Raw genomic sequence first — 113,532 nt, 5'->3', positions numbered from 1 at the left:
ATCTTCATCGAATCGGATGTCAGCATCGGCTCCAGCCACTTCGCGATCGATCGTGGCGAGCCGGTCGAGAACCCGGTCAAGATCGAAAGCCTGATGCAGTTCGCGGCCATCCCCGTCGAAGAGGACGATGACGACATCGTCATCGAGGCCGACGAGGACGAAGAAGAAGAGACCGTCGCAGCGGCGGCGCAGCCGGCAGCAGCCAGTGCCGAGCGCGCCCAGCAGCAGGGCGACGACCAGAACGGCCGCAAGCGCAAGCGCCGCCGGCGTCGTCGCAACCGTGGAGAAAAGGGCGGTGACGCCCAGACCGCCCAGGGCGGCAGCGATGACATGGCGGATGGCGACGAGGACGGCGACGAAGGCGAGGACGACGTTTCCGAAGCCGGCGAAGCATCCGACGCAACGGTTGCCGCCGATTCGGACTCGGAAGAGAACCGCCGCAAGCGCCGCCGCCGCGGCAAGCGCGGTGGTCGTCGCAATCGCAATGGTGAGGACGGACAGGAGCTGAGCGCTTCGGAGGACGGCGAAGCGGCCGACGAAGACGCATCCAGCGAAGACGTCGCGGCAGTGCCGGCAGCAGCCGTAGCGGAAGCCTCTGAAGAGGCCGCCGTCGAGACTGTCCCGGCTCCCGCCGAGGCGGAAGCAGCAGCTGGCGGCAAGCCGGAAGCCAAGCCGCGCCGTTCGCGTCGTGGCAAGGCGGCGACTGCCGCCGATGCACCGGCTGTGGAAGAGGCGGCTGCGGTTGTTCCGGCTCCGGTGGAAACCGTCGTCGAGCAGGTCGAAGCCGCACTCGGCCAGGAGCCACAGGCTCCCGAAGCCGCGCCGGTTGAGGCCACTGCTGCCGAAGAAGCTCCCGTCGCAGAGGCCGAGCAGGCCGATAGCGGCGAAGCAAAGCCGGCACGGGCCAATCGCGCATCGAACATCTCCTCCTCCGTCGAGGCGGTGGTGAAGAGTTCCGATCCCGTGGCAGCGCCCGAGGCCGAAGGCGATACATCGAAGCCGAAGAAAGCCGGCTGGTGGCAGCGCCGCGGCTTCTTCTGAGCCTGACGAGAACCGACGAAACGGCCGCGCAAGACGCGGCCGTTTTTATTTCGGCCCTGCCCTGGACCTCAGAAACTGGATCAACCGCCTGCCGAGACGATTCCGAAAACGTGGCTAGCCTGTTGAAATCAGACTCCATTCCGGCATCGGGTCCTCGGTCCGGCCCGGCGTCATACGCAGTTGTGAACTGGCGGAAACCGCCTGGACATGATTTTGAGGTTTTTTGGAAAGCCCGACTGGCTTACTTTGGGCACAAACCGCAACAATGGTGCGCGGGATTCGTGTGCCGACCAAGAGGATATGGATGACCCGCCTGTTCAAGACGCCCGTTTTCAAGACACTGGCCGCCGGCTCGATGCTGGCGCTGGCACTTTCCGCGACCGCCCCGGCTTTCGCCCTGGACGACCAGCAGAAGAAGGAAATGGGCCAGTTCATCCGCGAATACCTGCTGCAGAACCCGGAAGTGCTGGTCGAGGTCCAGAACGCGCTGGAGGCCAAGCAGCAGACCCAGCGCGTCGAGCAGTCGACCAAGGCGATCGCGGACAACAGGCAGGCGATCTTCTCCTCGCCGACCGACATCACGCTTGGCAATCCGAAGGGGGACGTCACGGTCGTCGAATTCTTCGATTACAATTGCGGCTACTGCAAGCGGGCGCTCTCGGACATGGACGACATCCTTTCCAAGGATAAGAACGTCCGTTTCATCCTCAAGGAATTCCCGATCCTCGGTCCGGACTCGGTCGCCGCCCACCGGGTGGCCAACGCCGTGCGCCTGGTCGCGCCGGAAAAATATGCGGAATTCCATCGCGTACTGCTTAGCGGTAAGCCGCACGCTTCGGAAGCCACCGCCATTGCGGTCGCAAGCGCGCTCGGCGTCAAGGAGGCGGCGATCCGCAAGTCCATGGCCGACCAGCCGAACGACGACCTGGTGCGCGACGCCTACCGGCTCGCCAACGCGATCGGCATCACCGGCACGCCGACCTATGTAGTCGGCGACGAAGCCGTCTTCGGCGCCGTCGGCCTCGAAACCATCGAACAGAAGGTCGCCAACGTGCGTGCCTGCGGCAAGGCGACCTGCTGACAGGGCACCTCCCGAGCGACAGATGTTCCATCGCAGTGGACTCGCGGGCTTTCGGCGCGGCGGGGGCTTTCCCTTGCCGCGTCGGCGGTCTATAGGTGGCCCCTGAATTTCTGCATGGAACAATAGATCAGTGATGAGCAAGACGATCTTCGTCCTCAATGGCCCCAATCTCAATATGCTGGGCAAGCGCGAGCCGGGCATCTACGGTGCGGCCACGCTGAAGGACGTCGAGAAGGACTGTATCGCCGCCGGCAGGGAACTCGGCTTCGATGTCGATTTTCGCCAGAGCAATCATGAAGGCGTGCTGATCGACTGGATGCACGAGGCCAATGAAAAGGCCGTCGGCGTCGCCATCAACGCGGGCGCCTATACCCATACCTCGATCGCATTGCACGACGCCATCAAGGCGATCTCCGTGCCGGTGATCGAGCTTCATATCTCGAATGTCCACGCGCGGGAGGAATTCCGCCATCATTCGATGATCGCACCGGCGGTAAAGGGCGTGATCTGCGGTTTTGGCACCGCGAGCTACATTCTGGCGCTGCACGCCTTGAAATCCATTACCGCCTGACAAGATAAACAGAACAATAGGGTTTGCCATGTCTGACAAGAAGAACGGTATCGACAAGGGACTGATCCGCGACCTCGCGAACATCCTCAACGATACCGACCTCACCGAGATCGAAGTCGAACAGGACGATGTGCGTATTCGTGTATCGCGCGTCGGTACGACTCAATATGTCCAGGCTCCGGTCGCAGCGCCCGCCTATGCTCCGGCTGCAGCTCCCGTAGCCGCAGCAGCGCCCGCAATCCAGGACAACAAGAACGCGGTCACTGCGCCGATGGTCGGCACCATCTACCTCTCCCCGGCCCCGGGTTCGCGCGCCTTCGTCGAAGTCGGCGCCACCGTCAAGGAAGGCCAGACGCTGCTGATCATCGAGGCCATGAAGACAATGAACCAGATCCCGTCGCCGCGCTCCGGCAAGGTCACGGAAATCCTGGTCAACGACTCTCAGCCCGTCGAGTACGGCCAGCCGCTCGTCGTCATCGAGTAGGCGCATCCATGATTTCCAAGATCCTCATAGCCAACCGCGGTGAAATCGCGCTTCGCGTGCTTCGCGCCTGCAAGGAACTCGGCATCGCGACCGTCGCGGTCCATTCCACTGCGGACGCCGACGCCATGCACGTCCGGCTTGCCGACGAAAGCGTCTGCATCGGCCCGCCGCCGTCGCGCGACAGCTATCTGAACATCCACCAGATCGTCGCCGCCTGCGAAATCACCGGCGCCGACGCCGTGCATCCGGGCTACGGCTTCCTGTCGGAAAACGCCAAGTTCGCGGATATCCTCGACGCGCACGGCATCACCTTCATCGGTCCGACCGCCGATCATATCCGCATCATGGGCGACAAGATCACCGCCAAGCAGACCGCGCAGGAACTCGGCATCCCCGTCGTTCCCGGTTCGGATGGCGAAGTGAAGCCCGAGAACGCGATGGAAATCGCCCGCCAGATCGGTTTCCCGGTGCTGATCAAGGCGACGGCCGGCGGCGGCGGACGCGGCATGAAGGTCGCCAAGACCGAAGCCGACCTGGACGAAGCCGTGTCGACTGCCCGTTCCGAAGCGCTCGCCGCTTTCGGCAACGATGCCGTCTACATGGAGAAATATCTCGGGAAACCGCGCCATATCGAAATCCAGGTCGTCGGCGACGGGGAAGGCAATGCCATCCATCTCGGTGAACGCGACTGCTCGCTGCAGCGCCGCCACCAGAAGGTCTGGGAAGAAGCCAATTCCCCTGCCCTCAATGTCGAGCAGCGTATGAAGATCGGCGAAGTCTGCGCCGATGCGATGCGCAAGCTGAAATACCGCGGCGCCGGGACGATCGAGTTCCTCTACGAAAACGGCGAGTTCTATTTCATCGAAATGAACACCCGTCTTCAGGTCGAACACCCGATCACCGAAGCGATCACCGGCATCGACCTCGTGCACGAACAGATTCGCGTCGCCTCCGGCGGCGGCCTGTCCGTGCGTCAGGAAGACATCGTGTTCTCCGGCCATGCCATCGAATGCCGCATCAATGCCGAGGACCCGCGCACTTTCGTGCCGTCGCCTGGCACGATCACGCATTTCCATGCACCGGGCGGCCTCGGCGTGCGCGTCGATTCGGGCGCCTATGCCGGCTATAAGATCCCGCCCTATTACGACAGCCTGATCGGCAAGCTGATCGTGCACGGACGCACCCGCGTCGAATGCATGATGCGTCTGCGGCGCGTGCTGGACGAGTTCGTCGTGGACGGCATCAAGACGACGCTGCCGCTTTTCCAGGATCTGGTCGACAATCCGGATATCGCCAACGGCGATTATGACATACACTGGCTGGAGCAATATCTCGCCGGCGACAAGACGCATTAGGGAGATCGATGGCAGGGCGACGCGGCAGATATTACCCGGCGATAACCCCGGAAATCCTGTTGCGCGCCTATTCCATCGGACTTTTTCCGATGGCCGAATCTGCCGACGACCCGGAAATCTTCTGGGTCGAACCGGAAATGCGCGGCATCCTGCCGCTCGATGCCTTCCATCTCTCCAAAAGCCTGGCCAAGGCGGTTCGCAGGACACCGCTCGACATCCGCTTTGACACGGCTTTCGAACGGGTGATCGCATTCTGCGCCGAGCCGGCCGGCGACCGGCCGAGCACCTGGATCAACTCCACAATCCGCAAACTCTACAACGAATTGCACCGCATGGGCCACGCGCACAGCGTCGAGGCCTTCGAGGGCGATGAACTGGTCGGCGGTCTCTATGGCGTTTCGCTCGGATCGGCCTTCTTCGGCGAGAGCATGTTTTCGAGGCGCACGAACGCCTCCAAGATCTGCCTCGTGCACCTTGTCGAGCGGCTCCGGAAAAACGGCTTTACCCTGCTCGACACACAGTTCACGACCGAACATCTGAAGACATTCGGCGCAATCGACATCCCCAAGGACGACTATCTCAAGCTCTTGAGAACCGCGGTCGATTCACCGCACCTGAAATTCTAAAGGAAAATCAGTTGGTCGCCTTCGGCGGCGGCACGTCGGACTTCTGTTTGCAGCCGGTCAGCCAGACGTCGTAGATCGGATGCTCGACGGCATTGAGGCCGGGGCTGTCGGCGAACATCCAGCCGGTGAATATCCGGCGGATCTTGCGGTCGAGGGTGATCTCGTCGACTTCCACGAAGCCATCGATCTTCTGGGCTTCCGTCTCGTCGCGGGAATAACAGACCTTTGGCGTCACCTGCAGCGCGCCGTACTGAACCGTCTCGTTGACATAGACGTCGAACGTGGTGATGCGGCCGGTGATCTTGTCGATGCCGGCAAAGACCGCGACCGGATTGTTCAACCGCGCCGCAGATACACCATCCGCCGCGAGCACGGATGCCAGCACGGTCAACGCGCCGATCATTTGCTTGCGTGGAAAAACCGTCATCAATCCCATTATGTTTCCCGTCCCGGCGATCCCGTCGGCGTCGAGACCTAGAGTGCGATTGTGGCCAAAACAGGTGTCAGTTGCCGGGCGTCCAGGCGTCGTAGTCGCCGGTGACGCGGGGGCGTTCGCCGGTGGCGGCAAGCGAGCCCTGCGGGCGATAGGCAAGCGGCGTGCCGGTGCCGTTCGGCTTGTGCGCCTTTTCCCATTCGCGGGCCTTGTAATCCTCCTGCGACGGAGCAACGTCGGTGCGATAATGCATCCAGCCATGCCAGCCAGGGCCAATCGCAGAGGCTTCGGCGTAATCCTTGTAGATCACCCAACGCTTCGGCTTGCCCCAGGAAGTCATCGGGCCTTCGTAATAGATATTGCCGAGTTCGTCTTCGCCGACCTTCTTGCCGAAACGCCAGGTGAAGAACCGGGTGCCCATGGTCTGTCCGTTCCACCAGGTGAAGATCTGCAGCAGGAGGTTTTTCATGGATGTTCCGTCGGCTTGGCAAACAGGATGACGATCGAATTGGCTGATCCGCTTATGCCGCCTGACGCCTTCGATGTCCAGTGATTCCAAATGTCGCGCACGGTCATTTGAGCTTCATCTTGAAGCCGAAATGGCTTTTGGCGAAGCCGAGCCGTTCATAGAAGCGATGCGCATCCGCGCGAGCCATGTTGGAGGTGAGTGCGACCTGGCGGCAATCGCGGCGCCTGGCTTCCTCGATCGCGTGTCCGATCATCTGGGCGCCGATGCCCTTGCCGCGCATGTCGCCGCGCGTCTGCACCGCTTCCAGGATCATCGACAGCGATCCCCTTCCCGTCAGCGTGCGGTTGAAGAGGATCTGGAACGTGCCGACCACCTCGCCTTCCAGCTCGGCGACAAAGAGCTGCTCGTTCTGCGAGGCATCGATGATGTTGAAGGCGCGCAGGTAGTCGTCGAAGGCGGCCTCGTCGGTCGTGTCGCCATGGCCTCCGACGTCATCCGCCGCGAACAGGGCGATGAGTTCGGGAAGATCGGCTTGCCGCGCTCTGCGGACGACGATATCGGCCATGCAAAAAGTCCTCTCCGGGTGGGTCAGCGCAACTCCAGCCGCTTCTCCATGATGATCGCCGGCAGGCCGGAATTGGGAGCACCCCACTCTTCCATCCTGTCGACCTCGGAAAACCCGAGCCTCTCGTAAAAGGACATCGCGCGCACGTTCGGCAGCGCCACCTCGACCCGCATGATCTCGGCATCCGGAAAACAGGTTTCGAGCTCGGCGAAGATATCGCGGCCGATGCCCTCGTTCTGGCAGGACGGCTTGACGTAGAGCTGGTGCAGCATCGCCGTCTTCACCATTTTCGGATACATGGCGGCATAACCGATGCCGCCGATATCCTTGCCGTTGTCGGCGACCAGGAATTCGCCGCCGCGCTTCTGGATACGCGCCTTGACGGCGCCCGGAGAATGCCAGCCGTCGACCATTCTCCTGACCTTGTCGGCCCCGTAGAACGGATCGTAGGTATCGTGGAAGGTCGCCGCCAGCAGGGCGCGAATCTGCTCGACGTCAGCTTCTCCGGCGGTGCGGACGAAGTAGACCATCGGGCCTACTCCTCTTCGATCCCGAGCTTCGCCTTGACCAGCGCCTGGACGGCCTGCGGATTGGCCTTGCCGCCGGTCGACTTCATGACCTGGCCGACGAACCAGCCGGCGAGTGTGGGCTTGGCCTTGACCTTGGCCACCTGGTCCGGATTGGCGGCGATGATCTCATCGACAGCGGCCTCGATCGCGCCGGTATCGGTCACCTGCTTCATGCCGCGGCTCTCGACGATTTCGGCCGGGTCGCCGCCCTCGGTGAGCACGATCTCGAACAGGTCCTTGGCGATCTTGCCGGAGATCGTCTCGGCCTTGATGAGGTCGATGATGGCGCCGAGCTGGGCCGGAGAAACCGGAGTCTCTTCAATGTCTTTGCCGGTTCTGTTCAAGGCGCCCAGCAGGTCGTTGATGACCCAGTTGGCGGCAATCTTGCCGTCCCGGCCTTCGGCGACCGCTTCGAAATAATCGGCGATCGCCTTTTCGGATACCAGAACCGAGGCGTCGTAGATCGACAGCCCGAGCTCGCGCACGAGACGAGCCTTCTTGTCGTCCGGCAGTTCCGGCAGGTGACGTTCCAGCTCGGTGATGAAGGCATCGTCGAATTCGAGCGGCAGCAGGTCCGGGTCCGGGAAATAGCGATAGTCGTGCGCGTCTTCCTTGGAGCGCATCGAGCGCGTCTCGCCCTTGTTCGGGTCGAATAGGCGGGTCTCCTGATCGATCGAGCCGCCGTCCTCGAGAATGCCGATCTGGCGGCGCGCTTCGTATTCGATCGCCTGGCCGATGAAGCGGATCGAGTTGACGTTCTTGATCTCGCAGCGGGTGCCGAATTCCGTGCCCGGGCGGCGCACCGAAACGTTGACGTCGGCGCGCATCGAGCCTTCGTCCATGTTGCCGTCGCAGGTGCCGAGGTAGCGCACGATCGAGCGGAGCTTGGTCATGTAGGCCTTGGCTTCGTCGGACGAGCGCATGTCGGGCTTCGAGACGATCTCCATCAGCGCCACGCCGGAGCGGTTCAAGTCCACATAGGACATGGTCGGATGCTGGTCGTGCATCGACTTGCCGGCATCCTGTTCGAGATGCAGTCGCTCGATGCCGATCTCGATATCCTCGAACTGGCCCTGGCGGTCCGGACCGAGCGAGATGACGATCTTGCCTTCGCCGACGATCGGATCCTTGTACTGGGAAATCTGGTAGCCCTGCGGCAGGTCCGGATAGAAATAGTTCTTGCGGTCGAACAATGAACGCTTGTTGATCTGCGCCTTCAGGCCGAGGCCGGTGCGCACCGCCTGCTTGATGCATTCCTCGTTGATGACCGGCAGCATGCCCGGCATGGCCGCATCGACGAGCGAGACGTTCGAATTCGCCGGCTTGCCGAACTCGGTCGAGGCGCCTGAAAACAGCTTGGAATTGGAGAGGACCTGGGCGTGCACCTCCAAACCGATGATGACTTCCCAGTCGCCGGTGGCACCGGGAATGAAGCGTTTCGGATCGGGCGTGCGGACGTCGACAAGGGTCATCTGATGCTCGTGAAATGGTCTCTATTGCGTTTTCTGGAGGTAGAGCAAATGGCGTTGCGGTGCAAGGCTTGCTACGCGCAGGGGTCGCTGTGGAGTGCTGCAGTTCAGCTGATTTTAATTAGGTTCTGGTGAAATTGCGAAATGGAGCTATCAACCCCACTCGCGCTATTTATCCTATATCTACTCCTGAACGTCATCGTATTCTGCGTTTATTGGTGGGACAAGCAGGCGGCGATCGATGGCACATGGCGGATCAGCGAACGTACGCTGCTGGGTATAGCCTTTGTCGGCGGCAGCCTGGGCGCCGTAACCGCGCAGCAGATGCTGCGGCACAAGACACGCAAGGAACCTTTTCGCACGCTGCTGATGATTATAGTCGCCCTTTACACGCTCGGCGCGGCATTATGGCTACTTGCGCCGGAACTAACGTGGGCGGTAATCGCAAGGATCGCTCGGACAATCTAGAAGCTTGGCCCGTAAGTATCCGGCGCTTCCGCGACGAGGCGCTTCGACAGGCCGACCGACTGCACGTCCCGGTCGATCTTCGGCGAATAGATGGTCGAGAGCCAGTTGATGGAATAGCCCAGCTTCTCGAAGAAGCCGACCGCCTCGGCGTTGCGGGCGTGGGTCTCGACGCGGGCGACTTCGAACCCTTGGTGGACGATCTCGGCCTCGACCTCGATGAGAAGCGCCCGGCCGAAGCCGTGGCCCTGGAAGGCCGGATCGATCCAGAAGTCGGAAATCAGTTCGTCGAGCTTTTCGCGCGCCGCCCAGCCGGCAAGATTGCCGGCCTGTTCGACGACGGTGATGGTGAGCCAGGAGGAGCGCGTGAAATTCTGGAAGGCAGTGCGGGCGCTGGAGCGCATATCGGTGATCTCGCCGATCGAAATCATGGCCTTCTCCCAGGAGCGGAAGCCGATTTCCGCCAGGATATCCACCTCGTCCTCACGCGCATTGCGAATATGGGCCATAGCTTCCCCTGCTGCAGCCTTAGTAGACCACTGAGTCCGCGCTTTGACCAGTGCAACATCTAGGGCGTTTCGGTCAGGCGCTTGACGGCTGGGGAAAACGCGCCTAGTGCGGATTTCGTATCGATGGAGTTTTGATGTTCTCTTCCGTAGAGACCTGCTGAGGGGCCGGCCCCGCTCTTAAAGCCGCGCCGGCCCAGACAAAAACGAGAACCCCGACGTCACGCGACGCCGGCAACGTTTTTGTGTGCTCGTTTGCGAGCGCTTCTCCGGACATCAAGACAATGGATATTTCCCGCGCCGAACAGCGCATCCTCCACCTGCTCGCCCAGGGCGGCAGGATCGACATCACCCGCGATCAGAACCGCAAGATCGAAAAACTCCAGCTGGTCACCCGCGAGGGCTGGGTCTTCTCGGGTTTAGACCTCACCACCTTCCGCAAGCTCAAGCAGAAACGAGCGATCAAGTCCCAGGGCGGCAAGCCTTATCGAATTACCGAACGGGGATTGGTGCTGGTGAGGGCCGAGCAGGATAATCGGTAGTGAAAAACGAAGGCCGGTCTTCTGATGAAGATCGGCTTTCCGTCGATGGCAAATGCGATTGGACTTTGGCAACAATCGCGTTATTTTATCGGCATGAGCGATCTAAAGGACAAAATCAGCTTCAAGGAATTGACCGCGTCCCAGGTGGCTGCGGCAGGCGACGAGCACTATGATTCCTGGAAGGACGACAAGATCCGGAATGCGCTCAAGCAGTCGGAAGACCGCTCCAAGATGACCCCGGCGAAGAAGGTCTGGGAGAAGTTCGGCTTTGAACGTTAATTTCACCCCGCAGGCCATCGCGGATCTCGGTGAAATTCACCTCCGTATCTCCCAATTCGATCGCAATGCCGCCGATCGCGTTCTGTCCCGCATCCGGCAAGTCATAGAGATATTCGAGAGTTTTCCGTTGCTTGGACGAGAAGGCGGCGTGGAAGACACGCGCGAGTTCGCTATTTCCGGTCTGCCTTATACGATTGTGTACCGGGATACTATCGCCAAGCGATCTGGATATTTTGACGATCGTCCACCAGCGCAAGCTCTATCCGCCTCAGGAAGACTGAAGGCTGCTCAGGCCTAAGCGGAAAGCTCGGCGCGCATCGCCGCCCATTCGTCGCCGACCGAGCCCGTGCGTCGCTTGCCGGCGCGGCGGTACCAGTAGTCGGCGTTCCAGTCGTCGCCTTCGATGCGGTGACAGAGAGCGTGGCCCCAGTCGAAGGGCTGTTCGCCCTCATGGGCCTGGCAAATCTCGTGCACCGCCTGCCAGTCCGCACCCATGGTGAAACCATCGGCTGCGAGGCGATCGAACGCCTCGATCAATCCTTCCAGATCCGTCTTAGCCATGAGCCATCTCCCCGGCGACCGCCCGATGATCGGCGGCCGTCATATTCCGGATGATCCGTCCGCTTACCACCACTTCGCCGGCGTGAACCGGCCGGCCGCCTGTTCGATGACGTGGGCGGTGCGGAAGAGCGTTTCCTCTTCGAACGGCTTGCCAATCAGCTGCAGGCCGAGCGGCAGGCCCTTAGCGTCGAGGCCGGCGGGAACGGCGATGCCCGGCAGGCCGGCCATGTTGACCGTCACCGTGAAGATGTCGTTGAGGTACATCTTGACCGGATCGGACGCGAGGTCCTCGTCGGCGATGCCGAAGGCCGACGACGGGGTGGCGGGCGTCAGGATCGCATCGACGCCGGCGTCGAAGACGATCTCGAAGTCGCGCTTGATCAGCGTGCGGACTTTTTGCGCCTGCAGGTAATAGGCGTCGTAATAACCGGCCGACAGAACGTAGGTGCCGATCATGATGCGGCGCTTGACCTCGGTGCCGAAACCGGCAGCGCGGGTCTTTTCGTACATGTCGACGATGTCCTTGCCGTCGACGCGCAAGCCGTAACGCACGCCGTCGTAACGGGCGAGGTTCGACGAGGCCTCGGCAGGAGCAACGATGTAATAGGCCGGCAGCGCGTATTTGGTGTGCGGCAGGGTGATGTCGACGATCTCGGCACCGGCATCCTTCAGCCAGGCGATGCCCTGAGCCCAAAGTTTCTCGATCTCTTCCGGCATTCCTTCGACGCGGTATTCCTTCGGAATGCCGATCTTCATGCCCTTGAGCGACTGGCCGAGCGAAGCTTCGTAGTCCGGCACCGGCAGGTCGACAGAGGTGGTGTCCTTGGCATCGACCGACGCCATCGACCGTAGCATGATCGCTGCGTCGCGCACGTCGCGGGCGATCGGGCCGGCCTGGTCGAGCGAGGATGCGAAGGCAACCGTGCCCCAGCGCGAGCAGCGGCCATAGGTCGGCTTGATGCCGACGGTGCCGGTGAAGGCGGCCGGCTGGCGGATCGAGCCGCCGGTATCGGTGGCGGTGGCGCCGGCGCAGAGGAACGCGGAGACGGCAGCGGCAGAACCGCCGGAAGAACCGCCGGGCACCAGCTGCTGGTTGGAGCCGTTGGCCCGCCAGGGATTGACCACCGCACCGTAATGCGAGGTCTCGTTGGAGGAGCCCATCGCGAACTCGTCCATGTTGAGCTTGCCGAGCATGACCGCGCCATCGTCCCAGAGGTTCTGGGTGACGGTCGATTCGTATTTCGGCAGGAAACCATCAAGGATGTGGCTGCAGGCCTGGGTGTGGACGTCGCGGGTGGCGAACAGGTCCTTTATGCCGAGGGGAATGCCTTCCAGCGCGCCGACCTGGCCCGCGGCGCGGCGGGCGTCGGAAGCCTTCGCCATGCCGAGCGCCTTTTCCGGCGTCACCGCCACATAGGCGTTGAACACCGAGTTGGCGGCATCGATCGCGGAAAGATAGGCCTCAGTCAGCTCGACGGAGGTGAATTCCCTGGCTTCGAGCTTTTCGCGGGCTTCGGCAATGGTGAGGCTGGTGAGTTCGGTCATGGGCTCTTCAAACGGTTCGAATACGAGGAGGAGGTTCGGCGGGGCGCTATACAGCGCTCACTCGACGACCTTCGGCACCAGGAAAAAATTATGGTCGGTAGACGGCGCGTTGGCGACGATATCGTCTGCCTTGTCGCCGTCGGTGATGGCGTCTGTGCGCTTGCGCATGTCCATCGGGGTCACCGACGTCATCGGCTCGACGCCCGTGACATCGACTTCGGAAAGCTGCTCAACGAAATTGATGATGCCATTCAGCTCGCCGACCATGCGATTGGCATCTTCCTCGGTGACCGCAATGCGGGCAAGGCGCGCGACGCGCTTGACGGTGGCGAGATCGACGGACATGGCATAACTCCGATGGGAAATTTCCCCTTCGCTATAATGGCCATGCCCGCCCTTCGCAACAGGGAGCGCTCCTCAATTTGCGAAGGCGCGCCGCCTGAAAGGATGCGATTCAGAAGGTCAGGCTGCCGCCCGGCGCCGGCGTCTCGACCCGGGTGCGGGAGCCTTCCATGCCCTTGACGAACTTTTCCGGTGTCTGGTCGACGCCCGGCAGGCCATAGTGGCAGGGCAGCGCATGCTTGAAATCGAAGTAACGCTGGCAGGCGAGCGCCGCCACCGCACCGCCCATGGTGAAGCGGTCGCCGATCGGCACAATGCCGATATCCGGCTGGTGCAGTTCGTTGATCAGGGCCATGTCCGAGAAGATGTCGGTATCGCCCATATGGAGGACGGAGAGCTCGTCGTCGAAATGCAGCATCAGGCCGTTGGCATTGCCGAGGCAATGCGAAACGCCGTCTTCGGTGAGTGAGGCGGACGAATGTAGCGCATTGGTGAAAGTGGCGGTGAACCCTTCGAAGCCGATCGTGCCGCCGGTATTGCCCATTTCGAGCTTCTCGACGCCCTTCTTTGCCAGCCAGACGCCGAGGTCGTAGTTGGCGAGCACGACGGCACCGGTTTCCTTGGCGATCTGGATCGTGTCGCCGACATGGTCGCCATGGCCGTGGGTGAGCAGGATATGGGTCAGGCCTTCGGCAGCAGCCTTGATATCCTGGCCGGCAAAGGCGGGGTTATAGGTCAGGAACGGGTCGACCAGGATCTTGGCCTTGGCGGTCTCGATGCGGAATGCGGAATGGCCGAGCCAGGTGATCTTCATGGAAAACTCTCCTCGAAATGATGTGAGATAATGACGACACATAGCCGATATGAGGCTAAAGGGAAGTGGGACAGAGGGTGGGACAAACCCGCTCTGGACACCCTGATTGTATCCCCGGGATGAAGAACGCATGACAGTGATGACCATCGAGGAACTTGCTGAGGCCCTTAAACCCTCACAGGCGATTGCCGGGCTCGACCTTGGCACCAAGACGATCGGGCTCGCCATGTCGGATCTCGGTCGGCGGTTTGCCTCTCCCCGTCCGGTCATCAAGCGGGTAAAATTCACCAAGGATGCCGAAGTGCTGCTCGCCTTTGCCGAGAAGGAAAAAGTGGCGGGCTTCGTCATCGGCCTGCCCACGAACATGGACGGCTCGGCCGGTCCGCGCGTTCAGGCGACGCGAGCCTTCGTGCGGTCGATGTCGGAAAAGACCGCCCTGCCCTTCGTCTTCTGGGACGAACGGCTGTCGACGGTGGCCGCCGAACGGGCGCTTCTGGAAATGGACGTGTCGCGGGCCAAACGTGCCGAGCGGATCGATTCCGCCGCGGCAAGCTTCATTCTTCAGGGGGCTCTGGACAGGCTCTCGTCGCTCGGCAGGGAGACCGATTTCGCCAGCTGACGCTTGCTCCACCAGGCGGCGATCTCGCGGCGCTTGCGAAAGGCGATAATCGCAAACACGACCAGGCTGTCGAACGCGATGGCGCGCGCCACCAATGGCGGAATGGTTTCCGGCGGAATGCCAAGAACATTGCCGTAGATCTGGAAGACAAGATCATGCGTCTGCCGGGTCAGCATGAAGAAGCCGAAGCTCATGTCGTAATAGGAAAACCCATACCAGCTGGTCAGCAGCAGGACTGGACCGGCCCACAAAATCACGAACCACTTCATGCAGTCCTCCCTCTCGACTCTGCCGGATACGGTTCCAGAGACACAAGCCATCTCGATAGAGCCATAAGGCTCAGGGCCAATGCGGGAATGGCAATGTCCATGGCCAGCGCCGCGAAGACCGTCGTCATGACGATCAGCAATGCTATATTCCGGATTGCAGTTCCCATACGCGGATACTCGGCGAACGTCGTAGTTAACAGTGCGTTAACGCCGAACTTAAGCTCGCAGGGATTTGCCGCAACGGAAACCGGGGGAAATGGTTAATTTCGCAAGGGCGCCTGTGGATAAAGCAGGTCAGGCAACCGGCGATTTCGGCTTCTTCGGAATATAAGGACCGCCGGTCTCGCCCCATCCCCATGTCGGCATCGGGGCATGCTCGTAAACCTTGGCTCCGGGCTGCGAATTGACGACCGCAAGCCGCGTTCCCCACTCGAGATAACCGACCAGCGCGGACGTGAACTCCGGGTCGGCCGGAAGTTCGAGATCCGTATAGGTATCGAGGAGGATGTTGATCCACCGCCGGCGCATCGGCTCGGTCAGGTGCCTTTCAAGATGATGGCGCACCATCGCCGGATGACCGCCACGCTGCTCCGAGTAAAGCTTCGGTCCGCCAATGACCTCGGCGATGAACATGGCTACATGCTGTGGATGTTCCGGGTCCATTCCGGAAAAGACCGGACCGAGCAGGTCGTCCGTCGGAACGCGCCGATAGAACTCCGTCGTGAGACGCAAGAGCGCATCGAAGCCGCCGATCCATTCATAAAGCGTTGGCACTGTCATGGCGTTCCCTCCGTCTCCCTAAGAGATATGAGGCAGACGTCATGGCTTCAAGACTTGGGCGCGGATCAGCCGTAGATCGCGCGGACCAGGCGGCGGAGCGCGTTGCCGACCTTATCCCAATCCTTCTCGGCCTTCAGCGCCATGCCGGCGAACTGGCCGCTGACGGCGGCGGAGATCACCAGGTGCTGGATTGCCGCAAACAGCAGCGCATTGGTGGTCGCGGTATCGACGCCCTTGGGCGGTGTCAGCGAGCCGCGCATCTTTTCGAGCCATTTGCCGAGCGCCTTGGTGCGGGCTTCCGACAACCGGCGGACCTGCGGCGTATCCTGCGAGACCTCCCAGGCGACGATCTTGCAGACCAGCGGGTCGTCCCGCAGCGCTTCCATGAAATAGATGGAGAGTTTCTCCATCAGGTCGCCGTAGGTCAGCAGGAACATCCCGCCGGTATCTTCCGGGATGCGGTCCTTGACCCAGGTGCCGAGATCGGCGCCGATCGCCTCGATCAGCCCGTCGAGACCGCCGTAATATCGATAGATGAGCTGTTTGTCGCAGCCGGCCCGGCGCGCCACTGCGTTGATGCCGAAGCCCTGAAAACCCTGTTCGGCGAGCAGCGCGCGGGCCGCCAGGAAGATCGCCCGCTCGGTGCCGGCGCGGCTGCGCACCTTGGCGACCGAACCTTGTTGCGCTGTGACTTCAGGGATCTGGAGCATTTTCCGCCTGTTTCGGTTTCAAACTTCAACCGCGATAGTCCGAGCCGTCAACCGCCGCAAGCGGTCTCGGTGCCCATGCACAGGATTGCGCGCGCAGCACTTGATTTTGCGGGGCTGCGCATTGCGCTCGCGGCGTGGGAGGACTAACGACATTCTATCCTCCCACCGACGTGCCCTCCTCCATGCTCATCGTCTTCCAAAGCGTTCTGCCGATCTTCCTTCTCGTCCTCCTCGGCGTGGGATTGAAACGTGCGCCGATCATCAACGCCGATTTCTGGGACGGGCTCGAACAGTGCAGCTACTGGGTGATGTTTCCGGCCCTGTTGTTTTCGACGATGGCCAAGGCCGACTTTTCGAATACCGAGACCCTGACGGTCAGTTTCGCGGCGATCGTTTCGGTTTTCGTGATGTCGGGCGGATTGCTGCTGGCATGGCCTCTGCTGCGGAACCTGCGCGTCGGCGGGCCGGCCTATACCTCGCTGTTCCAGACGGCGACGCGCTGGAACGCCTTCATGGCGCTGGCGATCGCCGCAAAGACCTACGGCCAGCAGGGCCTGACCATGGTCGGCCTGGTGATGGCGGCGATCATCATTCCGCTCAATTTCATCAATGTGACCGTGCTGTTGTGGTTCTCCGGCCACGACCGGAACTACAAGGCCATCTTCTATAGAGTTTGCACCAATCCGCTGATCGTCTCGACGGCGCTGGGCATCGTCGTCAACGTTGCCGGCATTCCGATCTACGAACCGGTGATGGTGGCGGTGGACCTGTTGTCGCAGGCTTCGCTCAGCCTCGGCCTGATCACGGTCGGCGCCGGCCTGCGGGTCATGGACGCGCTCAAGCCGAGGCCGATCACTCTCCTCGCCGTCTTTTTGAAGCTGATCGCTTTCCCGATCGTCGCCGTGGGCGTCGGCGTGTTGTGCGGCATCCAGGGCAGCGCCCTCGTGCTTCTGGCACTGAGTGCCGCGGTTCCGACCGCGATGAACGGCTATCTGCTGGCGAAACAGTTGAACGGCGATGCGGACATGTACGCTGCGGCGGCGACCCTGCAGGTCGTCGCCTCGTTCCTCACCATTCCGGTGGTGATGACAGCTGTCGCCTACGTGGCTGCGGGATAAAGCAGGTCGACGATGTAGCGCGCGTCGAACCGGGCATCGAGCATGCCATAGGTCGAGCGCCAGCCGCCGGCGAGCCGCGTTTCCAGGAAAGCATCGGCGATCTTGCCGGCGCCGAGCCGCACCAGTTCGGACGCAGCCGCAGCAAGTGCAAGCTGCTCCACCAGAAGCCGGGCGGCACCTTCGTCGGTCTCGCAGAGCGCCATGGCCGCACGCAGAACCTCGACCGTCTTGCGGCCCGCAGGACCGAGATCCCGTTCGAAACCGGCGAGCACCGTGTTGAACAGGTCCCGCCCGCGCGACAGGACCCGGAGCACGTCGAGCGCCATCACATTGCCTGAGCCTTCCCAGATCGCATTGACCGGGGCCTCGCGGTAATGCCGGGCGATCGGCCGTTCCTCGATATAGCCGTTGCCGCCGATGCACTCCATCGCCTCGTAGATCAGCGACGGCGCGATCTTGCAGTTCCAGTATTTGATGACCGGCGTCATGACGCGGGCGAAAGCCGCGTCGGCCGGGTTGCTGGCCGCCCGATCGAAGGAATCGGCGAGCCGGAAGCTAAGCGCCGTCGCCGCGGCAACATCGAGCGCCATGTCGGCAAGCACGCGCGTCATCAGCGGCTGATCGACGAGCTTCTTGCCGAAGACGCTGCGGCCGCGGGTGTGGTGGACCGCTTCGGCGAGCGAGGCGCGCATGATGCCGGCAGATGCCAGCGCGCAATCGAGCCGCGTCAGGGTCACCATGTCAAGAATGGTGCGGATGCCGCCGCCCGGTTCGCCAAGCAGATAACCGAAGGCATCGGTGAATTCGACTTCGGAGGATGCGTTCGAGCGGTTGCCGACCTTGTCCTTCAGGCGCTGGAACTGCAGGCCGTTCGCCGACCCGTCCTCGAGCAACCGCGGCACCAGGAAGCAGCCGATGCCGTCGCCGGTCTTGGCCAGCATCACGAAACCGTCGCTCATTGGCGCCGACATGAACCACTTGTGGCCGGAGAGCCGGTAGATGCCCTCGCCGACCCGCTCGGCGGTCGAGCGGTTGGCGCGCACGTCCGTGCCGCCCTGCTTTTCGGTCATGCCCATGCCGAGGGTGACCGCGCTCTTCTGCAGAGCCGGGCGATTCGTCGAATCGTATTTGCGCGACAGGATCTTTGGCGCCCATTCCTTCTGGACGCGGGGCGAGGCCATCAGTGCGGCAATCGAGGCGCTGGTCATGGTCAACGGGCAGAGATGGCCGCACTCGAGCTGCGCCGACAGATAGAATCGCGTCGCCCGCGCCTTGTGCTCGTGGCCCTTGGCTTCGGGGATGTTTTCCCAGACCGAGGAATGCAGGCCGGTCTGCATCGAACGGCGCATCAGCGCGTGCCAGGCCGGATGAAACTCGACGACGTCAAGCCGCTCGCCGCGCGGACCGTGGGTCTTCAGCTTCGGCGGGTTCTCGTTCGCCATGCGCGCCAGTTCCTGCGCCTCCGGCGAGGTCACGTAACGGCCGAGCTGGTCGTATTCCTCGCGGATGGTGCGGTTCAGCGTGCTCGTCAGGTCGACGACCAGCGGATCGGATCGGTAAGCATTGATGCCGGACCAGGGTTTTGGCTGGTTCAGTTCGGCAAATTTTTCTTCGGCGCGCGACATCTGGTTCATGAAACGGGTTCTAGCGGAAGTTACCGAGCCTGGGAACGGCGCCCGCTCAGGATTTCTGGCGTTCTCAACAAAAGGCCGCACCTGCATCGGGAAGCCGCTGCGAGCGACAATGGGCAAACAAGCAGTGAGATAAACCCCGCGCCCGCTTGCGGCTCCTGCCGTCAGACCTTATAGACCGCCGAACGCAAGCGGAGACGTGTCCATGGTCTTCTTCCCTCACCGCCATCTGATTGGCATCAAGGGCCTTACCGAACAGGATATCACCTTTCTTCTCGACAAGGCCGACGAGGCCGTGAAGATTTCGAGGCAGCGGGAGAAAAAGACCTCCACGCTGCGTGGTCTCACCCAAATCAACCTGTTCTTCGAAGCCTCCACCCGTACACAATCGTCCTTCGAACTCGCCGGCAAACGCCTCGGCGCCGATGTGATGAACATGTCGGTAGGCAATTCCTCGGTGAAAAAAGGCGAAACGCTGATCGACACGGCGATGACGCTGAACGCCATGCGCCCGGACGTGCTGGTGCTGCGTCATTCCTCGGCCGGTGCCGCCGCGCTTCTGGCGCAAAAGGTCGCCTGCTCGGTGATCAATGCCGGCGACGGCCAGCACGAACATCCGACCCAGGCGCTACTCGACGCGCTCACCATCCGCCGCGCCAGGGGCAAGCTGTCGCGCATCATCGTCGCCATCTGCGGCGATGTGCTGCATTCGCGCGTCGCTCGCTCCAATATTCTCCTGCTCAACGCCATGGGCGCGCGGGTTCGCGTGGTGGCGCCGTCGACGCTGCTGCCCTCCGGCATCAGGGACATGGGCGTCGAGGTCTTTCACTCCATGGAAGAAGGCCTCAAGGATGCCGACGTGGTGATGATGCTGCGCCTGCAACGCGAGCGGATGGCCGGCGCCTTCGTGCCGTCGGTGCGCGAATATTTCCGCTTCTACGGGCTCGATGCCGAAAAGCTGAAGGCTGCCAAGCCGGATGCGCTGGTCATGCATCCCGGCCCGATGAACCGCGGCGTCGAGATCGCCTCCGAAGTGGCCGATGGCCCGCAGAGCGTCATCGAGGAACAGGTGGAAATGGGGGTCGCGGTCCGCATGGCCGTGATGGAGGCCCTGCTCGTCTCCCAGAACCAGGGAGAACGCGCATGACCCCTACCGTGCTGAAGAACCTCCGCATCATCGACCCGTCGCGCAATCTCGACGAGACCGGCACGATTATCATCGGCGCCGACGGCCGCATCCTCGCATCGGGCAAGGATGCCCAGAACCAGGGCGCACCGGAAGGCGCGGCGGTTCGGGACTGCCAGGGCCTCGTCGCGACGCCGGGCCTCGTCGATGCCCGCGTCTATGTCGGCGAACCCGGTGCCGAACACACCGAAACGATCGAATCGGCAAGCCGGGCGGCGGCAGCCGGCGGCGTCACCTCCTTCATCATGATGCCCGACACCGATCCGGTGATCGACGATATCGCGCTGGTCGAATTCGTGCAGAAGACGGCGCGCGACAAGGCGGTCGTCAACGTCCATCCGGCCGCCGCCCTCACCAAGGGGCTGGCCGGCAAGGAAATGACCGAGATCGGCCTGCTGCAGCAGTCGGGCGCCGTCGCCTTCACCAACGGCCGGCACGGGCTTTCCGACACGCTGCTCCTGCGCCGGGTGATGACCTATGCGCGCGAGTTCGATGCGGTCGTCTCGCTCGAACTGCGTGAAAAATATCTCGGCAACGGCGTCATGAACGAAGGGCTGTTCGCGAGCTGGCTCGGCCTCTCCGGCGTGCCGAAAGAAGCGGAGATCATCCCGCTCGAACGGGACTTGAGGATCGCCGGCCTGACGCGGGCGAAATACCATGCGGCCAAGATCTCCGTGGCGGAGTCGGCCGAAGCCATGCGCGTCGCCCGCGCCCGCGGCGCCAACGCCACCTGCGGCGTGTCGATCAACCATCTGGCGCTCAACGAGAACGACATCGGCGAATACCGGACCTTCTTCAAGCTCTCGCCGCCGCTGCGTTCCGAAGACGATCGCGTGGCGATGGCCGATGCGCTCGCGGACGGCACGATCGACATCATCGTCTCCTCACACGATCCGCAGGACGTCGATACCAAGCGCCTGCCGTTTGCCGATGCCGAGGACGGGGCGATCGGCCTCGAGACGCTGCTCGCGGCCGCACTCCGCCTGCACCATGACGGTCGCGTGCCGCTGATGCGGCTGATCGATGCGATGTCGACCCGGCCGGCGCAGATTTTTGGGCTCGATGCCGGCACGCTGAAGCCCGGCGCCAAGGCGGATATCACGCTGATCGATCTCGACGAGCCTTGGATCGTTTCGAAGGATATGATCTTGTCGCGGTCGAAGAACACGCCGTTCGAAGACGCGCGTTTCTCGGGCCGCGCCGTCGCCACCTATGTGGCCGGCAAGTGCGTCTACACGCTTTAAGGGGAGCACGGGCGTGAGTGAACTCTTCAACTGGCAGATCACCCTGCCGATCGCACTGACCGCGCTGGTGTTCGGCTATCTGCTCGGTTCCATTCCCTTCGGCCTGATCCTCACCCGTGCGGCGGGCCTCGGCGATATCCGGTCGATCGGATCGGGCAATATCGGCGCCACCAACGTGCTGCGCACCGGCAACAAGAAGCTTGCCGCGGCCACCCTGCTGCTCGACGCGCTGAAGGCGACCGTCGCTGCGCTGATCGCCTGGTATCTGTTCGGGAAAGAAGCCGGCCTGCTTGCCGGCTTTGCGGCCTTCATGGGTCATCTCTTCCCGGTCTGGCTCGGTTTCAAGGGCGGCAAGGGCGTCGCCACCTATATCGGCACGCTGCTCGGCGTCGCTCCCTGGATGGTGCTGGTGTTTGCGGCGATCTGGCTCGGCGTCGCCAAGATCAGCAAATATTCGTCGCTCTCCGCTCTGGTTGCAACTCTTGTCATTCCGGTTGTGCTGTGGTTCTTAAACGAGCCGAAGATCGCGCTCGTCTTGGCCGTCATGACCGCGATTTCCTGGTGGAAGCACGAAGAAAATATCAAGCGGCTGATTGCCGGCACCGAAAGCAGGATCGGCCAAAAGGGATAGACCGGGGGAAACAATGCCGGACGGCAGCGCGAAACGAACAGGAATTGCGCTGACGGAGAGGCAAAGGATCGCCTGGCTGAGGCTGATCCGTTCGGACAATGTCGGCCCCGCCACGTTTCGAGATCTCATCAACCACTGCGGCTCGGCGGAAAACGCTCTTGCCATGCTACCCGAACTCTCCGCCCGCGGCGGAGCGACCAGAGCGATCAGGATTGCCGGGGTGGAGGAGGCTGAACGCGAACTCGAAGCCGCCCATCGCTTTGGCGCTCGCTTCGTCGGCATCGGCGAACCGGACTATCCGCCGGCGCTGCGCCAGATCGAAGGCGCGCCACCGCTTCTTGCCATGAAAGGTGACCTTTCCGCCGCGACCCGTCCATCGGTCGGCGTCGTTGGGTCGCGCAACGCCTCGATATCGGGCGCCAAGTTCGCGGCGATGATCGCAAGGGATTGCGGCCGGGCCGGTTATACGGTGACGTCAGGCCTTGCCCGCGGCGTCGATACCGCCGCCCATCGGGCCAGCCTGGAAACCGGAACGATCGCGGTGCTGGCCGGTGGGCTCGACCAGCCCTATCCTCCGGAGAACGTGCCTCTGCTCGACGAGATCACCGAGGGTGCAGGCCTTGCCGTCAGCGAAATGCCCTTCGGCTGGGAGCCCCGCGCACGGGATTTCCCCCGCCGCAACCGGCTGATATCCGGCATTTCGCTCGGCGTCGTCGTGGTCGAGGCAGCGGAGCGTTCCGGCTCGCTGATCACCGCCAGGATGGCGACCGATTTCGGACGGCTTGTCTTCGCCGTTCCCGGCTCGCCGCTCGATCCGCGCTGCCACGGCACCAACGGGCTCCTGAAACAGGGCGCCATCGTCACAACCGAGTCTGCCGACGTCATCGAAGCCCTGGCGCCGCTCTCGCAACTCGATCTGTTCAGCGGCTCTGTGGTGGAAGAGCCCAAGAAGTTCAGCGACATACTGCCGCCCAATGACGACGATCGGGCGATCATCGTTTCGGCGCTGGGGCCGACGCCGGTCGAAGTGGACGACATCATCCGCCACACGGAACTGCCCGCCTCTTCCGTCTATCTCATCCTGCTGGAACTTGATCTCGCCGGTCGGCTGCATCGGCATGTCGGCGGTCTGGTTTCAATCGCGATGGAAGACTGAGCGGGGACGGCGGCCGGCCTGTACATCCCCCGCCTCCACATAGGCCATCTCGATGAGATAACAGAGCATATCGGCTCCCTCTCCCAAGGCGACCTGCCGGAGCTCTCCGAGCATCTGCCTTATATAGGCTATATTCTCCCTGGTATCGTCCTCGCGCCGGCCGTTTGTCTCACTTCGGGAAATCATTTTCTATCCTGTCAAAAAAGTCGGCCACCGGTCCAAATAAATTCACCTCAAGGTATGCGAGGGACCATATCGCATTTATTTAAGATTGCAACCAATTGTAAATCTTCCTGGGGTTGCATCTCGTTGTACCCTATAATTTGGCACACGCCCCTTGACCGCGAGGCAAACGCCCTCCATGTCGGGAGGTCAGATTTCCGCCTGGACTGCAAAGGTTCCGGGCCAAGCCTCTATTGCAGAGAAGCAAAATGAATGTTGTCGTCGTAGAATCTCCCGCCAAGGCCAAGACAATCAACAAGTATCTCGGCCCCGGCTACAAGGTTCTCGCCTCGTTCGGCCATGTGCGCGATCTCCCGGCCAAGGACGGTTCCGTACTTCCCGACCAGGACTTCGAAATGCTGTGGGAAGTCGATAGCGCCTCCCAGAAGCGCATGAAGGATATCGCCGACGCCCTGAAAGGCTCGGACGGCCTGTTCCTCGCGACCGACCCGGATCGCGAAGGCGAAGCCATTTCCTGGCACGTGCTCGACCTTTTGAAGAAGAAGAAGCTGATCGGCGACAAGCCGGTCAAGCGCGTCGTCTTCAACGCCATCACCAAGAAGGCCGTGCTCGATGCGATGGCCAATCCGCGCGATATCGACGTGCCGCTGGTGGACGCCTATCTCGCCCGCCGCGCGCTCGACTATCTGGTCGGCTTCAATCTGTCGCCGGTGCTGTGGCGCAAGCTGCCGGGCGCGCGCTCGGCCGGTCGCGTGCAGTCGGTTGCGCTGCGGCTCGTCTGCGACCGCGAGTCGGAGATCGAACGTTTCGTCTCGGAAGAATACTGGAACCTGTCGGCGCTGTTGCGCACCCCGCGCGGCGACGAGTTCGAGGCGCGCCTCGTCTCGGCCGACGGCAAGCGGCTGCAGGCCCGCTCGATCAAGAACGGCGAGGACGCCAACCGCCTGAAGGCGCTGCTCGACGGCGCGACCTATCTGGTCGATACGGTCGAGGCGAAGCCCGTCAAGCGCAACCCCGGCCCGCCCTTCACCACCTCGACGCTGCAGCAGGCTGCCTCCTCGAATATCGGCTTCAACGCTTCGCGCACCATGCAGGTGGCGCAGAAGCTTTATGAAGGCGTCGATATCGGCGGCGAGACGGTCGGTCTCATTACTTATATGCGTACCGACGGCGTGCAGATGGCGCCGGAGGCAGTCGATGCTGCCCGCAGCGCCATCGTCGACCAGTTCGGACAGCGTTACCTGCCGGAAAAGCCGCGCTTCTATTCCACCAAGGCGAAGAATGCCCAGGAAGCCCACGAAGCGATCCGTCCGACCGAATTCACCCGCACCCCGGACCAGGTGCGCCGTTATCTCGACGCCGACCAGGCCCGCCTCTACGAGCTGATCTGGAAGCGCGGCATCGCCAGCCAGATGGCGTCCGCCGAGATCGAGCGCACCACGGTCGAGATCCTCGCCGACAACAAGGGCGAGAAGGCTGGCCTTCGCGCCGTCGGCTCGGTGATCCGTTTCGACGGCTTCCTCGGCGCCTACGTGGACAACCGCGAGGATGCCGAAAAGAGCGAGGATGACGATGAAGATGGTCGCCTGCCCGAGATCAACGCCCGCGAAAAGCTCGACAAGAACAAGGTGAATGCCAGCCAGCACTTCACCGAGCCGCCGCCGCGGTATTCGGAAGCCTCGCTGATCAAGAAGATGGAAGAGCTCGGCATCGGCCGGCCGTCCACCTATGCCGCGACGCTGAAGACGCTGAGCGACCGCGAATACGTGACGATGGACAAGCGCAAGCTGATCCCGCATTCGAAGGGCCGGCTGGTGACGGCCTTCCTCGAAAGCTTCTTCACGAAATACGTGGAATACGACTTCACCGCCGATCTGGAAGAAAAGCTCGACAAGATTTCTGCCGGCGAGCTCGACTGGAAGCAGGTTCTGCGCGAATTCTGGCAGGATTTCTTCGCCCAGATCGAGGACACCAAGGAACTGCGCGTCACCAACGTGCTCGATGCGCTCAACGAGACGCTAGCGCCGCTGGTCTTCCCTAAGCGGGAGGACGGCAGCGATCCGCGCATCTGCCAGGTCTGCGGCACGGGCAACCTGTCGCTGAAGCTCGGCAAATACGGCGCCTTCGTCGGCTGCTCGAACTATCCGGACTGTAACTACACCCGCCAGCTTTCCTCGGAAGGCGGCGCGGATGCGGAAGCGAACGCTCTCAACGAACCGAAGGCACTCGGTGCCGATCCGCACACGGGCGAGGAACTGACGCTGCGTTCCGGCCGGTTCGGCCCCTATATCCAGCGCGGCGAAGGCAAGGAAGCCAAGCGTTCGTCGCTGCCCAAAGGCTGGAAGCCCGAGGACATTGACCACGAAAAGGCGCTGGCATTGATCAACCTGCCGCGCGACGTCGGCAAACATCCGGAATCAGCCAAGATGATTTCGGCAGGGCTTGGCCGCTACGGGCCGTTCCTGCTCCATGACGGCAGCTATGCCAACCTGGAGAGCATCGAGGACGTGTTCTCGATCGGCCTCAACCGCGCTGTGACCGTGCTTGCCGAAAAGCAGAGCAAGGTGGCGGCTGGCGGTGGCCGCGGCCGTGGCACGCCTGCGGCACTGAAGGAACTCGGCGACCATCCGGACGGCGGCACGATCACCGTGCGTGACGGCAAATACGGCCCCTACGTCAATTGGGGCAAGGTCAACGCCACGCTGCCGAAGGGGCTTGACCCGCAATCGGTGACGATGGAACAGGCGATGGCCTTCATCATCGAAAAGGGCGGCAAGGCGCCGTCGTCCAAGGCAAAGCCGAAGAAAGCCGCCGCCAAGACGACCACCGACACCAAGAAGGCAGCACCGAAAGCCAAGACGGCCGCCAAGGCGAAAGCTCCGGTGAAAAAGGCCGCACCCAAGGCGAAGAAGACAGGCACGTGAGAGAACCACGCGATAGATCGAGACATCCGGGAAAACGCCCCGAAAAGGTTGCCCGCGGTCACGCCGCTTCTGCAACGGAGAAGCCGGTGATCATCCACGGTGCCGTGCCGCCGCGTGATGTCCTGCTCGAATTCATCGCCGAAAACCCAGACAAGGGGTCGAAGCGGGAGATCGCCAAGGCCTTCGGGCTGAAGGGCGACACCCGCGTCGAACTGAAGGATCTCCTGCGGACGCTGGAGGAGGAAGGCCTTCTCAAGAAGAGCCGCAAGTCGCTGACCCGTCCCGATGCGCTGCCGCCGGTCACCGTTCTCGACATCACCACCCGCGACAAGGATGGCGAACTGATCGCCCGCCCGGCCGAATGGCCGGAGGAGCTGGGTGCGGCGCCGGCCGTGCTGATCCGGCAATCGTCGGACAGCCGCGGCAAAGGCAGGGTGACTGCCGCAGGTCTCAACGATCGGGTTCTGGCAAAGATCTTCCCCAACAAGGACCGCAGCGGCCCTGCCTATACCGCCCGCGTCATCAAGATCATCGACAAGCGTCGCGGCGCCTCGCTCGGCATCGTCCATCAGCTCGCCGATGGCGAGCTGCGTCTGCTGCCGATCGACCGGCGCGGCGAGGAAATGGTGATCGAGCCCGTCGATATCGGCGAGGCCAAGGACGGCGACCTGGTCGAGACGGAAGTGGTCCGTTCGGGCCGCTTCGGCCTCCCCCGCGCCCGGGTTCTGTCGATCGTCGGCACGATCGGCTCGGAAAAGGCGATCTCGATGATCGCCGTTTATTCGCACGGCATTCCGCATATCTTCCCGAAGGCGGTGCTCGACGAGGCGGAAGCGGCAAGACCGGCTTCCTTGTCGCAACGCGAGGACTGGCGTTCGCTGCCGCTGATCACCATCGACCCGGCCGACGCCAAGGACCACGACGACGCGGTCTATGCGGAGCTCGACCCCTCGCCCGACAATCCGGACGGCGTGATCGTCACCGTCGCGATCGCCGACGTCTCCTGGTATATCCGTGCCGGCTCGGCGCTCGACCGCGAGGCGTTGAAGCGCGGCAATTCGGTCTATTTCCCCGACCGCGTCGTGCCGATGCTGCCCGAGCGTATCTCCAACGATCTCTGCTCGCTGCGCGAAGGCGAAGATAGACCGGCGCTTGCGGTACGCATGGTCTTCTCCAGGGAAGGCCGCAAGGCGGGCCACACGTTCCATCGCATCATGATGAAGAGTGCCGCCAAGCTCTCCTACCAACAGGCGCAGGCGGCGATCGACGGCAAGCCGGACGACAAGACCGGGCCGTTGCTCGATCCGATCCTGAAGCCGCTCTGGCATGCCTATGGGGTGATGAAGCGCGGCCGCGACCGCCGCCAGCCGCTTGAACTCGACATGCCGGAGCGCAAGATCCTGCTGAAGCCCGACGGCACGGTCGACCGGGTCTTCGTGCCGGACCGGCTCGATGCGCATAAGCTCATCGAGGAAATGATGATCCAGGCGAACGTCGCCGCTGCCGAGACGCTGGAAAAGAGGCGGCAGGCGCTGATCTATCGCATCCACGACACGCCCTCGCTCGCCAAGCAGGAGACGCTGCGCGAGTTTCTCGCGACGCTCGGCATTCCGATGGCCAAGGGCGGCCAGATGCGCGCCAACTCGTTCAACGGCATTCTCGCCAAGGCCGAGGGCACGGCCCACCAGGTAATGGTCAACGAGATGGTGCTGCGCTCCCAGAGCCAGGCGATCTACAGCCCCGAGAATATCGGCCATTTCGGCCTCAACCTGATGAAATACGCGCATTTCACCTCGCCGATCCGCCGTTATGCGGACCTCATCGTGCACCGCGCACTGGTCGGGTCGCTGGGCTTGGGCGAAGGCGGCATCAAGCCGGAGGAAGAGGCACAACTCGACGATATCGCCGCCGAGATCTCGACCTTCGAGCGCCGTGCGATGGCCGCCGAGCGCGATACGATCAACCGGCTGATCGCCCATCACCTCTCCGAGCGCATCGGCGAGGAATTCGTCGGCCGGATCTCCGGCGTCACCAAGGCGGGACTATTTGTCTCGCTTCCGACCTATGGTGCGGACGGATTCATACCTATATCCACGCTCGGCAACGACTACTTCATCTACGACGAGGCGCATCAGGCGCTGTCCGGAGAGAAGACCGGTCTGGGCTACCAGATCGGCGATACGGTCGATGTGCGGCTGAAACAGGCCATCCCGCTTGCCGGCGCGCTGCAGTTCGAGATGCTGAGCGAGGGCAAGAAATTGCCGACCGCGATCCGCTCCTTCCACAAATCGGGGCGGCGTGGCCGGACCCAACCCGGCACGCGGCCTCCGCGGAGCGGCCGAAGGAGATAGGATGCAGAAGCAGGACGAACAGACGGTCCGATACGGTGGCGCACAGGAGGCCGAAAGGCCACTCGGCCGCTCCATCAGGCGGGGCTTGCTCTGCACCTGTCCTGCCTGCGGCACCGGCCGCCTGTTCCGGGCGTTCCTCAAACCGGTCGATACCTGCGCCGTCTGCGGCGAGGAAATCTATCATCACCGCGCCGACGACCTGCCGGCCTATCTGGTGATCGTCGTCGTCGGCCACGTGCTGATGACCGGCTACATGCTGACCGACATGACGCTTCGGGTCTCGCCTTGGGTGCACCTCGCCATCTGGGTGCCGCTGGCGATCCTTGCGGCGCTTCTGACCATCCAGCCGATCAAGGGCGGCGTCATCGGCTTTCAATGGGCGCTGAAGATGCACGGCTTCAATGGCACGGACGACGAAGCCGTCGATCCGGGCCGGGGCGGACCGATCGCATGACATCGTCGGCCGAGGAACAGGCTCCGTTCGCAATGGACGCGCCGAAGCATGCGCGCGTGGCCGGCGTGACGCCCAAGGACGCAGCATCCCTGATCCTGATCGATCGCTCGGACGTGGCTCCCCGGGTCCTCATGGGCCGGCGCGGCAGCGGCCATGTCTTCATGCCTGATGTCTACGTGTTCCCGGGCGGCAAGCGCGATCCTCGCGACCATGCCCTCCCCTTCGGCGCCGATCTCGACCCGCTCGTCTTCGAAAAGCTGGCGGCAGGCACCACCGCCCGCATGACCTCGGCCCGCGCCCGGGCACTGGCGCTCGCGGCCCTCAGGGAACTCCAGGAGGAGACCGGGCTTGCCGGCGGCGGCGCTGCCGACCTCTCCCGCCTGCGCTACGTCGCCCGCGCCATCACGCCGCCAGGCAATGTCCGGCGCTACGATACGCGCTTCTTTCTCACCTTTGCCGACGAAACCCGCTTCGACATGACGCGCCTGGGCGACTCAAGCGAACTTCAGGACGTGCGCTGGCTTGACATTGCCGAGCTTTCGGGTCTGAAACTCCCGCGCATCACACAGGCGGTTCTGGAGGACGTGAAAAACCTGATGGTCTCCGATCCATCTTTACCGTTTGGAAGCCCGGTGTCCTTCTACTTCATGCGTCATGGACGATTCGTCCGCAGCCGACTGTAAGGAATATTGAATGGCTCAGCCGACGACAGACGCCAACGGCCATGTCGACAAGATTCACTGGCCATCGCTGATCGCCGCCATATCCGCCATCAGTGCAGTGGGCATCGCCATCGGCCTCGGCCTGCCGCTCCTCAGCATCATTCTTGAAAAGCGCGGAATTTCCTCCACCCTGATCGGCCTCAACGCCGCCATGGCCGGCGTCGCCTCCATGGCGGCCGCGCCGATCACCACCAAGATCGCTCACGACTACGGCGTCGCGCGGACGATGATGTTCGCGGTGCTCGTCGCCGCAGTCAGCGCCATCGGCTTCTTTTACGCGGATGCCTTCTGGATGTGGTTCCCGCTGCGCTTCACCTTCCACGGCGCGACGACGACGCTTTTCATCCTGTCGGAATTCTGGATCAACGAGGCGGCCCCTCCCCGGCGCCGTGGGCTCGTTCTCGGCATCTATGCCACGGTGCTGGCCATCGGCTTCGCGATCGGGCCCCTGCTCTTCTCTGCGCTCGGCAGCGACGGCGTCCTGCCCTTCCTGGTCGGCGCGGCGATCATCATGCTGGCGATCATCCCGATCTTCATCGCCCGCAATGAAAGCCCCGTGCTGGATACCAAGCCGGACCGGCACTTCTTCCACTACATCTTCCTTGTGCCGACAGCGACGGCGGCGGTATTCGCCTTCGGCGCGGTTTCGGCGGGCGGGCTGTCGCTGTTCCCGATCTATGCGATTCGGTCTGCGCTGACCGAGCAGCAGGCCGCCCTGCTGCTGACGGTGATGGGCATCGGCAATATGGCCTTCCAAATCCCGCTAGGCCTCTATTCCGACAAGCTGAGGGATCGGCGGCCACTCTTGACCGCCATGGCGGTGCTCGGCGTCGCGGGATCGCTTGCCTTGCCCTTCCTGATCCAGAACTGGATCATGATGGCCGTGGTCCTGTTCTTCTGGGGCGGTTGCGTCTCCGGCCTCTATACCGTTGGCCTGGCACATCTCGGATCGCGGCTCAGCGGAGCCGACCTTGCCGCCGCCAACGCAGCCTTCATCTTCTGTTATGCGGTCGGCACTGTTGCCGGCCCACAGGGCATCGGCGCGGCCATCGATATCGCCGGCAATGACGGTTTTGCCTGGGCATTGGCGGGATTCTTTGGCTTCTATGTGCTGGTTTCCATCTGCCGGATGCTTTTCCGGTCAAAACGGAGTTGACTTTTCGGGCGCGATTTGTAATTTCGCGCCAGATTTCGCCGTGGACCCAACCCGCGTCCGCGGCTTCATTTTTTCTTAGAGGCAGAACACCATGGCGAAAGCTACGACCATCAAGATCAAGCTGCTGTCGACGGCTGACACCGGTTTCTTCTACGTCACCACGAAGAACAGCCGCACGATGACCGACAAGATGACCAAGACCAAGTACGACCCGGTCGCCAAGAAGCACGTCGAGTTCAAGGAAACCAAGATCAAGTAAGGCCTTGATCCGAGGGTTGTCGAAGGGCGCCGGCCGATAGGGTCAGGCGCCTTTTCTTTTGAGCTTCACCCTGATTCTCCCATTGCCGCAGGCTTTCCAGAATTCGGAACCGATTTTCGGGCCGTTGCGGTAGCCGAGTGATCCAGAGCGGGACGGGTTGCGTAGAAATGGAAAAGCGCCGCTCCAGAAACTGGAAGCGGCGCTTTCAAATGGGGGTCGACCAGCCTGCAATCACGGCACGAGGAACCGCTTTGGTATGCCTGCCGGTCGACCGACCCCACGACCCAGGAGATGCGGCGGACCTGAGCATCATGGGGTATCTATGTACCATTTCGGGTACACTGTCTGGTCGGGGCCAAAATTGCGCAAAACGAAAAGAAAATCAACACAATCTTAATCTCCAACCGGATCCTTCACTGTTGTTGGTTAAAATCCGCGGCCGCTACTGATATTTTTTCGATTTTCCTGGCATAAATCCAAAGTTGTTCCCGGCGCTTTATATGCTTACTTTGATCTAGCTCTCAGAAATGCCTTCCAACTTTCAAGCACATCCTTGGCGAGCACTGTCTATCTTCTCAGCCATGCAAAAAATTCAAAGCCAATACAAACAGCTATTCTCTGCCGGCAAATCTGAGAGTGCGCGGATACATTCGAAATTTCTTGAATGCGCTGCAGCAGTCCCGTTAACTGACAGCTGTTCATGAAATTCTTCCATTAATTAGCACCTACAAAAAGTTGGGTTCCGCTCAAAAATAACTGGGGACCGGGCGCTTTTTTCTCGGTGTTTTCGCCATTCGGCGAAGGCGGGGCAGGAATTTCAGTATCTGCTGATTCTCTACGCGGCTGCGGCAACCACCCGGTTGCGCCCACCGTTTTTCGCTTCATACAACGCGCGATCGGCCTGCTTCAGGAGCTGTTCCGGCGTTTCGGCGCCCTGCGTGCTGCAGGCGAGGCCGAGCGAGGCGGTGATGTTGAGCATGATACCCGCTGTCTTCAAATGGAACGGCTGGCTCTCGATGATGCTGCGCAGCCGTTCGGCAATCGCTCCGGCCGACGTAGCGTCGGTATCGGGCATGACCACCACGAATTCCTCACCCCCGTAACGGCAGGCAAGATCGGCTCCCCTAACGGTCGAGCGGACGCGGGCTGCAAATTCCTTCAGCACCTCGTCGCCGGCATCGTGACCGTAGGCGTCGTTGACCGACTTGAAGCGGTCGATATCGGTGATGCAGACGGACAGCGGCTTGGAGCGTGCGGCAGCCCGGTTGAACAGAACCTTGAGGTGATTGTCGAGATAACGCCGGTTGCTGAGTCCGGTGAGCCCGTCGGTGACGGCAAGCTCAATCGTCTGGCGCACGCTCATGCGCAGGCGATCGTTGTAGCGCTTGCGCTTGATCTGGGTGAGCACGCGGGCCACGAGTTCGTTCGGATCGATCGGCCGGACGATATAGTCGTTGACGCCGAGGTCGAGCGCTCGCACGATCAAATCGTCGGCGCCCATCTCGGTCACCAGCAGCAGCGGCAGGAAGCGGGTGCGCTCCAACGAGCGCAGCTGCGAGCAGAGCCTCAGCGGATCGTATTCGTCGAAATTGGCGTTGACGATCACCATATCGACCGGGCTCTCCGCCGCCTCGAAAAGCGCTGCCTGCGGATCGGACATGGCAATGACGCCGGCGACCGGCTTCAGCGCCTTGATGATGCGCTCCTGCGAGCTCGCGCGGCCATCGACGAGCAGGACTTGGGCCGTCTCTTCGCGGCCGTCGGCACCCTTGAGCATGTCTTCCAGCCCGATATTGCTGGCAGTGTCGGCGCGGATACGCAGTTCGTCGCTGAGCGTCTTCAGCCGCACCAGGCTTTTCACGCGCGAAACGAGCTGCAGGTCATTGACCGGTTTGGTCAGGAAGTCGTCGGCGCCGGCCTTCAGGCCGCGCACGCGGTCGGAGGGCTGGTCGAGCGCGGTGACCATGACGACCGGAATATGGGCGGTGCGCGGATTGCCCTTCAGCCGCTCGCAGACTTCGAAACCGTCGATGCCGGGCATCATGATGTCGAGCAGGATCAGGTCCACATGCGTGCTGTCGCAGATTGCCAGCGCCTTGTAGCCGTCGTCGGCGGTCAGGACGTCGAAATATTCAGCCAGAAGCCTGGCTTCGAGCAGCTTCACATTCGCTGGAATATCGTCGACTACCAGTATCCGCGCCGTCATGAGGTCCGTCCCGTTTTCACGCGTCGCCGAGATATGTTTTAATCGTCTCGATAAACTTCGGCACCGAGATGGGTTTCGAGACGTAGGCCTCGCAACCGCCCTGGCGAATGCGTTCCTCGTCGCCCTTCATCGCAAAGGCGGTCACCGCGATCACCGGAATGACGTGCAATTCATCGTCTTCCTTCAGCCATTTGGTGACTTCCAGACCCGAAACCTCGGGCAGCTGGATGTCCATCAAAATCAGATCGGGGCGATGTTTGCGTGCAAGATCAAGCGCTTCCATACCGTTGCGGGTCTGGATGGTATCGTATCCCGATGCTTCGATCAGGTCGCGGAAGAGCTTCATGTTCAGCTCGTTGTCCTCGACGATCATGACCCGTTTGGGCATAGCGATCCGTTCCTTAAATCCCGGCTTGCATGAGTGCCTTCAGTATATAAGCTCCCGGAACGGCCGATTCCACAGAGCGCCTATCAGGCACGGTAAAGCCATTTAGTTGAAAAAGAGGTAACTCGGCGGACAATGCGGCGCGAACCCGGTAATGCTCGAAGCAACGAAGCCAAGGCGGAAGAGACGGCGGGCGCCATTCTCGGATGGCTCGCCAACGAACCCGACATGCTGGGCCGATTCCTCGCCCTCTCCGGCGTCCAGCCCAACCAGCTGCGCAATGCGGTAAACGATCCGGGCTTTCTCGCCGGCATGATCGATTTCCTGATGGCTCATGAGCCGACCCTGCTTGCCTTCTGCGAGGCGACGGGTACAAAGCCAGAGACCGTGGCAGCAGCCTGGCAGCATTATTCCGGTCCCGGGCTCGGCTCCGGCGACTATTGAGATGAGCGAGATCCTCGACCTTTCCCATGTGCGCCTCGGCGACCGGCCGCTCGTCGTTTGCGATATCGACGATGTGGTGCTGCACTTCGTGGCCCCCTTTCAGGATTTTCTGCGCGGCGAAGGTCATGAACTGCTGCCGCGCTCCTTCCGCCTTACCGGCAATATCGTCTCCGCCGAGACCCAGACGGCGCTCGAGCCTGTGCAGGTGCGGCGGCTGATCGAAGCCTTTTTCGAGGCGCAGGAAAACTGGCAGATCCCGACCGAACTTGTCGTCCAGACACTGCAGACGCTGTCGGACGATGCGGACGTGGTGTTTCTCACCGCCATGCCGCCGCGCTATCGCGACCACCGCCGCCGGCTTCTCGACCAGATCGGCCTCACCTTCCCACTGATCGCCAGCGAGGAGCCCAAGGGACCGATCATGCAGCGCCTGCATGCCGGACGTCCCCTGCCCTGCGTCTTCATCGACGATATGGCGCACAATCTCCACTCGGTGCGGGATCACGTCGCCGAATGCCTTGTCCTCCACATGATGCCGGACTCGCCCCTGCATCTGCTTGCGCCGAAACCGGACGAAGGTATCGTCCGGGCGATGGACTGGACCCATGCCGCCGGACTGATCCGTCACCATATCCAGTCCAAAGCCGCCTGACATCTAAAGCTCCAGCCGCATCAGCGGTCGTCCGTCCTTGCGGCGCTCCACCACATCGAAACCTGCAGCGTCGAAGATCGCCGTCGAGCCGATGCACAGCGTCACCGATTTCGACTGCTTTACATGATCGATCGGGCAGGCATCGACGAACCGCGCTCCCATCTGGCGCGCATGGTCGATGGCACCCGACAGCAGACGGTGGCTCAGCCCTTTGCCCCTGAGCTTCGGCGTCAGGAAAAAGCAGCTGACCGCCCAGACAGAGGGATCGGTTGCATCCCCCTCCTCCAGCGGGCGCGAGACGGTGCGCGGCGAATTGAACTGCGGCACATCATGGCGCGGTCCGACTTGCACCCAGGCGACCGGCCCACCATCCGCGTAGGCCAGGATGCCGGGCGGCGGACCGGCATTTATACGATCGTGGATATGATCCTTCCGCTCCTGCGGCTGCATCCTGGTGCGCACCGCATGCGGCAGGCGCAGAGCGACACACCAACAGTCACAGAAGGCTCCATGTGGGCCGAAGAGCATTTCGAAATCCTCCCAGCGCTCCGCCGTCACAGGCTCGAAACGAAGATCGATATCCACGCCAAACCTCCACACCGTACCTTGTGACTCACGAACTTAGGCTTTAACGTCGCGGTGTTCAACCTTTGTTCTCTGCCATGACGCCCACGCCTGACAAGACACCCGGCTTCTGTCGCGACTGCCTTGCTGAGCAGAAGGCGGAAGTGCGCCGTTGCCGCGCCTGCGGCAGCCCGCGTCTCGTCTATCACAAGGAACTCTACGCGCTGACGCTGGCGCATATCGATTGCGACGCCTTTTACGCGACGATCGAGAAACGCGACAATCCGGAGCTGGCCGACAAGCCGGTGATCATCGGCGGCGGCAAACGCGGTGTCGTCTCGACGGCCTGCTATATCGCCCGCATCAACGGCGTGCGCTCGGCGATGCCGATGTTCAAGGCGCTGGAGCTCTGCCCCGACGCTGTCGTGATCCCGCCGAACATGGAAAAATATGTGACAGTGGGGCGGCAGGTGCGCGCCATGATGCACGATCTGACGCCGCTCGTTCAGCCGCTGTCGATCGACGAGGCCTTCCTCGAACTCGCCGGCACCGAACGGCTACACCACGCCCCGCCGGCGCGAATTCTCGCCAAGTTCGCCAAGCGGGTGCAGGACGAGATCGGCATCAGCGTTTCGGTCGGCCTCTCCTATTGCAAGTTTCTCGCCAAGGTCGCCTCGGATCTCCAGAAGCCGCGCGGTTTTTCGGTGATCGGCCAGGAGGAGGCGCTGGAATTCCTGGCGGCGCGGCCGGTCACCACGATCTGGGGCGTCGGCAAGGCGTTCAACGCGACGCTGGAGGCGGACGGGATCCGCACCATCGGCCAGCTTCAGACCATGCAGGAGGCCGACCTGATGCGCCGCTACGGCTCGATGGGCCAGCGGCTCTATCGCCTTTCGCGCGGTATCGACGATCGCGAAGTGCATGTAAACGACGCGGCCAAGAGCGTTTCGGCCGAGACCACCTTCTTCGACGACATCTCCAGCTATGAAGACCTCGTGCCGATCCTGCGGCGGCTTTCCGAAAAGGTCTCGGCGCGGCTGAAGAAACACGGCATTGCCGGGCAGACCGTCGTTCTCAAGCTGAAGACCTCCGACTTCAAGAGCCGCACCCGCAACAAGCGGCTGGAGGACCCGACACAGCTCGCCGACCGCATTTTTCGCACCGGGCTGTCGCTGATGGAGCGCGAGACCGACGGCACCAAATTCCGCCTGCTGGGCATCGGCGTCACCGATCTCGGCGATCCCACACTTGCCGATCCGCCCGACCTCGTCGACCGCCAGGCCGGCCGGCGGGCGGCTGCGGAAGCGGCGATGGACAAGCTGCGCGACAAATTCGGCAAGGCCGCCGTCGAGACCGGATATACTTTCGGGAACCGCCGACGGGATCAATGAAATGTGATCCGTTATTAACCATAACGTTAAAACTACTCGCGGCGCGGATAACCTTCCTTAAACCTCGTGCGCTAATATGCGGGTCTTGTATTGCGTATGGGGTCGGTCATGTTGCGTCGCCTGGTGTTCGGGTTAGGTCTTTTGTCTGCGACCATGCTGTCGCATGCGGCTTTTGCGGAAGGTGCCCGCACGCTGCAGATCATCGTTTCCAAGGACAAGCAGTCGCTTGTCGTCTATGACGGCGAAACGGTCCTCACCACCTCCAAGGTGTCGACCGGCAAGCAAGGCCACACGACGCCGAGCGGGATCTTCTCGATCCTCGAAAAACAGAAATATCACGAATCCAACCTCTATTCGAACGCGCCCATGCCGTGGATGCAGCGCCTGACCTGGTCCGGCATCGCGCTTCACGAGTCGAACAGCGTGCCGAGCTATCCGGCCTCGCATGGCTGCGTGCGCATGCCGGGCGCATTTGCCAAGTCGCTCTTCCAGATGACCGAGCGCGGCGCGCATGTGATCATCACCGATGCGCCGGTCGTGCCGCAATTGATCGAGAACGCCAACCTGTTCCTGCCGCGCAAGCCGCTGCCGACAGGACCGCTGCTTTCCGATGTCCAACTGCGAACCTCGTCGATCGGCAGCAGCTCGAAACCGGTCGAAGTGGCGATGAACGTCGTTCCGAACAATCCCTCGATCGTCCATCCGACGACCGACGCGCGGCCGGCTCCGACCCAACCGGTCGCGGCCGCGAAAGAGGATGATGTCGCACCGCTGCGCATCCTCATCACCCGCCGCGGCGAGCGCGAGACATTGATGGATGCCCAGATCCTGTTGCAGCAGCTCGGGTTCGACACCGGTGGCGGCGACGGGTTCGCCGGTCCGATGACCCGCAGCGCGATTGCCGGGTTCAAGCGCTGGAAGAACCTGTCGCCCAAGGGCGCGCTGGTGACGCCGGAATTCCTGGCTTCGCTTTACGAAACCGCGGGCAAGCCGCGCCCGCCGATGGGCCAGATCATGGTGCGCCAGAATTTCCAGCCGCTGTTCGAGGCTCCGGTCGGCATCAAGGATCCCGAAATCGCGCTCGGCACGCATTTCTTCAGCGTCGACAAGGTCGAGCGCAAGGAAGAGACGGCCGAATGGCACAGCGTCACGGTTCCCAACGGCCTTACCCCTGCAATGAAGCAGCGGCTCGGGATCACCGTCGCCGACGATCCTTACGCGCCGGGCGCCGCCGCGCAGGCTCTCAACCGCATCGAAATCCCGGCCGACATTCGCGACCGGATCGAAACGCTGATCAGCGACGGCTCGTCTCTGACGATCAACGACCAGGGCATCGGCCAGGATACCGGCGACGGCACCGATTTTATCACCGTCACCCAGCCGGTGCAGCGGGTGGCCGAAGCGCAGGCCTCCATCACCAGGCCGCAGCCGGTCAGCCAGCGACGGACGGCGGTCAAGCCCCGCGCCTACGGCCTCTATTAAAGTCTTCTAGACCAGCTCGACGTCGAGAACGCCCGGCGCTGTCCTCAGCGCCGCGGCGATTTCGGGCGAGATGCGGTATTTTTCCGTCAGCTCCACCTCGATTTCCCGCTTGCCGTCATCCTTGATGATCACGAAGGACACCAGCCCGTCGCCCCGGGCGTTGAGGTGTCGCGCGACGGCGCGCATCGGGCCTGAATCGCGCACGAAGACGCGCAGCGCCTTCTGCATCTGCACCGACTTTTCCTCGAGCGACTGCGCCGTCTGGATGCGCAGGCCGATGCCTTCCGGCCGCTCTTCCGCCTGCACGGTGATGACCAGCGACTTGCCGGGTTCGAGCAGGTCTCGATATTGCGCCAGCCCCTCCGAGAACAGCACCGCCTCGAACTGGCCGGTCGCATCCGAGAAGGTGACGATGCCCATCTTGTTGCCGGTGCGGGTCTTGCGCTCCTGCTTGCTGGTTACCGTTCCGGCCAACCGGCCGGCAGTAGCGCCCTGTTTCACGGCGGCGGAAAAGTCCGCAAAGTTCTGGACGCGCATCTTGGCAAGCACGTTGGCATAGGCATCCAGCGGGTGGGCCGAGAGATAGAAGCCGAGCACCTGATATTCGCGCATCAGCTTTTCGGACGGCATCCAGGGCGTAAACGACGGGAAGATCAACGTTTCCGGCCCGGAGGCGGAGGACGAGCCGAACATGTCGTGCTGGCCGCTGACCTTCTCCCCTTGCGCACGCTGCGCATAACCGATGATGCGGTCGAGACCGCCGCTCAGTTCGGCGCGATCGCGGCCAAAGCAATCGAAGGCACCCGCCGAGATCAGGCTTTCCATGACGCGACGGTTGACCTGTTTCGGATCGATCCGCAGGCAGAAGTCCTCGATGCTGGCAAACGGTACATCGCCGCGCACTTCGGTGATGTGGTCGACCGCCGACTCACCGACGCCCTTGATGGCCGCCAGCGCGTAATAGATCCGGTTGTCGCCGGTCTCGAAATGCCGGAACGAGGTCTGCACCGACGGCGGAATGACCGCGATTCCGAGGCGGCCGGCATCCTGGCGGAAGTCGTTCAGCTTCTCGCTGTTCGACATATCGTAGGTCATCGACGCGGCGAGGAACTCGACCGGATAATGCGCCTTCATGAAGGCGGTCTGGTAGGAAACGATCGCGTAGGCCGCGGCATGGCTTTTGTTGAAGCCGTAGTTGGCGAATTTTGCCAGCAGTTCGAAGATGTTGTTGGCCTGCGGCTTGGAGACGCCGTTCTTGATTGCGCCATCGACAAAGCGTTCGCTCTGCTGGTCCATCTCGGCCTTGATCTTCTTGCCCATGGCGCGGCGCAGCAGGTCGGCCTCGCCGAGCGAATAGCCCGACAGCACCTGAGCGATCTGCATGACCTGCTCCTGGTAGACGATGACCCCTTGGGTCTCCTTCAGGAGGTGGTCGATCGTCGGATGGATCGATTCGATCTCCTCCTCGCCGTGCTTGCGGGCATTGTAGGTCGGAATGTTTTCCATCGGGCCCGGACGATAAAGCGCCACGAGCGCGATAATGTCCTCGATACAGTCCGGCCGCATGCCGATCAGCGCCTTGCGCATGCCGGCACTTTCCACCTGGAACACGCCGACCGTCTCGCCGCGCGACAGCATCTCGTAGGTCTTGGTGTCGTCGAGCGGAATCTTGGCGAGATCGATCTCGATGCCGCGCTTGCGGCAGAAATCGACGGCGGTCTTCAGAACCGTCAGCGTCTTCAGGCCGAGGAAGTCGAACTTCACCAGACCCGCCTGCTCCACCCATTTCATGTTGAACTGGGTGACCGGCATGTCCGAGCGCGGGTCGCGATACATCGGCACAAGCTTCGACAGCGGACGGTCGCCGATGACGATACCAGCGGCGTGGGTCGAGGCGTGGCGGTAGAGGCCTTCGATCTTCTGGGCAATATCGAGGAGGCGGGCGACGACCGGCTCCTTGTCGGCCTCCTCCTGGAATTTCGGATCCTCCTCGATCGCCTTCGACAGGGGCGTCGGGTTGGCCGGGTTGTTCGGCACCAGCTTGCAGATCTTGTCGACCTGGCCATAGGGCATTTCGAGCACGCGGCCGACGTCGCGAAGCGCGGCACGCGCCTGCAGCGAACCGAAGGTGATGATCTGCGCCACCTGCTCGCGGCCGTATTTCTGCTGCACGTAGCGGATCACCTCTTCGCGGCGATCCTGGCAGAAGTCGATGTCGAAGTCCGGCATCGAGACGCGGTCCGGATTGAGGAAGCGCTCGAACAGCAGCGAGAAGCGCAGCGGATCGACGTCGGTAATGGTGAGCGCATAAGCGACCAGCGAGCCCGCACCCGAACCACGGCCGGGACCGACCGGGATGCCCTGCTGCTTCGCCCATTTGATGAAGTCGGCAACGATCAGGAAGTAGCCCGGAAACTTCATCTTCTCGATGACGCTGAGCTCGAAATCCAGCCGGTCGCGATAATCCTGTTCTGTATAACCGCGCGTCATGCCGAGCGTCGCGATGCGCTCTTCGAGCCCTTCCACGGACTGACGGCGCAGCTCCTCCGCCTCGGCGCGTTCGGCTTCCGCCGGATCGTCGGTGGCGCCGGTGAAGCGCGGCAGGATCGGATTGCGGGTTTTCAGGACGAAAGAACAGCGCCGGGCGATCTCGACGGTATTTTCGAGCGCCTCCGGCAGGTCGGCGAACAGCTTTGCCATCTCGGCGCGGCTCTTCAGATAATGGTCCGGCGTCAGGCGGAACCGAGTGTCGTCCGAGACGATCGCATTATGTGCCACCGCCATCAGCGCGTCATGGGCATCAAACTCGGACTTGGTGGGAAAGAAGGCCTCGTTGGTCGCCACCAGCGGCAGGTCGTGGTCGTAGGCGAGCATGACGATCTTGTGCTCGTGGCGCCGATCGTAGGCGCCGTGGCGCTGCAGTTCGACGTAAAGCCGATCGCCGAATATCTCCTTGAGTTTCAGCAACCTTGCTTCGGCAAGCGTAGCATTGCCTTCCTTCAGAGCCATGTCGACCGGCCCGCTTCCGGCCCCGGTCAGCGCGATCAGCCCCTCGGTGCCGCCGTCCTCCAGCCAGGAGCGGCTGATATGGATGGACTGATGCCCCTCGTCGCCGAGATAGGCGCGGCTGATCAGGTCGACGAGCCGTTCGTAACCGACGGCATTGGCCGCCAGCACGACGATCGCCGGCAGCTTGGCGAGCTGCTGGTGGCTGTTGCGCCGCTCGTCCGACTGGTCTTCCATATCGATCGACAGCTGGCAGCCGATGATCGGCTGCAGGCCGTCGCCGATCGCCTTCTGGGCGAATTCCAGCGCGACGAACAGATTGTTGGTGTCGGTTATCGCGATCGCAGGCTGATTGTCCGCGATCGCCTTCGAGAGGATCTTCTTGAGCGGCAAGGCGCCTTCGAGAAGCGAGTAGGCGGAATGGACGCGCAGGTGAACGAATTGAGGGCTGGTTCCCAGCTCTTCCGATCCCGATTTTATGTCCATTTTGTCTGCCATGTCTGCGCCTTGCCCGTTTGATGAAGCGGGAACCATCTCATGAATCAGGCTATTGTCCGGCGCAGGGCTTTGAGAGTCCAGTTCGGAATTCCCTCCTCAACGCCTTTCGGCCGAGGGACCGGCTGGATGCCCGATCACATGGCCATCATGATCATGGAGAGGCTGGCCACGAAGGTGGCGATGGAAGCGAATGCGGCAATGTCACGAAGCAGGTCAGTCATCGTCGTCTCCCGTGTTCTCTTATGTTTTTAATTTGTTCTCATTTTGTTTGAGAGTCAACAAAAGAACAGACCGGAAACAAACATATCGCGATATCCTCCCTCACCTGGTAAACGAGGCGTTAACGGTGGGATTTTTGGCCGGATCGGCGCATGCGGATACATCCGGACTGGATGACCATCCGTGGAGGTTTTGAATATGCCCGATAGGGCGGCGCCTAGAGGATGGATCCTCGGGTCAAGCCCGAGCAACTGTGTTGTTGGTGTCAAGCTTGGAAGGGTTTTCGGTCCCTCATTGCGGCGTTAAGTGCGACGAGCAACCGTCTTGCTATGGCGATCAGGACAAGCTTTGGAGGTTTGCCGGCATTGCGCATGGCTTGGAATATGCGCTTGAAGGGACCTGACCGACAGGCCGCAAGTGCGGCCATATAGAGCGCGTCGCGGACGCGTTTGCGCCCGCCCCATATGCAGCGTTTGCCGCGCATGGCACCTGAATCGCATGCGATCGGTGCGAGGCCGGCAAGAGCTGCGACGGAACGGCGGTCACGACGACCCAGTTCCGGCATATAGGCTAGAAGCACGCTTGCCGTCTGCAGACCGACGCCCGGCGCCGAACGCAGGATCGCCTGATCTTCAGCCAGAGCCTCGACCTGGGTCACCAGGATGTCGATCCGGACATTGATGGCGGCGATCTGCCGGTCGAGCACTTCCATCATCTGTCGCAGGCTCTCGTCGATGTCCCGGCAATGGGGCTGGGCGAGACGGATGCGCTCGCTCTTGCGCATTGCCACAAGTTGGTCGCGCCGCTCGACAAGGGTTCGAAGAACCTGACGGGCTGCGTCAGGCTTGGCCTCGGGAGCCAGAGACATGGTCGCTCCATAAAGGGCAAGCATGCGTGCGTCGACCCGGTCGGTCTTGGCAAGAAAGCCTGCCGCTCTCGCAAACTGGCGTGCCTTGCGGGGATTGGCGCGATGGAAGGCCAATCCCGCCTGATGCAGCTGTCGGCAAAGTGCCCGGTCATAAGGCCCGGTCGCCTCCAGGACGCCGAAGGCCTGATACTCGGCGACAAAGCCGATGAGTGCCTGATGGCCTTGGCTGTCATTGTCAAACCGACGGACCATACCGGCGGGGTGAAGAAAACAATCCAGAAACGACTTGGAAATGTCGATCCCGACGACGCAAGATGGTAAGCTCATGAGACCCATCCTTATCCTGCGGGATCGCCGCGCCAACGGCCTCCCGGTCAACTGTTCGGGTGGAAGCATGTCTAAAGGCGGCGTACCGCGCTCGGGCACGGTCTCTCAGACCAAGGATGACGAAGGTACGCCGCCGGCCTGCTCAGATTCAACTCAAAGCAAAACCAACGCAACAGATAAGGATGACGGAGGAAGGGGCGGAGCACACCACCCAGAGGCGTCATCCTCGGGCTCGACCCGAGAATCCATCCGCACAGATGTCCGCCTTCTTCACATCTCGACGACCTTGCCGCCCTCGATCGTCACGCGGCGGTCCATGCGGCTGGCGAGGTCGTGGTTGTGGGTGGCGATCAGGGCCGCGAGGCCCGACTGGCGCACCAGGGCTTCCAGCGCATCGAAGACATAGAATGCGGTCTTCGGGTCGAGATTGCCGGTCGGTTCGTCGGCAAGAAGCACGCGCGGGGCGTTGGCGACCGCACGGGCGATCGCCACGCGCTGCTGCTCGCCGCCGGACAGTTCGGAGGGGCGGTGCTCGGCGCGGTGGCCGATGCGCATATAGTCCAAAAGCTGGCTTGCCCGCTCCTTCGCCTCGGCCTTGGAGAGGCCGGCGATCAGCTGCGGCATCATGATGTTCTCGACCGCGGAAAACTCCGGCAGAAGATGGTGGAACTGGTAGACGAAACCGATCTGGTTGCGGCGCATCGCAGTGCGCTCCGCATCGGGAAGTCCGTTGCAGGCACGCCCGGCGAGAAAGACCTCGCCGGCATCGGGATGTTCGAGCAATCCGGCGAGATGCAGAAGCGTCGACTTGCCGGTGCCCGACGGGGCGACTAGCGCGACGATCTCGCCGGTCTTCAGGTCGAAATCAGCCCCCTTCAGGATCGAAAGCGTGGTCTCGCCCTGGCCATAGTGACGTTCGACGCCCGAGAGCTGCAAGACGGTTTTGGGTGCCATGAAGGATGTGGGTCCTATTCGTATCGAAGGGCCTGGACAGGATCGAGCCGGGAGGCCCGCCATGCCGGAAGGATGGTGGCGATGAAGGAGAGGACGAGCGCCATCATGACCACCGAGAAGGTTTCGCCAAAGCTCATCTCCGCCGGCAGCTGGCTGAGGAAATAGAGTTGCGGATCGAAGAGGATGGTGCCCGAGATCCAGGAGAAGAACTGGCGGATCGATTCGACGTTGAGACAGACAACCACGCCGAGCAGCACGCCTGCGAACGTTCCGACGAGGCCGATCGCCGCCCCGGTCATGAAGAAGATGCGCATGATGGCGCCGGCGCCCGCACCCATGGTGCGCAGGATGGCGATATCGCTGCCCTTGTCCTTCACCAGCATGATCAGGCCGGAGATGATATTGAGCGCCGCCACCAGCACGATCAGGGTCAGAATCATGAACATGACGTTGCGCTCCACCTGAAGCGCGGAGAAGAAGGTCTGGTTGCGCTGCCGCCAGTCGGTGATGAAGATCTGGCGGCCGGCCGCGGCCTCGATCTTCGGGCGCAGTTCGTCGACATTGTCGGGATTGTCGATGAACAGCTCGATCGACTGAACGATGCCGTCGGCATTGAAATAGAGCTGCGATTCCTCGAGCGGCATATAGATGATCGTCGCGTCGTATTCCGACATGCCGATTTCGAAAATGCCGGAGACCGGATAGGATTTGACGCGCGGATTGACGCCCATCGGCGTCACGTCGCCTTCCGGCGAGATCAGCGTGATCTGGTCGCCGGCGGAGAGGCCGAGCTGGGCTGCGAGCCTGGAGCCGACCAGAACCCCCTGCCCCGAGGCAAAACCGACCATATCGCCCGACTTGACGTTGCCGGCGACTTCCGACAGCTTTTCGAGATCTTCCGGGCGGACACCGCGCACCAGCGCGCCGGAACCTGCACCGCCGCGGCCCGATGCCAGTGTCTGGCCCTCGACCAGCGGCAGCGCCATCCTGACCCCCGGGACGGCCGCAAATTTCTGGGTGAGCTCAGCGTAGTCGGTGAGCGGCCCGTCGATCGGCTGGACGATCATGTGGCCGTTGATGCCGAGAATGCGCGAGATCAGCTCGGTGCGGAAACCGTTCATGACGGCCATGACAATGATCAGCGTCGCGACGCCGAGCATGATGCCGATAAAGGAAAAACCGGCGATGACCGAGATGAAGGCCTCGCGGCGGCGCGAGCGCAGGTAACGCCAGGCGACCATCCGCTCGAAAGCCGAGAAAGGACCGGCCGCAGGCGAACCACCCGCCTTTACCGCTTCACCATTCGCCGCGACACTCGCCATGCCATTTCCTCAACCTGCCGAAGGCGGGAAATCCGCCGTGATACGCCTGCCGGCTTTATCGGCCGGCGAGCCTGTTCATGGCCGCTTCGACGGTCAGCGTTTCGCGCTCGCCGGTCTTGCGGTCCTTGACCTCCACTTCGCCTGACGCGGCGGAGCGGGGCCCGACAATCACCTGGACCGGCACGCCGATTAGGTCGGCGGTCGCGAACTTGGTGCCGGCGCGCTCGTCCGTATCGTCGTAGAGCACGTCCTTGCCGACCGTCGCGAGGCCGCCGTAAAGCGTTTCGCAGATTCGGTCGCAGGCTTCGTCGCCGGGCTTCATGTTGATGACCACGACGTCGAACGGCGCGACCGATGCCGGCCAGATGATTCCGTTGTCGTCATGCGATGCTTCGATGATGGCGGGAACAAGGCGTGTCGGGCCGATGCCGTAGGAACCCATGTGGACAGGGTGTTCCTTGCCGTCCGGGCCCTGCACCCTGGCGCCCATCGGGTCGGAATATTTGGTGCCGAAATAGAAGATATGGCCGACCTCGATGCCGCGGGCGGACAGCCGGTCGGTCTCAGGGATGGCGTTGAAGGCCTCCTCGTCGTGCATTTCCGAGGTCGCGGCATAGACGGACGTCCACTTGTCGAAGACCGCCTGCATGGCCTCGACGTCATCGAAATTGGTGTCCGTGCTGGGGATGTCGAAGTTGACGAAATCCTTGTGGGAGAACACTTCCGACTCGCCCGTCTCGGCCAGGATGATGAATTCGTGGGACAGGTTGCCGCCGATCGGGCCGGTGTCGGCGCGCATCGGGATCGCCCTGAGGCCGAGCCTAGAGAAGGTGCGCAGATAGGCGGTGAACATCTTGCGATAGGAATGCTCGGCGGCTTCCTTGGTCAGATCGAAGGAATAGGCGTCCTTCATCAGGAACTCGCGCGAGCGCATGGTGCCGAAGCGCGGACGGATCTCGTCACGGAACTTCAGCTGGATGTGATAGAGGTTGAGCGGCAGGTTCTTGTAGGATTTGACGTAGGACCGGAAGATGTCCGTGATCATTTCCTCATTGGTGGGGCCGTAGAGCATCGGCCGCTCCTGGCGGTCCTTGATGCGCAGCATTTCCTTGCCATAGGCGTCGTAACGGCCGCTTTCCTGCCAGAGTTCGGCGGACTGCAGCGTCGGCATCAGCACCTCGATGGCGCCGGCACGGTTCTGCTCCTCGCGGATGATGGCGTTGACCTTGTCGAGCACCCGCTTGCCGAGCGGCAGCCAGGAATAGATGCCCTGGCTCTGCTGGCGGATCATGCCGGCACGCAGCATCAGCCGATGGGACGCGATTTCCGCTTCCTTGGGGTTTTCCTTCAGGATGGGCATAAAATAGCGGGACAGGCGCATCGCGATTTCCGAGGTTGTCAGGCCTATCCCCAGCAGGCGAGGAATCGGCCATTTTCTTCAACAATATTGGGAGGGTACATAGCCGTTCCTCAGGCCCAAGGGAACCCGCCCCAGCATGAATCGCATGTTGTTCACGAATCTGCGCCGGCACTTCCAGACCTGCCAAAAGCGGAGATTTCGTGGCAAGTGTGCGACATTTTTGTCAACCGAAAAATTTTATCGAAGTGTAGCAAAAATACAAAAAAAGCGGATGACAAAGCACATCCTTTGGGCTAGGTTCAGCTCACAAAAGAGGCAAGGAGTTCAAATTCTTGCCATTTCGCGGTCAAGTCTTGGGAGGATCAGATCTTAGGCGCGCTTGTCGCAGCCCCGGTAACGGTTAAGGATCACGCGACACTAGAAACAAGGCTTAACCGCCTTGTTTTTTTTTGCTTTTTCGCCAGTCTGGACGGCCACGCGGGTGCCTTCGCCGCCGCTCCTATGCCTGCAAATCATGACAAGGAAATGACAGGCTCCCGATGATCCTGCCTTATTCGTGCGCTTCAGTCGAAGGTCGGCACGATGACGGGAATATCGGCAATGCCGACGCCGAAATAGGCGGATGCAACATAGTATCCCAAATAGAGCAGCGTCGAGATCACGGTCGTCAAGAGGATGACGCGGCCGCCGCGAAACCGGGCCGGGGCGCTTTCCACAGTACCGTTGGTCACATCGCCGTCTTCCTGCTGGCTGCGATAGCCGAGTGGAAGGACGATGAAGAGCACGGTCCACCAGATGATGAAGTAGATGGCGGCGACCGTCAAAAGCGGCATGGTCTCAACTCGATTCCGGTTCGAAGAATTGGCGCCTTATAGGCCTAAAGGCCCACAAGCTCAAATCTGCATCGCCTGACGTGATGTCACAGTTGCGGGACTCAGACCTGTTCGAGCTCGACCAGGGTGCCGTTGAAGTCCTTCGGATGCAGGAAAAGCACAGGTTTTCCATGGGCTCCGGTCTTTGGATTGCCGTCTCCGAGGACCCGCGCACCGGACGCCTTCAGCTTGTCGCGGACGGCGATGATATCGTCCACCTCGTAGCAGATATGGTGCATGCCGCCGGACGGGTTCTTCTCGATGAAGGCCGCAATCGGCGAATCGGGCCCGAGCGGCTCGAGCAGTTCCACCTTGGTGTTGGGGAGCTCGACGAAGACCACGGTGACGCCATGCTCGGGCAAGGCCTGGGCCTGGGAGACGCGGGCGCCGAGCGTATCGCGATAGGTCGTGGTCGCGACGCCAAGGTCCGGCACGGCGATGGCGATGTGATTGACGCGTCCGAGCATGTCTGTCCTCCTTCGGGAACTGCATCCATTCCCGTCCCCTCACCTGAAAAATCTAGCACTTAGCCTTCCGGCTAAGATGCTGATTTTTCTTCCTCCCCCGCCATGGGGGAGGTAGGACTGCGGCGCCGCGGCACTCTTATCTCTCCCCTTGTGGGAGAGATAGCGATTTCAACATCTTAGCCAAAGGCTAAGTGTTAGAAATCGCAAATGAGGGGCAAACAACCCGTCCCCTCAGAGACGAGTAACGAACACCGTCACGATCGGCTTCTTGCCCCAGGCCTCGTTGGCGGTCGAGCGGACGGCGCGGCGGATGGCCTCGCGGACCATGTCGAGATCCTTGCGACGGGCGCGCGGAATGCTTTCGACGGCGCCGAGCACGGCGTCGTAGAGCGTATCCTCCATGTCCTCGCCCTCGTCGTCGAATTCCGGCAGGCCGAAGGCGATGAGATCGGGATCGGTCACGAAGTCATAGCGGGCGTCGAGCAGGACGTTGACGGAGACATGGCCGACGAAGGAGAGCTTGCGGCGGTCGCCGATGCCCATTTCCTCGAAGTCGCCGATCAGCTTGCCGTCCTTGAAGATACGCCCATGCGGCGCATCGCCGATCACCTCGGCTGGGCCGGGCGCCAGACGCAGGATATCGCCGTTCCTGACGCGCGGAATGCTGCTGATGCCGACGGATGCGCCGAGTTCGGCCTGGGCCGTCAGATGCGCGGCCTCGCCGTGGACGGGCACGAGGATCTGCGGGCGGGTCCACTCATACATCTGCACCAGTTCGCTGCGGCGCGGGTGGCCGGAGACGTGGACGAGCGCATCGCTGTCGGTGACGATCTTGATCCCCTGCTCGATCAGGCCGTTCTTGATCTCGATGATCGCCTTCTCGTTGCCGGGAATTGTGCGGGAGGAAAACACCACCGTGTCGCCTGAGGTCAGCGCCACGTGGCGCATCTCGTCGCGGGCGATCTTGGCGAGTGCCGCGCGCGGTTCGCCCTGGCTGCCGGTCAGGATCACCACGATCTTGTCGCGCGGGATATAGCCGTATTCGTCCTCGGCAATGAAAGGCTTCAGGCCCTCCATGATGCCGATATCGCGGGCGACGCCGACGACGCGTTTCAGCGAAGAGCCGAGCAGCAGGACCTCGCGGCCGGCAGCGTCCGCTGCCTGGGCGATCGAGCGGATGCGGCCGACATTCGAGGAGAAGGTGGTGATCGCCACCCTACCCTCGGCGGCCTCGATGATCTTGCGCAGGCCTTCGGAGACTTCCTCCTCGGAGGGCGAAACGCCCTCGCGCATGGAGTTGGTACTGTCGCACATCAGCGCCAGCACGCCTTCGTCGCCAATCTTGCGGAAGCGAGCCTCGTCGGTAAACGGCCCGAGCGACGGCGCGTGGTCGATCTTCCAGTCGCCCGTATGGACAACGTTGCCGAGCGGGGTGCGGATGACCAGCGACATCGGCTCGGGGATCGAATGGTTGACGCCGACCGCCTCGACCTCGAACGGGCCGATATTGATGCGGTCGCCTGCCTTGAAGATCGTCACCGGGATTTCGGCGCGCGAACCTTCGTAATTGCGCTTGGCCTCCAGCATACCGGCGGTGAACGGCGACGCGTAGACGGGCACATTGAGACCCGGCCAGAGGTCGTTCATGGCGCCGTAATGGTCCTCATGCGCGTGGGTGATGATCATCGCCTTGAGATGGCTGCGCTGGCTGGCGAGGAAGCGGATATCCGGCAGCACGAGATCGACGCCCGGCAGGTCCGGCCCCGGGAAGGTCACGCCGCAATCGACCATGATCCACTGGCGCTTCTCCGGCGTTCCATAGCCGTAGAGGGCGAGGTTCATGCCGATCTCGCCGACGCCGCCAAGCGGCAGAAACACCAGTTCTTCTTGGTTTGCCATTTTGTTTGTCTATTCCATTCCTTGAAAAAATACATCACCGGCGGCGATCGACGTTAGCGCGCCCAGTCCGGTGTCGAGCAGCAAAAATCCTTTGTCATCGATACCTGCGAATGTACCAACAAGCGAGCGGTCCGGCAGGTTCACGGTGATTTTTTCGCCGATGCCGCAGGCGACCTCGCGCCAGCGCCGGCTGATTTCCGGCGTGCCCCGGCCCTCATCCCAGGTTTCCAGAACCTGCGCCATCTCCCTGAAAAGATGCGCGAAAAGCTCCTCCGGCGAGACGTTTGCGCCGTGGTCGGCAAGCCGCGTGACCGCGTAGGCTGCACTATCGGGCATGTGGCGGATATTGATGCCGATACCGATGACGAGCGCGCGGCGGCCATCCGACAGCCCCTCGCCCTCCAGAAGGATGCCACAGGTCTTCTTGCGGCCGATCAGGATATCGTTCGGCCATTTGACGTCGAGCGGCTCGCCGCCCGGCGGCAGAACCGACCTGACTGCGGCATGGACCGCGACCGCGACCGCGAGCGGCAGCGAGCCGATCCTCTCCGGTGGCGCAGGATCGATCAGCAGCAGCGAAGCATAGAGATTGCCCGGTTCCGATGTCCAGGCCCGGCCACGGCGGCCGCGGCCGGCGAGCTGCCGCGTTGCGGTCAGCCACAACAAACCGGAATCGCCCGCGCGAGCGCGGGCGAGACATTCGCTATTGGTGGATCCGACCTCGTCGAGCGCCTCGTGACGGAACGCATCGAGCGAGAAACGGCCCCTTGCTCCCGGCATTCTCAGAAGAAGGACTTCGCGGCAGCACTTGCCGCCGTGCCGATCGGCCCGCCGATCAGCACATAGGCCACGACGAAGAGGCCGGAGAGACCGAAGACCAGGCGCAATTCGCCGGAGATGCGGGCGAATTCGCCCTTGGCTTCATCGAACCACATCAGCTTGACGATGCGCAGGTAATAATAGGCGCCGACGACCGAGGAGAGCACGCCGATGACGGCCAGCGCATAGAGCTTGGCTTCGATTGCCGCGACGAACACGAAGTATTTTGCGAAGAAGCCTGCGAGCGGCGGAATGCCGGCCATCGAGAACATCAGCGCGGTCAGCACCACCGCCATGAACGGCTTGGTGGACGAGAGGCCGGCGAGATCGTCGACATTCTCGACATTGCCGCCTTCCTTGCGGCGCATCGCCATGATGCAGGCGAAGGTGCCCAGCGTCATGACCATATAAATGGTCATGTAGAGGACGACGCCCGAGACGCCCGTCTCGGAGCCGGCGGCAAGGCCGACCAGCGCGTAGCCCATGTGGCCGATCGAGGAATAGGCCATCAGTCGCTTGATGTTGCGCTGGCCGATCGCGGCAAACGAGCCGAGCAGCATGGAGGCGATCGACACGAAGACGATGATCTGGCGCCAATCGGCAACGAGCGGCAGGAAGGCGTCGGACACGATGCGAACCAGGATCGCCATGGCGGCGACCTTCGGGCCGGCCGCGAAAAAGGCGGTGACCGGGGTCGGCGCGCCTTCATAGACGTCCGGCGTCCACATGTGGAACGGCACGGCGGAAATCTTGAAGCAGGCGCCGGCGAGCACGAAGACCATGCCGAAGATGAGGCCCAGGCCGCGGGTTTCGGCGGAAAGAACCTTGGCGATGCCTTCAAAGCCGGTATTGCCGGTGAAGCCGTAGACCAGCGACATACCGTAAAGCATCATGCCGGAGGAGAGCGCACCGAGGACGAAATATTTGAGGCCGGCTTCGGTCGAGCGAAGGCTGTCCCGGTTGAAGGCGGCGATGACGTAGAGCGCCAGCGACATCAGTTCGAGGGCGAGATAGAACGCGATCAGGTCGTTCGCCGAGATCAGCAGCAGCATGCCGAGCGTCGAGAGTACCAGAAGCACCGGGAACTCGAAACGGTTGAGCTGATCCGACTTCGCATGGCCGACGGACATGACCATGGCGGTGATCGAACCGATGAGCGCCAGGACCTTCATGAAGCGGCTGAAGGCATCCAGCTTGAAGGCGCCGCCATAGGCAACGCCCTCGCCTGGCATGAAGATCAGCCAGAGGCCGGCGACCGCCAGCAGCGCTACCGCAAGCCCCGTCACCGTCGGCGCGGACTTGTCGCCGGAGAAGACGCCGATCATCAGAAGAGCGAGCGCGCCCACGGCCAGGATGATCTCCGGCATCGAGAGCTGCAGGCTTAGGGAGAGAATTTCAGCGGTCATGTCCAGTCGTGTCCCGTCTCAGTGCACGTTGAGTGCAAGGTCTTTCGCTGCTGCCAGGGCTGCGGAATAATTGTTCACCAGCAGATCTACCGATGCTGCCGTCGCATCGAAGATCGGCGCCGGATAGAAGCCGTAGAAGATGGTGATCGCGATCAGCGGATAGAGAATGAGCTTTTCGCGACCGGAAAGGTCGAGCAGGCCTTTGAGGCTTTCCTTCTCGAGTGCCCCGAAGATCACCCGGCGATAGAGCCAGAGCGCGTAGGAGGCCGAGAGGATGACGCCGGTGGCCGCAAACAGAGCCACCCAGGTGTTGACCCGGAAGACGCCGATGATCGTCAGGAATTCGCCGACGAAGCCGGACGTGCCCGGCAGGCCGACATTGGCCATGGTGAAGATCATGAAGGCGACGGCGTATTTCGGCATGTTGTTGACGAGACCACCATAAGCCGAGATCTCACGGGTGTGGAGACGGTCGTAGACAACTCCGACGCAGAGGAAGAGTGCGCCCGAGACGATGCCGTGCGACAGCATCTGGAAGATCGCGCCCTGCACGCCCTGCACGTTCGCGGCAAAGATGCCCATGGTCACGTAGCCCATGTGGGCGACCGACGAATAGGCGATCAGCTTCTTGATGTCGTCCTGCATCATCGCCACCAATGAGGTGTAGATGATGGCGATGACCGACAGCGAGAAGACCAGCGGCGCGAAATGTTCCGACGCGATCGGGAACATGGCGAGCGAGAAACGGATCATCCCGTAACCGCCGAGCTTCAGCATGACGCCGGCCAGGATCACCGAGCCAGCGGTTGGAGCCTGGACGTGCGCGTCCGGAAGCCAGGTGTGGACCGGCCACATCGGCATCTTCACCGAGAAGGCCGCAAAGCAGGCGAGCCAGAGCCAGGTCTGCATGCCGGCCGGGAAGCCGTATTTCAGGAGCGCGGTAATGTCTGTGGTGCCGGCCTGCCAGTACATGGCCATGATGGCGAGCATCATCAGCACCGAGCCGAGCAGCGTATAGAGGAAGAACTTGTAGGAGGCGTAGACGCGATCCTTGCCGCCCCACACGCCGATGATGACGAACATCGGGATGAGGGTTGCTTCGAAGAAGACGTAGAAGAGGACGACGTCGAGCGAAACGAAGACGCCGGTCATGACCACTTCCAGAAGCAGGAAGGCGATCATGTACTCCTTGAGGCGCTTCTCGATCGTATTCCAGCTGGCGAGCACGCAGAAGGGCATCAGGACGGTCGTCAGGATGACGAACAGCATGGAAATGCCGTCGACGCCGAGATGATAGGAAATGCCGCTGCCGAGCCAGTCATGCTTCTCGATCATCTGGAAGCCGGCATTCGAATTGTCGAAGCCGATCCAGATGAACAACGAGACGATGAAGGTGAAAACCGTCGTGAACAGCGAGACGTTGAGGATGTTGCGGCGCCCGAAGGGGCCGTCTTCCCGTGTCAGAAGCAGCAACAGTACGCCGACCAGCGGCAGAAAGGTGACCGTCGAGAGAATTGGCCAGTCGGTCATTAGATCGAGCTCCCGAGCATCATCCAGGTGACGAGGGCGGCGATGCCGATCAGCATCGCGAACGCATAGTGATAGAGGTAACCGGACTGCAGCTTGACCACCCGGTTGGTGACGTCGACCACGCGGGCGGCAACGCCGTTCGGGCCGTAGGTATCGATGACGCCGATGTCACCCTTCTTCCACAGGAACCGGCCGAGCGCCTTGGCGGAGCGGACGAAGAGGAAGTCGTAGAGTTCGTCGAAATACCACTTGTTGAGCAGGAACTCGTAGAGGACCTTCTGCGAAGCGGCGAGACGACGGGGCGTCGACGGCGACTTGATGTAGAAATACCAGGCCGTGACAAAACCGACCGCCATGGCGATGAAGGGGCTCCAGGCGACCAGCAGCGGCACGTGATGGAACTCTTCGAGTATCTTGTTTTCCGGAAGCGTGAACAGTGCGCCCTTCCAGAACTCGGCATATTCGTGGCCGAAGAAATAACCTTCGAACAGAACGCCGGCGAGAACCGCACCAGCGGCGAGGATATAGAGCGGCGCCAGCATCACCATCGGCGATTCGTGCACATGGTGCATGACGTCGGCGGAGGCGCGCGGCTTGCCGAAGAAGGTCATGAAAGCGAGACGCCAGGAATAGAAGCTGGTGAACAGCGCGGCGATGACCAGAAGCGTGAAGGCGAAGCCCGCCGCCGCCGAATGGGACGAGTAGGCGCTTTCGATGATCACGTCCTTGGAGAAGAAGCCGGCGAAACCGAACATGGTTCCCGGAATGCCGACGCCGGTCAGCGCCAGCGTGCCGATCGTCATCATCCAGAAGGTGACCGGAATGTGCTTCCTGAGGCCGCCCATGTAGCGCATGTCCTGCTCGCCATCGACGGCATGGATGACCGAGCCGGCGCCAAGGAACAGCAGCGCCTTGAAGAAGGCGTGGGTGAAGAGGTGGAAGATCGCTGCGCCATAAGCGCCGAGGCCGAGCGCCACGAACATGTAGCCGAGTTGCGAGCAGGTCGAATAGGCGATGACACGCTTGATGTCGTTCTGGACGAGGCCGACGGTCGCCGCGAAGAAGGCGGTGATCGCGCCGATGATCGTGACGACCAGCAGAGCGCTGGGCGACAGTTCGAAGATCGGCGACATGCGGGCGACGAGGAAGACGCCGGCGGTGACCATGGTCGCGGCATGAATGAGCGCAGACACCGGGGTCGGGCCTTCCATGGCGTCCGGAAGCCAGGTGTGCAACAGGAACTGCGCCGACTTGCCCATCGCGCCCATGAACAGCAGCAGGCAGACGATGGTGATCGCACCGCTCTTGGTCAGTTCCATGCCGAAGATGTTGGCGATGACCTGCGACGCCTCCGGAGCGCCCGCAGCCGGCAGGTAAGTGGCGGCTGCGGCAAAGATCGTCTCGAAGCTGATCGAGCCGAACAGGACGAAGACGCCGGCAATGCCGAGAACGAACCCGAAGTCGCCGACGCGGTTGACGATGAAGGCCTTCATCGCGGCAGCCGAGGCCGACGGCTTCTTGTACCAGAAGCCGATGAGCAGGTAGGAGGCCAGACCGACGCCTTCCCAGCCGAAGAACATCTGGGCGAGGTTGTCGGCCGTAACCAGCATCAGCATCGCGAAGGTGAACAGCGACAGATAGGCGAAGAAGCGCGGCCGATGCGGGTCGTGGTGCATGTAGCCGATCGAATAGACGTGCACGAGCGTCGAGACGGTGTTGACGACGACGAACATGACCGCCGTCAGCGTGTCGACGCGGAAAGCCCATTCGACGTCGATGCCGCCGGACTGGATCCAGCGCATGACCGGAACCTTGATCACCTCGCCTGCTTCGCCATGGGCGAGCGCGACGTTGAAGAAGACGATCCAGGAGAGCACGGCCGCTATGATCATCAGGCCGCTGGTGACGTATTCGGACGCCTTTGCGCCGATCGAACGGCCGAACAGGCCGGCGATCAGGAAGCCGATCAGGGGAAGAAAGACGATTGCCTTGTAGATCATGACCCGATCAGCCCTTCATCATATTGACGTCTTCGACGGCGATCGAACCGCGGTTGCGGTAGAAGACGACGAGAATTGCAAGACCGATGGCCGCTTCGGCGGCCGCCACGGTCAGAATGAACAATGCGAAGACCTGGCCGACGATGTCGTTCAGGAAGGAGGAGAAGGCCACCATGTTGAGGTTGACCGAGAGCAGGATGAGTTCCACCGACATCAGGATGATGATGACGTTCTTGCGGTTCAGGAAGATGCCGAAAACGCCGAGCGTGAAGAGGATGGCGCTGACCGTGAGGTAATGGGAAAGTCCGATTTCCATGTCTTTATTCCTTTTTCCCGCCTCAGACGCCCTGGCCCGGCTTGACCTTGACCACTTCGACGGCTGTCGCCGGCGTGCGGGCCACCTGCTTGGAAACATCCTGTCGCTTGATATTGGTGCGGTGACGCAGGGTCAGCACGATCGCGCCGATCATCGCCACCAGAAGCACCAGACCGGCGATCTGGAAGAAGTAGACGTAGTTCGTATAAAGCACGTCGCCTAACGCCGCCGTGTTAGTGCGGCTGGCCGGGTTCGGGATCGGCATGGTGATCGCCTTGGCCGCTTCCGGCGTGAGCACGCTGCCGCCGATGACGACCACCAGTTCGGCCGCGACGATGAGGCCGACCAGCATGCCGATCGGCGCATATTGCAGCACGCCCGAGCGCAGTTCCGCAAAGTCGATATCGAGCATCATGACGACGAAAAGGAAGAGAACCGCAACCGCGCCTATATAGACGACCAGCAGGATCATCGCCAGGAATTCGGCGCCCGTCAGCAGGAAGAGACCGGCAGCGTTGAAGAAGACCAGGATGAGAAACAGCACCGAGTGCACCGGGTTCTTGGCCGAAATGACCATGAACGCCGACGCCACCGCGATGAACGCGAAGAGATAGAAGAATATTGCCTGCAGACCCATCGTGGTGCCTTTTCGTCCCTCACCGGGATCGGGGCGAATGCCCCCTACCCGTCGAAACCCGGCCTTGTGATAGGCGCCGGGTATTTCATCCAGATGTCACCGGTGCATTGCCCGCTGATGGGCGGCACCGGACAAATCACCCCGCCTTAGCGGTAGGGCGCATCGATTGCCATGTTGCGAGCGATTTCGCGCTCCCAGCGGTCGCCGTTTTCCAGGAGACGCGCCTTGTCGAAATAGAGTTCTTCGCGCGTCTCGGTCGAGAATTCGAAATTCGGGCCCTCGACGATCGCATCCACCGGGCAGGCTTCCTGGCAGAAGCCGCAATAGATGCACTTCACCATGTCGATATCGTAACGCACCGTGCGGCGGGTGCCGTCGTTGCGGCGGGGACCTGCCTCGATGGTGATCGCCTGGGCAGGACAGATCGCCTCGCAGAGCTTACAGGCGATGCAGCGTTCCTCGCCGTTCGGATAACGGCGCAACGCGTGTTCGCCACGGAAACGCGGCGAGACCGGGCCCTTTTCGAACGGGTAGTTGATCGTCGCCTTCTGCTTGAAGAAGTAGCGCATCGACAGGAAGAACGCGCCGACGAACTCCTTCAGGAACAGCGAATTCACGGCTTGGCCGAGACTTGCCATATTATTCTCCAATGATGCCGGAAGCCTGGACGGTCATGGTCACGCCCACCCAGCCAGCTTCAGCACGAATGCGGTAATGACGACCATGGCAAGCGATAGCGGCAGGAAGATCTTCCAGCCAAGACGCATGAGCTGGTCGTAGCGGTAACGCGGTACGAAGGCCTTGACCATGGCGAACATGAAGAAGACGAGCATCGACTTCAGCATGAACCAGACGATGCCCGGTACCCAGTTGAGGAGCCAGATATCGACCGGCGGCAGCCAGCCCCCAAGGAACAGGATAGTCGTCAACGCGCACATCAGGCATACGGCTGCGTATTCGCCGAGCATGAACATCATGTATGGTGAGGAGCCGTACTCGACCATGAAGCCGGCGACCAGTTCCGATTCCGCTTCGGGAAGATCGAAGGGCGGGCGGTTCGTTTCGGCGAGCGCCGAGATGAAAAACACCACGAACATCGGGAACAACGCCAGCCAGTGCCAATCGAGGAACGAGGCAGGCAGGCCCATCCTCGTGCCGAGACCGTCATGCTGGGCATTGACGATATCGGTCAGGTTCAGCGAGCCGACGCAGAGGAGCACGGTGACGATGACGAAACCGATCGAGACTTCGTAGGAGACCATCTGCGCCGCCGAACGGAGCGCGCCGAGGAACGGATATTTCGAGTTCGAAGCCCAGCCACCCATGATGATGCCGTAGACTTCGAGCGAGGAGATCGCAAAGATGTAGAGGATGCCGACATTGATGTTGGCAATGACCCATCCGTCCGCGAGCGGGACCACAGCCCAGGTCGACAGGGCCAGGAGCACGGCAACCAGCGGTGCGAGCAGGAAGACGGCCTTGTTGGCGCCAGCCGGAATGACCGGCTCCTTGAAGACGAACTTCAAAAGGTCGGCGAAGGACTGGAACAGGCCGAAGGGGCCGACGACGTTCGGGCCGCGGCGCAGCTGCACGGCCGCCCAGATCTTGCGGTCGGCAAGCAGAACATAGGCAATGAAGACGAGCAGGCAGACCAGCAGCAGAAGCGACTGCGCGACCATGACGATGCCCGGCCAGACGTAGATGGAAAAGAACGAGTCCATGTTCAAAATTACTCCGCCGCAGCCTGGAAATTGTTGCGGGCCAATGCCGAGCATTCAGCCATGACGGCAGACGCGCGAGCGATCGGGTTCGTCAAATAGAAGTCTTTGATCGGCGACGCAAACCCGGACTTCGTCATACCACCGGCTTTTTGGCCAAGTGCGGCAATTTCGTTCACCGAGCCCGCTGCAATCTCGTCGATAGCCGCGAAATGCGGGTAATCCGCATAGAGTTTCGCACGCAGGGCACTCAGCGAATCAAACGGCAGCTTGTTTCCGAGCACGTCGGAGAGCGCGCGGATAATCGCCCAGTCTTCGCGAGCCTCGCCGGGCGCGAAGCCGGCGCGGTTGCCCATCTGGACGCGGCCTTCGGTATTGACCCAGGTTCCCGACTTTTCGGTATAGGCCGCACCCGGCAGGATGACGTCGGCATTGTGCGCGCCGGCATCGCCATGGCTGCCGATATAGACGGTGAACTTGGCGCCCTTCTTCGAGAAGTCGAGCTCGTCTGCGCCGAGCAGGAAGAGGACGTCCATGCCGGCCAGCTGGGCGCTGGCATTGGCGCCCTTCGCACCCGGCACGAAGCCGAGGTCGAGGCCACCGACGCGGGCAGCGGCGGTATGCAGGACGGCAAAGCCGTTCCACTCGTCGGTCAGCGCGCCGACCGAGCCGGCAAGCTGGGCGGCCGAGCTAAGGATCGCCGCGCCGTCGGCACGGGAAAGAGCCCCCTGCCCTACGATGATCATCGGGTTCTTTGCAGCCCGCAGGTTGTCGGCGAAGCTGTTTGCGCCGGACGCGAGGTCGGTGAGCGTCTCGGCGCCTGCACCGAGATAATCGTAGACGTAACGCAGTTCGCTGACTTCGCCGATCACGCCGATCGGAAAGTTGCCGCGGCGGAAGCGCTTGCGGATGCGGGCGTTGAGGACTGCAGCCTCGAGGCGCGGATTGGCGCCGACCAGGAGCAGAGCGCCGGCCTGTTCGATGCCTTCGATGGTCGGGTTGAAGATGTAGCTTGCGCGGCCGAGCGACGGATCAAGCGCCGTCCCGTCCTGGCGACAGTCGAGGTTTTCCGATCCGAGCGACCGGATCAGTTCCTTCAGGGCGTACATTTCTTCCACCGACGCCAGATCGCCGGCGATCGCGCCGATCTTTGCAGCCGACGTTGCGGAAACGGCGGCCTTGATGGCGCCGAAGGCTTCGCCCCAGGAAGCGGCCTGAAGGCGGCCGTCCTTGCGGACATAAGGCCGGTCGAGGCGCTGGGTCTTCAGTCCGTCCCAGATGAAGCGGGTCTTGTCCGAGATCCACTCCTCGTTCACCTGCTCGTTAACGCGCGGCATGATGCGCATCACTTCGCGGCCGCGGGTGTCGACGCGGATCGCCGAGCCGACGGCGTCCATGACGTCGATCGATTCGGTCTTGCCGAGTTCCCACGGACGGGCGGTGAAGGCGAAGGGACGCGAGGTCAGCGCACCGACCGGGCAAAGGTCGATGACATTGCCCTGCAGTTCCGACGTCATGGCACTTTCGAGATAGGTGGTGATCTCGGCATCCTCGCCGCGGCCAATCAGGCCGAGTTCGGAAATGCCGCCGACTTCGGTGGTGAAGCGGACGCAGCGCGTGCAGTGAATGCAGCGGTTCATCACGGTCTTGACCAGCGGGCCGATATACTTGTCTTCGACGGCGCGCTTGTTTTCCGTGTAGCGGGAACTGTCGATGCCGAAGGCCATCGCCTGGTCCTGCAGGTCACATTCACCGCCCTGGTCGCAGATCGGGCAATCCAGCGGATGGTTGATCAGCAGGAATTCCATCACGCCTTCGCGGGCCTTCTTGACCATCGGCGTATTGGTGAAGATTTCCGGCAGCTCGCCGTTCGGGCCGCCGCGGACATCGCGCACGCCCATGGCGCAGGAGGCTGCCGGCTTCGGCGGCCCGCCCTTCACTTCGATCAAGCACATGCGGCAATTGCCGGCGACCGAAAGACGTTCGTGGAAACAAAAGCGCGGGACCTCGGCGCCGGCTTCCTCGCATGCCTGAAGCAGCGTGAAATGATCCGGAACTTCGACCTCTTTGCCGTCAACCTTCAGCTTAACCATCGTCTCACTTACGTCCTTAGTTCCATCCTTTGGGTCTCCTGGGGGTCAGGCGACTCGGGGACATATTCTTTTATTTCAACAGAGCTTTCGCCTGGCCGACCCAGTCGTCGCGGCTGATGCGTCCCTCGAAACCCAATTCCTTGTCGAAACGGGCGATATCGGCCTCGTTCCAGGCCGCGACCTGCGCAAGGCTCGTCACGCCCAGGCCGTTCAGCACTTCCGCCAGCTTCGGGCCGATGCCCGAAATCTGCTTGAGATCTCCGCCGCCGGCAGATGCCTTGGCCGTCTTCGCCTTCTCGGGTTTTACCGGGGCCGGCTGCCTGGCCGAAACCTTAGGAGCGGCCTTGGGCGCAGCCTTTGCCGGCGCAGCCTTGGCGGCCGGCTTCGTGACCGGTTCGGCAACGGGTGCCGCCTTGAGAACCGGAGCAGCTGCCTTGCGGGGCGCCTTCGGCTTGACGGCGACCGGCTTCGCCGTCGCTGCTGCGACGACCGGTTCTGCAACCGCCGGCGTTTCCGCAGGCGCTGGCGTTTCCGCAATCGGAGAGGCCTCAGCCGGATTTGGATCGGCGGCCTTCTGGCGGCTGCCCGCTTCCATCGCGCCCTGCAGCGCGCCGAAGAAGACGCCAGCCATCTGGGTGGCAATGCCGAAACCGATCGCGGTTGCGGCAGCCATGTTCGCCATCAGCGGGTTGAGCTTCATCGCCTCGGAAAAATCGGGCATGCGTGCTGGATCGAGCGCCGGACGATCCGCCGCCTCCCGTTCATGCTCTTTGCCCGACTTCGTCACGTGGCTACTCCGCAGCTTCCAGGACGGCGCCATGCGCCGTCGCGTTTCGGGTATACTGGTCGATACGTGCTTCGATTTCCGGACGGAAATGTCGGATCAGGCCCTGGACGGGCCAGGCCGCCGCGTCGCCGAGCGCGCAGATGGTGTGGCCTTCGATCTGTTTGGTCACCTGGAACAGCATGTCGATTTCGCGCTTCTGGGCATTGCCCTTGACCATGCGCTCCAGCACCCGCCACATCCAGCCGGTGCCTTCGCGGCACGGCGTGCACTGGCCGCAGCTCTCGTGCTTGAAGAAGGCAGAGATACGGGCGATCGCCTTGATGACGTCGGTGGACTTGTCCATGACGATGGCGCCGGCGGTGCCGAAGGAGGAGCCGACGGCGCGCAGGCCGTCGAAATCCATCTGGCAGTCCATGATGTCCTTGGCCGGCACGATCGGGCAGGATGCGCCGCCGGGGATGACCGCAAGCAGATTGTCCCAGCCGCCGCGGATGCCGCCGGCATGCTTGTCGACCAGCTCGCGGAAGGTGATGCCCATCACTTCTTCGACGGTGCACGGCTTGTTGACGTGGCCGGAGAGCATGAACAGCTTGGTGCCGACATTGTTCGGACGGCCCATGGACGAGAACCAGCCGGCGCCGCGGCGCAGGATGGTCGGAGCAACCGCGATCGATTCGACGTTGTTGACCGTAGTCGGGCAGCCGTAGAGGCCCATATTTGCCGGGAACGGGGGTTTAAGGCGCGGCTGGCCCTTCTTGCCTTCGAGGCTTTCGAGCAGCGCGGTCTCTTCGCCGCAGATATAGGCGCCGGCGCCGTGGTGGACGTAGATGTCGAAATCCCAGCCAAGCTTGTTGTTGCCACCGAGCAGGCCGAAATCATAGCACTCGTCGATCGCCGCCTGCAGCGCTTCGCGCTCGCGCATGTATTCGCCGCGTACATAGATATAGGCCGTGTTGGCGCCCATGGCGAAACCGGCGATGACGCAGCCTTCGATCAGCGTATGCGGATCGTGGCGCATGATTTCGCGGTCCTTGCAGGTGCCGGGCTCGGATTCGTCGGCATTGACCACGAGGTAATGCGGACGGCCATCCGATTCCTTCGGCATGAAGGACCATTTGAGACCGGTCGGGAAGCCTGCGCCGCCGCGGCCGCGAAGGCCGGAAGCCTTCATCTCGTTGATGATCCAGTCCCGGCCCTTCTCGATGATCTCCTTGGTGCCATCCCAATGGCCGCGGCTCATCGCGCCTTTCAGGGACTTGTCCTTGAGGCCGTAGATATTGGTAAAGATGCGATCCTGATCTTTCAACATGATCTATTCCACAAGTCCGTCGCGATTAAGCCGGTTGCCGGTCGATATATTGCAGCCTTTTTCAAAGGCCGCACACAAATTCTCAAATGTCACGACTCACCTTCAGTCGTGGTCTTGCGCCGCGTACGCTTCGGCTTCAAGTCCCCGGAGACCGCGCCCGGTTCCGGCGGCGCGCCTTCCGCTGCACTACCGGGCGTCTTCGGAGCCGGTTTGCTCTTCGCAGTCGCCGAGAGCGGCTGCTTCTCCGCGGCCTTGGCATTCGCGGCCGCCGCCGCCGGGGCGGTGGCAGGGGTCTTCAGTTTCGGGTCCGTCTCCGGCGCGGTGTCCTTCGGACGCCCGGCATCGGCTGGAGGAATGCTTGCAGCTGCCGCAGCCTCTTCGGCGCTCGGATGTGGGTCGAGATTGGTGCGGACCGGCTTGATCTCGTCGTTCAACGTCTGCGGGCCGCCTTCGGGCGCCGAGAAGATGCGGTCGATCTGCGGGCCGGGCTTGATCTCATCGCCCTTGCCGGATTCGAAAGCATCGATGATCTCCTCGAGACGCTGCGGCGTCAGGTCCTCATAGGCATCCTTGAAGATGATGACCATCGGTGCGTTGACGCAGGCGCCCTGACATTCGACCTCTTCCCACGACAGCGTGCCGTCGGCGTTCAGCGCGAACGGATCGTGGTGGATCTTGTGCTGACAGACCTTCATCAGGTCCTCGGCGCCGCGCAGCATGCAGGGCGTGGTGCCGCAGACCTGGATATGGGCGCGGGTACCGACCGGCTTCAGCTGGAACTGGGTGTAGAAGGTCGCGACTTCGAGGACGCGGATATAGGGCATGTCGAGCTTGTTGGCGACGAACTCGATCGCCGCACGGGTTACCCAGCCATCCTGTTCCTGGGCACGCATCAGGAGCGGGATGACAGCCGATTGCTGCCGGCCTGCCGGATATTTCCTGATCGTTGCCTCGGCCCAGACGGAATTCTCGTCATTGAAGGCGAAAATTGCCGGCTGCACCTGGTCTTCGGCTAATCGACGAACGGACATTCTTTTCCACGCCTTATCAGTTTATGGATCCACACCGCGATCTCGTGAGCGTCACGAATTCGCAGGCATAGGCAGACTTGTCTTTCTGCATGAACACTATGAACTTTGTTCCACTGGGAACGGAGGACTTGATCTCATATCCTTCGGACAGGAGATCCTTCATCGACCTCGATCCGCCGCCTTGCGTCGAGATCGCGCCATCCGTCTGAGCCTGTTGCGCGAACGCAACCGGGGCAGCAGAGACGAGGGCAGCGAAAACGACGGCGCGGAGCATCAGCGGTCCACCTCGCCGAAGACGATGTCGATCGAGCCGAGCACCGCCGAGACGTCGGCCAGCTGGTGACCCCGACAGATGAAATCCATCGCCTGGAGGTGGGCGTAACCCGGCGCGCGAATCTTGCAGCGGTACGGCTTGTTGGTGCCGTCGGCGACCAGGAAGACTCCGAACTCGCCCTTCGGGGCCTCGACCGCCGCATAAACCTCGCCGGCCGGCACGTGGTAACCTTCGGTATAGAGCTTGAAGTGATGGATCAGCGCTTCCATCGACCGCTTCATCTCGCCGCGCTTCGGCGGCACGACCTTGCCGTCCGTAGACGAGAACGGGCCGGTCCTGGCATCGCCGAGCAGACGGTTGACGCACTGCTTCATGATCTTCACCGACTCGCGCATCTCGATCATGCGGATCAGGTAACGGTCGTAGCAGTCGCCGTTCTTGCCGATCGGAATGTCGAACTCAAGGTCGGAATAGCACTCATAAGGCTGCGAGCGGCGCAGGTCCCAGGCTGCGCCCGAACCGCGGACCATGACGCCGGAAAAGCCCCAGGCCCAGGCGTCTTCGAGCTTGACGACGCCGATATCGACGTTGCGCTGCTTGAAGATACGGTTGCCGGTGAGCAGGTCGTCGATGTCGTCGAGCTTTGCCGGGAATTCATCGCACCAGATGCCGATATCCTCGACCAGTTCCGGCGGCAGGTCCTGATGGACGCCGCCCGGACGGAAATAGGCCGCATGCATGCGCGAGCCCGAGGCGCGCTCGTAGAACACCATCAGCTTTTCGCGCTCTTCGAAACCCCAGAGCGGCGGCGTCAGCGCGCCGACGTCCATCGCCTGCGTCGTGACGTTGAGGAGATGCGAAAGGATGCGGCCGATTTCCGAATAGAGCACGCGGATCAGCTGGCCGCGGATCGGGATCTGGATATCCAGGAGCTTTTCGACGGCGAGCGCGAAAGCATGTTCCTGGTTCATCGGCGCGACGTAGTCGAGGCGGTCGAAATAAGGGATCGCCTGCAGATAGGTCTTGGTCTCGATCAGCTTTTCGGTGCCGCGGTGCAAAAGACCGATGTGCGGATCGACGCGCTCGACGATTTCGCCATCAAGCTCCAGCACAAGGCGCAACACGCCATGCGCCGCCGGATGCTGCGGTCCGAAATTGATGTTGAAGTTGCGGACGTTGTGTTCGGTCATACTGCTTGCTCCATGCCGGGCGGCGGATCGCACCGGGCGGGAAAGACGTGTATTCGGCTGGCGCGGATGCGCCGGTCTTAGGCTTTGGCCTTTTCATCCCCGGGGAGCACGTAGTCCGTGCCTTCCCAAGGAGAGAGGAAGTCGAAACTGCGGAATTCCTGGCGCAGCTCGACGGGCTCATAGACGACGCGCTTGGCGTTGTCGTCGTAACGAACCTCGACGAAACCGGTGGTCGGGAAGTCCTTGCGCAGCGGATGGCCTTCGAAACCGTAGTCCGTCAGGATACGGCGCAGGTCCGGATGGCCGGTGAACAGGATGCCGTACATGTCCCAGGCTTCGCGCTCGAACCAGTCGGCGCCCGGGTAGACCGGGCAGGCAGACGGAACCGGCTCGTCCTCGGCGGTCGCGACCTTGATGCGGATACGCTGGTTCTGGCGGGGCGACAGAAGGTGATAGACCACGTCGAAACGCTTTTCACGCGCCGGATAATCCACACCGCAGATGTCGATAAAGCTGATGAACCCGCACTGCACGTCGTCACGCAGGAAGGTCAGCAGCGGCAGCAGGTTTTCCGCCGTCGCGGTCAGCGTCAGCTCGCCATAGGCGATTTCCGCATCCGCCACGAGGGACGGGCGCGCTTCGCGGATGTAGGTCGAAAGCTCGTTCAGGGCTTCACTCATGATCTTGTCCAATTACCCTTAGCCTCTGGCCTCAGCGCTCGATCGTGCCGGTCCGTCGGATCTTCTTCTGCAGCAGAAGCACGCCGTAGAGCAGTGCCTCCGCCGTGGGGGGACAGCCCGGAACATAGATGTCGATCGGCACGATGCGGTCGCAGCCGCGCACCACCGAGTAGGAATAGTGGTAATAACCGCCACCATTGGCGCAGGAGCCCATGGAGATGACGTAACGCGGCTCCGGCATCTGGTCGTAGACCTTGCGGAGCGCGGGCGCCATCTTGTTGGTCAGCGTGCCGGCGACGATCATCACGTCCGACTGGCGCGGCGAGGCGCGCGGCGCAAACCCGAAGCGCTCGACGTCATAACGCGGCATCGAAAGCTGCATCATCTCGACCGCGCAGCAGGCGAGGCCGAAGGTCATCCACATCAGCGAGCCCGTGCGGGCCCAGGTGATCAGCTCGTCCGTGGAGGTGACGAGAAAACCCTTGTCGGCGAGCTCATTGTTGATCTCGCCGAAGAACGCGTCGTCGCTGCCGATGGGCTTGCCCGTATTCGGATCGATAATGCCCTTGGGCTGTGGCGCGACGAGAGTGCTGCCGTTGTCGACTACTCCCATTCCAGCGCTCCTTTCTTCCATTCATATATAAAGCCGATCGTCAGAACGGCGAGGAATACCATCATCGACCAGAATCCGAACCAGCCAATCGCACCGAACGATACCGCCCACGGGAAAAGGAAGGCCACTTCGAGGTCGAAGATGATGAAGAGGATCGAGACCAGGTAGAAGCGAATATCGAACTTCATGCGCGCATCGTCGAAGGCGTTGAAGCCGCATTCGTAGGCCGACAGCTTTTCCGAATCGGGCGCCTTGTAGGCGACGGCGAACGGCGCAACCAGAAGCGCGATGCCGATCACCAGGGAAATGCCGATGAAAATCGCGATCGGGATATAGGAAGTGAGGAGTTCACTCATTGTATTCGATCCCAGCTTGCCTGAAGCGTCGGGAGACGACGCCTGAATATCAATGCACAGGCAAAGCGAACGTGCATTGCAACAAGCCGTGGTTAGCGCAGCCGAAGCCCCGGCGCAAGCTTTTTGAATGTCGCATCCTGCGCCAAAATGGAGCAGTTCAAACGATTATCAGCGGCCGCATCGTGGCGACAGCCTCCGGCCGTGATCGTCAGGGACCGGCAACGGCCAAATCATATTGGGAAGGGCGTTCTCTCGGATGGTAAATGGCGCGAGTGACGGGGCTCGAACCCGCGACCTCCGGCGTGACAGGCCGGCACTCTAACCGACTGAGCTACACCCGCGCATAATGCCGACTGGCGGCTCGCCCCCTACGCCCAAGAAGCGTAAAAAGCGGGTTGTTCGAAGAAGAGAATGGCGCGAGTGACGGGGCTCGAACCCGCGACCTCCGGCGTGACAGGCCGGCACTCTAACCAACTGAGCTACACCCGCGCATTTCTCTTGAGGTCGAAACCTCTTGGCCGGGCGACCTCAATCGCTCGGTTGAGCGGCTAACTAAGAGGTTCGTGATCGGGTGTCAAGCGCGTTTCAAGACAAAAGGATGACGTCTCGTCGCTTTGCCCTCTCCTGCCCCATATACGCCCCTGTCCAGTCGGCTCTTCCCCAAAATTTTCAAAAAAACATCATGAAAGCCCTTGCGGTTTTTCCGCGATCCGCATAGATCACGGCCACCGACGCGGCGGGCCCTAAGGCTCCGCAATCGCGAACGGGCGATTAGCTCAGTTGGTAGAGCGCCTCGTTTACACCGAGGATGTCGGGAGTTCGAGTCTCTCATCGCCCACCATTCCCACCCTGTTTCCTGCCTCTACTTCGAGTTTTCCCTCTTCCGGGAGATCGTGTCGCTGCGTCTAGCGCCTCGGTTTCGGTCGAGCGCTCGCAATCCCACTCGATTCTATTGGCTATCGCGGGGAAGAAAATCCGCCGTGAGCGCGACAGCTCGCTCCGTTCCGGCCGCCCCATAGCCTCCTATCCGCGAGACATATCAGGCGTTTCGCCGCCGAACGCTTCCGCGTGCCATCAATCATTCAGCGAATCTTTTCCGCCACTTCGTCCCCGCTCCTCAACCCGTTCCTAAAATCGGTTCCGAACTGCCCGTCTGCGGATAGACGCTCGGGCGCAGCCTGGAGCACGAGGAGACGGAAATGGGAAAACATCATTTCAGACACGGCGTCAACATGGGAGGCGCCGGCGGATGCGCCCGGTGCCGGACGGCGAACGTTCGCGGCGGGAGGGGATGATGCTGGATCTCGGACTTTCCCTGACCGGTCCCGGCGCTTTTTCCATCGGCGGCGGTGAGCCGCCCGAAGACGACGGGTTCACCCTGATGGATGCCGAAGGCAACACGCTTGCCGACGCAGAAAACAATCAGCTCACCATCAGCCAACTCACGATCAGCCGATTCATCGGCCTGGAGGACTGACACGATGCCATCGCGCCAAATTCCGAAACTCTACATTCCCTCAGATGCCACCGAAGCGGCAATCCGGGCCGTACATGCGGCAGCGGTCGCGGCGGCCGGCGGCGGCACCATCCTGCTGCCGGATGCGGTGATCACGCTCACGGAACCGCTCCCGGTCGCCTCCGGCATCGGTTACCAGGGCGTGCAGCCGGTGCTGAACTATCTCAACGACACCCTTCCGGACAGCGGATGGGATTTCATCGGCGGCACCGTGCTTGCCGGCGACGGCTCGTTTCCGGCTTTTGCCGCCAATGACGCAGACCTTGGCTCGCCGTCCGCGACGATCACCGCCGACTGCATTACCGGCTGGCGGTGCGAGCATATCGGCTTTACCGGCTTCACACGCGCCGTCAGCATCGGCGCCGTGAACAATATCGGCCTGCAGTTTTCCACCATCCACGACCTCTTCATCCGCGACTGCAGCGACTGGGGCATGTTCCTTGCCAATTTCATGCACACGCATGTTTCCCGGGTCTGGACGCATCTTTGCGAAAACGGCCAGTATTATGCATCGTTGCTGCCGGGCTCGACCCTGATGCCCGGAAACAGCCGCTTCGATTCGCTCTTCAACATCATCCCCGCCGATGGGCGAGACAATCGGCTCTGCCGCGGTATCGTATTCGAAGCCGGCGGAGACGGCGCCCGTCTGAACGAGATGTATGCCGACCGCATCCAGAACAACGCCTTCAACCGGACCGAGCTTGTGGTGAGCGCGACTTTCTCCGACGGTTCGGCGAATATCACCGTTGCCGACGGCAGCAAATTCCGGGCGCGCATGCCGGTCGCGTTCACGAGCAGCGACTACGGGATCACGGCCGGGCGGGTCCATGTCGTCAAGTCGGTTAGCGGCAACACGATCCAGATCGGCAAGGCCTTCACCTCCCCGCCCATGATCGCGTCCGGCAACGGTTCGCTGATGCTTTCGTCCTGGGGCATGCCCTGTTTCGAGTTGAGTTCCCGCCACGAAGGCGCGTTCGTCTCCAATTCGCGCTTCCTCGGCGTGGATGTGGAGGGCGGCTCCGGCGCCGGGATCTACGTGGAGAACGCACAGGGCTGCGATCTCAACGTCTCAGAAGTCTCCGGTGATAGGAATGCCGATATTGTCGGGCGCCGCGTGGGTTTCAGCCGCTTCTACAGCAGCAACACAGCGGTGACGGATTTCGACGCGGTCTCGGCCACCAGCCAATTTCACGGCGCGCGTGGAGTTAGCCGTCAAGCAATGTTGTCGGGTCTATGGACAGACCAGACCCGCGGCGGATTGGCCGCGTTCAACATTCGTGGCGATGCTTGGGAAAACCAAGGCGATCTGGAAGTCAGGGGCGGCAACAGTTTCATCTATCCCCGCTTCGGGATGGGAATGAAGTCGACGCTCAAGACCGCGAACACCGTGCTCCACCCGCTGGATGCCGGCCTCGTCACCTTCGACGCCGCGTCGGCGCTCGTCTGCACGCTGCCCGCGATCACGAATTCGTCGGATGCGTCCTCGCTGGTGGGATTGCCGTTTCATATCGTCAACGCCGGATCGGCGGATCTGGCGGTCAATACCAACGGCACGCAGCTCTTCAACAAGATCGCGGGCAAGACCGGCCATACGTTGAATGCCGGCGAAAGCCTGTTGGTGGTCGCCGCCGAAGGGGCGGGCTCGACGCTCTTCTGGGCCGCCTTCCCGAGTGTGGGCGTTGCCTGAACCGCTGTGCTTCGCGGGCTGTCGCTTCAGAACGGCAGTCCGGTCAATCGCGCCAGCGCCGCGCGCTTTTCCTCAAGCGTTTTAAGCGACCGGAGCGATCGGTCGAATTCCATGACCTTCGCGCCGACGAGGAAACGGTACCAGTAACCTTGCAGGACATGGTAGATCAGCCCTTCGCGGCCATCGAGAAAGCCAAGTTGGCCGACATAGCGGAACAGGAAATAGCCGAGCGCAGCGACAGGGAACGGGAGCCGGTTATAGATCTGCTCTTTGATGCGCCGCTTGAGGGAGGCCTGACGCGACGAGGCGGCTTGCGAAAGGGCAGGTTGTTCGACAAACAGGCCATGGCGGCGGCCGAGCACGTCAGCCGCTTCAAGGGTCGCGTACCCGTTGTGCTTGCCCGTGAAGAAGCTGAGATCGTTGAGATTGTGATCCGAGAACGGCGCGTCGAAAAGGACTATGCGGCCGCCCTTCACGACGATGTGCTCGTCCATCCAGCGGTCCTCGACATGTCCCTGTCCCCGCCGCCAGATGCGGGTGAGGATGAGCGGATACCGTCCACCATGGCGGATCCAGCGTCCGAGGAAGATGTGCTTTCTCTTGAGGTTCACGCCTGCGACATCGGCAGCGAGAGTGGGAAGCTTGTCGGCGATCTCCACCGCCAGCTCGGGTTCGATCACCTCATCCGCATCGAGCCGCATGATCCAGTCGGCTGAGATCGGCGCATTGTCGAGCCCCCACTGGAACTGCCTGGAATAATTGATCCAGGGGTTGCTGAGGACGGTTGCGCCAAGTGAGCGGGCAATCTCGACCGTGCCGTCGGTCGAGAAACAATCGATGACGAAGACCTCGGACGCGAAAGGCGCGACACTTTTCAGCGCCCGGGCGATGTGGCGCTCTTCGTTATAGGTGAGGATGAGGACGGCGAGGCTGGCCATTCGACGACGTGTCCCGATCAGGAGTTCAACCGCACCGGAAAGATGCCGGGCTTGTCCCGCTCGAAGCGCCGCCGCAATTTCCGGGCCGGATTGCCGGCATAGATCGTCCACGGATCGAGGTTGCGGAAGGTGACGGCGCGGGCGCCGAGCACCGCGCCCTCCCCGACAGTGACACCCGGCCCGACAAACGCTTCCGCCGCGATCCAGGCATTCGCACCGACGACGATGGGTCTCGCAACCAGCTGGAAATCGGCATCGTCGACATCATGCGTGCCGGTGCACAGATGGGCGCCCTGGGAGACGATTGCGTGGGCGCCGAGTTCGATGCGATCCATGCAGTAGCAATTCACATCCCTTCCGAGACAGGAATACGCGGCCATGGCGAGGTTCGGCGGATACCAGATCTCGACGCCTGGATAGATCCGCGCCGTCCGGTCAATCCGGGCTCCGAAGCACCGCAGCAGGAACCGGCGCCATGCAAACAGCGGCACCGGCGTCCAGCGGCCGAAAAGGCTCCAGACGAGGTTCCATGCAAGCCGGAACAACCGGTGCCCCAGCGGGAAACTCGGAGCTCCCAGCCGCGGATTGGAGGTCTTCGCGTCAAGCGGCTTCATGAAGGCCTCGTGGGGAGATGGAGTGCAGAATGGCGATGAGGTCGCGGGCTGCCACCTCGATGTGGAAATGCCGTTCGAAGCCCGCGCGGGCATGGGCGCGCATGGCGCTTTTGCTGTCGTCGGAGAGCGAGAGCCATGACCGGAGCAGGCTTTCGATGCCCTCCGACGTGTCGCGCCCGACGAGGCCGCCGCCGCTCATTTGCACTTCACGCCAGATATTGACCTTGTCGGTCAGCAGGACCGGCGTTGCGCAGGCCATGGCTTCCGCGACGACGATGCCGAAATTCTCCTGGTGCGACGGCAGGACAAAGGCTTCGGCAGCCCGGAAGGCGCCCCATTTGGCGTCGCCGGCCAGCATGCCCGGCCAATAGATACGATCGGCGATGCCGGCCTTGGCGGCTTGGACAATCAGTTTCGATTTCAGCCCGGACTCATCCGGCCCCGCCATCACCAGGTCGAGATCAGGATCGGACGCGGCGATCTTCGCGAAGGCTTCGACGAGGAGGTCGCAGCCCTTCTTTGCGTGGAAACGGCTGAGGAACAGCAGGAACCGCTTGTCCTTCAATTCCGGCAGAAGCCGGTGGAATGCGGCAAGCTGGTTCTCTACCCCCGCCGGCGGATCAGCCGTGCCGAAGGCGACGATACGCTCCGGGTAACTGTACCCCCGGAAGACGCCGCGCGCCCGGCGGCGCTCTTCTTCGCAGGTAAACAGGACCGCCGCTGCATCCCGGAGAACCCTGCCCTGCCAGGCGAACCAGAACGCCTGTTTGGCGACGTGCCTGAGCGGATGGGTTTTACGGAACCATGGGTCCATCATGCCATGGGTGAAGACGATATAAGGCAGGCCTGCCCGCCTCAGGGCCGACCAGCCGCCGACAGAGGCATGGTTCCAGAGGCCATGGATGATCACCGCATCAAAACGATCCGCGTTCGCGGCGATCCAGCGTGGCAATTCCGGCGTATATCCGTATCTCCGGGTCCATCGCCCGCAGGCATGAACGGGGAAGGGAAACTCTCCCACATAGGGCGCCGAGGGTTTGTCCAGCGTGACGACTTCCACCGCATGGCCCAGACGCGCCATTTGCAGTCCAGTCAGCCGCAGCGCCTCGATCGGGCCTCCGGTTTCGGGATCGGCGCTGGCGATGATGTTGAGGATTCTCATGGCAGCTCCGCGATGATTTTTTCGAGATTTCCCTTGAAGTGCACCATGAGATAGCGAGAGCGGATCTTTTCGGCCCCCGCCTCTCCCATCGCCGCTGCCGTGTCCGGATGGGCGAGAAGCATCGCGATTTTCTCGGCGAGCGCGTCGATATCCCATGGGTTCACGGCAAACGCGTCGATCCCGTCGGTAATGATCTCCGCCGCTGCATCCTGTGTGCCGCAGATCACCGGCAGGCCGTGCAGCCAGGCTTCCAGAAAAACGATGCCGAACCCCTCCTTGGACGAGGGCATCGCGAACAGGCAGGCCTGGGCATAGGCCTCGGCCCGTCTCGCATCGGATACGCGGCCCAGAAATTCGACCCTCTCTTCGACCGCGAGCTCGCGTGCCAACGACGCCAGTTCCGATCTGAGCGGCCCCTCGCCGACGATCCGGAGGATGCATTCCACGTTACGGCGCTTGAGAAGAGCCACCGCCTTGATCAGGGCGTCGATATTCTTGCCGCGGTCATGCCGATCCAGCCGGGCGACCGTCAGGATGTTGCAGCGATTCGTTTCCTGAACGGGCTTCCGGTCGATGCCATCGACGGCGTTCGGAAATAGCCTGAACGTCTCGGCGGGAAGGTTGAACGCCTTCTGCATCCGGCTTGCGGTGAAGGCGCTGACGGAGGCGATCCGGCTGAGGGCTCTTGCCATGAGCGGTTCATAGAATCGCATGCGGCGATGGGCCGGATCGTTCCAGACCTCGTCGCCGTGGACGAAGAGCACGAGCTTGATTCTTGGAGACAGCAGCTTGCACAACAGTCCCACCGGCAGAAGGTTGATATGCCCGAGGAACAGGATTTTGCAGTTGAGGGCAGCGACAGCCGAGTGGACGATGAAGCCCAGGCGCCAACTGCCAAAGGCGCGGATTGCGGCCGCCGTGGTCTCGGGAATGTCAGCCTTGCCATCGCGCATGATGTGGATGGCCGGCCGCTTCCAGCCGTTGTCGCCGGAGATTTCCGCCAGGGCAGCGATAACCCGTTGGTTGAAGCGCTGGACACCGCCTATCCGGCCATAGGTGTCCAGGGCCAGGAACAGAATGCCGAGATTGGACGCCTCCGTCTTCCTCATCGGGAGCCACCATGTTTTATCTCGGTGACTTGATCGATGATCCGCCGGGCCAGGACCTCGTTATAGGTCCCGTTCGCAAACGTGCGCCGGTGCCCGGCGTCGGCGATCGCTTGGCGCCGGCCGTCATCCGCCAGCAGGCGTTTGCAGGCCTCCGCGCAGTCATCCGCTCCATCGAAAAAGATGGCTTCCTCACCCTCCTTGTAGAGCTGTTGATGATGCGGAGTGCGGGGAGCGCACATGGCGGTGCCGATGGCGGGAATTTCGGCAGATCGCGTCGTATGCAGATCGGCATTTTGGCCGTTCAGCAGAACCAGAGCGATTTTCGCGCCGGCAATTGCGCGCGTGTAGTCAAAACCTTCAAGGTGATCGGAACGGATAAAGGGCTGCAGCAGCCGGTATTCCGGCGCTCTTTTCCATCGGGACCCGTGGATGGCGAGCGGCACGCCCCTTTCGATCAGCCGCGCCATGAAGGCGCCGCGGCCGGGCATCCATGTGCCGACGAAAACGACGTCGGACGACCATCGGCTTTTCTCCTCCAGCGTCGGCGACAGAAGGCGATGCACGACCTCGTCCGCGGACTGCCAGATCGTGTCGATCCGCCTTGCGCCTCTCCCCGCCATCATCTCCTCGATGCCGTCACGGCGCACGGCGACGACCAGATCGTAGTGCGGGAGGGCCCGGTGAAGGATGCTCCAGCGGAGGCGTTCCGGAGCCGGGTTCAGATAGGGGTTGTCGGCGTTGTAGTTGACGATGATCGGCGCCGCCTTGCGGATGACGTTCAGGGCGGCTGTTCCGACCACGTCACCGCAATCCACGAGGGCAAAATCGAAGCGCTGCCCGCCGATCCACCGGCCGAGCCCGTTTGCCACGACGCGATCGATGCCCGGGCCACCTGCCCTGTTCAACCACGGCGCCCAATGAGGCGGCAAGAGGGCGTAGGGAGACAGGTGCAGAACCGCGAAGCCGATGCGCCGGAATGCCGCCGCCCGCTGCAGGCTGGTCCCCGATTCCGCGCCGATATAGAGGAGCCTCATCTCAGCTTCACGCCCCTCGTCAGCCAGAACATCAGCGCATAGAGCAGCACCGTCTGCGGCAGTGCCCGGACAAGGTTGCCGGCCTGGACCGCGACCGATTCGTCCATGAGGCCGTTCATGAAGAAGCGGACGACACAGATGCAGGCGAGAGCCGAAAGCAGCACATGTCCGTCCCGCATCCGGATCGTGAGCGCATCGCCGACAATGAAAGTCGCGAAGGTGAAGATGGCGAACACAACCACGTAAAACGCGCCGAGAACGACGAAACCATCGGCGATCGACGAGCCGGTGCGGTAACTTCCCAGCTCATCGCCGGTGACGAGAAAGTTGTAATAGTCGCCGGACGAAAAGGCGTTGTCGGATTTATCGAGTCCGGGCGCGAAAAAATTCAGAACCGGCGTCGGAAGCAGCAATAGCAGCTGATTGAGGGCATTTTCACGCGCCAGCTCCTCACCGGCCTGCGACAGCGAAAGCCCGAGAGCGACGTTGTGGTCGATGTATTTGGTGGCGACGAAGCGCGCCAGCAGCGGATTGTCGATGTAAATTTCGTTATAGCTGCCCTCGGCCAGGATCCGGTCCGTCTCCCGCCGGGACTGCAGCGCATCTCCATCGAAATACGTGCCGATGGTCGAGAGGACGAGATCCTGCGACGAGATGTCCGAGCGGTCGTCACGGGCAATGACCATGGCGGTCGCCAGATCGGAGAGGATGCCGGTCGGAACGGGGCTGAGCAGGACGGCGACCGCGAGCCAGATCACGCGCCGCCTCGTCAGGATGAAGCGTCCGATCACCACTGCGACGGCGAGGCAGATCAGCACGGTCAGGAGGTTGACCGCGAATACGCCGCGGCTGTTGCGTGCCAGCGCGATATAGAGCGTCAGGGCGCAGTAGGCGGTCAGCGCGAACCAGTTGACCGTGCGCTTGCCGTTCGGCGGATCGATGAGGTAGGCGGCAACCGGGATCAGGAAAGGCGCGACGGAAAATTGCGACATTCCGGCAAGCAGTTTGAAGGCGATATCGCCGAAATTGTCCTCGCCCCAGCGGTCGGCATGCGCGTACCAGGACCCGAACGACCCGAGCAGCCCCATCCACCACAATTGCCGGTTTGTCGGCGAACGATAGAGGCCGAGCGGCGCAAGGATCCTTTGGCGGATCGCCATCGTCGCGGCCTGCATTACCCGCGACTGCGCATAGAACCAGTGCAGCGCCACCGCCCATAGCTGCAGCAGTGCAAGAACAGAAAATGTGGATACCGGCGTCTCAAGGTTGAAGGTGATCGGCTTCCAGGCGAATGTCTGGACGATCAGGGCAGCTAGGCTCGAATGGACCTGAAAACCGAGCACCACCAGCGTCGAGATCGTAAATCGTTCTATCCGCCTCGGCTTGGTGCAGTAGGAAAATACCAGGATTCCGATCAGTCCGGCTGAAACGGCACAGAACATATTGGCCAACTCGGGCGATATGGCCAGCTGGATTGCCGTGCAGAACAGGATCACAATCACCACGCCCCAGCGGACCTGGGCGACGTAACGGGAATTGCGGCGGCGTTGCCCTTGTACCGAACGACGGCCGAATACCATGTCGCCGCTCGCCAGACCTCCACTCCCCATCATAGCCGATCCCCCGTGAGAACCACCCGCTTGCGGGAGAGGGTTGGAAGGCGCCTTTGAAGAATCACCCGCATATTGGCCGGCAGGGACCGATAGGCCATCCATGCCGCCAGCAGCGAACCGAGCATCGCCGGGAGGGATGACCAGCCGGCCGATTGAGGCCAGACTGCCATGGCGAACAGCCCGGCGATAACCGAGAGGCCACCGCCAACGGATGCGGTGAAGGCATGGATTGGTGGGCGCGACCGCAGCTTTCGGAGCGCGGCGCAGGCGGCTCCGGCGTAGATCAGGAAACTGGCGATCTCGGCCGCCAGAAGCGAGAAGCCGGCGCCCGGCAACCCCCATGAGGTCAACGTCAGATAACAACCGATCGCCGTGATCAGCAGAGACACGCCGTTCGCGACGATCTGCGGCAGCAGGATGTTGTTTCCTCGGACGATCGAAGCGAGCGGCTGGGCGAAACCGTAGACGATGATGCAGGTGCAGAGCGAACCGAACAGCAGCGGGTCGAGGTGGAAATTGCCGCGGGTCCACCATAGGAAAAGGCCGGGCGCAGCCCATTGAAGCAGAAGGCAGGCGGGACCGATGACGCCCAGCACGAAAATCCAGCTTAGAGTGACCGCGGCTTCCGCCGGCTCGCTCTTCCCTTCCCTCAGATAGCGCAAGAGCTCGGGCTCGACCGGGCCTGCCAGCGCATTGATGCCCTGCATCGCTATATTCGACAGCGTCCGGGTCGCGGTGAACGCACCGAGAAGGCTGACGCCGGCGAGCGGGGCGATCAGTAGTCGGATGCCCTGCTGGTTTCCGATAGCGAGCAGCTCGCGGAGCGATACGAACAGGCTCCTCGTGAGGTTGGACCAGCCTCTGCGCAGATCGGGGACGGCGAAGCCGATTTCTTCACACCGCCAGAGACGAAAGCAGTCGAGATGAATGGCGATGTTGACCACCACGTTGGCGACCGACGAGGCGATGACGGCGTCGAGGACGTCACCGCCGGAAACGACTGCCGCGAGGGCCGCGAGGTTGACGCACACCAGCAGCGCAAACCGCCACCACGCCATTCTCGCGTAATAGCCGAAAGGGATGAGCGCCCGCCCGAGGATGCCGCCGACGGAGCTGGTGACGAGCCAGGCGAGCGCATAGGCGATCATCGAGCCCGATAGGTCGTCCATCAGCTCCGCAGGAACGAAATCTCCGAACAACGCGTCGGCCCATCTGAAGGCAGGGACAGCTATCCAGAAGCACAGAAGTATCGTTCCCAGCAGAATGGCGGCCGGGATGGACGAGGCGAAGTCCCGCCTTACGGCATCCCTGGTGCCGAGGCGCTGGAACTCGTAACCGAGATAGTTCTGATGGCCGAGGTCGAACACGACGGAGAGGGAATAGAGCGTCTGCAGCAGGACCCAGAGCCCGAATTGCTGCGCCGACCACCAGCCGAGCATGATCGGCACGCTGATCGTCTGGATCAGGATATTGGCGGCAAGCAACGCCCCATTGGCGATCGAACCCGAGATTAGCCGTACTGACACACTCATCGAAAACGCGACCTACGGCTACACGGTTGACCTTCTCAATAATTTTCGCGCGACGATGCGGACGTCCGTCGCACGGTCGGCAAGCATGTTTTCCAAAAAATCGGCAAACCCGAGCGGTGCGGTTTCCTGGGCCAGGTTCATGAACGGAGAGGCGAAGGCGGGCTGCCTGCCAGGAAAACGGACCGCCTTTGGCCAGAATAGCGGCGTGACCGGATGGAGGTAGGAATGGGCGGGCGTCCATCCCAGCCATTTCAGCCGGAACCATTTTTGCGCGTTCACCTGATGCGCATGTCCCCAGCTGGTGATCTTTTCCCACATCTCGGCGTCGCTCATGACGTAGCCGTAGTGGTAGCAGGGCGCATCGACGAGGATGGTCGCAGCAGGGGTGGTCTTCCGGGCAGTATCGAAGCGAACGCCGCTTTTGCAGCGGATCGCGAACCCCGCGTTGACATCCCTGATCGAGCCATCGCCGCTGGTCAGCACCAGCTCGGGCGTTTTCCAGAAATTGTGCCATGGGGTCAGGATGCGGTCATGCCTGCCGTCCGCCGCCATGAATTCGAGCAGCGTTTCCCAACCGCTGTCCGGATAGAACTCGTCGGCGTCCTGGATGACCAGCCAGTCGTAACCTTCGACAATCGCCCGATCGAGGCAGTCGTTGCGGGTGTCCTCCTCGGTCTCGAAGTCGGTACAGATCACCTCGATCTCGCAACTCACGCCTTTTGAGCGGGCGAAGGCGATCGCTTCATCCACCTTGTCCCTGGTCGTCGGATTTGTCCTCGTGGCGCGAGAACCGGGGGCATAGGCCCAGGGACGCTCCGGCCGGACGATGAAGATCTTGTCGACGAAACGGCCACAGTTCTCGACGACGTGCGGCAGAAACCGATCGACGTTGTAGGCGAGGATGTGACCGGCGACTCTCATGGCTCACCGCTGTCGATGAGCTGCCTTATGGCGATGATGGCCGGCCGTTTCGACAGGCTCTGCACGAGAGCATCCTGGGAATGCGGCTGCCATGCGTCCCGCTCGGACATCGCACGGAGAATACAGGCCGCCAGGTTTTCCGGATCGTTCGGCGGCGTCAGATAAACCGCGTCCTCGACGAACTGCGCCAGTTCCGTGCCCGCGTCGGCCGTGACAAGAACAGGCTTTCCCGAGGCAAGCATGCCGCCGAGTTTCGACGGCAGTGTCAGGTCGGCGGCGCTCCTGTCCTGCGGCAGCACGTGCAGATCCGGCATGTTGAGGAACGCGTTCAGCTTGGAATAGGGCTGAAAGGCCAGGAAACGGAGATTCTCGATATGGCCGTAACGGGCTTCGAGTTCCGGCTTCTGCGGCCCCTCGCCGGAGATCACGAAATGAATGCGCCGCTCGCCCTTGAGACGCTCGGCCGCATCGAGCAGCACGTTCAGGCCCTGCTTGGCGCCGATACTGCCCGAATAGAGGACGACGAAATCGTCGCGGCCGAAACCAAGCTCCGCGCGGTAGGGGCTGACGTCTTCCATGGGGTGGATATGCGCGAGATCCACCCAGTTGCGGACGACGGATAGTTTTGCGTTCGGGACGCCTTTCCCGGCCAGGCCTTCAGCCATACGGTTGGAAATGGTGACCAGCCGATCGAACCTGGCAAGCACGCCGCGCTCGAAAACGTGGCCGACCGTCTTCAGCCAGGCCTTGGAGCTCAGATGCCCGACGGCGAACGCCGCGTCCACCTCGAGGTCGTGAACATGTAGCACGGTCCGAGCGCCGACAAATCTGGCCGCAAGCTGCGCGACGGGCGCGGCAAACAGCGTCGGTTCGACGCAGAAGACGGTGACCGGGCGATGCCGCAGGATCTGCCAGAAGACCAAGGGCGCCGAGGTGAGCGCAAAGGAGAGCGGCGCCAGGAGCCGCCAGATGCCGCCCATCTTCCGCCGCAGCATCAACGGCGCTCGCAACACCGAGATACGCCCCTCGATCTTCGAGGAATAGCGGTTCCGATATCCGGCCTGGACCGCCCAGTCGGGGTAATGCGGCGGGGTGGTCACCACCGTGACGTCCATGCCCTCGGCGGCGAGATATTCGGCGATTTCGCCGGTATATTTGCCGACGCCCGCGGTCTCGGGCGCGTAGTTCATCGCATAGACGACCACGCTTTTGCGTGGCGATGTGGCAGCTGCCGTGGCCAGCCCCGGTGCAGCGTCGAACGTTTGTTCGCATTCGTCGCTGAGGGGCTGGGCGGCGGCTGTCATCAGGCAGCATCTCCGCGTTTGCGCTCAAGATATTCGCCCTTGAGGAAGGCCTGGTAGGCATCGGTTATGCCTTGCTCCAGCCCGATCCTCGGCGACCAGCCGAGCGCCCGCAGCTTGGCCGCGCTCATCAACTTGCGCGGCGTGCCATCGGGTTTGGTGAGATCATGAGAGATATCCCCCTGGAAACCGACGACCTTGGACACCAGTTTGGCGAGTTCCAGGATGGTCACGTCCTCGCCGGAACCGACATTGACATGGGTTTCCGCCGAATAGGTCTTCATCAGATGGACGCAGGCGTCGGCGCAATCGTCGACGTGCAGGAATTCGCGGCGCGGCGTGCCGGTGCCCCATACGGTGATGTCCGGAAGGTGGCCGGTCTTCGCCTCATGCGCCTTGCGGATCAATGCCGGCATGACGTGGCTGGATTTCAGGTCGAAATTGTCGCCGGGGCCGTAAAGGTTGGTGGGCATGGCCGAGATGAAGTCGCTGCCATGCTGCTTGCGATAGGCCTGGCAGAGCTTGATGCCGGCGATCTTGGCGATCGCATACCATTCGTTGGTCGGCTCCAGCGAGCCGGTCAAAAGCGACTCCTCGACGATCGGCTGATCGGCGAATTTCGGGTAGATGCAGGACGAGCCGAGGAACATCAGCTTTTCGACGCCGACCTTGTGGGCGGCCTCAATGATATTCGCCTCGAGGATGAGGTTGTCGTAGAGGAAATCGGCCGGATAGGTGTCGTTGGCGAGGATGCCGCCCACCTTGGCGGCCGCCAGGAACACTGCGTCCGGGCGGTTCTTCTCCATCCAGGCCTCAACTTCCGCCTGGCGCGTCAGATCGGCATCACCGCGCGACGCCGTCAGTATCTCGCAGCCTTCCGAGGCCAGACGGCGGACGATCGCCGAGCCGACCATGCCGCGATGTCCCGCGACATAGACCTTCTTCCCCGCAAGGCTGTAGATCGTCTCAGGCATGGGAGAGACCCTTGTTGCCACCCGCGGTCGGCACGTTGCGCGCCATCACCTTCAGGTCTTCCCGGACCATTTCGGCGATCAACTGGTCGAGATTGGTCTCGTGCTTCCAGCCGAGCTTCCGGTGCGCCTTGGTGGGATCGCCGATCAGAAGGTCGACTTCCGTCGGGCGGAAATAGCGCGGATCGATAGCCACGACGCATTCGCCGGATGTCGTATCATAGCCCTTCTCCTCGACGCCCTCGCCGCGCCACTCGATCGGCATGCCGACCTTGGCGAAGGATTTTTCGACGAAGGACCGGACCGTATGGGTCTCGCCGGTTGCCAGGACGTAGTCGTCCGGCTCGTCCTGCTGCGTCATCAGCCACATGCCGCGCACGTATTCACGCGCATGGCCCCAGTCGCGCTTGGCGTCGAGATTGCCGAGAAAGAGGCGTTCCTGAAGGCCCAGATGGATGGCGGCGGCCGCGCGAGTGATCTTGCGGGTGACGAAGGTCTCGCCGCGGATCGGGCTCTCGTGGTTGAACAGAATGCCGTTGGAGGCATGCAGGCCGTAGGCCTCGCGATAGTTGACGACGATCCAGTAGGCGTAGAGCTTGGCAACCGCATAAGGCGAGCGCGGGTAGAAAGGCGTCGTCTCGCTCTGCGGCACTTCCTGCACCTTGCCGTACAGTTCCGAGGTCGAGGCCTGGTAGAAGCGGGTCTTCTTGGAAAGGCCGAGGAGCCTGATCGCCTCGAGCAGGCGCAGAGTGCCGGTGCCGTCGGCATTGGCGGTATATTCCGGCGTCTCGAAGGAGACCTGCACGTGGCTCTGGGCGGCGAGATTGTAGATTTCGTCCGGCTGGGCTTCCTGCACGACGCGGATGAGGTTGGTCGAATCCGTCATGTCGCCGAAATGCAGGATGAACCGCGGGTCTGCCACATGCGGATCTTCGTAGAGATGCTCGATGCGGTTGGTGTTGAACGAGGAAGAGCGCCGCTTGATGCCGTGGACGGTATAGCCCTTGGACAGCAAGAGTTCCGCAAGGTAAGCGCCGTCCTGGCCCGTTACCCCGGTGATCAATGCTACCTTGCCGTTGCTCTTCACATTTCCAGTCATCATATCCCCCTAACGGAACCCGTCAGTCTTTAAGTGAAACGTGCACGTCTATCCGCGCAATGTGCCAGTCGCAAGCACTGAGAACACTATTGTGATGTCCCCCGGAATGCGGCGAATCCGAGACATACAGTGATTCGTAGCATCTCGGGCTTATGCCAAACATTGCAGTGAAACGCTTCAGAAAAGATCATCGGCTGTTGTCAGGCTTCTCCCTTGTCGTTTTGATCCTGGTTGCGGTGCCGACGGAAGCCGGCGTCGGATCAGGATGCGTTTCATGGTAGTACTGCGTGTAACGCGATGCATAATAGTCCGGCGAACCGTACCCCTCATAGAGCTTCATTCTGGCGGCATCGACCTTGTTGAGGATGACGCCGAGGCAACGGCCGGCGATCTGCGGTTCCGCATTTAGGGTATCCTTCACGGCCTTTCGGGATGTCTCGCCCCACTCGACGACCATGATGAAGCCATCGACACGCGGGGCGATGGCCCTCGCATCGACGACAGGGCCGAGCGGCGGCAGGTCGAGGACGATATAATCGAAGTCGCCGGCCATCTGCGCCAGCAGCCTGGCCATGGCGGCCGATGCCAGCAGTTCCGATGAATGAGGTGTCCGCCGCTTTACGACCGCAGGCAGGAACCTCAAGCCGGTCTCCGGATCGATCAACATCGCCGAGGCCGGCGTCTGGCCTTCCAGCAGCACTTCGAGCAGCCCCTCTTCGGCATGCTGGCCCAGCGCCCTCGTGGCACCCGGATTGCGAAGATCCGCATCGATCAGCAACGTCCTTGCACTCCCCGCCAGCGCCTGGGCGAAATTCATGGCGATCGCCGATTTACCCTCGCCCGGCAGCATCGAAACGATGCCGATGATCTTATGCGGCCTGTCGATATGGACGTCCGCCGCGATCCGGGCGCTGCGCAACGTTTCGGCAAAGGCGGAAGACGGATGCTCCAGCGCAAAGGCCGATAGGCCGTTCTTCCTCCAGACCTCCCCCTTCACGGGCTCCGTCGGGGGGCTTCCGCCCGGCTGCGGTTCCACCAGCGGTACCGAGCCCAGATATTCCAGGCCCAGAACATCCCTCACCTGTTCGCCGGTACGGAAGAACCGGTCCCGGAATTCGCGGAATGCCCCGACCGCTCCGCCGACGCCGCAGCCAAGCGCGAGGCAAAGCGCAAGCACCAGCGACAGCCGCGGCTCGCTGGCGCCCGTCGGCGGCACCGCACGGGAAATGATCCGCGCCTCCGTGACGGGAAAGGACTGCTGCTGCACGGCCTCCTGATATCGCTGCAGGAACGTCTGATAGAGGTTCCGGTAGGTTTCGGCCGCCCGTTCCAGTTCCCGCAACTGTACCTGCGTTTCGCTCGCGGTGACGCTGATGTCGGTGGCGTTGCGTACCCCTTGGGTGATCTGGCGTTCGCGCGACCGGGCGACCTCCAGCTCGCTTTGGTAGCTCCTGGCGATCCGCCTGATCTCGTCGAACATCAGCCGGTCGTATTCCGCCATATCCTGGCGAAGGCGGGCTGCCTGGACATGGTCCGGCCCCAGCCGCCTCGATATCTCGGCCTCCCGCTTCGACGATTCCAGGTATTTTTCGCGCAGCGAACTGATGACCGAACTGTCCAGCGCGTCGGTGACGATCGCGTCCCTCTCGCCACTCGCGATGATCGCTTCGATCCGCTCGGAACGCGCCCGGGCTCTGGCCGTATCGGCACGCGCTACGATCAGCTCGCTGTTCATTTCGGTAAGCTGCTGGTCGGAAACGAGTTTGTCATTGGCAACAACAAGCCCGTTTGCGGCGCGAAATCTCTGGACCGCCAGATCCGATTCCAGCGAGCGCTGTCGCAGTTCCTCGATGCGCTCCTGCAGCCAATTGCCGGCCCGCCTTGTGGCATCGTATTTGGCGTCCAGCTTGTCGGTCAGATAGGCATCCGCGATCGCGCCGGCGACGGCTGCGGCAAGCCGCGGCGATGTGGCCGTGAACGCGATTTCCAGGACATAAGAACGCCCGACGCGCGAAACCTTCATATTGCCGAGAAGCATGGCGAGTGCCTGGCGCCGTTGCGCCTCGATCTGATCGGGACCGGACTGGCTGTCTCCTCGCAGCCATTGCCCGACATGAAGCATCGACCGCAAGTCCGAAGCCACGGCCAATATCAGGTTTCGGCGGCCGGCCATGAATTCCGGATCGTCCTGCAATTTCAATCTGTCGACCGCCGACAGGCCGATCGTCTCGGAGCGCAGCAGTTCGACCTGGCTGAGGACGGACGCCTCGTCGTCCAGGACCCCGCCGATCGTTGACAATTGCTCGACGACCTGCCGGTTGCCGCGGTCGATCAGCACGCTGGTCCTGGCGGTATATCGAGGCACGGCGGTGAGGAGGTACCCGATGCCGAGCGCCAGGAACACCGCGACGCAAAGGCCGACCACCCGCCACTGCCGCCGAACGATGGCGATCAGGCCGTCCATGTCCAGTTCCGGAGCTTCCTCGTTGCGGGGCTCCTGCTGTTGGCGAGTGAGAAAAACCGGCCGCTGGTTCATCGCACCACCCGACCGATGCGCGTAGCGGCCCAAGCCGACCCGGAGCGGCCGCATGCGGCCTGAATGTCAGTCGCGCCAGGCATCATGACTACTCGCGATATCCCGGGTGGAGGCGGTGACCGAATTGAGGATGGTAAGGAACTTTACAAGCTCGACCGCATCGGCCGTCGATACATAGATCACGTCCTTGTCCTGCATGGGAAACTGCTGGACGGCGAAGAACGCCGCCGGATCGCGCAGATTGGAGCGGAAGATCACCGGCACGTCCCGCGCTCTGAACCGGCCGACGTCGAGGCCGATATTGCGCAGAAGATCACGCTCCACGAGGCGGTAGAGCAGGACCGATTGCGGCTCGGCCTTGTCGTCGAGCAACCCGCCGGCTTTCGCCAAAGCCTCCCCGAGCGACAGATTGGAATCGTCGAAATCGAAGCGTCCGCTTTCGCCGGTCAGCCCGAAGGCCAAGAAGGTCCGGCGATTGCGATCGACGAAGATCGTATCGCCCGGCTGCACATAGATATTCTCCCGCGGATGCTCGCTCAGCGTCCGATAGGCGACGGTGACGCTGCGGCCGCGGCGCTGGAGCGTGACGGTCGCCTCCTCCTTGGGGATGCTCAAACCGCCTGCCTCGGAAATCACGTCGATGATGCGTTCGCCGGCGGGGCTGAGTTCGATCTTCTTCGCCTGCTTGACGTCGCCAAGGACCGACGCCCCCATCGAACGGCTCGTCACCGTCGAGATGACCACCTGAGGCTCGATGGCGCGATTGGCCAGACGCTCTGCAACATCGATTTGCACTGCATCGACCGGGCGACCGGCGGCCTTCACCTTGTTCGCGTAAGGGACGCTCAATGTGCCGTCACGACCAATCGTCTGGTTCGGCAGGGTGATGTAATTGCCCGGACGGGCGCCGGCATCGGCGGGAATGAACAGGCCGCCGCTCTGCGCCTCGAACACGGAGACCTGAACGACATCGCCAACACCGAGAGTGAGCGGCGGCGGACCGCTGCTGCCAGAGCCGAAACCGGCGCTCAGGCTAGACCTGACCGATTTCGGCAGATGGGCGAGGACGGACTGATTGATGTCGACGAGCGCATAGTCGATGCCGACCCTGTTGCCGGCGGCGGAAAATGCCTTCACGGTTGCATTGGCTTCAACGGCGTGCGGATCCGGACCGGACCTCGGAAGTCCCGTGCAGCCGGACAGAAACGCAATAGTAGCAAGCGTTAAAACAGCACCCAAGGAACTAAACATACGCCCCGCCATACAACCCAAAGTATGGTATCGGTTTAGCCGACGGTGGGACCCGGTGATTCTAAGGGGTAAACCGGGGGCGAATCGAAAATCCGCATGCTGTGGCAAATCAACAACATGGTTGGTTAATCATTTACTATCCACAGAATACAGGTCCTCCGCTGCCAACGCTGTCGAACGGCCTTGTCCGCCTGCGGAATTGTCCCACAGATGGCGGCGGCTATTCCCGATACCCGTATGGAAAGCCCAGCACTTTGGACGTTGTTAACACTCCTTGGGGCATCCACTTCTCATTGGCGGCGGGATCGTACATATCAGGCGGATGGCGGTAAGCATGCGAAAGTTGACGGACTGGTTTTGGGGACGGCGGCCGGCCGGACCGATCCGGCCTCGCCGCCGCCGGATCGATCTCGGTCAGAACCCGCCCTCCTATCCGATCTATGCGATCGGCGATGTGCACGGCTGCCTCGACCTGCTTCGGGATGCCGAGGCGCGCATCGCTCACGACATCGAAGAGAACCGACGTCCCGGCATGGTCATCCTGCTCGGCGACTATGTCGATCGGGGGCCGGCTTCGAGCCACGTCCTCGAACACCTGATCAGGCCCAGCGAGCACGGCTTGAGGCGGATAGCGCTCTGCGGCAATCATGATGATATTTTCATGAGGTTCGTGGACGATCCGGAACGTTATTCCGACTGGTTGGGAATGGGCGGCGAACAGACGCTGCTATCCTACGGCTTGGACCCATACCAGTTCGGCGCGCGCGGCAGGAAGCGCGGCGCCAGGTTCGGCGACCTGCTGATGGAAGCCGTGCCGGTGCCGCACAGGAAATTCCTCGCCAGTCTCCCGGCCAGCCTGACGATCGGCAAGCTCGTCTTTGTCCATGCGGGCCTGAGGCCCGGCATACCGCTCAAACAGCAGACCGATGAAGACATGCTCTGGATCCGGGACGCCTTTCTTGCGACCGGACCGCAGCTGCCGCTTCTCGTCATCCACGGACATACGCCGCAGCCGGAACCGGATTTCGGACCCGGCCGGATCGGCATCGATACGGGCGCCTATTATTCCGGCAGGCTCACGATCCTCAAGATCGACGGCGGCCGCTTCTCGTTCCTTTGAAAGACCGGGGTATCGGGCGAGCCGACGCCGATACCACCGGAACAGCAGAGGCTTGATCATCGAGCCGAAGAGGCGTGTTATGTTGTCGGCGGGGGCCCAACGCCGGGCCATCCTCGATCGGAAGCGGAGCCATGCCGGAGGAGGGTAAGGCAGACACACAGACACCAGCCGACCGCCGCCGCAGGCAGCGTTCGGCGGTTTTGGTTTTCGGCTTTTTCCTTGCGGTCGTGCTGGCCGCCCTCGCGGCGACGGTGCTCACGGTCGACAATGGCCGGAACTATAAACGGCTGGTCCGTCAATTCGCACTGGAGCAATACCTTTTCCCCGCGCCACCGGCACCGCCCCTGCGGGTCGGCAGGCATAGATCGCTGCCACCGGAGAAACACTACCCGCCCTGGCTTCTCAAGGCGGGCCTTGAGCGGATGGCGGTGTTCGAGAAGACCGAGGCGCTTTCGGCCGAGGAGCGCTGCGACCTGCTGCGGGACGATAGAGGCACGGCACCAACCTTCAGCCGTTCGGGTGACGATTGGGAATGCCTGTTCTTCGAGGAATTCGGGAATGCGCCTGAACCGGCTGCGCTGTTCATCCAGGCCCGCGGCACGGAGCCCGGCACCGTCAGCAGCTTTCGCATCAAGGTCAGCCTGACGGATCTGACCACGGAGCTTGCGGTGCTCAGCGAAGCAATCGGAGCCACCGAGCGTTTCGGCCTGCCGATGACGCCGGAGACGCGAACCTATCTGATCGAGAAACTGGCGGGACGCACCGAGTTCAGCTCGATCGTCGAAAACTACCGGATGACGTTCAGCCGGGAGATTACCGACGCTCGGCGCTACAATCTGCTGATCCTGCCGCGCCGGCAGACGGCCGGCTGCGGCGAACGCCCGTCGGCCCCGCCGGACAGGTGGGCTACGCCGACCTATCGCATGCCGGTCGGCTGCCTGGCGCTGCGCAGCCTGCCTCAGCCGCAATCCGCCTCCTAGAGCCTTTAAGGGTTAAATTGAAGCGTTCTGCCGGAGCAGGTTTTCGTCAGGGCAGAGGCGATTGGCGAAGGGCATGCCCCGATGTACGTCCGAGCCGATCGCCTCTGATCCTGGCGGAAAGATGCCCGGCCCATCGGGTTGGCTGAAACGGGCCGCCTGATCGACCGGCCGGCTTGGCCGTAGAGCATGGCTACGACGCGCGCCGGCCGGTCGATCATCCGACTCCGTTTGAGCCAACAGAACGATTCAATTTAACCCTGAAAGGCTCTAGGCTCGCTCCAGCTGGACGAGGTCCAGCCCGTCCCCCAGCTCGCGGCGCGCGGCCTCGACTAGGCTCATCTGGTGGGTAAAGAGCACGGTCTGGAATTTTTCGCCCGCCGCCGCAAGCGTCCGGATGCCCGCTGCGGTCCGCTCGTCGTCGAAGGTCTGAAAAATGTCGTCGAGGATCAGCGGCGCCGGCTCGTTGCGGCTGCAATAATCCTCCAGGAAGGCGAGCCGCAGCGCCAGATAGAGCTGATCGCCGGTGCCCTCGCTCAGGCCGTCAAGCCTCACCTGCTCGCCGGTCTGCCGTTCGACCGCGAGCTGCAGCTCGTCGCGCTCGTCATAAACCTGGACGAGGCGCGAGAAACGGCCACCGGTGAGATCGGCGAAGACCTGCCCTGCCCGCCGCATGACCGGATCCGCCTGACGTTCACGATAGGCGTCCATCGAGCTCGCCAGAAGGCCGGCGGCGAGCTTCAGCACCACCCAGCGCCGCGCCAACTCCTTGGCTTCCGTCTCCGCCGCGAGCTTCTGGAAGACTGCGCGTTCGGCACCGATGCCGGTTTCCAGCTCCCGGCGGCGGCGCTCGCTATCGGCCTGGGCAATGCCGAGCGTCTTCATCCGCTCGACCTGCCGGGCATCTTCGGCGTCCAGCCGCTCGATTTCCAGGCCGGCGGCGATCCTGTCGAAGCCGACAAGCGCGGCGCGTGCCTCGTCCTCGGTCGCACCGTCCGCCTGTTCGGCAAATCGGCTGCGGCATTGCGCGAGGCTCGCTTCCAGCCGGTTGCGTTCGCGAAGATCGCGGAGAAGGCCGTCAGCCTCCTCGATATGCTTGGATGCGGCGGTGGCAAGCCCGCGCAGGTCCGCCATAAGTCTTTCCGCGTCGGCGGCGTGCCGGGCCACCGCGAGCTCAGCGCGCTCGAGCGCTGTGGTGAGAGTGGCCCGCTGGTTTGCGGCGGTCTTTGCATCCGTTGCGCGGTCGTTCAGCATGCCTGCCGCGACATCGGCAGGCAGCGAGACCAGATCCGGCGCCACCGCAGTGGCGAGCGCCCTCACCTCCGCTTCGAAATCCTCCATGTCCCGCGCCATGCCCTTGACGCGGCGGTCCCGGTTTTCCCGTTCGGAGAGAAGATCGGGAACGGTGCGCCAGACATCCAGCGCCGCGAGAGCCATATCGACCGTCGCGTCCTCCGAAAGGCCCGCCAGAACTGCGGCATTGGAGAACGTCGAGCGCCAGCGTTCGATATCCCGGCGCAGACCGGTCTCGCGTTCCTCCAGCTTTTCCAGCGTCTCCTCGGCGGAATGGCGCTTGCCTTCCAGCGAACGGCTTTCGGTCCAACGCTCGGTCAGTTCCCCGATCCGGCGTTCCAGCCCGCGGGCAAGTGCCAGCGGCGGCAGCGCCGATGCGGCAAGACCGATGGCATCGGCCAGCGCCAGCAAGGCCGGCTTGAGTTTTTCCTCCCTGTGGCGAAGCGTCTCCAGCTCGTCGCGCGCCTCGTCCAATGCACCCGCAAGCAGGGAAAGTCCGTCGACGGCACGGCGCCATTCGATCATCCGCTCCGGCGTCGACGGCGCGACAGGTGCTGCATGGAAAAGGTCTTCGAATTCGGTGACCGCGTCGGCGGCAGCAATGTCGCTTTCCCTGGCGGCGGTCTCGGCAGCGCCGACCGCCTGAAGCAGTTCCCGCTGCCGTAGCGTGAGGTGGGCATGACGAGAGACACGTTCGGCGTCAGCGAGCGCTGCATCGGCGAGCCGGTCTGCATCCTCCACGGCGATCTTCAGTTCGCTGAGTTTTTCGGCAGAAGGTTTTGCCCCGAACGTATCGATCTTTTCGTCGCGGCCGGCTCTTGCCGCTGCGATATCCCCGCGGGAGACGATCCGCCCCTGCCCTTCCAGCGCCGCAAGCTGCCCGGCGATTGCCTTGGCTTCGTCGCGGATGCCGGCGAGCTTCTGGGTCGCCTGGGCGCTCTCCGCTTTGGCCGCGTCGATCAGCCGGCGGTGATGGGTGAGCGTCGCGATATCCGGCAGCGGCACCGAGAGAAGACGGCCGATATCCCTGACCGGCGGGTCGAGGCGCGCGGCGGCGGCGGCAAGATCGCTTTCGGCACGGGCGACGCGCACCTGCAGGGCCTCGATGCCGGAGAGCTCGCTGACGTCGGGACGCAGCACGGCGAGCTGTTCCGCCCACGGTTTCGGATCGATCAACCGGCCATCCGGCCCTTGGTCTCCGAGCCGCCGCAGAACATCCTGGGCGTCCTCAATCTGCTGGCGAAGCTGCTTCAGGCTGCGGTCGAGCTCGCTGCCCTCCTCGACAAGCTTGCGGAGACGCACGAGATCGGCATCGGCCGGCTGGGCGCGCTGAAGCTCGTCGAATTTGCCGAAGCCGAGCCGGCGGGCCGCCTGCGCGATACGTTGATCGAAATCGTCCACCTCGCCGCGCACCCGGGCGATATCTTCCCGAGCCTTCAGATAGGCGCCCTTGTCCGCATAGGCGGCAAGGATCCTGGGCGCCGCTGCGATCAGTGCCTCATCGACATGCACGGCGCTGATTTCATCGTGCAGGCGCGATACCTCGGCCTCCGCCGCCTTGAGCGCTTCGGCGTTCTTGTGTTCCGCCTCCAGAGCCCCGGCCAGTCGCTCCTCGAAGCCGGCAGGCAACGCAGCAAGTGCTCCGTATTGCGTGAGCAATTGCCGCTCGCGGTCGATCTCCCGCAGCACCGGTTCCAGCCGCAGCAGTTTGCGCAGCCGATCGAGGGCGCGCTTGGTTTCCTGCCGTTCGGCCTGCACGGCGGCAAGATCGGCCTCGATCTCGGCCTGTTCGGCGAGCAGCTTTTTCCAGTCGCCGGATTTCAGCTCGTTGTCGCGTTCGGCCTTGCGCGCCTCGTCATGACTGTCGAGGACCTGATAGAACGAGCGGTCCTTGGAGCGGCGCGGCGCATAGATGCCGTCGGCTTCCGTATCGAGCGACTTGCGCAGGTCCGAAAGCCCGGTCAGGCCGGAGGCTGCGGAAAACAGCAGGCTGCCGATCTCTCCGCCGCTTTTCAACATCGTCTCGCCACCGGCCCTGAGCGACGCGGAATCGAGGCCGAAGGCGCGTTCGAACACGTCGCGGGACAGGGTGCCGAGGAATGGCGCCAGGGCATCCTCGGCCAAGGCTTCCTCCGCCTCATTGGCGGCGAGCAGCGTATTCTTGCGGCCACGGCGGCGTCGGAATTCGAGCCCCTGCCCATCGCGCGCGGTGATCGCGGCCCCGACGCGAAGCGCGGTCGCGTCATGCAGGAAGCTGTATTCGGCGGCAGTCGGAAAACCGAACAGCAGGTCGGAGATCGCCGACAGGGCCGAGGATTTTCCGGCCTCGTTGGGTCCGTAGATCACGTGCAGTCTGGCATCCGGGCGGAAGGTCAGCATCCGGTCCGTCAGTGCGCCGTAGCGCAGAATGTCGAGGCGGTTGAAACGCATGGATCAGCCGGCCCTCGCCGCACGCGAGAGCAGGAGATCGCGGGCCTCGGCCAGTAGCGCTTCGGCGTCATCGCCGAGCGCCAGGTCGCCGGCGCCGATGCCGCCCGGCAGGCGGGCGGTGATCTCGGCGATCTTGGCGTTGGCGTCGGCGAGCAGTTCCGGCGGGAAGCCGTCCATGGGGATGAGGCCTTCGAGGCCGAGCATGTCGGTCGCGACGCGCGTCCCGTTCATTTCCGGTTCCAGCCGCACTTCCAGCTTTTCGAGCCAGATATCCTGATGGGAGCGATGGCAGGCGGCTTGGACCTCGTCGCGAAAATCCTCGGCGCGGGCCATGACCTCGTTGCGGAAGCGGCTTTTGCCCGTGAGACGGATGCGCAGCGCCAGCGGCCGGCCTTCCATCCGTTCGACGACATCTTCCAGCGCGCTCTCGATACGGCGCAGGATCGCCGGGATGTTGTCGTCCGGTTCGACCACGACCACGAGTTCGGCAAAGCGGGCGCTGTCGGTGATGATCCGCTCATGGGTGATGCGACTGTCCTCGACGGTCACGAGGACCGCGCCCTTCGCCCCCTGCTCGCGGATCGAGCGGCCCTGGAGATTGCCGGGGAAGACCACCAGCGGATCTTCGGCGACAATCTCGAAATCATGAACATGGCCGAGCGCCCAGTAGTCGTAGCCGCGCGAGCGCAGGTCCTCGACCGAGCACGGCGCATAGGGCGCGTGCGGCTCGCGGCCGGTGAGCGAGGTGTGCAGCACGCCGATATTAAACCAGCCCTGTTCCGGCCTCGGATAGGCGAGCGACAGGTTTTCGACGGCCGAACGTTCGGCAAAGCCCTGGCCGTGCAACGCCACCTTCAAATGGTCCAGCCTGAAGCTGCCCGGCTTGTTGACCGGGAACTCGCTGACATTCTTCGGCAGGGTGATCGTCTTGGTGATGACGCTTTCGGCGTCGTGATTGCCCTTCAGCAGGAAGACGGGGATACCGGCGCGTTCCAGCCGCGCCACTTCGCGGTTGAAGAACAGGCCGATCTTGTTGTCCTTCCAGTCACCGTCATAGACGTCGCCGGCAACGATGAAGAAGTCCACCTTGCGTTCGACCGCCTGATCGACCAGTCCTGAAAATGCCCTGCGGCTCGCCTCGATGAACAGTTCGGCGATCGCGGCATCCTTCAGCGCCAGCCCCTGGAAGGGACTGCCGAGATGCAGGTCGGCGGCGTGAATGAATCGGAAGGAGGTCATCGAATCGCTTGTTTCGGTTGCCGGAGCAGATCAGGTGTTTTAGGCAAATGCCGGGCACGAAGAAAGCTCGGGGTTCCGCAGCCTGTGGATAGCCCAATCTTATTCGGAGGACATCATGAGAAACCACGCGTTCGGACGCACATCCTTCACCGTCAGCGAGATCGGTTTCGGCGCCTGGCAGATCGGCGGCTCCTGGGGCGATGTCGCCGAAACGGACGGGGCCAAGGCGCTGGAAGCGGCGCTCGATGCGGGCGTCACCTTCATCGACACCGCCGACGTTTATGGCGACGGCCGCTCGGAAAAGATCATTGCCGGCGTCCTGAAATCGCGCGGCGGCGATCGCCCGATGGTCGCGACCAAGGTCGGCCGGCGCCTGAGCCCGCATGTCGCTGACGGCTATACCAGGGCCAATCTCGAAGGCTTCATCGACCGCAGCCTCAAGAACCTCGAAATCGACAGCCTCGACCTCGTGCAGCTCCACTGCCCGCCGACCGAAGTCCTTTACCGCCCGGAAATCTTTGGCGCGCTCGACGATCTGCGCCGTGCCGGCAAGATCAAGAATTACGGCGTCAGCGTCGAGAAGGTCGAGGAAGCGCTGAAGGCGATCGAATATCCCGACGTCACCAGCATCCAGATCATCTACAACATCTTTCGCCAGCGCCCGGCCGACCTGTTCTTCAATGAGGCCAGGCGGAAGAACGTCGCGGTCATCGTCCGCGTACCGCTCGCCAGCGGGCTGCTGTCCGGCAAGATCACCCGCGATACGGCGTTTGCCAAGGACGACCATCGCAGCTTCAACCGGCATGGCGATGCCTTCGATGTCGGCGAGACTTTTGCCGGCGTGCCGTTCGAAGTCGGCCTCCAGGCGGTCGAGGAAGTCCGCAAGCTGGTGCCGCAGGGGGCGTCGATGGCGGCTTTCGCGCTGAAATGGATCCTGATGAACGAGGCCGTTACCGTCGTCATTCCCGGCGCCCGCAACGAGGCGCAGGCCAGGAGCAATGCGGCGGCGGCAGAGCTTGCCGCACTTTCGGCCGACGTGATGACGGCGACCAAGGAAATCTACGCGCGGCTGGTTGCCCCGCATGTGCATCAGCGCTGGTAGGAACGCCGAGCCTGCCCCTCAAAAAATGGCAGATCAAACACTGAGACCTACCGACCACGATCCCCAGAAACACAAAAAGGCCGGGCAAAACCCGGCCTTTTCCGTTTCAGCCTTGAAGGCTCAGTGAGTGCCCTTGAGGTCGACCGGGAAGAACAGCGTCTCGCCGGAGCTGTCGTCGACGCCGTCGTTGTCGGTGACGGCGAAGGCCTTGCCGGACTTGTCGAAGGTGAAGCCTTCCAGCTTGTCGACCACGTAGCCGTTCGAAGCCTTCAGATCCGGGATGAAATCGTGGGCTTCTTCCTTTTTCACCGCCGGCAGTTCGGCGCCGATCTTGGCCGGTTTCAGGTCAGCGATCGCCACCCGGTAGAGTTTCTTCAGCTTGGCGGCATCGCCGATCTGGTTGTCGCGCTCGATGATGTAGACATAGTCGCCATGGGCGGTGATTTCCGAAAGGCCGACCCAGCCTGCCCCGGCCTTGTCGAGCGGGTAGCGCACGGCGCCCCATTCCTTGGACTTCGGCTTGTAGGAGACGAGCTTGACGGTGCCCTTCGGGTCATCCTTCCACTCGCGCTGCATCGCCATCCACAGGACCATATCGTCGCCTGACCCGACCGTCGTCACGCCTTCGAAACCGAAGCGGGTCTCGCCAGCGAGCAGGTCTGCGGGAAGGCCGATCTCGGCCTTGATCTCGCCCTTGGCGTCGACGTTGTAGAGGCCATGGCCGGTCAGCTTGGCGGAGTCGCCTTCCGACGCCAGCCAGAAACCGCCCTTGCCGTCGAGCGCAATGCCCTCGATGTCGAGTTTCTGGGCCGGCTGGCCGCCGCGGGTGATGCGCAGGACGCCGGTGATTTCGGCGGGCTTCCTGGTGGTGTCGATGGTGAAGATCGACGGCTGCATGGTGTAGACCGAGTCGCTGACGGCATAGAGGATGCCGTCCTTCTGGGCGTCGCCGACCAGGCCCGAGAGCGCGCCCCAGCCGAGCACGTTGCCGTCGACGTCCTTGGAGACGAGCTTCGGATAGCTGGCCACGCCTTCTTCCAGGGCGTAGATCATCACATGCGAACGGGCGCCGCCGTCCTTGCCGAGATCGACTTCATTGGCGGTCGCAAACAGGTTGCGGCCCGGAATGGCGACGGCGCCTTCCGGCGAGACGCCCGAGGGCAGGATCTGCATGAGCTGCGGCTCGGCGCCGGTGTCCTTGTAGACGGCGACGACAGAGGCGCGTTCGGCGAGCAGGAAGAGATACTTCTGGCCGTTGAAGGTCGCGGCTTCCATGCCTTCGACCTCGATGCCCTTCGAGCGCGCGCGCTTTTCCGGGAAATGGCCGAGACGGGCGACGGCGCGCTCCAGCGAGGCGCCTGATTCGTAGAGAACCTTGCCGGTGCGGTCGAAGATGGTGAAGCCGCGCGAGCCGCCCTTCCAGTCACCTTCGTTGGCGACCACGAGGCGGTTGTTGTCGAGCCACTTGACGGCGTCGGGCTCGCGCAGCGCTGAAGCCTTGCCGGTGAAGGACAGCTGGCCGTCGGTCTTGTTGTCGATGCCTTCGAGATCGGCCTTGCCGGCGGAGAAGTGGCCGGTGACCTGGCCGGTCTTGCCGTCGATGATGACGATCTCGTTGTTTTCCTGCATTGTCAGGGCAATTTCGCCATTGTCGTTGATGGCGACGAATTCCGGCTCCGGGTCTTCCGGCGCGACACCGGCAAGGCCGGTCAGCGTCACGTGTTTGATTGAAGCGCAGTCGGCGGTGCCGTCCTTCAGGGAGACGATCACCAGGTCGCCGGCCGGCATCTGCGGGAGGGCGCCATCGTTGACGTCCTCGTCGCGCTCGTTCTCGATGGCGATCGCGGCAAAGGTCTTGTCCTTGGAGACAGTGATCGAGTCCGGCTGGCCGCCGAGATCGCAGGTCAGGTCGACCTTCTTCGTCGCAATGTCGACGACGGCGAGGATGCCGGTCGGCTTCTGCTTGCTTTCGCCGGTGTTGACGGCGGCGAGAACCTTCTTGCCGACCGAGGCAACCGAGGTCGGCTCGCCCTTGAAGGTGAGCGCGCCGAGCGCCTTCGGGGCCTTCGGATCGGTGATGTCGACGAAGCCGATCGCGCCGAGCGGGCTATCGGTATAGATGAGCGTCATGCCGTCTTCGCTGGCGGTGACGATTTCGGCCGAGCTGACGCTCAGCTTGTCCTTGTCGGCGGGAAGATTGGCGGCGACCGGGAAAGATGCGATGCGGTTGAAAACCTGCTCGGCGCTCGCCGGCACGGCGACCGAAGCAAGAAGTGCTGCAGTCAACGCGGCACGAAGTGAAAACGTCATGGGAAGCCCTCCTGTCCATGAAACACAGGTGGCTTGTGAGCCACGGTCGTGACAGGCAGATGACAGTTTTCGCATCCGGCGTCCTGGCCGGTGGAGATTAGCAATTCGTAAAAAAGGCCCGGGAAAACCCGGGCCTTTTCAAATGCGAGACTGTAACAGGATGCCTTAAAGGCAGCGCGTTAGCTGTTGACTGCGTCCTTCAGGCCCTTGCCGGCCGAGAACTTCGGCACGTTACGTGCCGGGATGTCGACTTCGGCGCCGGTCGAAGGATTACGACCCTTGGACGCTTCGCGACGGGAAACGGAGAAGCTGCCGAAACCGGCAAGACGGATATCGCCGCCCTTCTTCAGTTCAGCCTGTACGGTCTCAAAAACGGCGTCTACAGCGGATGCGGCATCAGCCTTAGAGAGGCCGGCCTTCTCGGCCACTGCGGATACCAACTCATTCTTATTCATGTTTCCACCCCTTTCAAACGGTTTTGGAACGACTCATGTAATCGGGGCAGACAATAGTCAGGCGCCCGCCCGTGGCAACCCAAAAGCTCCGCAATCGCCTGAAAAACAAGGGGTCCGCGTTATTTTTCACAAAAAAAGCCGGCGTTTTGCCGGCTTTTTTCATTGCTGGTGCCAATTTGGCATAACCAAAAGGCTATCGATCAGTGTGCGACGGCAACGCCTGCGTCGTCCACGCCTTCGACCGTGGTGATCAGCGGCGTTTCCACCGTACCATCCCATTCGATCGCTTCCGGCTGACGGACGAGCGCGTGACGGATCACCTCACCCATGCGGGAAACCGGAATGATCTCCATGTTGTTCTTCACGTTGTCCGGAATCTCGGCCAGATCCTTGGCATTTTCTTCCGGGATCAGAACGGTCTTGATGTTGCCGCGAAGGGCGGCAAGCAGCTTTTCCTTGAGGCCGCCGATCGGCAGCACGCGGCCGCGAAGGGTGATCTCGCCGGTCATCGCGACGTCCTTGCGAACGGGAATGCCGGTCATGATCGAGACGATCGCGGTTGCCATGCCGACACCGGCGGACGGGCCGTCCTTCGGAGTGGCACCTTCCGGTACGTGGACGTGGATGTCCGACTTGTCGAAACGCGGCGGTTCGATGCCGAAATCCACGGCCCTGCTGCGGACATAGGATGCCGCCGCCGAGATGGATTCCTTCATGACTTCCTTGAGGTTGCCGGTGACCGTCATGCGGCCCTTGCCCGGCATCATCACGCCTTCGATCGTCAGCAGCTCGCCGCCGACTTCCGTCCATGCGAGACCCGTGACCACGCCGACCTGATCCTCGCCCTCGGCTTCGCCATGGCGGAAGCGCGGAACGCCGAGGTAGTCGGAAATGTTGGCCGCGGTGATCGCAACCGACTTGGTCTTGCCCTTGATGATCTCGGTGACCGCCTTGCGGGCGAGCTTCATCAGCTCGCGCTCGTAGCTACGAACGCCGGCTTCCCGCGTGTACTGCTGGCTGATCGCCATCAGGGCATCGTCGGTGACCGAGAATTCGTTCGGCTGCAGGGCATGTTCCTTGATCGCCTTCGGCAGAAGGTGACGCTTGGCGATTTCGCGCTTCTCATCCTCGGTGTAACCGGCGATGCGGATGATTTCCATTCGGTCCATCAGCGGAGCCGGGATGTTCAGCGTGTTCGCCGTGGTGATGAACATCACGTCGGACAGGTCGTATTCGACTTCCAGGTAATGGTCCATGAAGGTCGAGTTCTGCGCCGGATCCAGCACTTCGAGCAGGGCCGAAGACGGGTCGCCGCGGAAATCCATGCCCATCTTGTCAATCTCGTCGAGCAGGAAGAGCGGGTTGGACTTCTTGGCCTTCTTCATCGACTGGATGACCTTGCCGGGCATCGAGCCGATATAGGTGCGGCGGTGGCCGCGGATTTCAGCTTCGTCACGGACGCCGCCGAGAGCCATGCGCACGTATTCGCGGCCGGTCGCCTTGGCGATCGACTGGGCGAGCGAGGTCTTGCCGACGCCCGGAGGGCCGACGAGGCACAGGATCGGACCCTTGAGCTTGGTCGCACGGGCCTGCACGGCGAGATATTCGACGATGCGCTCCTTGACCTTGTCGAGGCCGAAGTGATCCGCTTCGAGGATCTTCTCGGCATTGTTGAGGTCGGCCTTGACCTTCGACTTCTTGGCCCACGGAATACCGAGCAGCCAGTCGAGATAGTTGCGCACGACGGTGGCTTCCGCCGACATCGGACTCATCTGCTTGAGCTTCTTCAGCTCGGCATCGGCCTTTTCCTTGGCTTCCTTGGATAGCTTGGTCTTGGCGATGCGCTCTTCCAGTTCGGCCATCTCGTCGCGGCCTTCCTCGCCGTCGCCGAGCTCCTTCTGGATCGCCTTCATCTGTTCGTTGAGGTAGTACTCGCGCTGGGTCTTCTCCATCTGGCGTTTTACACGCGAGCGGATACGCTTTTCCACCTGAAGGACTGAGATCTCGCCTTCCATGAAGCCGAGCGCCTTTTCGAGGCGCAGCTTGACGGAAACCGTTTCCAGCATTTCCTGCTTTTCGGTGATCTTGATCGACAGATGCGAAGCGACCGTATCGGCCAGCTTCGAATAGTCCTCGATCTGGCTTGCGGCGCCCACCACTTCCGGCGAGATCTTCTTGTTGAGCTTCACGTAGTTTTCGAACTCGGAAACCACGGAGCGCGACAGGGCTTCGACCTCGACCGCATCCTCGTCGGGTTCGGCAAGAACGCTCGCCGTCGCCTCGTAGAATTCTTCACGGTCGGTATAGCCGTCGATCTTGGCGCGCGAGCGGCCTTCGACCAGAACCTTGACGGTGCCGTCGGGCAGCTTCAGGAGCTGCAGCACGTTGGCGACGGTGCCGACCTTGTAGATTGCCGAGGGTTCGGGATCGTCGTCGCCGGCGTTGATCTGGGTGACCAGCATGATCTGCTTGTCGGAACCCATCACCTCTTCGAGCGCGCGAATAGACTTCTCCCGTCCGACGAACAAAGGCACGATCATATGCGGAAAGACCACAATGTCGCGCAGCGGCAGCACCGGATAGGTTTCGCTACCAGTCGCAGACGTTGAATTCGTCATTTCATTTCCTTTCCATCGTCCCGTTTCCGGGATACGTCCCGGGCAAATCACCCGGGCACTTCACTCTCGCCCAAAGTGGAGTTTTCGAAATTTGATTTCAAGCCTTGCAAGGCCGCCGCCGCTGGGATTGTGACAGGGGTATTACAAAGCGTGCGCACATTACGCCACGCGGAACGCCTAAGGACACGGGACGCGACTCACCGGAACTGCCAACCTGCGATCACATGCAGGCGAAGCAGCCCGAACATCGATGATCTTCCCGCACCGTCTCTAATGCAAGACGAATATGGTGCAATTCTTCGCGAGGCAAAAATGGTGGAAAAATCAAAATAAGCAAGGCTATCCACCAACATAAAAAAGAGGCCCCGACAGGGCCTCTTGCATTGTGCGGTTCGGAACGGGCGGATCAGGCCGAAACGTTCGCCTTTTCATCCTGCCGGTCGGCATAGATGTAGAGCGGCCGGGCGTTTCCACGCACGACGTCGTCGGAGATGACCACTTCGCGCACGCCTTCGAGCGTCGGCAGCTCGAACATGGTGTCGAGAAGGATCTTCTCCATGATCGAGCGCAGGCCGCGGGCGCCGGTCTTGCGGGTGATCGCCCGCTTGGCGATCTCGCGCAGCGCATCCTCGTGGAAGGTCAGATCGACGTCTTCCATCTCGAACAGGCGCTGGTACTGCTTGATCAGCGCATTCTTCGGCTCGGACAGGATCTGGATCAGCGCGTCCTCGTCGAGGTCTTCGAGGGTCGCCAGAACCGGCAGACGGCCGATGAATTCCGGGATGAGGCCGAACTTCACCAGATCTTCCGGCTCCAGTTCGCGCAGCACTTCGCCGACGCGACGGTCTTCCGCAGACTTCACGGAGGCGCCGAAGCCGATCGAGGTCTTTTCGCCGCGGGCCGAGATGATCTTGTCGAGGCCTGCAAAGGCGCCGCCGCAGATGAACAGGATGTTCGTCGTGTCGACCTGCAGGAATTCCTGCTGCGGATGCTTGCGGCCGCCCTGCGGCGGGACCGAGGCAACCGTGCCTTCCATGATCTTCAGAAGTGCCTGCTGCACGCCCTCGCCCGACACGTCGCGGGTGATGGACGGGTTGTCGGACTTGCGGGAGATCTTGTCGACTTCGTCAATATAGACGATGCCGCGCTGGGCGCGTTCGACATTGTAATCCGCAGACTGCAGAAGCTTCAGGATGATGTTTTCAACGTCCTCGCCGACATAGCCGGCTTCGGTCAGCGTCGTGGCATCGGCCATCGTGAAGGGAACGTCGATGATGCGGGCGAGCGTCTGGGCAAGATAGGTCTTGCCGCAGCCGGTCGGGCCGACCAGCATGATGTTCGACTTCGCAAGCTCGACGTCGCCGCCCTTGGAGGCGTGCGCCAGGCGCTTGTAATGGTTATGCACCGCCACCGACAGGATGCGCTTGGCCTGCTTCTGGCCGATGACGTATTCGTCGAGGACCTTGATGATGTCCTGAGGCGTGGGCACGCCGTCGCGGGACTTGACCATCGAGGTCTTGTTCTCTTCGCGGATGATGTCCATGCACAGCTCGACGCATTCATCGCAGATGAATACGGTCGGTCCGGCGATCAGCTTCCGGACTTCGTGCTGGCTCTTTCCGCAGAAAGAGCAATATAGGGTATTCTTGGAGTCGCCGCCGTTGCTGCCGCTGACTTTGCTCATATCACTTTCCTTCCAGCACTCCGCACTCACGTCAAAACGGGCGCGGTCCACTCTACCGCTTGCCGGCGCGCGCCCGACGGGCCTTGCGCGCCTGCCTTGCCTTAAGGGTACTCTACCGATCCTGCGCACATCATGCGGGATCAGCGGCAACGAAACCCCTAAGAAACGAATGCTATGTCATAAAAGTTCAACACAGCATTAATAAGTACTAATAGCGCTTTCCGTGCGACTTGAAACCCCTTTTTGCTCACTTCGGGGTGAGGTGCACGGGTCGCGCCATCAGACTCAGTCTCCGGAGCCACCTTCCATTTCCTGACGCGATGTCAGGATCTTGTCGATGACGCCCCAATCCTGGGCTTCGTCGGCCGTCATGAAATGGTCGCGGTCGAGGGTCTTTTCGACTTCCTCCAACGTGCGGCCCGTATGCTTCACGTAGACCTCGTTAAGACGTCTTTTCATCTTCAATATGTCACGGGCATGGCGCTCGATATCGGACGCCTGGCCCTGGAAGCCGCCGGAGGGCTGGTGCACCATGATGCGCGAGTTCGGGGTTGCGAAGCGCATGCCCTTCTCGCCGGCGCACAGGAGCAGCGAGCCCATGGAGGCGGCCTGGCCGATGCAGAGCGTCGAAACCGCCGGTTTGATGAACTGCATCGTGTCGTAGATCGCCATGCCGGCGGTGACGACGCCGCCGGGCGAATTGATGTAGAGGGCGATTTCCTTCTTCGGGTTTTCCGCCTCGAGGAAGAGAAGCTGGGCGCAGATCAGCGACGCCATATAGTCTTCGACGGGGCCCGTCAGGAAGATGATGCGCTCTTTGAGAAGACGCGAATAGATGTCGTATGAGCGCTCACCGCGATTGGTCTGCTCGACGACCATTGGCACCAAGGCCATTGCGGTATCAACTGGATTTCTCATGTCCGTCCTTTGTCAAGCTTCTCTTGATCCCTGGCCGAAGGCAGAAAGGCGCTCCGGAATCAAATGGAATGGGTCATCCCTACATAGAGTGTCAACGCCCGGTACTTCAAGACGGAGCATCCGATATCCTTAACTGCCCGGGGATGCGCGAGGCTGACCGCTATTACGATTCGTGCCCGGCCACAGCCGACAGATGTGTGGTTTCGCTGACAAGCACAGGTTTTTGCCCAATCAGGGTAAAGCAGGCGTGAACATTGTCTCGAAAATCCCTCCACCGCCGGTCCGAGCCCCGGATTTTCCGTGATCCGTGCAACGTCGTCTTAAAGACTGCATGGCATTCTGGCCGCGCTCGACATCGAGTATGGGAGTTTCGGGTGGATATTTTAACGGGCCTGATGATCTGGGCGGCGGAGGCGCTGACGCTTGCCGTCCTCCTGTGCTCACGCTGGTATTACGAGCGGGACCGCTTCTACCTGAGCTGGGGCGGCGGGTTTGCGCTGCACGGGATCGGCGTCATCCTGGTCGCGTTGCGCGGCGACATTCCCGATTTCGTCTCCATCCAGATCGCCAACACGCTGGTGCTCGCCGGTGTCGGCCTGTGGATCGCTGGCCTCCTGCAGTTCGACCGAAAGCCCGTGGAAGCCTACGTCGCCATCCCGGCACTTCTCTGGGTGGCGGGCATGTTCCTCTATCCGGTGCGCGAGAACTTCGCCAACCGGGTGGCTCTCCATAACGTCGCGACCATGGTTGGCCATGCGATCATGATCGCCATCCTCCTCAGGAACCAGGGCGCGTCGAAGATAACGCGACGGGTGCTTGCGGCCTTCATCGCCGTACAACTCTGCGCAAACGGCGTCGTCGCAGTTCTGGTGGTCGTCGGCGAGGCGAAAACCATCGGCGCGTCGCCGCACTCCGCCTGGTTGCTCTTCCCGGCGGCAGTCTGCCTCATCGCCATCGTCATGACCGGCGCCAAACTGCTGACTGAGCGCTCCGAGGAGAAACTCAAGACGCTTGCCGTCACCGACCCTTTGACCGGGGTTCTCAACCGACGCGGCCTGATCGACCAGTTCCATGCCCTGAGAAAAATCGAGAACGATGAAAAGCTGCTGATCGCTTTCCTGCATTTCGACCTCGACAACTTCAAGCAGATCAACGACCGCTGCGGCCACCAGGCGGGCGATTCGGTGCTGGTCGCCTTTTCGCAGGTCGGCCAGACCTCGATGCGCGGCCGCGGCTTCTTCGGCCGCATGGGCGGCGAGGAATTCGCCTCCATCCTGCGCGTCGGCGACATGATCGAGGCCGCGAGCATCGCCGAGGCGATCCGCCTGACGCTCAAGCGCCAGACCATCGTCACTGGCGAGCACAACATCACGGTCACCGTCAGCGCCGGCATCGCGATCGCGGCAGCCGAAAGCGCTGACCTCGATCTTTTGCTCAGCGCCGCGGACCGGGCGCTCTATACCGCAAAGGACAGCGGCCGCGATCGTACCGCGATCGATACCGGCACCGACGCCTCGGTCGTCCCGGCCGTCGACCGGCAGGGTGAGGACGAGGCGCCAACCGACGTACGCGCCAGCCACCAGGTCGCAGCTCTCAAACGCATGGCGTCGCTTGGCAAGCGCTGACATCCCCTTGTCCTCTTCATCCTGAAACCCACATTCGTCCGCAGGGATAAAACGCGGAGAGTGGGTCATGCGGGCAGGATTTTCGGGGATCAGACTTTTCGCTGGCATTTTTCTTTCATCAGTGCTTTCCGTTTCGGTGTTTTCGGCCGGTACGGCGTTGGCCCAGCAGGCATCCGATACCGTTGCGCCGGAGCGGGCAACGGGGTTCACGTCCGCCAAGCGCGTCGAGACGAAAAACTTCATGGTCGCCGCCGCCAATCCGCTGGCGGCCGAAGCCGGGCGCGACGTTATCGCCAGGGGCGGCAATGCGATCGACGCCCTGATTGCGGTCCAGACCGTGCTCGGCCTCGTCGAGCCGCAGAGCTCCGGCCTCGGCGGCGGCTCGTTCCTCGTCTATTACGATGCGGCCACCAGCAAGCTCGTCACGTTCGATGGCCGCGAGACTGCGCCGATGGAGGCAACGCCAAAACTTTTCCTCGATGCTCAGGGCCAGCCGCTGAAATTCATGGACGCGGTTATCGGCGGCCGATCGGTCGGCACGCCAGGCACCGTGCGCCTCCTCTCCGAAGTCCACAAGCGCTACGGCAAGGCCGACTGGGCGAGCCTGTTCGAACGGGCTGAGAAGCTTGCCGCCGACGGTTTCCAGGTCTCGCCCCGCCTGGCTTCGCTGATCGCCGCCGACGGTGACCGGCTGAAGAAACACGATGGTCCGAGGGGGTACTTCTACGACGCGTCTGGCGCGCCGCTGACGGCCGGCACGGTGCTCAAGAACCCAGCCTATGCCGAGACGCTGAAAGCGATTGCGACCGGCGGCGCGGATGCCTTCTACAAAGGGCCGATCGCCGAGGCGATCGTCAAGACGGTGCGCGAAGCGCCAGGCAATCCCGGCGTCCTGTCGCTCGCCGATCTCGCCAATTACCGAGTCAAGGAACGCGAGCCGGTCTGCGCCGCCTATCGCGCGCTCGACATCTGCGGCATGGGACCGCCCTCCTCCGGCGCCGTCGCGGTCGGCCAGATGCTCGGGGTGATCGAGAATTTCGACGTCAAGGCCCTCGGCCCCCGGAACGCCGAGAGCTGGCGGATCATCGGCGACGCGCAGCGCCTCGCCTTTGCCGACCGCGAACGCTACCTCGCCGACCCGGATTTCCAGCCCTTGCCGGTCAAGGGCCTGTTGAAGAAGGACTATCTCGGCAAACGCGCCGGCCTGCTCGACGGCACCAAAGCGCTTGGCGCCGATCAGGTGAAGGCCGGCGAGCCGGAATGGGACCATGCACTGCTGTTTGGCCGCGACGCGGCGATCGAGATGCCCTCCACCAGCCATTTCGTCATCGTCGACAGAGAGGGCAACGTCGTCTCGATGACCACGACGATCGAAAGCGGTTTCGGCTCAAGGCTGATGACAAACGGCTTCCTGCTCAACAACGAGCTCACCGACTTCTCCTTCAAGACCCATGACGGCAGCCTGCCCGTCGCCAACCGCGTCGAGCCGGGCAAGCGGCCGCGTTCCTCGATGGCGCCGACGATCGTGATGAAGGACGGCAAGCCGCTGCTCGCGATTGGCTCACCTGGCGGCAGCCAGATCATCGGCTATGTGGCGCAGGCCTTGATCGCCTATATCGACTGGGGCATGCCGGTGGAGCAGATCGTCGCCCAACCGCATTTCATCAATCGGTTCGGGACTTACGAGATCGAGGCCGGCACCGAGGCGGAAAAGCTTGCCGAACCATTGAAGGCGCTGGGTTACGAGGTGAAGCCGGGCGAGATGAATTCCGGACTGCATGCGATCGAGATCACCGCCAGCGGTCTCGTGGGCAGCGCGGACCCACGCCGCGAGGGCGTGGCTGTTGGAGAATGATCAGACTTCGGCGTCGCCATAGGCCAGGGCCGTCTTGGTCGGCCCTTTCGGATCGACCAGCGGTGACTTGAGAAGCGTCTTCATCACCGTCCAGGCCTTGCGCACCACCTTGATATCCGCTCCGCCTTTTTCGAGAGGAAAGCGGATGCTGAATTCGGCGGCGATCGGCGTACGAAGCTTTTCCTCCCTCCACCAGAGGATCATGGCGCATTCCGCCTCGATCTCATTCGAAAGCCTGATCCACCCTTCCTCGTAGACATGTTCGACGACACGCAGGCCGGCGACGGTCTGCACCGGGGTCTCGGGGTCTGGCAGCGAAGCCTTGCGAACATCCGTGTAAGGCGCAAGGCACTCGCCGACGGTTAGGGGCATGTGCTTCGGATTGAATTCCGCTTCCACTGAACGGCTGAACAGCGCCCAGAAACGGGGGGTGTCGGCAGGCGGCATCGCCTTCACCTCCTCTTCGAACTTGGGCTCTTCGTCGCCCTTCTTCCGCAGTTCGAAATCCTGCGCTTCGGCAAGCAGGCGGTCGCCATGCCGGAACTTCAGCGTCGCCTTCCAGTCCTTGCTGGAACCCAGTTTGCGGCGCATGCGGAAAACCATGTCGGAACGGAGGTAGAGATCTCGTTTCTCGGTATCCAGAAAGAAGAGGTCACGCTGCTTGCTGTCCTTTAGCACATCAAGCCTGCCGTGCGTATCGATGTCGACGCCCTGCAGTTCCGCACGCAGACGCTCCCAGAAGCGCGCCACCGCCCTACCGCGGGCAGTCTCGTCACCGGCGAACTCCTTCGCATGCAGCATGACCTTGTATTCGCGCGATAACAGGCACACAGGCTTCCCTCCCCGCTCGACAGCGGCCCTTGCATCCAAACATGATCGCAATCCTGAATTGCGTCAATCACTCAATCTTTTCCGCGCTTGCGAAATCCGCTAGGTCTTCAGACATGACCATTCTGCCCGATTTTCTCCGCATCGATCCCGACACCCGCCGCGTCTCGCTCGACGGCCGCAACCCGGCTTTCTATAGCGACCCGAACCGCGTCTACGCCCTGCTCCACGAACATTGTCCAACCTTCTATTGGGAAGAGCAGCGGCAATGGTTCTTCACCGGCTACGACCATGTGAACGGGCTGTTGCGTGACCGGCGGTTCGGCCGGCAGATCCTGCATATCGCCAGCCGTGAGGAGCTTGGCCTGCCCGAGCCGTTGGCTCATCTCGAAAATTTCGATCTCGCCGAGCGGTATTCGCTGCTGGAACTCGAGCCGCCTGACCACACGCGGCTTCGCACGCTCGTCAACCGCGCCTTCGTGTCGCGGCATATCGAGAGGCTCCGGCCGGAGATCGCAGAACTTGCCGAAAGACTGATCGACGGATTCGAAGGCCAAGGTGAGACGGAGCTGCTTTCCGCCTTCGCCGACATCATTCCGGTAACGATGATCGCCCGGATGATCGGCATTCCGGACGAGATGGGGCCGAAGCTTCTCAAATGGTCACATGCCTATGTCGGCATGTACATGTTCAAGCGGACCGAGGAGGACGAACATGCCGCCGACCGGGCAGCAAGAGAATTTTCCGACTATGTCAAAGGCCTGATCGCCGAGCGCCGCCGGGAGCCGCGCGAAGACCTTCTCACCCACATGATCCACACGGAGCACAAGGGCCAGTATCTCACCGACGACGAACTGGTCTCGACCACCATCGTGCTGCTCAACGCCGGCCACGAGGCGACCGTGCATCAGATCGGCAATTCGGTGCGGGTGATCCTGGAGAGCGGCCTGTCCCCGGCAGACCTTTTCCGCGACGAGGCGGCGACCGAGCGAACGGTCGAGGAAACGCTGCGCATCTGCGCGCCCGTGCACATCTTCCAGCGCTGGGCGCTCGAGGACGTCGAGATCGACGGGCTCGAATTCAAACGCGGCGACAAGGTGAGCCTCATCCTCGCCGCCGCCAATCTCGACCCCAAGAAATTCTCCAATCCGCTGGCCTTCAGGCCCGACCGGCAGGAAGCCGCCAACCTCTCCTTCGGCGCCGGCATCCATTTCTGCATCGGCGCACCGCTTGCAAGGCTGGAACTCAACACCGTGCTGCCGATCCTCTTCCGGCGGCTGCCCGGCATGCGGATCGCCACGCCGCCGGTGGTGAAGGACGTCTACCATTTCCATGGATTGGAGCGACTGGACCTGGCTTGGGAACAGGCAAGCCAGGCTCTCTGAATAGTTCCCGAAATCGGTGTGCAACTGCGGACTATGCCGCAGCTGCACGTCGCAATCAGGCGCCGGCGGCAACGCCGTAACGGGTTGCCGGCTTGTTGAGCGACAGATAGGGACGCAGCCCGCCGCGGGCGGTCGTGTAGGCCTCATAAAGCTGCGTATCGGCAAGCGACGGCATGGTGACCAGTTCGCCGCGGTCGAGACCCACAAGCGCCGCATCGACAAGGTCGCCGACTTCCATGACCGAGTTCTGGTCCAGATTGTCCATCGAGCCGCCGACACGATCGAAGATTTCGGTGCGGGTATAACCGGGCAGGACCGCCTGGATCTTCACGCCGGTGTCCTTCAGCTCTGCAGCGAGGGCTTCCGTCAGGGCCAGAACGAAGGCCTTGCTGGCGGCATAGGTGCCGCTGAAGAATTCCGCGGCGAGCGCCACGGCGGAGGCGATGTTGACGATGGCGCCCTGACCCCGGGCAACGAAAGCCTGCGCGGCTGCGATTGCGAGACGGTTGGCGGCGGTGACGTTGAGATCGACCATCTGGTCGAGGTAATCCGGATCGGCTTTCAGCAGTGGACCCTTCGGGCCGATGCCGGCATTGTTGACGAAGAGCGTGATCGAGCCGTCCTCGCGCAGGCGCTTGTCGACGGCGAGCACATCGGCACGCTGGCTGAGGTCGGCGCGCAGCACGTCGGCCCTGATTCCATGTTCGCTCGTCAACCGGCCGGCAAGCGCCCTCAGCCGATCCGCGTCGCGGGCGACGAGGACGAGATCATAGCCGCGCTTGGCGAGCTTTTCCGCATAAGTCGCTCCGATGCCCGACGATGCGCCGGTCACGAGTGCGGTTCCGAGTTTTGAATTGTTGGTCATGGTCCATCTCCTTTGGTTTTGGCTGGAATTCTGGCCGGCGTTTCCGGTACCTGGAATTTGCTGGCATATGCCACTATATATGAAAAGCACGATTTGAAGCTGCAAGGGGCGGCCGCAAATTTTTCATCGGAGTGGAAGGGCCAGCCAAAAGCGGGCATTGTCCCGCGACAAGATCGGAACGAGACATGACGGACAAAGACAAACAGGACAAGCAAAGGCAGAACGAAGACGGCGTCTGGCTTCATTGCAGCAATACCGCAGTGCGCCGCGCCTCGCGGCATCTCGGCCAGCTCTATGAGGATGCGATGGGCGATACAGGCCTCAGGGGAACGCAGTTCTCCCTGATGTCCCAGATCGCCGGATCCAACCAGCCGACGTTGAAAAACCTCGCGGAGGCGATGGTCATGGACCTCTCGGCGCTCGGCCATACGCTGAAGCCGCTGATCCGCGACGGGCTGGTGGAACTGGTGCCCGATGCCCAAGACCGCCGCGCCAAGCGCGTCCGCCTGACGGAGACGGGCGCAGCCACACAGCGCGACCTCACCGCCCGCTGGCAGATCGCTCAGGACCGTTTCGACAAGGCATTCGGCAAGGAAAAATCAGAGGAATTGCGGCGGGTGCTGGCGTTCATCTCGTCGGGCGAATTTGCCAAGGCCTTCAAGCGGGGTGAAGAAGCCTGATCCTCAAACCCTGATCACGTAATCCTTGCGAGTCGTTTCAACCACTTCCCAGGTTCCCTTGAACCCGGGTCTGAGGATCATGCTGTCGCCCGGCTTCAACCGGACCGCCTCGCCGCCCTCCTCTGTGACGATCGAGTGGCCAGAGAGGATGTGGAAATATTCCCACTCGTCATAAACAATCCGCCACTTGCCGGGCGTCGCTTCCCATATGCCGGCATAAAGCCCGCCCTCCGCTTCCTCGAAATTCCAGGTGCGGAAAGTCGGGGTGCCGGAGACCAGCCGGTCCGGTGCCGGCGCGCCCTCTTCGGGTTCGATGGACGAGAGGTCATATTTTATCCAGGCGCTCACTATTTGGTCCTCTCGGGTGCATGTTTTCGAGCTGTTTGACGCGATCGCGACGATCGCCCGCAGACGTCCGATCGGGGCCGTTGCGGGCGCCGGTCATCAGATCTTCGACAAAGCCTGGTCGAGGTCGGCGATGATGTCGGCGGCATCCTCGATGCCGATCGACAGGCGCACCACGTCCGGCCCGGCGCCGGCGGCGATCTGCTGTTCTTCGCTCAGCTGCCGGTGCGTCGTCGAGGCCGGATGGATGACCAGCGAACGGGTGTCGCCGATATTGGCTAGGTGGGAGAACAGCTGCAGGCCTTCCACCAGCGTCTTGCCCGCCTCGTAGCCGCCGGTAACGCCGAAGGTAAAGACCGAGCCGGCGCCCTTCGGCGAATACCGCCTCTGCAGGGCATGGTTGGGGTCGTCCTCCAGGCCGGAATAGCTGACCCAGGCGACCTTCGGATGCGCCTTCAGCCATTTGGCGACGGCAGCGGCGTTGTCGCAGTGTTTCTGCATCCTGAGCGGAAGCGTCTCGATGCCGGTCAGGATCATGAACGCGTTGAAGGGCGAGATCGCCGGTCCCATATCGCGCAGGCCCAGCACGCGGCAGGCGATGGCAAAGCCGATATTGCCGAAAGCCTGGTACAGGACGATGCCGCCATATTCGCTGCGCGGTTCCGAGAGCATCGGATAATTGCCCGATTTCGACCAGTTGAAGGTGCCTCCGTCAACGATCACGCCGCCCATGGAATTGCCGTGGCCACCCATGAACTTGGTCAGCGAGTGGATGACGATATCGGCGCCGTGCTCGAGCGGCCGGACAAGGTAGGGGGTCGCCATGGTGTTGTCGACGATCAGCGGAATGCCCCGCCGATGCGCCACCTCGGCGATCGCCGCGATATCCACGAACGTGCCGGCGGGATTGGCAAGGCTCTCGATGAAGATCGCGCGAGTGCGCTCGTCGATGCCGGCCTCGAAGCTTGCCGGATCGTCGGTATCGGCCCAGCGCACCTGCCAGTCGAAACTCTTGAACGCATTGCCGAACTGATTGATGGAGCCGCCGTAGAGTTTTCGCGCCGCGATGAAATTGTCGCCGGGCTGCATGATCGTATGGAAAGTCAGCATCTGCGCCGCATGGCCGGAGGCGACCGCAAGCGCCGCGGTGCCGCCCTCAAGTGCCGCCACCCGTTCCTCCAGCACCGCCTGGGTCGGGTTCATGATGCGGGTGTAGATATTGCCGAACTGCTGCAGGCCGAACAGGGCGGCGGCGTGATCCGCATCGTTGAAGACGAAAGACGTGGTCTGGTAGATCGGCGTCGCCCGCGCACCGGTCGTCGGATCGGGCTGGGCGCCCGCATGCACGGCCAGCGTCGAAAACCCCGGATTGAGTGTCGGCATGTTAGTCCCTCCCCTTGAATTGGCGCCTGGTTGTTAGCGCTCCAACAGGCCCCGGCGGTTGATCACGATCAAGGTATATCGTTCTCCGGAACCTATCCTCCGGGGAAATAGAGAGGAGTTTGCAATGGACAACACAATTCCCACCCCTGACCCCACCCGGGAAAATCTCACCGGCAGGCTGAAGCGCTGGTGTTCCGTCACGTGGGCGGCGATCAACGAAGCCAAGCTTCTCGCCAGCCTGGACGACGAAACCGTGAAGCTGCTGGCGCAGGACAACGCCTTGTCGGAGCAGGAACTGCGTGAACTGATCGCCAAAGGCCCGCATGCGGCCGACGAAATGTTGGCGCTGATGAAGCTGCTCAACATCGATCCGGAAGAAGCCAGGCTGGAGGAGCCGGCCGAATTCCGCGACATGCACATCACCTGCGTCCACTGCGGCGAGAAGACCCGCTGTCGGCGCGAACTCACCGACGGCAGCGCCGCCGCCGACTTCGCAAGCTATTGCGGCAATGCCGAGCTGCTCGACGACATGCGCAACCGGCCGGAACTGCTCGCCAAGTAGCTCGCTTAGACGGTCGTCTCAGGCAACGAGGCGGGGATATTCGATCGCCGGGCAGCGATCCATGACGATCTTGATGCCGGCCGCTTCCGCCTTTTCGGCGGCCTTGTCGTCGCGCACGCTCAGCTGGCCCCAGATCACCTTCGGCCTGGTTTCGAGTCCGATCGCCTCGTCGACCACGCCGTCCAGATATTCGGCGGCACGGAAAACGTCGACCATATCGACCGGCTGCGGCACGTCCGAAAGCGTCCTGTAGACCGTCTGGCCGAGGATCTGCTTGCCGGCCTGGCCGGGATTGACGGGAAACACCGTATAGCCCTTGGAAAGCAGAAACCCCATGACCCGGTTGCTCGGCCTGTCGGGATTAGGGGATGCGCCGAGAAGCGCAATCGTCCTTGTGCTCTTCAGGATATCGGCGATATAGGCATTGTCGTAATGGTCATGGTTCATGACGGCGGCTCCTGCAATAGTGCGCCTCTGGCGGCGCAGTGCTTCTGCGCTATGTAAGTCCGCGTCTCGTCAAAAGGGATGAGGATCATGAAAAAATTTCTCGGCTGCCTTGCGATCATTGCCAGCGGCACCCTCCTCTCGGCTGAGCCGGCCGCCGCGATATCGCGTTACAATTCAACCGGCATGTCCTGCGCTGCCGTACAGCGGGCGATCGGCCGGGAGGGCGCGGTGATCCTGCGTTACCCGTCCCGCAACAAGGCGCGGATGACGCTCTACGACCGCTATGTCATCGACAGCGGCTACTGCGACGGCCATGAGTTCGCCGACCGGGCGACGGTGCCGACGGCCGACACGCCGAGCTGTCCCGTTCGTGCCTGTAAAAGAAGACCCGATCCAGAAGATTGTTTTCCTCTCCAGGCCGGCTGCCTGAGATTCTAGGCAGCTTCTTGAGTGAAAAAATCGAGAATGCCCGAACGCCGAGGTTCCCTGAACGTTCGGACTACATTCCTCCTTTGTACTCGCACATATTAGCACCATCTTATGGTTGAATTAGAAATTGCTACTAGATTTTGCCGGGGCAAACTTGGTTCTCTGAACATTTGTCAGGTTTTCTTTTCCGTCGTGCATCCCATTGAAATGTGAGCAGGTGACAGCTATCGCCGCGCTAGAATCCACCTGAAAGCTTCAAAAAAGTATGGATTTCGCCAATTGGAGCACCACCCTCCGTCCCTCCATCTTCACAACTCTGGATTTAGCTCGAACGAGCAACAAGCGCGATGGGCGGCGCAACTCACCCTGCCATCCCAACAGGTTTTTCACGCTTCCGACAGCCGTTCCCAAGCCCGGTTTGCCGCGCGGCGGAATTCCGGCTCACGCATATAAGATGGGTTTTCTTTCCCATCATGAGAGCCAAGCGGATAGCGGCCGAACGGCTGGTTTGGCAGCCACAGCGGGGCCGAGCCAACGATTTGGCGCTGATGGCTTCGTATTTTGCTCGGAAAATTGTGGTATCATGGAACCACATAGATAACCCTTTGATTTTGCTGTATCTATTTTTCGATCCGCGAAAACCGTCACCTTGACGCTTTTGGCCTCCCTGGGTATAAGCCGCCCCAGAACGCGGACCGTCTCGGCCCGCTTTCTTTTTGCCGGCCTCGGCCATGGCAATCCAAGCAACAAGAAACGCCCTGCATTCGAAGGTTTCGGATGTCACGGGTCCTAGAAGAAAGAGTTAAAAACATGTCAACCTTCGTTCAGAAGCCTGCAGAGGTGGTGAAGAAGTGGGTGATCATCGATGCCGAAGGCCTCGTTGTCGGTCGCCTCGCCACCATCGTCGCCAACC

106 protein-coding genes and 3 tRNA genes (2 of these 109 running past the window's edge) are annotated in these 113,532 nt (G+C 62.2%); 39 read left to right on the top strand and 70 right to left on the bottom strand.

Annotation, left to right across the window (positions count from 1 at the left end):
- The 6 genes from ACSQ3G_RS05735 to aat form a co-directional block, all read left to right on the top strand.
- Positions 1-1,041, top strand: partial view of an Rne/Rng family ribonuclease gene (locus ACSQ3G_RS05735; protein WP_436109360.1) — the 3' portion only. 1,935 nt of this gene lie to the left of the window's left edge; 1,041 of the gene's 2,976 nt are visible here — the last part of the coding sequence; its start codon lies beyond the left edge, outside the window; the stop codon is at positions 1,039-1,041.
- 304 nt (positions 1,042-1,345) lie between these two features.
- A complete protein-coding gene (locus ACSQ3G_RS05730; protein WP_436109359.1) occupies positions 1,346-2,122 on the top strand; it encodes a DsbA family protein in 777 nt (258 codons plus the stop codon).
- Positions 2,123-2,255: 133 nt separating this feature from the next.
- Positions 2,256-2,693 carry a type II 3-dehydroquinate dehydratase gene (aroQ, locus tag ACSQ3G_RS05725; RefSeq protein ID WP_046605457.1) on the top strand — a complete coding sequence of 146 codons (438 nt, stop codon included), beginning with the start codon at positions 2,256-2,258 and terminating at the stop codon, positions 2,691-2,693.
- A gap of 28 nt (positions 2,694-2,721) precedes the next feature.
- Complete coding sequence (gene accB / locus ACSQ3G_RS05720) at positions 2,722-3,177, top strand: acetyl-CoA carboxylase biotin carboxyl carrier protein (RefSeq protein WP_046667723.1); 456 nt, start codon at positions 2,722-2,724, stop codon at positions 3,175-3,177.
- A gap of 8 nt (positions 3,178-3,185) precedes the next feature.
- On the top strand, positions 3,186-4,532 hold the full coding sequence (gene accC, locus ACSQ3G_RS05715) for an acetyl-CoA carboxylase biotin carboxylase subunit (protein ID WP_046636624.1): 1,347 nt from the start codon (positions 3,186-3,188) through the stop codon (positions 4,530-4,532).
- A gap of 8 nt (positions 4,533-4,540) precedes the next feature.
- The gene (gene aat / locus ACSQ3G_RS05710) at positions 4,541-5,158 is read left to right on the top strand and encodes a leucyl/phenylalanyl-tRNA--protein transferase (protein ID WP_436109358.1); all 618 of its coding nucleotides are present in this window, start codon (positions 4,541-4,543) and stop codon (positions 5,156-5,158) included.
- A 7-nt stretch (positions 5,159-5,165) separates the two neighbouring features.
- Here aat and ACSQ3G_RS05705 read toward each other — a convergent pair whose 3' ends face one another.
- The 5 genes from ACSQ3G_RS05705 to gatB form a co-directional block, all read right to left on the bottom strand.
- On the bottom strand, positions 5,166-5,585 hold the full coding sequence (locus ACSQ3G_RS05705) for a DUF2155 domain-containing protein (protein WP_436109357.1): 420 nt from the start codon (positions 5,583-5,585) through the stop codon (positions 5,166-5,168).
- Positions 5,586-5,661: 76 nt separating this feature from the next.
- A complete protein-coding gene (locus tag ACSQ3G_RS05700; RefSeq protein ID WP_046636622.1) occupies positions 5,662-6,060 on the bottom strand; it encodes an NADH:ubiquinone oxidoreductase subunit NDUFA12 in 399 nt (132 codons plus the stop codon).
- A gap of 103 nt (positions 6,061-6,163) precedes the next feature.
- Positions 6,164-6,625, bottom strand: a complete 462-nt coding sequence (locus ACSQ3G_RS05695) for a GNAT family N-acetyltransferase (protein WP_436109356.1) — start codon at positions 6,623-6,625, stop codon at positions 6,164-6,166.
- Positions 6,626-6,648: 23 nt separating this feature from the next.
- Complete coding sequence (locus ACSQ3G_RS05690; protein WP_038542070.1) at positions 6,649-7,155, bottom strand: GNAT family N-acetyltransferase; 507 nt, start codon at positions 7,153-7,155, stop codon at positions 6,649-6,651.
- Positions 7,156-7,160: 5 nt separating this feature from the next.
- On the bottom strand, positions 7,161-8,666 hold the full coding sequence (gene gatB, locus ACSQ3G_RS05685) for an Asp-tRNA(Asn)/Glu-tRNA(Gln) amidotransferase subunit GatB (RefSeq protein ID WP_436109355.1): 1,506 nt from the start codon (positions 8,664-8,666) through the stop codon (positions 7,161-7,163).
- Between the two features lie 141 nt (positions 8,667-8,807).
- Between gatB and ACSQ3G_RS05680 the strand changes: the two genes are divergently transcribed.
- Positions 8,808-9,131, top strand: a complete 324-nt coding sequence (locus ACSQ3G_RS05680; RefSeq protein ID WP_436109354.1) for a DUF1294 domain-containing protein — start codon at positions 8,808-8,810, stop codon at positions 9,129-9,131.
- Here ACSQ3G_RS05680 and ACSQ3G_RS05675 read toward each other — a convergent pair.
- On the bottom strand, positions 9,128-9,637 hold the full coding sequence (locus tag ACSQ3G_RS05675; RefSeq protein ID WP_436109353.1) for a GNAT family N-acetyltransferase: 510 nt from the start codon (positions 9,635-9,637) through the stop codon (positions 9,128-9,130). The two genes, ACSQ3G_RS05680 and ACSQ3G_RS05675, sit on opposite strands and share 4 nt — an antisense overlap.
- A gap of 281 nt (positions 9,638-9,918) precedes the next feature.
- On the opposite strand from ACSQ3G_RS05675, the gene ACSQ3G_RS05670 reads away from it, so the two are divergent.
- From ACSQ3G_RS05670 to ACSQ3G_RS05660, 3 genes are read left to right on the top strand one after another with little or no spacing between them, the layout of a single operon-like run.
- Positions 9,919-10,176, top strand: a complete 258-nt coding sequence (locus tag ACSQ3G_RS05670; protein ID WP_105425089.1) for a YjhX family toxin — start codon at positions 9,919-9,921, stop codon at positions 10,174-10,176.
- Between the two features lie 24 nt (positions 10,177-10,200).
- Positions 10,201-10,455, top strand: coding sequence for a hypothetical protein (locus ACSQ3G_RS05665; RefSeq protein ID WP_436109352.1), 255 nt, complete (start codon positions 10,201-10,203; stop codon positions 10,453-10,455).
- Entirely contained in the window at positions 10,445-10,753 is a 309-nt protein-coding gene (locus tag ACSQ3G_RS05660) for a type II toxin-antitoxin system RelE/ParE family toxin (protein ID WP_436109351.1), read from the top strand. The genes ACSQ3G_RS05665 and ACSQ3G_RS05660 overlap by 11 nt, the downstream gene beginning before the upstream one ends.
- Here ACSQ3G_RS05660 and ACSQ3G_RS05655 read toward each other — a convergent pair.
- The 4 genes from ACSQ3G_RS05655 to ACSQ3G_RS05640 form a co-directional block, all read right to left on the bottom strand.
- Positions 10,750-11,016, bottom strand: a complete 267-nt coding sequence (locus tag ACSQ3G_RS05655) for a hypothetical protein (RefSeq protein WP_436109350.1) — start codon at positions 11,014-11,016, stop codon at positions 10,750-10,752. The genes ACSQ3G_RS05660 and ACSQ3G_RS05655 overlap by 4 nt on opposite strands.
- A gap of 63 nt (positions 11,017-11,079) precedes the next feature.
- A complete protein-coding gene (gene gatA, locus ACSQ3G_RS05650) occupies positions 11,080-12,561 on the bottom strand; it encodes an Asp-tRNA(Asn)/Glu-tRNA(Gln) amidotransferase subunit GatA (protein ID WP_436109349.1) in 1,482 nt (493 codons plus the stop codon).
- Positions 12,562-12,618: 57 nt separating this feature from the next.
- Positions 12,619-12,906, bottom strand: coding sequence for an Asp-tRNA(Asn)/Glu-tRNA(Gln) amidotransferase subunit GatC (gatC, locus tag ACSQ3G_RS05645; protein ID WP_105437421.1), 288 nt, complete (start codon positions 12,904-12,906; stop codon positions 12,619-12,621).
- A gap of 109 nt (positions 12,907-13,015) precedes the next feature.
- Positions 13,016-13,717 (bottom strand): metal-dependent hydrolase, encoded by a 702-nt coding sequence (locus ACSQ3G_RS05640; RefSeq protein ID WP_436109348.1) that lies wholly within the window; start codon positions 13,715-13,717, stop codon positions 13,016-13,018.
- Positions 13,718-13,847: 130 nt separating this feature from the next.
- Between ACSQ3G_RS05640 and ruvX the strand changes: the two genes are divergently transcribed.
- Positions 13,848-14,336: a Holliday junction resolvase RuvX gene (gene ruvX, locus ACSQ3G_RS05635; protein WP_436109347.1), complete on the top strand. Its 489-nt coding sequence runs from the start codon at positions 13,848-13,850 to the stop codon at positions 14,334-14,336.
- Here the strand turns inward: ruvX and ACSQ3G_RS05630 are convergent.
- The 3 genes from ACSQ3G_RS05630 to ACSQ3G_RS05620 all read right to left on the bottom strand — a co-directional run bounded on the left by ACSQ3G_RS05630 (position 14,279) and on the right by ACSQ3G_RS05620 (position 16,095).
- Positions 14,279-14,605: a DUF6105 family protein gene (locus tag ACSQ3G_RS05630; RefSeq protein ID WP_436109346.1), complete on the bottom strand. Its 327-nt coding sequence runs from the start codon at positions 14,603-14,605 to the stop codon at positions 14,279-14,281. The two genes, ruvX and ACSQ3G_RS05630, sit on opposite strands and share 58 nt — an antisense overlap.
- A 294-nt stretch (positions 14,606-14,899) precedes the next feature.
- Positions 14,900-15,385 carry a group II truncated hemoglobin gene (locus ACSQ3G_RS05625; RefSeq protein ID WP_436109345.1) on the bottom strand — a complete coding sequence of 162 codons (486 nt, stop codon included), beginning with the start codon at positions 15,383-15,385 and terminating at the stop codon, positions 14,900-14,902.
- 65 nt (positions 15,386-15,450) lie between these two features.
- On the bottom strand, positions 15,451-16,095 hold the full coding sequence (locus tag ACSQ3G_RS05620; protein ID WP_436109344.1) for a TetR/AcrR family transcriptional regulator: 645 nt from the start codon (positions 16,093-16,095) through the stop codon (positions 15,451-15,453).
- Positions 16,096-16,277: 182 nt separating this feature from the next.
- Between ACSQ3G_RS05620 and ACSQ3G_RS05615 the strand changes: the two genes are divergently transcribed.
- Positions 16,278-17,213, top strand: a complete 936-nt coding sequence (locus ACSQ3G_RS05615; protein ID WP_436109343.1) for an AEC family transporter — start codon at positions 16,278-16,280, stop codon at positions 17,211-17,213.
- On the opposite strand, the gene ACSQ3G_RS05610 is transcribed toward ACSQ3G_RS05615, so the two are convergent.
- On the bottom strand, positions 17,195-18,847 hold the full coding sequence (locus ACSQ3G_RS05610; RefSeq protein WP_046667736.1) for an acyl-CoA dehydrogenase family protein: 1,653 nt from the start codon (positions 18,845-18,847) through the stop codon (positions 17,195-17,197). The genes ACSQ3G_RS05615 and ACSQ3G_RS05610 overlap by 19 nt on opposite strands.
- 202 nt (positions 18,848-19,049) lie before the next feature.
- Here ACSQ3G_RS05610 and ACSQ3G_RS05605 point away from each other — a divergent pair, with 202 nt between their 5' ends.
- The 4 genes from ACSQ3G_RS05605 to dprA are packed head-to-tail and all read left to right on the top strand — an operon-like array spanning position 19,050 to position 23,061.
- Positions 19,050-19,991, top strand: a complete 942-nt coding sequence (locus ACSQ3G_RS05605) for an aspartate carbamoyltransferase catalytic subunit (RefSeq protein WP_046667737.1) — start codon at positions 19,050-19,052, stop codon at positions 19,989-19,991.
- Positions 19,988-21,274 carry a dihydroorotase gene (locus ACSQ3G_RS05600; protein WP_436109342.1) on the top strand — a complete coding sequence of 429 codons (1,287 nt, stop codon included), beginning with the start codon at positions 19,988-19,990 and terminating at the stop codon, positions 21,272-21,274. The genes ACSQ3G_RS05605 and ACSQ3G_RS05600 overlap by 4 nt, the downstream gene beginning before the upstream one ends.
- 13 nt (positions 21,275-21,287) lie before the next feature.
- Entirely contained in the window at positions 21,288-21,905 is a 618-nt protein-coding gene (gene plsY / locus ACSQ3G_RS05595; protein ID WP_436109341.1) for a glycerol-3-phosphate 1-O-acyltransferase PlsY, read from the top strand.
- A gap of 13 nt (positions 21,906-21,918) precedes the next feature.
- Positions 21,919-23,061, top strand: a complete 1,143-nt coding sequence (gene dprA, locus ACSQ3G_RS05590; protein WP_436109340.1) for a DNA-processing protein DprA — start codon at positions 21,919-21,921, stop codon at positions 23,059-23,061.
- On the opposite strand, the gene ACSQ3G_RS05585 is transcribed toward dprA, so the two are convergent.
- Positions 23,041-23,247 (bottom strand): hypothetical protein, encoded by a 207-nt coding sequence (locus tag ACSQ3G_RS05585; RefSeq protein ID WP_046605481.1) that lies wholly within the window; start codon positions 23,245-23,247, stop codon positions 23,041-23,043. The genes dprA and ACSQ3G_RS05585 overlap by 21 nt on opposite strands.
- A 245-nt stretch (positions 23,248-23,492) precedes the next feature.
- Between ACSQ3G_RS05585 and topA the strand changes: the two genes are divergently transcribed.
- The 6 genes from topA (at position 23,493) to rpmG (ending at position 31,110) form a co-directional block, all read left to right on the top strand.
- Positions 23,493-26,168: a type I DNA topoisomerase gene (gene topA, locus ACSQ3G_RS05580; protein WP_436109339.1), complete on the top strand. Its 2,676-nt coding sequence runs from the start codon at positions 23,493-23,495 to the stop codon at positions 26,166-26,168.
- The gene (gene rnr, locus ACSQ3G_RS05575) at positions 26,165-28,519 is read left to right on the top strand and encodes a ribonuclease R (protein ID WP_436109338.1); all 2,355 of its coding nucleotides are present in this window, start codon (positions 26,165-26,167) and stop codon (positions 28,517-28,519) included. Before topA ends, rnr begins: the two co-directional genes overlap by 4 nt.
- A 1-nt stretch (position 28,520) precedes the next feature.
- The gene (locus tag ACSQ3G_RS05570; protein ID WP_105419507.1) at positions 28,521-28,973 is read left to right on the top strand and encodes a DUF983 domain-containing protein; all 453 of its coding nucleotides are present in this window, start codon (positions 28,521-28,523) and stop codon (positions 28,971-28,973) included.
- Positions 28,970-29,656 (top strand): NUDIX hydrolase, encoded by a 687-nt coding sequence (locus tag ACSQ3G_RS05565; RefSeq protein ID WP_436109337.1) that lies wholly within the window; start codon positions 28,970-28,972, stop codon positions 29,654-29,656. The genes ACSQ3G_RS05570 and ACSQ3G_RS05565 overlap by 4 nt, the downstream gene beginning before the upstream one ends.
- 10 nt (positions 29,657-29,666) lie before the next feature.
- A complete protein-coding gene (locus ACSQ3G_RS05560; RefSeq protein ID WP_105431073.1) occupies positions 29,667-30,851 on the top strand; it encodes an MFS transporter in 1,185 nt (394 codons plus the stop codon).
- A gap of 91 nt (positions 30,852-30,942) precedes the next feature.
- Entirely contained in the window at positions 30,943-31,110 is a 168-nt protein-coding gene (gene rpmG, locus ACSQ3G_RS05555) for a 50S ribosomal protein L33 (RefSeq protein ID WP_003547442.1), read from the top strand.
- An 835-nt stretch (positions 31,111-31,945) separates the two neighbouring features.
- On the opposite strand, the gene ACSQ3G_RS05550 is transcribed toward rpmG, so the two are convergent.
- Together ACSQ3G_RS05550 and ACSQ3G_RS05545 are read right to left on the bottom strand one after the other, a co-directional pair.
- On the bottom strand, positions 31,946-33,316 hold the full coding sequence (locus ACSQ3G_RS05550; protein WP_436109336.1) for a PleD family two-component system response regulator: 1,371 nt from the start codon (positions 33,314-33,316) through the stop codon (positions 31,946-31,948).
- A gap of 16 nt (positions 33,317-33,332) precedes the next feature.
- Positions 33,333-33,704: a response regulator gene (locus tag ACSQ3G_RS05545; protein WP_007765577.1), complete on the bottom strand. Its 372-nt coding sequence runs from the start codon at positions 33,702-33,704 to the stop codon at positions 33,333-33,335.
- Positions 33,705-33,836: 132 nt separating this feature from the next.
- Between ACSQ3G_RS05545 and ACSQ3G_RS05540 the strand changes: the two genes are divergently transcribed.
- Together ACSQ3G_RS05540 and ACSQ3G_RS05535 are read left to right on the top strand one after the other, a co-directional pair.
- Positions 33,837-34,145 carry a DUF3572 domain-containing protein gene (locus ACSQ3G_RS05540; protein WP_436109335.1) on the top strand — a complete coding sequence of 103 codons (309 nt, stop codon included), beginning with the start codon at positions 33,837-33,839 and terminating at the stop codon, positions 34,143-34,145.
- Between the two features lies 1 nt (position 34,146).
- Positions 34,147-34,797: an HAD family hydrolase gene (locus ACSQ3G_RS05535; protein ID WP_436109334.1), complete on the top strand. Its 651-nt coding sequence runs from the start codon at positions 34,147-34,149 to the stop codon at positions 34,795-34,797.
- Between the two features lie 3 nt (positions 34,798-34,800).
- Here ACSQ3G_RS05535 and ACSQ3G_RS05530 read toward each other — a convergent pair whose 3' ends face one another.
- The gene (locus ACSQ3G_RS05530) at positions 34,801-35,382 is read right to left on the bottom strand and encodes a GNAT family N-acetyltransferase (RefSeq protein WP_436109333.1); all 582 of its coding nucleotides are present in this window, start codon (positions 35,380-35,382) and stop codon (positions 34,801-34,803) included.
- A 77-nt stretch (positions 35,383-35,459) separates the two neighbouring features.
- On the opposite strand from ACSQ3G_RS05530, the gene ACSQ3G_RS05525 reads away from it, so the two are divergent.
- Complete coding sequence (locus ACSQ3G_RS05525) at positions 35,460-36,752, top strand: DNA polymerase IV (protein ID WP_436109332.1); 1,293 nt, start codon at positions 35,460-35,462, stop codon at positions 36,750-36,752.
- Positions 36,753-36,860: 108 nt separating this feature from the next.
- The gene (locus tag ACSQ3G_RS05520) at positions 36,861-38,234 is read left to right on the top strand and encodes a L,D-transpeptidase (RefSeq protein ID WP_436109331.1); all 1,374 of its coding nucleotides are present in this window, start codon (positions 36,861-36,863) and stop codon (positions 38,232-38,234) included.
- Positions 38,235-38,240: 6 nt separating this feature from the next.
- Here ACSQ3G_RS05520 and dnaE read toward each other — a convergent pair whose 3' ends face one another.
- The 27 genes from dnaE to ACSQ3G_RS05385 all read right to left on the bottom strand — a co-directional run bounded on the left by dnaE (position 38,241) and on the right by ACSQ3G_RS05385 (position 67,274).
- Positions 38,241-41,726, bottom strand: a complete 3,486-nt coding sequence (dnaE, locus tag ACSQ3G_RS05515) for a DNA polymerase III subunit alpha (RefSeq protein WP_436111671.1) — start codon at positions 41,724-41,726, stop codon at positions 38,241-38,243.
- A gap of 496 nt (positions 41,727-42,222) precedes the next feature.
- Entirely contained in the window at positions 42,223-43,152 is a 930-nt protein-coding gene (locus ACSQ3G_RS05510; RefSeq protein WP_436109102.1) for an IS110 family RNA-guided transposase, read from the bottom strand.
- A 270-nt stretch (positions 43,153-43,422) separates the two neighbouring features.
- Positions 43,423-44,106: an ABC transporter ATP-binding protein gene (locus tag ACSQ3G_RS05505; protein ID WP_436109330.1), complete on the bottom strand. Its 684-nt coding sequence runs from the start codon at positions 44,104-44,106 to the stop codon at positions 43,423-43,425.
- A 14-nt stretch (positions 44,107-44,120) separates the two neighbouring features.
- Positions 44,121-45,428, bottom strand: a complete 1,308-nt coding sequence (locus ACSQ3G_RS05500; RefSeq protein WP_105437402.1) for a lipoprotein-releasing ABC transporter permease subunit — start codon at positions 45,426-45,428, stop codon at positions 44,121-44,123.
- Positions 45,429-45,483: 55 nt separating this feature from the next.
- On the bottom strand, positions 45,484-46,809 hold the full coding sequence (gene proS / locus ACSQ3G_RS05495) for a proline--tRNA ligase (RefSeq protein WP_105424864.1): 1,326 nt from the start codon (positions 46,807-46,809) through the stop codon (positions 45,484-45,486).
- Between the two features lie 542 nt (positions 46,810-47,351).
- On the bottom strand, positions 47,352-47,621 hold the full coding sequence (locus ACSQ3G_RS05490) for a DUF1467 family protein (RefSeq protein WP_436109329.1): 270 nt from the start codon (positions 47,619-47,621) through the stop codon (positions 47,352-47,354).
- A gap of 101 nt (positions 47,622-47,722) precedes the next feature.
- Positions 47,723-48,127 carry a methylmalonyl-CoA epimerase gene (gene mce / locus ACSQ3G_RS05485; RefSeq protein ID WP_436109328.1) on the bottom strand — a complete coding sequence of 135 codons (405 nt, stop codon included), beginning with the start codon at positions 48,125-48,127 and terminating at the stop codon, positions 47,723-47,725.
- A 231-nt stretch (positions 48,128-48,358) separates the two neighbouring features.
- On the bottom strand, positions 48,359-50,026 hold the full coding sequence (locus ACSQ3G_RS05480; protein ID WP_436109327.1) for a ribonuclease J: 1,668 nt from the start codon (positions 50,024-50,026) through the stop codon (positions 48,359-48,361).
- A gap of 9 nt (positions 50,027-50,035) precedes the next feature.
- Positions 50,036-50,806 carry a biotin--[acetyl-CoA-carboxylase] ligase gene (locus ACSQ3G_RS05475; RefSeq protein ID WP_436109326.1) on the bottom strand — a complete coding sequence of 257 codons (771 nt, stop codon included), beginning with the start codon at positions 50,804-50,806 and terminating at the stop codon, positions 50,036-50,038.
- Positions 50,807-50,808: 2 nt separating this feature from the next.
- Positions 50,809-52,251, bottom strand: coding sequence for an NADH-quinone oxidoreductase subunit NuoN (nuoN, locus tag ACSQ3G_RS05470; RefSeq protein ID WP_436109325.1), 1,443 nt, complete (start codon positions 52,249-52,251; stop codon positions 50,809-50,811).
- Positions 52,252-52,269: 18 nt separating this feature from the next.
- Positions 52,270-53,781 carry an NADH-quinone oxidoreductase subunit M gene (locus ACSQ3G_RS05465; RefSeq protein ID WP_436109324.1) on the bottom strand — a complete coding sequence of 504 codons (1,512 nt, stop codon included), beginning with the start codon at positions 53,779-53,781 and terminating at the stop codon, positions 52,270-52,272.
- Positions 53,781-55,781, bottom strand: a complete 2,001-nt coding sequence (nuoL, locus tag ACSQ3G_RS05460; RefSeq protein WP_436109323.1) for an NADH-quinone oxidoreductase subunit L — start codon at positions 55,779-55,781, stop codon at positions 53,781-53,783. Before nuoL ends, ACSQ3G_RS05465 begins: the two co-directional genes overlap by 1 nt.
- 7 nt (positions 55,782-55,788) lie before the next feature.
- Positions 55,789-56,097, bottom strand: coding sequence for an NADH-quinone oxidoreductase subunit NuoK (gene nuoK / locus ACSQ3G_RS05455; RefSeq protein ID WP_007772674.1), 309 nt, complete (start codon positions 56,095-56,097; stop codon positions 55,789-55,791).
- A 22-nt stretch (positions 56,098-56,119) separates the two neighbouring features.
- Positions 56,120-56,734, bottom strand: coding sequence for an NADH-quinone oxidoreductase subunit J (locus ACSQ3G_RS05450; RefSeq protein ID WP_046635483.1), 615 nt, complete (start codon positions 56,732-56,734; stop codon positions 56,120-56,122).
- 146 nt (positions 56,735-56,880) lie between these two features.
- Positions 56,881-57,372, bottom strand: coding sequence for an NADH-quinone oxidoreductase subunit NuoI (gene nuoI, locus ACSQ3G_RS05445; protein ID WP_037080524.1), 492 nt, complete (start codon positions 57,370-57,372; stop codon positions 56,881-56,883).
- Between the two features lie 39 nt (positions 57,373-57,411).
- A complete protein-coding gene (nuoH, locus tag ACSQ3G_RS05440) occupies positions 57,412-58,455 on the bottom strand; it encodes an NADH-quinone oxidoreductase subunit NuoH (RefSeq protein ID WP_038593139.1) in 1,044 nt (347 codons plus the stop codon).
- A gap of 8 nt (positions 58,456-58,463) precedes the next feature.
- Positions 58,464-60,545 carry an NADH-quinone oxidoreductase subunit NuoG gene (gene nuoG, locus ACSQ3G_RS05435; protein ID WP_436109322.1) on the bottom strand — a complete coding sequence of 694 codons (2,082 nt, stop codon included), beginning with the start codon at positions 60,543-60,545 and terminating at the stop codon, positions 58,464-58,466.
- 70 nt (positions 60,546-60,615) lie between these two features.
- A complete protein-coding gene (locus ACSQ3G_RS05430; RefSeq protein WP_436109321.1) occupies positions 60,616-61,332 on the bottom strand; it encodes a helix-hairpin-helix domain-containing protein in 717 nt (238 codons plus the stop codon).
- A gap of 4 nt (positions 61,333-61,336) precedes the next feature.
- Positions 61,337-62,641, bottom strand: coding sequence for an NADH-quinone oxidoreductase subunit NuoF (gene nuoF / locus ACSQ3G_RS05425; protein WP_038541986.1), 1,305 nt, complete (start codon positions 62,639-62,641; stop codon positions 61,337-61,339).
- Between the two features lie 89 nt (positions 62,642-62,730).
- Positions 62,731-63,672, bottom strand: a complete 942-nt coding sequence (gene nuoE, locus ACSQ3G_RS05420; RefSeq protein WP_436109320.1) for an NADH-quinone oxidoreductase subunit NuoE — start codon at positions 63,670-63,672, stop codon at positions 62,731-62,733.
- A 16-nt stretch (positions 63,673-63,688) separates the two neighbouring features.
- Positions 63,689-63,949, bottom strand: a complete 261-nt coding sequence (locus ACSQ3G_RS05415) for a hypothetical protein (protein ID WP_371411959.1) — start codon at positions 63,947-63,949, stop codon at positions 63,689-63,691.
- Entirely contained in the window at positions 63,946-65,136 is a 1,191-nt protein-coding gene (locus ACSQ3G_RS05410; RefSeq protein WP_105424859.1) for an NADH-quinone oxidoreductase subunit D, read from the bottom strand. The genes ACSQ3G_RS05415 and ACSQ3G_RS05410 overlap by 4 nt, the downstream gene beginning before the upstream one ends.
- A gap of 77 nt (positions 65,137-65,213) precedes the next feature.
- Positions 65,214-65,816, bottom strand: a complete 603-nt coding sequence (locus ACSQ3G_RS05405; protein ID WP_046636651.1) for an NADH-quinone oxidoreductase subunit C — start codon at positions 65,814-65,816, stop codon at positions 65,214-65,216.
- 31 nt (positions 65,817-65,847) lie between these two features.
- Positions 65,848-66,429 carry a NuoB/complex I 20 kDa subunit family protein gene (locus ACSQ3G_RS05400; RefSeq protein ID WP_037080534.1) on the bottom strand — a complete coding sequence of 194 codons (582 nt, stop codon included), beginning with the start codon at positions 66,427-66,429 and terminating at the stop codon, positions 65,848-65,850.
- Complete coding sequence (locus tag ACSQ3G_RS05395) at positions 66,420-66,785, bottom strand: NADH-quinone oxidoreductase subunit A (protein ID WP_037080537.1); 366 nt, start codon at positions 66,783-66,785, stop codon at positions 66,420-66,422. The genes ACSQ3G_RS05400 and ACSQ3G_RS05395 overlap by 10 nt, the downstream gene beginning before the upstream one ends.
- 264 nt (positions 66,786-67,049) lie before the next feature.
- Positions 67,050-67,126: transfer RNA gene (locus ACSQ3G_RS05390), tRNA-Asp, on the bottom strand.
- 71 nt (positions 67,127-67,197) lie between these two features.
- Positions 67,198-67,274: transfer RNA gene (locus tag ACSQ3G_RS05385), tRNA-Asp, on the bottom strand.
- Between the two features lie 276 nt (positions 67,275-67,550).
- Here ACSQ3G_RS05385 and ACSQ3G_RS05380 point away from each other — a divergent pair.
- From ACSQ3G_RS05380 to ACSQ3G_RS05370, 3 genes are all read left to right on the top strand, one after another.
- Positions 67,551-67,626, top strand: a tRNA-Val gene (locus ACSQ3G_RS05380).
- Positions 67,627-68,043: 417 nt separating this feature from the next.
- Positions 68,044-68,262, top strand: coding sequence for a hypothetical protein (locus tag ACSQ3G_RS05375; protein WP_436109319.1), 219 nt, complete (start codon positions 68,044-68,046; stop codon positions 68,260-68,262).
- Positions 68,263-68,266: 4 nt separating this feature from the next.
- Positions 68,267-69,988, top strand: coding sequence for a hypothetical protein (locus ACSQ3G_RS05370; RefSeq protein WP_436109318.1), 1,722 nt, complete (start codon positions 68,267-68,269; stop codon positions 69,986-69,988).
- Between the two features lie 26 nt (positions 69,989-70,014).
- Here the strand turns inward: ACSQ3G_RS05370 and ACSQ3G_RS05365 are convergent, their stop codons facing one another.
- The 13 genes from ACSQ3G_RS05365 to ACSQ3G_RS05305 form a co-directional block, all read right to left on the bottom strand.
- Positions 70,015-70,926 (bottom strand): glycosyltransferase family 2 protein, encoded by a 912-nt coding sequence (locus ACSQ3G_RS05365; RefSeq protein WP_436109317.1) that lies wholly within the window; start codon positions 70,924-70,926, stop codon positions 70,015-70,017.
- A gap of 17 nt (positions 70,927-70,943) precedes the next feature.
- Entirely contained in the window at positions 70,944-71,540 is a 597-nt protein-coding gene (locus tag ACSQ3G_RS05360) for an LbetaH domain-containing protein (RefSeq protein WP_436109316.1), read from the bottom strand.
- Positions 71,527-72,702, bottom strand: coding sequence for a glycosyltransferase (locus ACSQ3G_RS05355; protein WP_436109315.1), 1,176 nt, complete (start codon positions 72,700-72,702; stop codon positions 71,527-71,529). The genes ACSQ3G_RS05360 and ACSQ3G_RS05355 overlap by 14 nt, the downstream gene beginning before the upstream one ends.
- Positions 72,699-73,811 carry a glycosyltransferase family 4 protein gene (locus ACSQ3G_RS05350; RefSeq protein ID WP_436109314.1) on the bottom strand — a complete coding sequence of 371 codons (1,113 nt, stop codon included), beginning with the start codon at positions 73,809-73,811 and terminating at the stop codon, positions 72,699-72,701. Before ACSQ3G_RS05350 ends, ACSQ3G_RS05355 begins: the two co-directional genes overlap by 4 nt.
- Positions 73,808-74,845 carry a CgeB family protein gene (locus tag ACSQ3G_RS05345; protein ID WP_436109313.1) on the bottom strand — a complete coding sequence of 346 codons (1,038 nt, stop codon included), beginning with the start codon at positions 74,843-74,845 and terminating at the stop codon, positions 73,808-73,810. The genes ACSQ3G_RS05350 and ACSQ3G_RS05345 overlap by 4 nt, the downstream gene beginning before the upstream one ends.
- Positions 74,842-76,458, bottom strand: a complete 1,617-nt coding sequence (locus ACSQ3G_RS05340) for a hypothetical protein (RefSeq protein ID WP_436109312.1) — start codon at positions 76,456-76,458, stop codon at positions 74,842-74,844. Before ACSQ3G_RS05340 ends, ACSQ3G_RS05345 begins: the two co-directional genes overlap by 4 nt.
- The gene (locus tag ACSQ3G_RS05335; protein WP_436109311.1) at positions 76,455-77,990 is read right to left on the bottom strand and encodes a lipopolysaccharide biosynthesis protein; all 1,536 of its coding nucleotides are present in this window, start codon (positions 77,988-77,990) and stop codon (positions 76,455-76,457) included. Before ACSQ3G_RS05335 ends, ACSQ3G_RS05340 begins: the two co-directional genes overlap by 4 nt.
- A gap of 18 nt (positions 77,991-78,008) precedes the next feature.
- Complete coding sequence (locus ACSQ3G_RS05330) at positions 78,009-78,911, bottom strand: hypothetical protein (protein WP_436109310.1); 903 nt, start codon at positions 78,909-78,911, stop codon at positions 78,009-78,011.
- Complete coding sequence (locus tag ACSQ3G_RS05325; protein WP_436109309.1) at positions 78,908-80,215, bottom strand: WcaI family glycosyltransferase; 1,308 nt, start codon at positions 80,213-80,215, stop codon at positions 78,908-78,910. Before ACSQ3G_RS05325 ends, ACSQ3G_RS05330 begins: the two co-directional genes overlap by 4 nt.
- Positions 80,215-81,186, bottom strand: a complete 972-nt coding sequence (fcl, locus tag ACSQ3G_RS05320) for a GDP-L-fucose synthase (RefSeq protein ID WP_247038511.1) — start codon at positions 81,184-81,186, stop codon at positions 80,215-80,217. Before fcl ends, ACSQ3G_RS05325 begins: the two co-directional genes overlap by 1 nt.
- Positions 81,179-82,285 carry a GDP-mannose 4,6-dehydratase gene (gene gmd, locus ACSQ3G_RS05315; RefSeq protein WP_371412543.1) on the bottom strand — a complete coding sequence of 369 codons (1,107 nt, stop codon included), beginning with the start codon at positions 82,283-82,285 and terminating at the stop codon, positions 81,179-81,181. Before gmd ends, fcl begins: the two co-directional genes overlap by 8 nt.
- A gap of 184 nt (positions 82,286-82,469) precedes the next feature.
- Positions 82,470-84,746: a polysaccharide biosynthesis tyrosine autokinase gene (locus ACSQ3G_RS05310; protein ID WP_436111670.1), complete on the bottom strand. Its 2,277-nt coding sequence runs from the start codon at positions 84,744-84,746 to the stop codon at positions 82,470-82,472.
- A gap of 138 nt (positions 84,747-84,884) precedes the next feature.
- The gene (locus ACSQ3G_RS05305; RefSeq protein WP_436109308.1) at positions 84,885-85,955 is read right to left on the bottom strand and encodes a polysaccharide biosynthesis/export family protein; all 1,071 of its coding nucleotides are present in this window, start codon (positions 85,953-85,955) and stop codon (positions 84,885-84,887) included.
- A gap of 448 nt (positions 85,956-86,403) precedes the next feature.
- On the opposite strand from ACSQ3G_RS05305, the gene ACSQ3G_RS05300 reads away from it, so the two are divergent.
- Positions 86,404-87,189, top strand: coding sequence for a metallophosphoesterase (locus ACSQ3G_RS05300; protein WP_436109307.1), 786 nt, complete (start codon positions 86,404-86,406; stop codon positions 87,187-87,189).
- Between the two features lie 131 nt (positions 87,190-87,320).
- Positions 87,321-88,169 carry a DUF6030 family protein gene (locus ACSQ3G_RS05295; RefSeq protein WP_436109306.1) on the top strand — a complete coding sequence of 283 codons (849 nt, stop codon included), beginning with the start codon at positions 87,321-87,323 and terminating at the stop codon, positions 88,167-88,169.
- A 267-nt stretch (positions 88,170-88,436) separates the two neighbouring features.
- On the opposite strand, the gene ACSQ3G_RS05290 is transcribed toward ACSQ3G_RS05295, so the two are convergent.
- Positions 88,437-91,889, bottom strand: coding sequence for an AAA family ATPase (locus ACSQ3G_RS05290; RefSeq protein WP_436109305.1), 3,453 nt, complete (start codon positions 91,887-91,889; stop codon positions 88,437-88,439).
- A gap of 3 nt (positions 91,890-91,892) precedes the next feature.
- The gene (locus ACSQ3G_RS05285; RefSeq protein ID WP_436109304.1) at positions 91,893-93,128 is read right to left on the bottom strand and encodes a metallophosphoesterase family protein; all 1,236 of its coding nucleotides are present in this window, start codon (positions 93,126-93,128) and stop codon (positions 91,893-91,895) included.
- Between the two features lie 115 nt (positions 93,129-93,243).
- Between ACSQ3G_RS05285 and ACSQ3G_RS05280 the strand changes: the two genes are divergently transcribed.
- The gene (locus ACSQ3G_RS05280) at positions 93,244-94,230 is read left to right on the top strand and encodes an aldo/keto reductase (protein ID WP_436109303.1); all 987 of its coding nucleotides are present in this window, start codon (positions 93,244-93,246) and stop codon (positions 94,228-94,230) included.
- Between the two features lie 120 nt (positions 94,231-94,350).
- Here ACSQ3G_RS05280 and ACSQ3G_RS05275 read toward each other — a convergent pair whose 3' ends face one another.
- The 5 genes from ACSQ3G_RS05275 to clpP form a co-directional block, all read right to left on the bottom strand.
- Positions 94,351-96,540 (bottom strand): esterase-like activity of phytase family protein, encoded by a 2,190-nt coding sequence (locus ACSQ3G_RS05275; protein ID WP_436109302.1) that lies wholly within the window; start codon positions 96,538-96,540, stop codon positions 94,351-94,353.
- A gap of 179 nt (positions 96,541-96,719) precedes the next feature.
- On the bottom strand, positions 96,720-96,995 hold the full coding sequence (hupB, locus tag ACSQ3G_RS05270; RefSeq protein ID WP_007753405.1) for a DNA-binding protein HupB: 276 nt from the start codon (positions 96,993-96,995) through the stop codon (positions 96,720-96,722).
- Positions 96,996-97,195: 200 nt separating this feature from the next.
- Positions 97,196-99,613 (bottom strand): endopeptidase La, encoded by a 2,418-nt coding sequence (lon, locus tag ACSQ3G_RS05265; protein WP_105401002.1) that lies wholly within the window; start codon positions 99,611-99,613, stop codon positions 97,196-97,198.
- Between the two features lie 406 nt (positions 99,614-100,019).
- Positions 100,020-101,297, bottom strand: coding sequence for an ATP-dependent Clp protease ATP-binding subunit ClpX (gene clpX / locus ACSQ3G_RS05260; protein WP_046635404.1), 1,278 nt, complete (start codon positions 101,295-101,297; stop codon positions 100,020-100,022).
- Between the two features lie 285 nt (positions 101,298-101,582).
- On the bottom strand, positions 101,583-102,215 hold the full coding sequence (gene clpP / locus ACSQ3G_RS05255; protein ID WP_007753416.1) for an ATP-dependent Clp endopeptidase proteolytic subunit ClpP: 633 nt from the start codon (positions 102,213-102,215) through the stop codon (positions 101,583-101,585).
- A 374-nt stretch (positions 102,216-102,589) separates the two neighbouring features.
- Between clpP and ACSQ3G_RS05250 the strand changes: the two genes are divergently transcribed.
- A complete protein-coding gene (locus ACSQ3G_RS05250; RefSeq protein WP_436109301.1) occupies positions 102,590-103,840 on the top strand; it encodes a GGDEF domain-containing protein in 1,251 nt (416 codons plus the stop codon).
- 67 nt (positions 103,841-103,907) lie between these two features.
- Positions 103,908-105,695: a gamma-glutamyltransferase gene (gene ggt / locus ACSQ3G_RS05245; protein ID WP_436109300.1), complete on the top strand. Its 1,788-nt coding sequence runs from the start codon at positions 103,908-103,910 to the stop codon at positions 105,693-105,695.
- On the opposite strand, the gene ACSQ3G_RS05240 is transcribed toward ggt, so the two are convergent.
- Entirely contained in the window at positions 105,696-106,526 is an 831-nt protein-coding gene (locus ACSQ3G_RS05240) for a hypothetical protein (RefSeq protein WP_436109299.1), read from the bottom strand.
- Between the two features lie 113 nt (positions 106,527-106,639).
- Here ACSQ3G_RS05240 and ACSQ3G_RS05235 point away from each other — a divergent pair, with 113 nt between their 5' ends.
- Positions 106,640-107,908 (top strand): cytochrome P450, encoded by a 1,269-nt coding sequence (locus ACSQ3G_RS05235; RefSeq protein ID WP_436109298.1) that lies wholly within the window; start codon positions 106,640-106,642, stop codon positions 107,906-107,908.
- A gap of 55 nt (positions 107,909-107,963) precedes the next feature.
- On the opposite strand, the gene ACSQ3G_RS05230 is transcribed toward ACSQ3G_RS05235, so the two are convergent.
- Entirely contained in the window at positions 107,964-108,773 is an 810-nt protein-coding gene (locus ACSQ3G_RS05230) for an SDR family NAD(P)-dependent oxidoreductase (protein ID WP_436109297.1), read from the bottom strand.
- 185 nt (positions 108,774-108,958) lie between these two features.
- Here ACSQ3G_RS05230 and ACSQ3G_RS05225 point away from each other — a divergent pair, with 185 nt between their 5' ends.
- Positions 108,959-109,453, top strand: a complete 495-nt coding sequence (locus ACSQ3G_RS05225) for a MarR family winged helix-turn-helix transcriptional regulator (protein WP_436109296.1) — start codon at positions 108,959-108,961, stop codon at positions 109,451-109,453.
- Positions 109,454-109,456: 3 nt separating this feature from the next.
- On the opposite strand, the gene ACSQ3G_RS05220 is transcribed toward ACSQ3G_RS05225, so the two are convergent.
- Both ACSQ3G_RS05220 and ACSQ3G_RS05215 read right to left on the bottom strand, forming a co-directional pair.
- On the bottom strand, positions 109,457-109,801 hold the full coding sequence (locus ACSQ3G_RS05220; protein WP_436109295.1) for a cupin domain-containing protein: 345 nt from the start codon (positions 109,799-109,801) through the stop codon (positions 109,457-109,459).
- A gap of 96 nt (positions 109,802-109,897) precedes the next feature.
- Complete coding sequence (locus ACSQ3G_RS05215) at positions 109,898-111,181, bottom strand: O-acetylhomoserine aminocarboxypropyltransferase (protein ID WP_436109294.1); 1,284 nt, start codon at positions 111,179-111,181, stop codon at positions 109,898-109,900.
- Positions 111,182-111,305: 124 nt separating this feature from the next.
- Here ACSQ3G_RS05215 and ACSQ3G_RS05210 point away from each other — a divergent pair, with 124 nt between their 5' ends.
- Positions 111,306-111,743, top strand: coding sequence for a DUF6455 family protein (locus ACSQ3G_RS05210; RefSeq protein WP_436109293.1), 438 nt, complete (start codon positions 111,306-111,308; stop codon positions 111,741-111,743).
- Positions 111,744-111,761: 18 nt separating this feature from the next.
- Here ACSQ3G_RS05210 and ACSQ3G_RS05205 read toward each other — a convergent pair whose 3' ends face one another.
- Complete coding sequence (locus ACSQ3G_RS05205; protein ID WP_105427933.1) at positions 111,762-112,190, bottom strand: CoA-binding protein; 429 nt, start codon at positions 112,188-112,190, stop codon at positions 111,762-111,764.
- 87 nt (positions 112,191-112,277) lie between these two features.
- On the opposite strand from ACSQ3G_RS05205, the gene ACSQ3G_RS05200 reads away from it, so the two are divergent.
- Both ACSQ3G_RS05200 and rplM read left to right on the top strand, forming a co-directional pair.
- The gene (locus ACSQ3G_RS05200) at positions 112,278-112,628 is read left to right on the top strand and encodes a hypothetical protein (protein ID WP_436109292.1); all 351 of its coding nucleotides are present in this window, start codon (positions 112,278-112,280) and stop codon (positions 112,626-112,628) included.
- Positions 112,629-113,429: 801 nt separating this feature from the next.
- Positions 113,430-113,532, top strand: the 5' portion of a protein-coding gene (gene rplM, locus ACSQ3G_RS05195; protein WP_037080613.1) for a 50S ribosomal protein L13. The gene runs 362 nt beyond the window's last position; only the first 103 of its 465 coding nucleotides appear in the window; its start codon is at positions 113,430-113,432; the stop codon falls past the right edge of the window.

The organism is Neorhizobium tomejilense (assembly GCF_964254135.1).
GTDB lineage: Bacteria > Pseudomonadota > Alphaproteobacteria > Rhizobiales > Rhizobiaceae > Neorhizobium > Neorhizobium tomejilense.
This window is presented reverse-complemented; position numbering and strand designations above follow the sequence as displayed.

Bases quoted from the DNA above. Each gene is read 5' to 3' on its own strand.
- ACSQ3G_RS05510 (WP_436109102.1), bottom strand. From the start codon at position 43,152: ATGAGCTTACCATCTTGCGTCGTCGGGATCGACATTTCCAAGTCGTTT.
- accC (WP_046636624.1), top strand. From the start codon at position 3,186: ATGATTTCCAAGATCCTCATAGCCAACCGCGGTGAAATCGCGCTTCGC.
- hupB (WP_007753405.1), bottom strand. From the start codon at position 96,995: ATGAATAAGAATGAGTTGGTATCCGCAGTGGCCGAGAAGGCCGGCCTC.
- ACSQ3G_RS05210 (WP_436109293.1), top strand. From the start codon at position 111,306: ATGGACAACACAATTCCCACCCCTGACCCCACCCGGGAAAATCTCACC.
- accB (WP_046667723.1), top strand. From the start codon at position 2,722: ATGTCTGACAAGAAGAACGGTATCGACAAGGGACTGATCCGCGACCTC.
- ACSQ3G_RS05700 (WP_046636622.1), bottom strand. From the start codon at position 6,060: ATGAAAAACCTCCTGCTGCAGATCTTCACCTGGTGGAACGGACAGACC.
- ACSQ3G_RS05325 (WP_436109309.1), bottom strand. From the start codon at position 80,215: ATGACAGCCGCCGCCCAGCCCCTCAGCGACGAATGCGAACAAACGTTC.
- ACSQ3G_RS05280 (WP_436109303.1), top strand. From the start codon at position 93,244: ATGAGAAACCACGCGTTCGGACGCACATCCTTCACCGTCAGCGAGATC.
- nuoE (WP_436109320.1), bottom strand. From the start codon at position 63,672: ATGTCCGTTCGTCGATTAGCCGAAGACCAGGTGCAGCCGGCAATTTTC.
- ACSQ3G_RS05345 (WP_436109313.1), bottom strand. From the start codon at position 74,845: ATGAGGCTCCTCTATATCGGCGCGGAATCGGGGACCAGCCTGCAGCGG.
- ACSQ3G_RS05560 (WP_105431073.1), top strand. From the start codon at position 29,667: ATGGCTCAGCCGACGACAGACGCCAACGGCCATGTCGACAAGATTCAC.
- aroQ (WP_046605457.1), top strand. From the start codon at position 2,256: ATGAGCAAGACGATCTTCGTCCTCAATGGCCCCAATCTCAATATGCTG.
- ACSQ3G_RS05545 (WP_007765577.1), bottom strand. From the start codon at position 33,704: ATGCCCAAACGGGTCATGATCGTCGAGGACAACGAGCTGAACATGAAG.
- ACSQ3G_RS05405 (WP_046636651.1), bottom strand. From the start codon at position 65,816: ATGAGTGAAGCCCTGAACGAGCTTTCGACCTACATCCGCGAAGCGCGC.
- aat (WP_436109358.1), top strand. From the start codon at position 4,541: ATGGCAGGGCGACGCGGCAGATATTACCCGGCGATAACCCCGGAAATC.
- ACSQ3G_RS05550 (WP_436109336.1), bottom strand. From the start codon at position 33,316: ATGACGGCGCGGATACTGGTAGTCGACGATATTCCAGCGAATGTGAAG.
- ACSQ3G_RS05285 (WP_436109304.1), bottom strand. From the start codon at position 93,128: ATGACCTCCTTCCGATTCATTCACGCCGCCGACCTGCATCTCGGCAGT.
- nuoI (WP_037080524.1), bottom strand. From the start codon at position 57,372: ATGGCAAGTCTCGGCCAAGCCGTGAATTCGCTGTTCCTGAAGGAGTTC.
- ACSQ3G_RS05230 (WP_436109297.1), bottom strand. From the start codon at position 108,773: ATGACCAACAATTCAAAACTCGGAACCGCACTCGTGACCGGCGCATCG.
- ACSQ3G_RS05490 (WP_436109329.1), bottom strand. From the start codon at position 47,621: ATGCCGCTTTTGACGGTCGCCGCCATCTACTTCATCATCTGGTGGACC.
- dnaE (WP_436111671.1), bottom strand. From the start codon at position 41,726: ATGGACATAAAATCGGGATCGGAAGAGCTGGGAACCAGCCCTCAATTC.
- ruvX (WP_436109347.1), top strand. From the start codon at position 13,848: ATGACAGTGATGACCATCGAGGAACTTGCTGAGGCCCTTAAACCCTCA.
- ACSQ3G_RS05680 (WP_436109354.1), top strand. From the start codon at position 8,808: ATGGAGCTATCAACCCCACTCGCGCTATTTATCCTATATCTACTCCTG.
- nuoH (WP_038593139.1), bottom strand. From the start codon at position 58,455: ATGGACTCGTTCTTTTCCATCTACGTCTGGCCGGGCATCGTCATGGTC.
- ACSQ3G_RS05630 (WP_436109346.1), bottom strand. From the start codon at position 14,605: ATGAAGTGGTTCGTGATTTTGTGGGCCGGTCCAGTCCTGCTGCTGACC.
- clpX (WP_046635404.1), bottom strand. From the start codon at position 101,297: ATGAGCAAAGTCAGCGGCAGCAACGGCGGCGACTCCAAGAATACCCTA.
- ACSQ3G_RS05615 (WP_436109343.1), top strand. From the start codon at position 16,278: ATGCTCATCGTCTTCCAAAGCGTTCTGCCGATCTTCCTTCTCGTCCTC.
- ACSQ3G_RS05525 (WP_436109332.1), top strand. From the start codon at position 35,460: ATGACGCCCACGCCTGACAAGACACCCGGCTTCTGTCGCGACTGCCTT.
- ACSQ3G_RS05295 (WP_436109306.1), top strand. From the start codon at position 87,321: ATGCCGGAGGAGGGTAAGGCAGACACACAGACACCAGCCGACCGCCGC.
- ACSQ3G_RS05465 (WP_436109324.1), bottom strand. From the start codon at position 53,781: ATGACCGACTGGCCAATTCTCTCGACGGTCACCTTTCTGCCGCTGGTC.
- ACSQ3G_RS05730 (WP_436109359.1), top strand. From the start codon at position 1,346: ATGACCCGCCTGTTCAAGACGCCCGTTTTCAAGACACTGGCCGCCGGC.
- nuoG (WP_436109322.1), bottom strand. From the start codon at position 60,545: ATGGTTAAGCTGAAGGTTGACGGCAAAGAGGTCGAAGTTCCGGATCAT.
- ACSQ3G_RS05355 (WP_436109315.1), bottom strand. From the start codon at position 72,702: ATGAGAATCCTCAACATCATCGCCAGCGCCGATCCCGAAACCGGAGGC.
- ggt (WP_436109300.1), top strand. From the start codon at position 103,908: ATGCGGGCAGGATTTTCGGGGATCAGACTTTTCGCTGGCATTTTTCTT.
- dprA (WP_436109340.1), top strand. From the start codon at position 21,919: ATGCCGGACGGCAGCGCGAAACGAACAGGAATTGCGCTGACGGAGAGG.
- gatC (WP_105437421.1), bottom strand. From the start codon at position 12,906: ATGTCCGTCGATCTCGCCACCGTCAAGCGCGTCGCGCGCCTTGCCCGC.
- ACSQ3G_RS05200 (WP_436109292.1), top strand. From the start codon at position 112,278: ATGAAAAAATTTCTCGGCTGCCTTGCGATCATTGCCAGCGGCACCCTC.
- gmd (WP_371412543.1), bottom strand. From the start codon at position 82,285: ATGATGACTGGAAATGTGAAGAGCAACGGCAAGGTAGCATTGATCACC.
- ACSQ3G_RS05235 (WP_436109298.1), top strand. From the start codon at position 106,640: ATGACCATTCTGCCCGATTTTCTCCGCATCGATCCCGACACCCGCCGC.
- ACSQ3G_RS05640 (WP_436109348.1), bottom strand. From the start codon at position 13,717: ATGAAGATCACCTGGCTCGGCCATTCCGCATTCCGCATCGAGACCGCC.
- ACSQ3G_RS05205 (WP_105427933.1), bottom strand. From the start codon at position 112,190: ATGAACCATGACCATTACGACAATGCCTATATCGCCGATATCCTGAAG.
- rpmG (WP_003547442.1), top strand. From the start codon at position 30,943: ATGGCGAAAGCTACGACCATCAAGATCAAGCTGCTGTCGACGGCTGAC.
- ACSQ3G_RS05400 (WP_037080534.1), bottom strand. From the start codon at position 66,429: ATGGGAGTAGTCGACAACGGCAGCACTCTCGTCGCGCCACAGCCCAAG.
- ACSQ3G_RS05695 (WP_436109356.1), bottom strand. From the start codon at position 6,625: ATGGCCGATATCGTCGTCCGCAGAGCGCGGCAAGCCGATCTTCCCGAA.
- nuoL (WP_436109323.1), bottom strand. From the start codon at position 55,781: ATGATCTACAAGGCAATCGTCTTTCTTCCCCTGATCGGCTTCCTGATC.
- clpP (WP_007753416.1), bottom strand. From the start codon at position 102,215: ATGAGAAATCCAGTTGATACCGCAATGGCCTTGGTGCCAATGGTCGTC.
- proS (WP_105424864.1), bottom strand. From the start codon at position 46,809: ATGCGCCTGTCCCGCTATTTTATGCCCATCCTGAAGGAAAACCCCAAG.
- ACSQ3G_RS05335 (WP_436109311.1), bottom strand. From the start codon at position 77,990: ATGAGTGTGTCAGTACGGCTAATCTCGGGTTCGATCGCCAATGGGGCG.
- ACSQ3G_RS05540 (WP_436109335.1), top strand. From the start codon at position 33,837: ATGCGGCGCGAACCCGGTAATGCTCGAAGCAACGAAGCCAAGGCGGAA.
- ACSQ3G_RS05690 (WP_038542070.1), bottom strand. From the start codon at position 7,155: ATGGTCTACTTCGTCCGCACCGCCGGAGAAGCTGACGTCGAGCAGATT.
- lon (WP_105401002.1), bottom strand. From the start codon at position 99,613: ATGACGAATTCAACGTCTGCGACTGGTAGCGAAACCTATCCGGTGCTG.
- ACSQ3G_RS05450 (WP_046635483.1), bottom strand. From the start codon at position 56,734: ATGGGTCTGCAGGCAATATTCTTCTATCTCTTCGCGTTCATCGCGGTG.
- ACSQ3G_RS05625 (WP_436109345.1), bottom strand. From the start codon at position 15,385: ATGACAGTGCCAACGCTTTATGAATGGATCGGCGGCTTCGATGCGCTC.
- ACSQ3G_RS05585 (WP_046605481.1), bottom strand. From the start codon at position 23,247: ATGATTTCCCGAAGTGAGACAAACGGCCGGCGCGAGGACGATACCAGG.
- ACSQ3G_RS05290 (WP_436109305.1), bottom strand. From the start codon at position 91,889: ATGCGTTTCAACCGCCTCGACATTCTGCGCTACGGCGCACTGACGGAC.
- ACSQ3G_RS05340 (WP_436109312.1), bottom strand. From the start codon at position 76,458: ATGATGGGGAGTGGAGGTCTGGCGAGCGGCGACATGGTATTCGGCCGT.
- nuoF (WP_038541986.1), bottom strand. From the start codon at position 62,641: ATGTTGAAAGATCAGGATCGCATCTTTACCAATATCTACGGCCTCAAG.
- ACSQ3G_RS05670 (WP_105425089.1), top strand. From the start codon at position 9,919: ATGGATATTTCCCGCGCCGAACAGCGCATCCTCCACCTGCTCGCCCAG.
- topA (WP_436109339.1), top strand. From the start codon at position 23,493: ATGAATGTTGTCGTCGTAGAATCTCCCGCCAAGGCCAAGACAATCAAC.
- ACSQ3G_RS05565 (WP_436109337.1), top strand. From the start codon at position 28,970: ATGACATCGTCGGCCGAGGAACAGGCTCCGTTCGCAATGGACGCGCCG.
- ACSQ3G_RS05330 (WP_436109310.1), bottom strand. From the start codon at position 78,911: ATGAGAGTCGCCGGTCACATCCTCGCCTACAACGTCGATCGGTTTCTG.
- ACSQ3G_RS05365 (WP_436109317.1), bottom strand. From the start codon at position 70,926: ATGGCCAGCCTCGCCGTCCTCATCCTCACCTATAACGAAGAGCGCCAC.
- ACSQ3G_RS05410 (WP_105424859.1), bottom strand. From the start codon at position 65,136: ATGACCGAACACAACGTCCGCAACTTCAACATCAATTTCGGACCGCAG.
- ACSQ3G_RS05350 (WP_436109314.1), bottom strand. From the start codon at position 73,811: ATGAGGAAGACGGAGGCGTCCAATCTCGGCATTCTGTTCCTGGCCCTG.
- gatB (WP_436109355.1), bottom strand. From the start codon at position 8,666: ATGACCCTTGTCGACGTCCGCACGCCCGATCCGAAACGCTTCATTCCC.
- ACSQ3G_RS05360 (WP_436109316.1), bottom strand. From the start codon at position 71,540: ATGAAGCCGCTTGACGCGAAGACCTCCAATCCGCGGCTGGGAGCTCCG.
- ACSQ3G_RS05620 (WP_436109344.1), bottom strand. From the start codon at position 16,095: ATGCTCCAGATCCCTGAAGTCACAGCGCAACAAGGTTCGGTCGCCAAG.
- ACSQ3G_RS05300 (WP_436109307.1), top strand. From the start codon at position 86,404: ATGCGAAAGTTGACGGACTGGTTTTGGGGACGGCGGCCGGCCGGACCG.
- ACSQ3G_RS05600 (WP_436109342.1), top strand. From the start codon at position 19,988: ATGACCCCTACCGTGCTGAAGAACCTCCGCATCATCGACCCGTCGCGC.
- ACSQ3G_RS05605 (WP_046667737.1), top strand. From the start codon at position 19,050: ATGGTCTTCTTCCCTCACCGCCATCTGATTGGCATCAAGGGCCTTACC.
- nuoK (WP_007772674.1), bottom strand. From the start codon at position 56,097: ATGGAAATCGGACTTTCCCATTACCTCACGGTCAGCGCCATCCTCTTC.
- ACSQ3G_RS05655 (WP_436109350.1), bottom strand. From the start codon at position 11,016: ATGGCTAAGACGGATCTGGAAGGATTGATCGAGGCGTTCGATCGCCTC.
- ACSQ3G_RS05535 (WP_436109334.1), top strand. From the start codon at position 34,147: ATGAGCGAGATCCTCGACCTTTCCCATGTGCGCCTCGGCGACCGGCCG.
- ACSQ3G_RS05500 (WP_105437402.1), bottom strand. From the start codon at position 45,428: ATGGCGAGTGTCGCGGCGAATGGTGAAGCGGTAAAGGCGGGTGGTTCG.
- ACSQ3G_RS05675 (WP_436109353.1), bottom strand. From the start codon at position 9,637: ATGGCCCATATTCGCAATGCGCGTGAGGACGAGGTGGATATCCTGGCG.
- ACSQ3G_RS05225 (WP_436109296.1), top strand. From the start codon at position 108,959: ATGACGGACAAAGACAAACAGGACAAGCAAAGGCAGAACGAAGACGGC.
- ACSQ3G_RS05395 (WP_037080537.1), bottom strand. From the start codon at position 66,785: ATGAGTGAACTCCTCACTTCCTATATCCCGATCGCGATTTTCATCGGC.
- ACSQ3G_RS05610 (WP_046667736.1), bottom strand. From the start codon at position 18,847: ATGAACCAGATGTCGCGCGCCGAAGAAAAATTTGCCGAACTGAACCAG.
- ACSQ3G_RS05570 (WP_105419507.1), top strand. From the start codon at position 28,521: ATGCAGAAGCAGGACGAACAGACGGTCCGATACGGTGGCGCACAGGAG.
- fcl (WP_247038511.1), bottom strand. From the start codon at position 81,186: ATGCCTGAGACGATCTACAGCCTTGCGGGGAAGAAGGTCTATGTCGCG.
- ACSQ3G_RS05475 (WP_436109326.1), bottom strand. From the start codon at position 50,806: ATGCCGGGAGCAAGGGGCCGTTTCTCGCTCGATGCGTTCCGTCACGAG.
- nuoN (WP_436109325.1), bottom strand. From the start codon at position 52,251: ATGACCGCTGAAATTCTCTCCCTAAGCCTGCAGCTCTCGATGCCGGAG.
- ACSQ3G_RS05480 (WP_436109327.1), bottom strand. From the start codon at position 50,026: ATGGCAAACCAAGAAGAACTGGTGTTTCTGCCGCTTGGCGGCGTCGGC.
- ACSQ3G_RS05505 (WP_436109330.1), bottom strand. From the start codon at position 44,106: ATGGCACCCAAAACCGTCTTGCAGCTCTCGGGCGTCGAACGTCACTAT.
- mce (WP_436109328.1), bottom strand. From the start codon at position 48,127: ATGCTCGGACGCGTCAATCACATCGCCATCGCCGTGCCGGACCTTGGC.
- ACSQ3G_RS05705 (WP_436109357.1), bottom strand. From the start codon at position 5,585: ATGACGGTTTTTCCACGCAAGCAAATGATCGGCGCGTTGACCGTGCTG.
- ACSQ3G_RS05370 (WP_436109318.1), top strand. From the start codon at position 68,267: ATGCCATCGCGCCAAATTCCGAAACTCTACATTCCCTCAGATGCCACC.
- ACSQ3G_RS05665 (WP_436109352.1), top strand. From the start codon at position 10,201: ATGAAGATCGGCTTTCCGTCGATGGCAAATGCGATTGGACTTTGGCAA.
- ACSQ3G_RS05275 (WP_436109302.1), bottom strand. From the start codon at position 96,540: ATGACGTTTTCACTTCGTGCCGCGTTGACTGCAGCACTTCTTGCTTCG.
- ACSQ3G_RS05520 (WP_436109331.1), top strand. From the start codon at position 36,861: ATGTTGCGTCGCCTGGTGTTCGGGTTAGGTCTTTTGTCTGCGACCATG.
- ACSQ3G_RS05215 (WP_436109294.1), bottom strand. From the start codon at position 111,181: ATGCCGACACTCAATCCGGGGTTTTCGACGCTGGCCGTGCATGCGGGC.
- ACSQ3G_RS05310 (WP_436111670.1), bottom strand. From the start codon at position 84,746: ATGGACGGCCTGATCGCCATCGTTCGGCGGCAGTGGCGGGTGGTCGGC.
- gatA (WP_436109349.1), bottom strand. From the start codon at position 12,561: ATGACCGAACTCACCAGCCTCACCATTGCCGAAGCCCGCGAAAAGCTC.